General features: G+C 62.3%; 96 protein-coding genes and 1 pseudogene (1 of these 97 running past the window's edge). 45 read left to right on the top strand and 52 right to left on the bottom strand.

Annotated features, from left to right (window positions below):
- Positions 1-401, bottom strand: partial view of a dihydroxy-acid dehydratase gene (gene ilvD, locus DJFAAGMI_RS19655; RefSeq protein ID WP_211458559.1) — the start only. Its footprint begins 1,414 nt before the window's first position; 401 of the gene's 1,815 nt are visible here — the first part of the coding sequence; it begins with the start codon at positions 399-401; its stop codon lies off the left edge, out of view.
- Positions 402-938: 537 nt separating this feature from the next.
- On the opposite strand from ilvD, the gene DJFAAGMI_RS19650 reads away from it, so the two are divergent.
- The 3 genes from DJFAAGMI_RS19650 (at position 939) to DJFAAGMI_RS19640 (ending at position 4,838) form a co-directional block, all read left to right on the top strand.
- Positions 939-3,155 (top strand): TonB-dependent receptor family protein, encoded by a 2,217-nt coding sequence (locus DJFAAGMI_RS19650; protein ID WP_211458558.1) that lies wholly within the window; start codon positions 939-941, stop codon positions 3,153-3,155.
- A gap of 62 nt (positions 3,156-3,217) precedes the next feature.
- Complete coding sequence (locus DJFAAGMI_RS19645) at positions 3,218-4,342, top strand: PepSY-associated TM helix domain-containing protein (RefSeq protein WP_211458557.1); 1,125 nt, start codon at positions 3,218-3,220, stop codon at positions 4,340-4,342.
- Positions 4,343-4,448: 106 nt separating this feature from the next.
- A complete protein-coding gene (locus DJFAAGMI_RS19640) occupies positions 4,449-4,838 on the top strand; it encodes a VOC family protein (protein ID WP_012839226.1) in 390 nt (129 codons plus the stop codon).
- 72 nt (positions 4,839-4,910) lie between these two features.
- Here the strand turns inward: DJFAAGMI_RS19640 and DJFAAGMI_RS19635 are convergent, their stop codons facing one another.
- From DJFAAGMI_RS19635 to DJFAAGMI_RS19610, 6 genes are all read right to left on the bottom strand, one after another.
- Positions 4,911-7,832, bottom strand: coding sequence for an aconitate hydratase (locus DJFAAGMI_RS19635; RefSeq protein ID WP_211458556.1), 2,922 nt, complete (start codon positions 7,830-7,832; stop codon positions 4,911-4,913).
- Positions 7,833-8,001: 169 nt separating this feature from the next.
- Complete coding sequence (locus DJFAAGMI_RS19630) at positions 8,002-9,141, bottom strand: CaiB/BaiF CoA transferase family protein (protein ID WP_211458555.1); 1,140 nt, start codon at positions 9,139-9,141, stop codon at positions 8,002-8,004.
- Positions 9,142-9,224: 83 nt separating this feature from the next.
- Positions 9,225-10,232 carry a Bug family tripartite tricarboxylate transporter substrate binding protein gene (locus DJFAAGMI_RS19625; protein WP_211458554.1) on the bottom strand — a complete coding sequence of 336 codons (1,008 nt, stop codon included), beginning with the start codon at positions 10,230-10,232 and terminating at the stop codon, positions 9,225-9,227.
- 30 nt (positions 10,233-10,262) lie between these two features.
- Complete coding sequence (locus DJFAAGMI_RS19620) at positions 10,263-11,444, bottom strand: M20 aminoacylase family protein (RefSeq protein WP_211458553.1); 1,182 nt, start codon at positions 11,442-11,444, stop codon at positions 10,263-10,265.
- Positions 11,445-11,612: 168 nt separating this feature from the next.
- Positions 11,613-12,608, bottom strand: a complete 996-nt coding sequence (locus DJFAAGMI_RS19615) for a Bug family tripartite tricarboxylate transporter substrate binding protein (protein WP_211458551.1) — start codon at positions 12,606-12,608, stop codon at positions 11,613-11,615.
- A gap of 100 nt (positions 12,609-12,708) precedes the next feature.
- Positions 12,709-14,415, bottom strand: coding sequence for an acyl-CoA dehydrogenase family protein (locus DJFAAGMI_RS19610; RefSeq protein WP_211458549.1), 1,707 nt, complete (start codon positions 14,413-14,415; stop codon positions 12,709-12,711).
- A gap of 252 nt (positions 14,416-14,667) precedes the next feature.
- Here DJFAAGMI_RS19610 and DJFAAGMI_RS19605 point away from each other — a divergent pair, with 252 nt between their 5' ends.
- Complete coding sequence (locus tag DJFAAGMI_RS19605; RefSeq protein WP_211458547.1) at positions 14,668-15,576, top strand: LysR family transcriptional regulator; 909 nt, start codon at positions 14,668-14,670, stop codon at positions 15,574-15,576.
- A 5-nt stretch (positions 15,577-15,581) separates the two neighbouring features.
- Here the strand turns inward: DJFAAGMI_RS19605 and DJFAAGMI_RS19600 are convergent, their stop codons facing one another.
- A complete protein-coding gene (locus tag DJFAAGMI_RS19600) occupies positions 15,582-16,232 on the bottom strand; it encodes an MSMEG_1061 family FMN-dependent PPOX-type flavoprotein (RefSeq protein ID WP_211458545.1) in 651 nt (216 codons plus the stop codon).
- 123 nt (positions 16,233-16,355) lie between these two features.
- On the opposite strand from DJFAAGMI_RS19600, the gene DJFAAGMI_RS19595 reads away from it, so the two are divergent.
- The gene (locus tag DJFAAGMI_RS19595; RefSeq protein ID WP_211458543.1) at positions 16,356-17,153 is read left to right on the top strand and encodes an AraC family transcriptional regulator; all 798 of its coding nucleotides are present in this window, start codon (positions 16,356-16,358) and stop codon (positions 17,151-17,153) included.
- A 221-nt stretch (positions 17,154-17,374) separates the two neighbouring features.
- Complete coding sequence (locus tag DJFAAGMI_RS19590) at positions 17,375-18,322, top strand: bifunctional helix-turn-helix transcriptional regulator/GNAT family N-acetyltransferase (RefSeq protein WP_211458541.1); 948 nt, start codon at positions 17,375-17,377, stop codon at positions 18,320-18,322.
- Positions 18,323-18,468: 146 nt separating this feature from the next.
- Here DJFAAGMI_RS19590 and DJFAAGMI_RS19585 read toward each other — a convergent pair whose 3' ends face one another.
- The 4 genes from DJFAAGMI_RS19585 to DJFAAGMI_RS19570 all read right to left on the bottom strand — a co-directional run bounded on the left by DJFAAGMI_RS19585 (position 18,469) and on the right by DJFAAGMI_RS19570 (position 21,991).
- Positions 18,469-19,797 (bottom strand): GGDEF domain-containing protein, encoded by a 1,329-nt coding sequence (locus DJFAAGMI_RS19585; RefSeq protein WP_211458539.1) that lies wholly within the window; start codon positions 19,795-19,797, stop codon positions 18,469-18,471.
- 211 nt (positions 19,798-20,008) lie between these two features.
- Complete coding sequence (locus DJFAAGMI_RS19580) at positions 20,009-20,407, bottom strand: YkvA family protein (RefSeq protein WP_211458537.1); 399 nt, start codon at positions 20,405-20,407, stop codon at positions 20,009-20,011.
- A gap of 119 nt (positions 20,408-20,526) precedes the next feature.
- On the bottom strand, positions 20,527-21,147 hold the full coding sequence (locus DJFAAGMI_RS19575) for a sugar O-acetyltransferase (RefSeq protein WP_211458534.1): 621 nt from the start codon (positions 21,145-21,147) through the stop codon (positions 20,527-20,529).
- 136 nt (positions 21,148-21,283) lie between these two features.
- On the bottom strand, positions 21,284-21,991 hold the full coding sequence (locus tag DJFAAGMI_RS19570; protein ID WP_211458795.1) for a class I SAM-dependent methyltransferase: 708 nt from the start codon (positions 21,989-21,991) through the stop codon (positions 21,284-21,286).
- Between the two features lie 321 nt (positions 21,992-22,312).
- On the opposite strand from DJFAAGMI_RS19570, the gene bfr reads away from it, so the two are divergent.
- Entirely contained in the window at positions 22,313-22,777 is a 465-nt protein-coding gene (gene bfr / locus DJFAAGMI_RS19565; protein WP_003053228.1) for a bacterioferritin, read from the top strand.
- A 130-nt stretch (positions 22,778-22,907) separates the two neighbouring features.
- On the opposite strand, the gene DJFAAGMI_RS19560 is transcribed toward bfr, so the two are convergent.
- The 3 genes from DJFAAGMI_RS19560 to DJFAAGMI_RS19550 all read right to left on the bottom strand — a co-directional run bounded on the left by DJFAAGMI_RS19560 (position 22,908) and on the right by DJFAAGMI_RS19550 (position 25,562).
- Entirely contained in the window at positions 22,908-23,927 is a 1,020-nt protein-coding gene (locus tag DJFAAGMI_RS19560; RefSeq protein WP_211458532.1) for a cytochrome-c peroxidase, read from the bottom strand.
- Between the two features lie 283 nt (positions 23,928-24,210).
- Positions 24,211-24,891 carry a 7-cyano-7-deazaguanine/7-aminomethyl-7-deazaguanine transporter gene (locus DJFAAGMI_RS19555; protein WP_003053226.1) on the bottom strand — a complete coding sequence of 227 codons (681 nt, stop codon included), beginning with the start codon at positions 24,889-24,891 and terminating at the stop codon, positions 24,211-24,213.
- A gap of 248 nt (positions 24,892-25,139) precedes the next feature.
- A complete protein-coding gene (locus tag DJFAAGMI_RS19550) occupies positions 25,140-25,562 on the bottom strand; it encodes a hypothetical protein (RefSeq protein WP_211458530.1) in 423 nt (140 codons plus the stop codon).
- Between the two features lie 140 nt (positions 25,563-25,702).
- Between DJFAAGMI_RS19550 and DJFAAGMI_RS19545 the strand changes: the two genes are divergently transcribed.
- Positions 25,703-26,548: a helix-turn-helix domain-containing protein gene (locus tag DJFAAGMI_RS19545; protein ID WP_211458528.1), complete on the top strand. Its 846-nt coding sequence runs from the start codon at positions 25,703-25,705 to the stop codon at positions 26,546-26,548.
- An 82-nt stretch (positions 26,549-26,630) separates the two neighbouring features.
- Here DJFAAGMI_RS19545 and acnB read toward each other — a convergent pair whose 3' ends face one another.
- The 5 genes from acnB to DJFAAGMI_RS19520 all read right to left on the bottom strand — a co-directional run bounded on the left by acnB (position 26,631) and on the right by DJFAAGMI_RS19520 (position 32,732).
- Positions 26,631-29,216, bottom strand: a complete 2,586-nt coding sequence (gene acnB, locus DJFAAGMI_RS19540; RefSeq protein WP_211458526.1) for a bifunctional aconitate hydratase 2/2-methylisocitrate dehydratase — start codon at positions 29,214-29,216, stop codon at positions 26,631-26,633.
- Between the two features lie 97 nt (positions 29,217-29,313).
- Positions 29,314-29,871 (bottom strand): hypothetical protein, encoded by a 558-nt coding sequence (locus DJFAAGMI_RS19535; protein ID WP_211458524.1) that lies wholly within the window; start codon positions 29,869-29,871, stop codon positions 29,314-29,316.
- A gap of 31 nt (positions 29,872-29,902) precedes the next feature.
- Positions 29,903-30,907: an HpcH/HpaI aldolase/citrate lyase family protein gene (locus DJFAAGMI_RS19530; RefSeq protein ID WP_211458522.1), complete on the bottom strand. Its 1,005-nt coding sequence runs from the start codon at positions 30,905-30,907 to the stop codon at positions 29,903-29,905.
- Positions 30,904-31,728 carry a trans-aconitate 2-methyltransferase gene (gene tam / locus DJFAAGMI_RS19525; RefSeq protein ID WP_211458520.1) on the bottom strand — a complete coding sequence of 275 codons (825 nt, stop codon included), beginning with the start codon at positions 31,726-31,728 and terminating at the stop codon, positions 30,904-30,906. Before tam ends, DJFAAGMI_RS19530 begins: the two co-directional genes overlap by 4 nt.
- Before the next feature lie 14 nt (positions 31,729-31,742).
- Positions 31,743-32,732 (bottom strand): malate dehydrogenase, encoded by a 990-nt coding sequence (locus DJFAAGMI_RS19520; RefSeq protein WP_003053219.1) that lies wholly within the window; start codon positions 32,730-32,732, stop codon positions 31,743-31,745.
- 229 nt (positions 32,733-32,961) lie between these two features.
- Here DJFAAGMI_RS19520 and DJFAAGMI_RS19515 point away from each other — a divergent pair, with 229 nt between their 5' ends.
- The 8 genes from DJFAAGMI_RS19515 to DJFAAGMI_RS19480 all read left to right on the top strand — a co-directional run bounded on the left by DJFAAGMI_RS19515 (position 32,962) and on the right by DJFAAGMI_RS19480 (position 39,607).
- The gene (locus DJFAAGMI_RS19515; protein WP_211458518.1) at positions 32,962-33,753 is read left to right on the top strand and encodes a GntR family transcriptional regulator; all 792 of its coding nucleotides are present in this window, start codon (positions 32,962-32,964) and stop codon (positions 33,751-33,753) included.
- 146 nt (positions 33,754-33,899) lie between these two features.
- A complete protein-coding gene (gene sdhC, locus DJFAAGMI_RS19510) occupies positions 33,900-34,325 on the top strand; it encodes a succinate dehydrogenase, cytochrome b556 subunit (protein ID WP_003053216.1) in 426 nt (141 codons plus the stop codon).
- Between the two features lie 41 nt (positions 34,326-34,366).
- A complete protein-coding gene (gene sdhD, locus DJFAAGMI_RS19505) occupies positions 34,367-34,732 on the top strand; it encodes a succinate dehydrogenase, hydrophobic membrane anchor protein (RefSeq protein ID WP_003053214.1) in 366 nt (121 codons plus the stop codon).
- Positions 34,733-34,765: 33 nt separating this feature from the next.
- On the top strand, positions 34,766-36,571 hold the full coding sequence (sdhA, locus tag DJFAAGMI_RS19500; protein WP_211458516.1) for a succinate dehydrogenase flavoprotein subunit: 1,806 nt from the start codon (positions 34,766-34,768) through the stop codon (positions 36,569-36,571).
- A gap of 27 nt (positions 36,572-36,598) precedes the next feature.
- Positions 36,599-37,303, top strand: coding sequence for a succinate dehydrogenase iron-sulfur subunit (locus DJFAAGMI_RS19495; RefSeq protein ID WP_003053210.1), 705 nt, complete (start codon positions 36,599-36,601; stop codon positions 37,301-37,303).
- Positions 37,303-37,596: an FAD assembly factor SdhE gene (locus DJFAAGMI_RS19490; protein ID WP_003053208.1), complete on the top strand. Its 294-nt coding sequence runs from the start codon at positions 37,303-37,305 to the stop codon at positions 37,594-37,596. The genes DJFAAGMI_RS19495 and DJFAAGMI_RS19490 overlap by 1 nt, the downstream gene beginning before the upstream one ends.
- A gap of 30 nt (positions 37,597-37,626) precedes the next feature.
- Positions 37,627-38,937 carry a citrate synthase gene (locus tag DJFAAGMI_RS19485; RefSeq protein WP_003053203.1) on the top strand — a complete coding sequence of 437 codons (1,311 nt, stop codon included), beginning with the start codon at positions 37,627-37,629 and terminating at the stop codon, positions 38,935-38,937.
- A 265-nt stretch (positions 38,938-39,202) separates the two neighbouring features.
- A complete protein-coding gene (locus DJFAAGMI_RS19480; protein ID WP_211458515.1) occupies positions 39,203-39,607 on the top strand; it encodes a nuclear transport factor 2 family protein in 405 nt (134 codons plus the stop codon).
- Between the two features lie 30 nt (positions 39,608-39,637).
- Here DJFAAGMI_RS19480 and DJFAAGMI_RS19475 read toward each other — a convergent pair whose 3' ends face one another.
- Positions 39,638-40,633 carry a quinone oxidoreductase family protein gene (locus DJFAAGMI_RS19475; protein WP_211458513.1) on the bottom strand — a complete coding sequence of 332 codons (996 nt, stop codon included), beginning with the start codon at positions 40,631-40,633 and terminating at the stop codon, positions 39,638-39,640.
- A gap of 125 nt (positions 40,634-40,758) precedes the next feature.
- Between DJFAAGMI_RS19475 and DJFAAGMI_RS19470 the strand changes: the two genes are divergently transcribed.
- The 5 genes from DJFAAGMI_RS19470 (at position 40,759) to DJFAAGMI_RS19450 (ending at position 50,490) form a co-directional block, all read left to right on the top strand.
- Entirely contained in the window at positions 40,759-42,066 is a 1,308-nt protein-coding gene (locus DJFAAGMI_RS19470) for a DEAD/DEAH box helicase (RefSeq protein ID WP_211458511.1), read from the top strand.
- A gap of 361 nt (positions 42,067-42,427) precedes the next feature.
- Positions 42,428-42,967, top strand: coding sequence for a hypothetical protein (locus DJFAAGMI_RS19465; RefSeq protein WP_211458509.1), 540 nt, complete (start codon positions 42,428-42,430; stop codon positions 42,965-42,967).
- 344 nt (positions 42,968-43,311) lie between these two features.
- On the top strand, positions 43,312-44,634 hold the full coding sequence (locus DJFAAGMI_RS19460; RefSeq protein ID WP_211458507.1) for a glycosyltransferase family 2 protein: 1,323 nt from the start codon (positions 43,312-43,314) through the stop codon (positions 44,632-44,634).
- Positions 44,631-45,560: a hypothetical protein gene (locus tag DJFAAGMI_RS19455; RefSeq protein ID WP_211458505.1), complete on the top strand. Its 930-nt coding sequence runs from the start codon at positions 44,631-44,633 to the stop codon at positions 45,558-45,560. The genes DJFAAGMI_RS19460 and DJFAAGMI_RS19455 overlap by 4 nt, the downstream gene beginning before the upstream one ends.
- Before the next feature lie 88 nt (positions 45,561-45,648).
- Positions 45,649-50,490, top strand: coding sequence for a DUF3320 domain-containing protein (locus DJFAAGMI_RS19450; protein WP_249334564.1), 4,842 nt, complete (start codon positions 45,649-45,651; stop codon positions 50,488-50,490).
- A gap of 88 nt (positions 50,491-50,578) precedes the next feature.
- Here DJFAAGMI_RS19450 and DJFAAGMI_RS19445 read toward each other — a convergent pair whose 3' ends face one another.
- Positions 50,579-51,088: a hypothetical protein gene (locus DJFAAGMI_RS19445; protein ID WP_043005525.1), complete on the bottom strand. Its 510-nt coding sequence runs from the start codon at positions 51,086-51,088 to the stop codon at positions 50,579-50,581.
- Between the two features lie 188 nt (positions 51,089-51,276).
- Here DJFAAGMI_RS19445 and DJFAAGMI_RS19440 point away from each other — a divergent pair, with 188 nt between their 5' ends.
- Positions 51,277-51,747, top strand: a complete 471-nt coding sequence (locus tag DJFAAGMI_RS19440) for a helix-turn-helix domain-containing protein (protein WP_211458503.1) — start codon at positions 51,277-51,279, stop codon at positions 51,745-51,747.
- Positions 51,748-51,795: 48 nt separating this feature from the next.
- Here the strand turns inward: DJFAAGMI_RS19440 and DJFAAGMI_RS19435 are convergent, their stop codons facing one another.
- A complete protein-coding gene (locus DJFAAGMI_RS19435; protein ID WP_211458501.1) occupies positions 51,796-52,818 on the bottom strand; it encodes a GlxA family transcriptional regulator in 1,023 nt (340 codons plus the stop codon).
- Positions 52,819-52,997: 179 nt separating this feature from the next.
- On the opposite strand from DJFAAGMI_RS19435, the gene DJFAAGMI_RS19430 reads away from it, so the two are divergent.
- Complete coding sequence (locus DJFAAGMI_RS19430; RefSeq protein WP_211458499.1) at positions 52,998-53,786, top strand: hypothetical protein; 789 nt, start codon at positions 52,998-53,000, stop codon at positions 53,784-53,786.
- A gap of 139 nt (positions 53,787-53,925) precedes the next feature.
- Positions 53,926-54,858, top strand: a pseudogene (locus DJFAAGMI_RS19425) (IS5 family transposase).
- Between the two features lie 144 nt (positions 54,859-55,002).
- Here the strand turns inward: DJFAAGMI_RS19425 and DJFAAGMI_RS19420 are convergent.
- Positions 55,003-55,923 (bottom strand): LysR family transcriptional regulator, encoded by a 921-nt coding sequence (locus tag DJFAAGMI_RS19420; RefSeq protein WP_211458497.1) that lies wholly within the window; start codon positions 55,921-55,923, stop codon positions 55,003-55,005.
- Between the two features lie 97 nt (positions 55,924-56,020).
- Between DJFAAGMI_RS19420 and leuC the strand changes: the two genes are divergently transcribed.
- From leuC to fghA, 5 genes are all read left to right on the top strand, one after another.
- A complete protein-coding gene (gene leuC / locus DJFAAGMI_RS19415; RefSeq protein ID WP_211458495.1) occupies positions 56,021-57,436 on the top strand; it encodes a 3-isopropylmalate dehydratase large subunit in 1,416 nt (471 codons plus the stop codon).
- A complete protein-coding gene (gene leuD, locus DJFAAGMI_RS19410) occupies positions 57,429-58,112 on the top strand; it encodes a 3-isopropylmalate dehydratase small subunit (RefSeq protein ID WP_211458493.1) in 684 nt (227 codons plus the stop codon). Before leuC ends, leuD begins: the two co-directional genes overlap by 8 nt.
- Positions 58,112-58,993 (top strand): alpha/beta fold hydrolase, encoded by an 882-nt coding sequence (locus tag DJFAAGMI_RS19405; RefSeq protein ID WP_211458793.1) that lies wholly within the window; start codon positions 58,112-58,114, stop codon positions 58,991-58,993. Before leuD ends, DJFAAGMI_RS19405 begins: the two co-directional genes overlap by 1 nt.
- 411 nt (positions 58,994-59,404) lie before the next feature.
- Entirely contained in the window at positions 59,405-60,526 is a 1,122-nt protein-coding gene (locus tag DJFAAGMI_RS19400; protein ID WP_211458488.1) for an S-(hydroxymethyl)glutathione dehydrogenase/class III alcohol dehydrogenase, read from the top strand.
- A 261-nt stretch (positions 60,527-60,787) separates the two neighbouring features.
- Positions 60,788-61,639, top strand: a complete 852-nt coding sequence (fghA, locus tag DJFAAGMI_RS19395; RefSeq protein WP_211458486.1) for an S-formylglutathione hydrolase — start codon at positions 60,788-60,790, stop codon at positions 61,637-61,639.
- A 48-nt stretch (positions 61,640-61,687) separates the two neighbouring features.
- Here fghA and DJFAAGMI_RS19390 read toward each other — a convergent pair whose 3' ends face one another.
- Positions 61,688-62,635 (bottom strand): GGDEF domain-containing protein, encoded by a 948-nt coding sequence (locus tag DJFAAGMI_RS19390; protein ID WP_249334560.1) that lies wholly within the window; start codon positions 62,633-62,635, stop codon positions 61,688-61,690.
- 150 nt (positions 62,636-62,785) lie between these two features.
- A complete protein-coding gene (locus DJFAAGMI_RS19385; protein ID WP_211458484.1) occupies positions 62,786-63,061 on the bottom strand; it encodes a VF530 family protein in 276 nt (91 codons plus the stop codon).
- 229 nt (positions 63,062-63,290) lie between these two features.
- Between DJFAAGMI_RS19385 and DJFAAGMI_RS19380 the strand changes: the two genes are divergently transcribed.
- Positions 63,291-63,647, top strand: coding sequence for a cupin domain-containing protein (locus DJFAAGMI_RS19380; RefSeq protein ID WP_211458482.1), 357 nt, complete (start codon positions 63,291-63,293; stop codon positions 63,645-63,647).
- Between the two features lie 54 nt (positions 63,648-63,701).
- On the opposite strand, the gene DJFAAGMI_RS19375 is transcribed toward DJFAAGMI_RS19380, so the two are convergent.
- Both DJFAAGMI_RS19375 and DJFAAGMI_RS19370 read right to left on the bottom strand, forming a co-directional pair.
- Complete coding sequence (locus DJFAAGMI_RS19375; protein ID WP_211458480.1) at positions 63,702-64,001, bottom strand: putative quinol monooxygenase; 300 nt, start codon at positions 63,999-64,001, stop codon at positions 63,702-63,704.
- 143 nt (positions 64,002-64,144) lie between these two features.
- A complete protein-coding gene (locus DJFAAGMI_RS19370; protein WP_211458478.1) occupies positions 64,145-66,064 on the bottom strand; it encodes an FAD-binding monooxygenase in 1,920 nt (639 codons plus the stop codon).
- Between the two features lie 136 nt (positions 66,065-66,200).
- Between DJFAAGMI_RS19370 and DJFAAGMI_RS19365 the strand changes: the two genes are divergently transcribed.
- Positions 66,201-66,719, top strand: coding sequence for a MarR family winged helix-turn-helix transcriptional regulator (locus DJFAAGMI_RS19365; protein ID WP_211458476.1), 519 nt, complete (start codon positions 66,201-66,203; stop codon positions 66,717-66,719).
- Between the two features lie 97 nt (positions 66,720-66,816).
- Here DJFAAGMI_RS19365 and phnX read toward each other — a convergent pair whose 3' ends face one another.
- From phnX to phnD, 5 genes are all read right to left on the bottom strand, one after another.
- Positions 66,817-67,680, bottom strand: a complete 864-nt coding sequence (gene phnX / locus DJFAAGMI_RS19360) for a phosphonoacetaldehyde hydrolase (RefSeq protein WP_211458474.1) — start codon at positions 67,678-67,680, stop codon at positions 66,817-66,819.
- Positions 67,681-67,738: 58 nt separating this feature from the next.
- Positions 67,739-68,827, bottom strand: coding sequence for an iron-containing alcohol dehydrogenase PsrA (gene psrA / locus DJFAAGMI_RS19355; RefSeq protein WP_211458472.1), 1,089 nt, complete (start codon positions 68,825-68,827; stop codon positions 67,739-67,741).
- 120 nt (positions 68,828-68,947) lie between these two features.
- Positions 68,948-69,784, bottom strand: coding sequence for a phosphonate ABC transporter, permease protein PhnE (gene phnE / locus DJFAAGMI_RS19350; RefSeq protein WP_211458470.1), 837 nt, complete (start codon positions 69,782-69,784; stop codon positions 68,948-68,950).
- The gene (gene phnC / locus DJFAAGMI_RS19345; protein ID WP_211458468.1) at positions 69,781-70,626 is read right to left on the bottom strand and encodes a phosphonate ABC transporter ATP-binding protein; all 846 of its coding nucleotides are present in this window, start codon (positions 70,624-70,626) and stop codon (positions 69,781-69,783) included. The genes phnE and phnC overlap by 4 nt, the downstream gene beginning before the upstream one ends.
- Complete coding sequence (phnD, locus tag DJFAAGMI_RS19340; RefSeq protein ID WP_087081655.1) at positions 70,623-71,498, bottom strand: phosphonate ABC transporter substrate-binding protein; 876 nt, start codon at positions 71,496-71,498, stop codon at positions 70,623-70,625. Before phnD ends, phnC begins: the two co-directional genes overlap by 4 nt.
- A gap of 169 nt (positions 71,499-71,667) precedes the next feature.
- Here phnD and DJFAAGMI_RS19335 point away from each other — a divergent pair, with 169 nt between their 5' ends.
- Both DJFAAGMI_RS19335 and DJFAAGMI_RS19330 read left to right on the top strand, forming a co-directional pair.
- Entirely contained in the window at positions 71,668-72,600 is a 933-nt protein-coding gene (locus tag DJFAAGMI_RS19335; protein ID WP_211458466.1) for a LysR substrate-binding domain-containing protein, read from the top strand.
- Between the two features lie 107 nt (positions 72,601-72,707).
- A complete protein-coding gene (locus tag DJFAAGMI_RS19330) occupies positions 72,708-73,688 on the top strand; it encodes a Bug family tripartite tricarboxylate transporter substrate binding protein (RefSeq protein ID WP_211458464.1) in 981 nt (326 codons plus the stop codon).
- Between the two features lie 284 nt (positions 73,689-73,972).
- Here the strand turns inward: DJFAAGMI_RS19330 and DJFAAGMI_RS19325 are convergent, their stop codons facing one another.
- The 9 genes from DJFAAGMI_RS19325 to DJFAAGMI_RS19285 form a co-directional block, all read right to left on the bottom strand.
- Positions 73,973-75,169 carry a fimbrial protein gene (locus DJFAAGMI_RS19325; protein WP_211458462.1) on the bottom strand — a complete coding sequence of 399 codons (1,197 nt, stop codon included), beginning with the start codon at positions 75,167-75,169 and terminating at the stop codon, positions 73,973-73,975.
- Positions 75,170-76,454: 1,285 nt separating this feature from the next.
- On the bottom strand, positions 76,455-77,666 hold the full coding sequence (locus DJFAAGMI_RS19320) for a fimbrial protein (RefSeq protein ID WP_211458460.1): 1,212 nt from the start codon (positions 77,664-77,666) through the stop codon (positions 76,455-76,457).
- Between the two features lie 580 nt (positions 77,667-78,246).
- Complete coding sequence (locus tag DJFAAGMI_RS19315; protein WP_211458458.1) at positions 78,247-78,459, bottom strand: hypothetical protein; 213 nt, start codon at positions 78,457-78,459, stop codon at positions 78,247-78,249.
- A 402-nt stretch (positions 78,460-78,861) separates the two neighbouring features.
- On the bottom strand, positions 78,862-79,128 hold the full coding sequence (locus DJFAAGMI_RS19310) for a hypothetical protein (RefSeq protein ID WP_211458456.1): 267 nt from the start codon (positions 79,126-79,128) through the stop codon (positions 78,862-78,864).
- 191 nt (positions 79,129-79,319) lie between these two features.
- On the bottom strand, positions 79,320-80,528 hold the full coding sequence (locus tag DJFAAGMI_RS19305; protein ID WP_211458454.1) for a hypothetical protein: 1,209 nt from the start codon (positions 80,526-80,528) through the stop codon (positions 79,320-79,322).
- A 49-nt stretch (positions 80,529-80,577) separates the two neighbouring features.
- The gene (locus DJFAAGMI_RS19300; protein ID WP_249334557.1) at positions 80,578-83,391 is read right to left on the bottom strand and encodes a fimbria/pilus outer membrane usher protein; all 2,814 of its coding nucleotides are present in this window, start codon (positions 83,389-83,391) and stop codon (positions 80,578-80,580) included.
- A gap of 146 nt (positions 83,392-83,537) precedes the next feature.
- Positions 83,538-84,290: a fimbrial biogenesis chaperone gene (locus DJFAAGMI_RS19295; protein WP_211458452.1), complete on the bottom strand. Its 753-nt coding sequence runs from the start codon at positions 84,288-84,290 to the stop codon at positions 83,538-83,540.
- Positions 84,291-84,356: 66 nt separating this feature from the next.
- Positions 84,357-84,932 (bottom strand): fimbrial protein, encoded by a 576-nt coding sequence (locus tag DJFAAGMI_RS19290; RefSeq protein ID WP_211458450.1) that lies wholly within the window; start codon positions 84,930-84,932, stop codon positions 84,357-84,359.
- A gap of 383 nt (positions 84,933-85,315) precedes the next feature.
- Positions 85,316-85,891, bottom strand: a complete 576-nt coding sequence (locus tag DJFAAGMI_RS19285; RefSeq protein WP_211458448.1) for a fimbrial protein — start codon at positions 85,889-85,891, stop codon at positions 85,316-85,318.
- 908 nt (positions 85,892-86,799) lie between these two features.
- On the opposite strand from DJFAAGMI_RS19285, the gene DJFAAGMI_RS19280 reads away from it, so the two are divergent.
- From DJFAAGMI_RS19280 to rnk, 5 genes are all read left to right on the top strand, one after another.
- Positions 86,800-89,622 (top strand): ATP-binding protein, encoded by a 2,823-nt coding sequence (locus DJFAAGMI_RS19280; RefSeq protein WP_211458446.1) that lies wholly within the window; start codon positions 86,800-86,802, stop codon positions 89,620-89,622.
- Between the two features lie 5 nt (positions 89,623-89,627).
- A complete protein-coding gene (locus DJFAAGMI_RS19275; protein ID WP_211458444.1) occupies positions 89,628-90,851 on the top strand; it encodes an EAL domain-containing response regulator in 1,224 nt (407 codons plus the stop codon).
- Positions 90,852-90,862: 11 nt separating this feature from the next.
- Positions 90,863-94,114: a hybrid sensor histidine kinase/response regulator gene (locus DJFAAGMI_RS19270; RefSeq protein ID WP_211458442.1), complete on the top strand. Its 3,252-nt coding sequence runs from the start codon at positions 90,863-90,865 to the stop codon at positions 94,112-94,114.
- A gap of 43 nt (positions 94,115-94,157) precedes the next feature.
- A complete protein-coding gene (locus tag DJFAAGMI_RS19265) occupies positions 94,158-94,808 on the top strand; it encodes a response regulator (protein WP_211458440.1) in 651 nt (216 codons plus the stop codon).
- Positions 94,809-95,224: 416 nt separating this feature from the next.
- A complete protein-coding gene (gene rnk, locus DJFAAGMI_RS19260) occupies positions 95,225-95,632 on the top strand; it encodes a nucleoside diphosphate kinase regulator (RefSeq protein ID WP_211458438.1) in 408 nt (135 codons plus the stop codon).
- A gap of 63 nt (positions 95,633-95,695) precedes the next feature.
- Here rnk and DJFAAGMI_RS19255 read toward each other — a convergent pair whose 3' ends face one another.
- Complete coding sequence (locus tag DJFAAGMI_RS19255) at positions 95,696-96,868, bottom strand: acyltransferase family protein (RefSeq protein ID WP_211458436.1); 1,173 nt, start codon at positions 96,866-96,868, stop codon at positions 95,696-95,698.
- Positions 96,869-97,118: 250 nt separating this feature from the next.
- Here DJFAAGMI_RS19255 and DJFAAGMI_RS19250 point away from each other — a divergent pair, with 250 nt between their 5' ends.
- The gene (locus tag DJFAAGMI_RS19250; protein WP_003053080.1) at positions 97,119-97,703 is read left to right on the top strand and encodes a GbsR/MarR family transcriptional regulator; all 585 of its coding nucleotides are present in this window, start codon (positions 97,119-97,121) and stop codon (positions 97,701-97,703) included.
- A 10-nt stretch (positions 97,704-97,713) separates the two neighbouring features.
- Here DJFAAGMI_RS19250 and gntR read toward each other — a convergent pair whose 3' ends face one another.
- Positions 97,714-98,787 carry an HTH-type transcriptional regulator GntR gene (gntR, locus tag DJFAAGMI_RS19245; RefSeq protein WP_211458435.1) on the bottom strand — a complete coding sequence of 358 codons (1,074 nt, stop codon included), beginning with the start codon at positions 98,785-98,787 and terminating at the stop codon, positions 97,714-97,716.
- Positions 98,788-98,969: 182 nt separating this feature from the next.
- On the opposite strand from gntR, the gene DJFAAGMI_RS19240 reads away from it, so the two are divergent.
- From DJFAAGMI_RS19240 to eda, 6 genes are all read left to right on the top strand, one after another.
- Positions 98,970-99,506 carry a gluconokinase gene (locus DJFAAGMI_RS19240; RefSeq protein WP_211458434.1) on the top strand — a complete coding sequence of 179 codons (537 nt, stop codon included), beginning with the start codon at positions 98,970-98,972 and terminating at the stop codon, positions 99,504-99,506.
- Between the two features lie 19 nt (positions 99,507-99,525).
- Positions 99,526-100,032: a TRAP transporter small permease gene (locus DJFAAGMI_RS19235; RefSeq protein ID WP_003074778.1), complete on the top strand. Its 507-nt coding sequence runs from the start codon at positions 99,526-99,528 to the stop codon at positions 100,030-100,032.
- Between the two features lie 6 nt (positions 100,033-100,038).
- Positions 100,039-101,319, top strand: coding sequence for a TRAP transporter large permease (locus tag DJFAAGMI_RS19230; RefSeq protein ID WP_211458433.1), 1,281 nt, complete (start codon positions 100,039-100,041; stop codon positions 101,317-101,319).
- 124 nt (positions 101,320-101,443) lie between these two features.
- Complete coding sequence (locus DJFAAGMI_RS19225) at positions 101,444-102,451, top strand: TRAP transporter substrate-binding protein (protein WP_019043869.1); 1,008 nt, start codon at positions 101,444-101,446, stop codon at positions 102,449-102,451.
- A gap of 101 nt (positions 102,452-102,552) precedes the next feature.
- Complete coding sequence (edd, locus tag DJFAAGMI_RS19220; RefSeq protein ID WP_211458432.1) at positions 102,553-104,400, top strand: phosphogluconate dehydratase; 1,848 nt, start codon at positions 102,553-102,555, stop codon at positions 104,398-104,400.
- Positions 104,385-105,032, top strand: coding sequence for a bifunctional 4-hydroxy-2-oxoglutarate aldolase/2-dehydro-3-deoxy-phosphogluconate aldolase (gene eda, locus DJFAAGMI_RS19215; protein ID WP_211458431.1), 648 nt, complete (start codon positions 104,385-104,387; stop codon positions 105,030-105,032). The genes edd and eda overlap by 16 nt, the downstream gene beginning before the upstream one ends.
- 72 nt (positions 105,033-105,104) lie before the next feature.
- Here the strand turns inward: eda and cydX are convergent, their stop codons facing one another.
- From cydX to DJFAAGMI_RS19175, 8 genes are all read right to left on the bottom strand, one after another.
- On the bottom strand, positions 105,105-105,245 hold the full coding sequence (cydX, locus tag DJFAAGMI_RS19210; RefSeq protein WP_211458430.1) for a cytochrome bd-I oxidase subunit CydX: 141 nt from the start codon (positions 105,243-105,245) through the stop codon (positions 105,105-105,107).
- 94 nt (positions 105,246-105,339) lie between these two features.
- Positions 105,340-106,494 carry a cytochrome d ubiquinol oxidase subunit II gene (gene cydB / locus DJFAAGMI_RS19205; RefSeq protein WP_211458428.1) on the bottom strand — a complete coding sequence of 385 codons (1,155 nt, stop codon included), beginning with the start codon at positions 106,492-106,494 and terminating at the stop codon, positions 105,340-105,342.
- 13 nt (positions 106,495-106,507) lie between these two features.
- Complete coding sequence (locus tag DJFAAGMI_RS19200) at positions 106,508-108,097, bottom strand: cytochrome ubiquinol oxidase subunit I (RefSeq protein ID WP_211458426.1); 1,590 nt, start codon at positions 108,095-108,097, stop codon at positions 106,508-106,510.
- A 31-nt stretch (positions 108,098-108,128) separates the two neighbouring features.
- On the bottom strand, positions 108,129-109,853 hold the full coding sequence (locus DJFAAGMI_RS19195) for an amino acid ABC transporter ATP-binding/permease protein (protein ID WP_211458424.1): 1,725 nt from the start codon (positions 109,851-109,853) through the stop codon (positions 108,129-108,131).
- Positions 109,850-111,580, bottom strand: a complete 1,731-nt coding sequence (cydD, locus tag DJFAAGMI_RS19190; protein ID WP_211458422.1) for a thiol reductant ABC exporter subunit CydD — start codon at positions 111,578-111,580, stop codon at positions 109,850-109,852. The genes DJFAAGMI_RS19195 and cydD overlap by 4 nt, the downstream gene beginning before the upstream one ends.
- 242 nt (positions 111,581-111,822) lie before the next feature.
- Positions 111,823-112,779, bottom strand: coding sequence for an NAD(P)H-dependent flavin oxidoreductase (locus DJFAAGMI_RS19185; RefSeq protein ID WP_019043877.1), 957 nt, complete (start codon positions 112,777-112,779; stop codon positions 111,823-111,825).
- Between the two features lie 280 nt (positions 112,780-113,059).
- Positions 113,060-114,190: an ABC transporter substrate-binding protein gene (locus DJFAAGMI_RS19180; protein ID WP_211458420.1), complete on the bottom strand. Its 1,131-nt coding sequence runs from the start codon at positions 114,188-114,190 to the stop codon at positions 113,060-113,062.
- Positions 114,191-114,329: 139 nt separating this feature from the next.
- A partial coding sequence (locus DJFAAGMI_RS19175; RefSeq protein WP_211458418.1) for an electron transfer flavoprotein subunit alpha/FixB family protein occupies positions 114,330-114,671 on the bottom strand: 342 nt, incomplete at its 5' end.

Here is a 114,671-nt window from a genome sequence, read left to right as displayed (position 1 = left end):
GAAGCCTCCACGCTGTCGGCGATCAGCTCGCGCGAGATCAGCGAAAAGCGCATGCCCGAATGCGCCATGGTCAGGCCGTCGCTGACCGAGACCACGGGGCACTCGTGCGGCATGCCGCCGCCCGCGTAGATGCCGGTCTTGGCATGCTGAGCCTGGTCGCGGAGATTCATATTGCAGGGACTCATCTCCCCGCCCGTATGGAACACGCCCACATGCGGGCGTGCAATCTCCTCATCGTCCTGGCCCAGCGCATGCAGAAAGCTGCGCGCGCTGGCGCGCAAGGTGCCGCGGTGCACGATGGCCGAGCGCAGGCCCGGGGCGGAGGATGGCACGGAGGAGTCGGAGGGTTCAGCGGGGCCGCTGGCAGCGGCCTGGGGATCGGTGGAGCGGGAATCGTTCATGGGGCGCGAAGCGGAAGCGGGATGAAGTCCAGCGGCTGCAGGAATGTGCCGGAACTTCGCCGCATGTTTATGAACGATAACGGTCAGCCCCGGTCCTGAACATTGGCGTTTCACCTTGCCGCCGCCCGCCTTGCCACAGGAAAAAGCCCGCTGGCGCAGCATTGCGCGGAGACATCTGCCGAACGCCCGCGACCGCAGACTCCACTGCGGCCAGGCATGTCAGGCCGGCATTTGCGCGCCCCAACTGCCCAGTCTGCAGGAGCTGCTGCCCGAACAGGGCCAAGCCCCTCGCCTGCCAGCGCCCACACGCAGCGGCCCCGGCCGGCCAGACTGCCGAACGGGGAGACTGCTATTTGTGTATCAACATAACCACAAACAGCCAAATGACAGGCATTCTCATTAATATCTGCGCCTGCCAATAAACGCCACATAGCCCCCTCCGGCCCCGACTGAAGACAAGAGATGCCGCCAGCGCAAGGCTGGCGCAGCGCGCTGTTCATGCCAGCCTGGTGCTGTGTGCCCTCCCCTACAACACCTATGGCTAACCTCCATCTTTCCGACTCCCCCGCTTTTCGCCTGAGCAGCGCCGCCGCTGCCGTTGCCACAGCCCTTGGCGTGCTCGCCAGCCCCGTTCATGCACAGACGGCCAACGCCGCCGCTCCCGAAGCCGCCCTCGACTCGGTCACCGTCACCGGCAACTGGCTGGACGGCGACATGTCCAGCGCCGAGAAGGTGCTGGAGCATCCTGGCGCCCGCACCATCGTCGAGCGCGAGCGCATCCAGGAAAGCGGCGCAGCCACCTTGCGCGAAGCGCTGCGTCTGGTGCCCGGTGTGCAGGTTCAGGACAGCAACGGCACGGGCGGCAGCGATATCTCTCTGAACCTGAGCGTGCGCGGCCTGACCGCGCGCCTGTCGCCACGCTCCTATGTGCTGCAGGACGGCGTGCCCGTTTCCTACGCTCCCTACGGTCAGCCCCAGCTGTCGCTGGCGCCCGTGGCACTGGGCAATCTGGACTCCATCGACGTGGTGCGCGGTGCAGGTTCGGTGCGCTACGGCCCGCAGAACGTGGGCGGCATCATCAACTTCACGACGCGCGCCATTCCCAAGACCTTTGCGGCCGAAGCCTCCATCGGCACCGAGATCTACAGCCACGGCGGCAATGTGAAGACCACGCCCAGCTTCTTTGTGGGCGGCACCAACGAGTCGGGCCTAGGTCTGGCGGTGCTGTACTCGGGCACGCACGGCAAGGGCTGGCGCAGCAGCAACGACAAGACTGACATCGACGACCTGCTGGTCAAGGGCAGCTACAAGCTCAGCAACAACAGCAGCATTTCCGCTTCGCTGCACCACTTCGAGGGCAAGGGCCAGATGCCCGGCGGCCTGACCACGGCGCAGTACGCCGCCGACCCGTTCCAGAGCACGCGCAACTACGACCAGTTCACGGGCCGCCGCACCGACGGCTCGCTCAAGTACAGCTACAAGGACGGGCGCAACAACTTCGAAGTGCTCAGCTACTACGTGGACTCCTTCCGCGGCAGCTATATCGAACGCGACGCCACTGGCGCCAATGCCGGCAAGCGCAGCCTCACGGCCGCACCGCGCGACTACAGCTACTACGGCGTGGAGCCGCGCTACTCGCGCATTTTCGAGACCGGCTCCGTGGTGCAGGAAGTCAGCGTGGGCTATCGCTACCTGAAGGAAAAGAGCTCCGAAACGGCGCTGGCCACTTCGGGCTTCTATGTACCCGGCCAGGTTGATGCCATGGCTCTGCCGCTGAACACCACCCAGACAAGCCAGGGCGGCACCACGGCCAACGCCTTCTATATCGACAACCGCATCGATGTGGGCAACTGGACCATCACGCCCGGCGTGCGCTACGAGCGCATCCGCTCCTTCAACAACGTGGTGGACTACAAGGGCGCGACCGCAGCGGCCATCTACCCGACGGCGGCCGCCAACGAACTGCTGCCCACGCTGTCGGTGCTCTACCGCGTTGACAGCCACTGGTCGGTGTTCGCCAATGCCGGCAAGTCCTTCGGGCCCCAGCAGTACGCACAGCTGGCCCAGTCGTCCAACAACCAGCTCTATCCCGAATCGGCCAAGACCTACGAGCTGGGCACGCACTACAAGAGCGACACCTGGAACGGCGAGCTGACGCTGTTCAACATCGACTTCAACAAGGAGCTGTTCCTGGACCGCCCGGGTGACGGCACCGGCAACGGCATCTGGACCGATCTGGGCGCCACGCGCCACCGTGGTCTGGAATCGGCGCTGCGCTATGACTTCGGCAAGAACTACCCGGCACTCAAGGGCCTGTCCCTGGGCATGAGCTATACCTTCACCCAGGCCACCAGCCAGGCCGGCCCCTTCGCAGGCCGCGACCTGCCGCTTTACTCGCGCCACACGGCCGGCCTGTCGGCACGTTATGCAATGGAGCGCTGGACCTTCAATGCCGACCTGAACGCCCAGTCCAAGCAGCGCTCGCCCGGCACGCCCGGCACCAGCGCCAAGCCCAACTCCTACATCACGCAGGAAGATGCCAACGGCAATCTGGGCGATATCCCGGGCTTTGCCATCCTGGGCCTGCGCACCAGCTACCAGGCAGGCAAGGAGCTGAACAATCTGCGCCTGACCGTGGGCATGAAGAACGTGTTTGACCGCCGCTACTTCACCCGCTCCACCGACAACAACGGCGGCGGCAAATACGTGGGCATGCCACGCACCCTGTACGTTCAGGCCACCCTGCCGTTCTAAGCGGCGCCCCCGCGAGTCCACCCTCAGGGCCGGCCTCGCGGGACATCACACCATCACGCGCAATGACTTCGCTCCGTTCTCTGTGGCTGCGCTTGCATCGCTGGTTCGCCCTGGGCCTGGGCTGGATTCTGATTCTGGCCGGGCTCACCGGCACCCTGCTCATCATCGGCCAGCCGCTGGACCGCATGGCGCACCCCGAACTGTTCCAGGCCCGCACTACGAATGCGCAGCAGGCCCAGCAGGCCGCCGCGCTGACGCCGATACTGGCAAGAGCCCATGAGGAATTCGGCAGCAAGGCCACTTTGCGCTTCCGGCTGCCGCAGCAGGCACAGGACAGCCTGTGGCTGCGTGTCCAGGCGGCAGACTGGCGCGGCACCATTTACCTGGACCCCGTGACCGGCCAGGAGCAGGGCCGGCGCGGCGAGACCGAGGGCTTTGTCAACACACTGTTCAAGCTGCACAGCACCTTGCTGCTCGACGCCAATGGCAAGGCCATACTGGCCTGGACCACGCTGGCCTACGTGCTGCTGCTGCTGACGGGCGTCATTCTCTGGTGGCCCAAGCGCTGGCCGGGCAACTGGCGCATAGAACTCAACAAGAGTCTGGTGCGCGCCCTGTTCGACATGCACCGCATCGGCGGCGTGATCATGGGCCTGCTGATCGCGATCTCGGTCGTCACCGGTGCCTATATGGCATGGCGGCCGCTGGGCGACTGGCTCAATGTGCTCTCCAGCAGCACGGCAGTCAAGCCGCCCAAGCTGCCCACACTGGCTGCGCAAGGCTCCGCCCAACCGCTGCCCGCCGATGTCGACGCCATGCTGGCCTCGGCCCGTGCGGCCATGCCCGATGCCCAGGCCAGCTTCGTGCAGCTGCCGCCCAATGCCAAACAGCCCGTACGCATCCGCTTTCGCGCCCCCGGCGAACCGCACCCCAACGGTATCAGCTCGGTATGGCTGGACCCGCGCAACGGGGCGGTGCTGGACGTAAGGCGCTGGAATGAACTCGACCCCGGCGCTGCGGCGGTGGCCGTGGCCTATCCACTGCACACGGGCGAGCTGGGTGGCGTGCCGATGGAAGTCCTGGCCGGTCTCAACGGCCTGGTGCTGGGCGGCCTGGGCATCAGCGGAATCTGGCTCTGGTGGCACCGCCGCAAGGCCAGAAAGCTGGCTGCCCGGAGAAAGTCCTGAGGGAACCGGACTCGGATATCCCCGTTCAGGGCCGGGTCTGCTTGCATCACAGCCTCTACGGCCTCAGCATCTGGACTTCCACCGATGAGCAGACAAGGAGCTGAAGATGGCTATGAATCCCGTTGGCTGGTTCGAGATCTACGTGCAGGACATGTCGCGCGCCAGGAGCTTCTACGAAGCCGTGCTGGGCTGCCAGCTGCAAGCGCTGGCCATGCCGGAAGGCGGCGAGCACCCCGATATGGAAATGTGGGCCTTTCCCGGGCAGCCGGATAACGCTGGCGCCACCGGGGCGCTGGTCCGCATGCCGGAATGCCCCTCTGGCGGCGGCGGCACGCTGGTCTATTTCGTCTGTGAAGACTGCGCCGAGCAGGCCGCACGCGTCGCACGCAACGGCGGCAGCCTGCACCGCGACAAGGTCTCCATAGGCCCTTATGGCTTTATTGCACTGGCCATCGACACCGAAGGCAATATGTTTGGCCTGCACTCGATGAAATAGGGCTCGCGCCGGTCCACGAAAAAGGCCTGCCTCCGAGGAGAGCAGGCCTTTTGACTAGGCAAGCGGGCGCAATCAGGCCAGCAGCTGCCTCAGCACATAGGGCAGGATGCCGCCATGGCGGTAGTAGTCCACCTCGATGGGGGTGTCGATGCGCAGCTTCACGGTCACGGTTTTCTTGCTGCCGTCGGGCCTGGTGATCACCAGCTGGGCATCGCTTTGCGGCGCCAGGTCGGCGGCCGGGATCACATCGATGAACTCCTCGCCCGTCAGGCCCAGGCTTTGCCAGCTGTCATTGCCCTTGAACTGCAGCGGCAACACGCCCATGCCCACCAGATTGGAGCGGTGAATGCGCTCGAAGCTGCGCGCCACCACGGCCTTGATGCCCAGCAGCTGCGTGCCCTTGGCCGCCCAGTCGCGGCTGGAGCCCGTGCCGTATTCCTCGCCGGCCAGCACCACCGTGGCGCGGCCCGCGGCCTGGTACTTCATGGCCGCGTCGTAAATGGCCATCTTCTCGATCTTGCCATGGTCGTCGCGGAACAAGGTGACGCCGCCCTCCTCGCGCGAGCCGTCGGCTGCGGCAGGAATCATCAGGTTCTTGATACGCACGTTGGCAAAAGTGCCGCGCATCATCACCTCGTGGTTGCCCCGGCGCGAGCCATAGCTGTTGAAGTCGGCCTTTTGCACGCCATGCTCGAGCAACCACTTGCCTGCCGGCGAAGACTCCTTGATGGAGCCTGCAGGCGAGATATGGTCGGTGGTGATGGAGTCACCGAACAAGGCCATGATGCGGGCACCGTGCACCGCGCTGGAGTTTGAGCCTTTTTGACCTGCAGCGCTTTCTCCGTCTGCGGATGGCGCTTTCAAATCCAGAGCAAAGTCGGCAAAGAACGGCGGCTCGGCGATATAGGTGCTCTCGGGCCAGGTGTAGGTGGAGCCCGTCACCCCCCGAATCTTTTCCCAGAGCTTGCCCGGCTCGCTGGCCACCTGCTCGTAATTGCTGCGGAAGGCCTTGCCGTTCATGGCGAACTTGAGCAGCTCCTGAATCTCCTCGCTGCTGGGCCAGATGTCGCCCAGATACACGTCCTTGCCGCCCTTGCCCTTGCCCACGGGCTCGGTCATCAGGTCCTTGCGCACCGTACCGGCAATCGCGTAAGCCACCACCAGCGGAGGACTGGCCAGGAAGTTGGCCTTGATATTGGGGTGAATGCGGGCCTCGAAATTGCGGTTGCCCGAGAGCACGGCCGCGCAGACCAGATTGTTCTGCGTGATGACGGCATTGATCTCGGGGGTGAGATCACCGGCATTGCCGATGCAGGTGGTGCAGCCGTAGCCGGCCAGCGCAAAGCCCAGCTTTTCCAGATAGGGCAGCAAGCCCGCCTCGGTCAGATAACGGGTCACGAGGCGGGAGCCCGGCGCCAGCGAGGTCTTGATATGCGGCTTGACCTTCAGGCCGGCCTGCACTGCCTTCTTGGCCAGCAGGCCCGCCGCCAGCATGACGCTGGGGTTGGAGGTATTGGTGCAGCTGGTGATGGCGGCAATCAGCACATCGCCGCTGCCAATATCGAAGCTTCTGTCCGGCGCGGCCAGGGCTTGGCTGGCTTCGACCGCAATCGCGCTGGCCTCGACCTTGCCGGTCTCGGGCGTGTTGCTCACCATCTCGACCTTGTTGCGCTCCGCATCGGCGGGCAGGGGCTTGCTCTCGGGCTTCAAGGCCTCGGGGCCGTCGGGACTCACCAGATGACGGCGCACCAGCTGATCGGCGGGAAGATTGAAACCATTCTGGGCCACGGGAGCGCTGAACAGCTCGTCGAACTGCCCGGCCACATGGCCGATCTCGATGCGGTCCTGCGGGCGCTTGGGTCCAGCCAGACTCGGCGCCACCTTGCCCAGATCCAGCTTGACCACATGCGAGTAGTCGATCTCGCCGGCCTGGGGCACGCCAAACAGCTGCTGCGCCTTGAAATAGGCTTCGAAGGCCTGGATCTCGCTCTTGGTGCGCCCGGTTCCCTTGAAGTACTCGATGGTCTTTTCGTCGACCGGGAAGAAACCCATGGTCGCCCCATATTCAGGAGCCATGTTGCCGATGGTGGCGCGGTCAGGCAGCGACAAGCTGCGCGTGCCCTCGCCAAAGAACTCGACGAATTTGCCGACCACTTTTTCCTTGCGCAGCAGCTCCGTGACCGTGAGCACCAGATCGGTGGCCGTCACGCCCTCGCGCAGCTGGCCGGTCAGCTCGAACCCCACCACATCGGGCGTCAGGAAGTACACGGGCTGGCCCAGCATGGCCGCCTCGGCCTCGATGCCGCCCACACCCCAGGCCACCACGCCGATGCCGTTGATCATGGTGGTATGGCTGTCGGTGCCGACCAGGGTGTCAGGGTAATACACCGCCTCGCCCTTGCCACTCCTGGCCTTGTGCACGCCACGCGCCAGGTATTCCAGATTGACCTGGTGCACGATGCCGAAGCCCGGCGGCACGACGCCGAAGGTGTCGAAGGCCTGCATGCCCCATTTCATGAACTGGTAGCGCTCCTGGTTGCGCTGGAACTCCAGCTTCATGTTCAGGTCCAGCGCCTTCTTGGTGCCGAAGTAGTCCACCATGATGGAGTGGTCCACCACCAGGTCCACGGGCACCAGCGGCTCGATGGACTTGGGCTTCTTGCCCAGCTTGGCAGCCGTGCTGCGCATGGCGGCCAGGTCGGCCAGCAAGGGCACGCCGGTGAAATCCTGCAGCACCACGCGTGCGACGACAAACGGAATCTCGTCGACACGCTCGGCCCTGGGCTGCCAGCGCGCCAGCTGCGCCACATGCTCCTCGGTGATCTTGTTGCCATCGCAGTTGCGCAGCACCGACTCCAGCACGATGCGGATCGAGACCGGCAGTCGCTTGATTTCGGGAAACTGCTTGGCAAGTGCAGGCAGCGAATAGAACTTGGCTTTCTTGCCTTCAGCCAGCTCAAAGGACTTCAGGGTTTTGGCAAAAGCATGCGACATCGTGAGACTCTCCATGGACAGAACACAGGGGTAACGCTTTTACATTCCATTGTGCACACAATGCCCGTGAAAAGGGTGGGACAGGGCGCCGGCCATGCGAACCTGGCTCACATGGGCGCCAAAAAAGGAAAGCCCGCGCAGGGCGGGCTGGTGTCGCTGTGAAACAAGCTCAGGCGCCGGCGTCCGGCAGAAAATCCTGCCCCTCGCTCAAAGGGGCGAAGCGGTAGCTGGCCGGCGTGCGGCCAAGCTTGACCGGAGCGCCCAGCCCCTGGTACTGGTCCATGGTCACCACCATCTCGCGGTGCGCCGTATGTGGATGTTCAAGCGCCTGGGCGACGTCCAGCACCGGCGCAGCGGGCACGCCTATGGCCATCAGCTCGTCGGCCAGCTTCAGGCCGTCAAGCGCCGCAAATGCCTGCAGCAGCAAAGGCTTGAGCTCGGCGCGATGGACGGAGCGCTGGCCTGCGGTGGCAAAGCGCTCGTCCTGCGCCAGCTCGGGCCGGCCGACATGGCTGCACAGCAGCCGGAACTGCCGGTCATTGCCCACGGCCAGAAAGATGGGAGCCCCGCCGGTGCTGAGCACGTCATAGGGATAGATATTGGGATGGGCATTGCCCGAGCGCTGCGGCACCTTGCGCCCCATGAACCAGTTGGCGGCATGGGGATGGAGCAGCGACAGGCCGGAGTCGTAAAGCGAGGCATCCACCAGCTGGCCCTGCCCGCTGCGCCCCCGCTCGTGCAGGGCCAGCAGAACGCCTATGGTGGCGTTCAGCCCGGTCACCATGTCCACCACCGGCAGGCCCACGCGCAGCGGGTCTCCGTCGGCCTCGCCATTGATGCTCATGATACCGGCCATGGCCTGGATGGCGGCGTCATAGCCGGGCAGGCTGCCCAGCGGGCCGTCGGCACCGAAGCCCGTGACGCGGCACCAGATCAGATGCGGCAGCTGCTCGCGCATCTGCTCAAAGCCTATGCCCCATTTCTCCATGGTGCCGACCTTGAAGTTCTCCACCACCACATCGGCCTGGGCCATCAGCTCGCGCACGCGCTGCTGGCCTTCGGGCGAGGACAGATCGAGAAACTGGATGCGCTTGTTGCGGTTCAGGCCGAAGTAGTAGGAGGCCACGCCGTCGCGAAACGGAGGCCCCCAGGTGCGTGTGTCGTCTCCCTGCGGCGGCTCCACCTTGAGCACATCGGCGCCATGGTCACCCAGGATCTGCCCGCAGAGCGGCCCGCCGAGGATGCGTGACAGATCGAGCACCTTGATGCCCTGCAAGGCTCCGGCGCCGATCGTGGCTGGATTGTGCATGTTTCAATTCCCTACAGAATACGGGCCCTGGGCCCGCGTATAGCTCAAAATGTGGCTCAGAAATTCTTTGCGGCTGACCACAATCAGGCCAGGGGCGTGCGGCCTACGCTGCGCACCAGCGCACTCAGGCGCTGATGGATGGCAGCAAAGCTCTGGTCTGCCTCGGCCTGCGAGGTCACAGGCTGCCGGATATGCTTGCCCTCCAGCTCCAGTCGGCTGCGGATGTCCTGATGCACCAGTGCCTGCCCTATGGCGCCACGCAGCGCGGCCACGCGATCGGCGGGCGTGCCCTTCTTCACGAAGTAGCCTGCGCTGACCGTGTATTCGAAGTCCGGGCTGAGGCGGCTTTGCGATATCAGCGGCACATGGGCCAGGTCCTTGGGCAGGGTCTTGGAGAAACTGGTCAGAATCTTCAGCCGCCCCTGCCTGGCCATGGCTTCGAAGCTGGCCTGATAAGGCAGTATGGCGAAGTCCACCTGTCCTCCTGCCAGGTCCTGCAGGGCCGGCGCGGCGCCCTTGTAAGGCACGTGCAGAAACGGCAGCTTCAGTCTGGCGGCCAGCGCATCGCCCATCAGGTTGTACATGGAATCCACGCCCACCGTGCCATAGGTCAGCGGGCCGTTCTTGCCGGCGCGCGCATATTCGATGAAGGCGTCATAGCTGTCGACAGGCAAGCCGCTCTTGACCATGAGCACGATGGGCGACTCCGTCGTGGGAGCCGCCAGCATGAAGTCGCCCGGCTTGTAGCGCGCTGCCGTATTGAGCATGGGCGCCAGGAAGATCTCGTTGGCCGAGCCATGGAAGAACATATAGCCGTCGGCCGGTGTGTTGAGCACCTTGGCTGCGGCAATCAGGCCCGTTCCGCCGCCCAGGTTCTCCACCACCACCTGCTGCCTGATGCTGCGACCTATGGATTCGGCAAAGATGCGTGCCGCCACATCGCTGGCTCCGCCGGCGGGAAAAGGCACCATGAGAATCAGAGGCTTGGCCGGAAAGCTTTCTGCAGCCCGGACCCCTGTCGAAGCTGCCGCCAAGGCAGCCGTCTGCCACAGTGTGTGCCGCATAAAGCCGCGGCGGTTCCATGTACCCATCTCCTGCCTCCCTCTTCGATATACGGCCGCTCAGGCCAGATAGCTTTGCACCAGTTGCGTCCAGAAGGCCGCACCGATGTGCAGGGCCTTGTCATTGAAGTCATACAGCGGGTTGTGCACCATGCAACCGCCATCCTCGCCCACGCCGTTGCCCAGCCGGATATAGGCGCCGGGACGCTTTTGCAGCATGTAGGCAAAGTCCTCGCTGCCCATGGTGGGCGTGCGCTCGCCCACCTTGTCCTCGCCCAGCAGGCTGATTGCCACCTGGCGCGCGTACTCGGTCTGGGCTGCGCAGTTCACGAGCACCGGGTATTTGTGCACATAGTCGATCTCGCAACCGAGCTGGTAACTCTCGGCCTGGGCCTGCACAAAGGCCTTGAGGCGCTTCTCCACCCAGCTGCGCACATCCGGATGCAGGGCACGCACGCCGATCTTGAGCACTGCGCTTTCGGGCACGATGTTGAAGACCTCACCAGCCTGGATGGAGCCCACCGTGATCACAGCTGCCTGCTGGGCATCGAGCTCGCGCGTGATGATGGACTGCAGGCCCAGCACGATGCTGGCTGCACACTGCATGCTGTCTATGCCATGGTGCGGCATGGCGCCATGGGCGCTGCGCCCGCGCAGCGTGACGGTCACGCGATCGAACGAGGCCATGGCCGGCCCCGGGCTGATCGCCATCCGGCCCACGGGCAGGCCCGGCGCGTTGTGTAGCGCATAGATCTCGTCGCAGGGAAACAGCTCGAACAGGCCCTCATCCACCATGCGCATGGCTCCTCCCTCGTTTTCCTCGGCCGGCTGGAAGATCAGGTTCAGCGTGCCGTCGAAATCGAGCTTCTCGGCGATGTACTTTGCAGCGCACAGCAGAATGGCGGTATGTCCGTCATGGCCGCAAGCATGCATTTTCCCGGGCAGGCGGCTAGCGTAGTCCAGACCTGTTCTTTCGAGAATGGGCAAGGCGTCCATGTCGGCGCGTATGCCCAGCGACTTGCTGCCCGAGCCTTTCTTGAGCACGCCGACGACGCCGGTCACGCCCAGGCCGCGATGCACCGCATAACCCCAGCGGGCCAGGGACTCGGCCACCATGTCGCTGGTGCGCGTCTCTTCGAAAGCAAGCTCGGGATGGGCATGGATGCTGCGGCGGACCTCGACGAACTCGGCAGCGACCGCCTGCAGTTGTGCAAGCAGAGGAGATGGGCTTGAAAATGTCATGGCGATGGATAGTTGAAGAGCCCGGGCCCCTGTCTTGCAAGGGCCCGCAGGCAGTGGCTGGTGGTGCTAAACAGTGTCCCCTCGCAACCCTTGCAAGAGGTTTCGAAAAGTTCTAACACGACCAGCCTTCAAAGGCACGCGTTTGCTTACATCCAAACAACTGCACCGTCAGTCCAGCGTGACGCCGGCCTTTTGCACCACCTCGCTCCATTTGCCGAGTTCGCTCTTCACAAAGCCGGCCAGATAGGCAGGTTTGGTATCCGCACCACGCTCCAGGCCCTGGGCCGCAAAGGCCTTTTTCACATTGTCGGAATCCAGCGCCTTGGCATAGGCCTGGTTGAGCTGCGCGACCCGATCCGCGGCCATGCCCTTGGGGCCGACCACACCGAAGAACACGCTCACGTCATAGTCGGGCAGCCCCTGCTCGGCAATGGTGGGAATCAGGGGCATGGCGCTGGAGCGCTTGGCCGTGGCCACGCCCAGGGCCTTGACCTTGCCGGCCTTGATATAGGGCATGGCTGTGAGGATGTCGGTGAAGGTCATCTCCACCTGACCCGCCAGCAGGTCGTTGAGTGCCGGCCCCGTACCCTTGTAGGGCACATGTTGCAGCTCTGTACCGGCCATGCCGTTGAACAGCACGCCCGCCAGATGGGACGAGGCGCCGTTGCCGGAGGAGGCGAAATTGAGGCGGCCAGGCTTGCTCTTGTCCAGCTCGATCAGTTCCTTGACGTTGTTCACCCCCAGGTTGGGCCGCACCACCAGCACATTGGGCAGATAGCCCACATAGATGATGGGAGAAAAGCTGGTGCGAGGGTCGTAGTTGATGGACTTGTACAGCGGCTTGTTGATGGCCAGCGGGCCCGATGTGCCGAACATCAGCGTATAGCCATCGGGCTTGGCGCGGGCCACGAAGTCGGCACCGATATTGCCTCCGGCTCCTGCCTTGTTCTCCACGATCACGCTCTGACCCAGTTCCTTGGTCAGCTCGGTGGCCAGAATGCGCGCCATGGCATCGGTGGGCCCGCCAGGCGGAAACGGCACGATGAACGTGATGGGTCGCTCGGGAAATTTCTCGGCGGCCTGGACATTCAAGGAGAGGCCCAGGCACATAGCGGCGCTGGCGAGCGCGGCCGATCCGGCCAGCAAACGGCGATTGATATTCATGACTTGTCTCCTTGGGTAGTTCGCCAATCGGTGTTGGCTTTCAAAATGCATAGCTGCCGGCGCTTGTCTGTATTGCGCCGGCGCTGCTTTATGTGTCAATTCACTTTTGCCATTCCGACGGCACTTCGGCCGCCGCCAGCGGATCGCGCGGCAGCACGCGGTGCAGCAACACCAGCTGCGACAGGCGCAGGCGCTCGGCGGAGCCCGTCTGCCTGGCTTCCCAGGCCATGGCGATGGCCGTGGTGCAGTTGTAGAGCGCGGTGGCAGCCTGGCGGGCCAGCACATCGCCTCCGTCCTGGGCCGCTCTCTCGGCCAGGGCGCTGGCGCGCTCCAATGCCTGCTCCAGGGCCTGGCGGTAGCCGGGCACCAGCAGGGCCTGATCCAGCAATGCGTGCAGATACTGCTGCAGCACCGGCAGCGAGCCTTCGCGCTTGATGGCGCGGATCACGTCCAGCGCCACGATATTGCTCGTGCCTTCCCAGATCGAGCCCAGATGCGCGTCGCGCACCAGCCGTGGGTCGCTCCACTCCTCGATATAGCCGCAGCCGCCACGCACCTCCATCGCGTCGCCGGTAACCTTGCGCGCATCGCGGCAGGCACGAAACTTGATCAGCGGCGTGAGAATGCGCAGCAGCGGGTAGGCCCCCTCTTCGCCCGCGTCCGAACGCATCAGCGTCTGTGCGGTCTGGAACACCATGGTGCGCGCCTGCTCGGCAGGCACGCGCAGCTTGTCGAGCTGGCGCTGCATCAGCGGCATGTCTTCGAGGCGCTTGCCGAAGGCGATGCGCTCGTGGGCAATGAACTCGGCTTCGGCCACGGCGCGGCGCATCATGCCGGCCGAGCGCACGCCATTGGAAAGGCGCGAGTTGTTCACCATGTCGGCGATCTGCACAAAGCCCCGGCCCTGCTCACCCACCAGATAGGCCGTGGCGCCTTCCATGCGGATCTCCCCGCTGGCCATGGACTTGGTGCCCATCTTGTCCTTGAGACGGATGATGCGGTAGTGGTTGTCGCTGCCATCGTCCAGCGTGCGCGGCAGCAGGAACAGCGAGATGCCCTTCATACCCGCCGGAGCCCCGTCAACACGCGCCAGCGCCATGGCGAACTCGGCATCGGGGTTGGAGCAGAACCACTTGTCGCCGGTCAGACGCCAGGAACCGTCGATCTGCGGGTAGGCCATGGTCTGCGTGTTGGCGATGTCGGAGCCAGCAGCCTGTTCGGTCATGAACATGGCGCCCTGGGCCTGGTTGTCCCAGTCCAGCGACAGCAGCTGCGGCAGGTATTTGTCCACCAACTCGGACGTGCCGAACTTCTTGAGCGTACGTGTCAGCGAATCGGTCATGGACAACGGACAGCACAGACCAAACTCGGACTGTACGAACAGATAGGTCAGCGCGTACTTGACGGCCGGCGGCATCTTGCCCTGCCAGCCCAGCATGTCGTCGCGGTGCGAGATGGCCTGCAGGCCGAACTCGCCGTAGGCGATGCGCTCGAGCTCTTCATAGGCGGGGTGCTTGATGATGCGTTGGCTGTCCTCGCCGGAGCGGCTGCGATGCTCGAGCGTGGGTGGGTTCCTGTCGGCAATGCCGGCCAGTTCGTCGATGCGCCCGCCGGCGAGCTCGCCCATGCGCTGCAGATGGGGCTGCAGGTGGGACAGCAGATCTTCCGGCAAATAGAGTCTGAGCAGCGACTGCAGCTCGGAGTCGGTGCTGTAGAAATTGGCACCGTGGCGGTCAGGAACGGGATGGGCTGCAGCGCTGGCAGCCTGGGCCACCGCATGCATCTGGCTCTTGTCGTTGGCGGACATGAAGGTCTCCTGCTGAATTCGAATACACCCTTGGGCCACGGCGCGCCCGCCTCCTGGATGGGATGACAACCGCGCTGCGGGACGGCCCGGCCGTCTGGACCCTTGCTCTCGGCCTCCGGGAAGGCGGCGATGGATTCATGCGCTGTGCGTCACACAAAGAGCCAAGGACTGCTGCGAATTTCAGCACCCTGATATATTCGCGTCAAATATTATTAAAATCTTTTCCAATACTTTTTATATATAGATAACAGCATGGAACTGCGGCTGCTGCATTACTTCGTCACCCTGGCCGAAGAACTTCACTTCAGCCGTGCAGCTCAGCGGCTGTCCATCTCCCAGCCCCCTCTGTCGGTGGCCATCAAGCAGCTGGAGCAGGAGCTGCAGGCCCAGCTTTTCGAGCGCAGCAGCAAGGGCGTACGGCTCACGGCTGCCGGCGAACATCTGCTGGGCAAGGCGCGCCAGCTGCTGGCTCTGAGTCAGCAGGCCGCACAGGAAACGCGCGACGTGGCCCAGGGCACGCGCGGCCATCTGCGCCTGGGCTTCGTGGGGTCCAGCCTTTACCGGGGCCTGCCGCAGGCGCTGGAACAGTTCCAGCACAGCCACCCCCAGGTGCGCGTGGACATGCTGGAAGCCAATAGTGCGGAACAGATCCTCGGTCTGCAGCAGATGCGGCTGGACATGGCCCTGGTCCACTCCATGCAGCCCCCGGAAGGCATTGACAGCCAGTTGCTGGTGGAAGAGCCTTTCGTGGTCTGCCTGCCCGAACAGCACCCGCTTCACGCCAGTGCCGCCATCGATCTGGCCGAGCTCAGGAACGACCGCCTGATCCTGTTCTCCAGCCTGGTTTCGCCGACTTATCACCAGCGCATCTACGAGATGTGCCTGACCCATGGCTTTGCCCCCGAGGTGCGCCACGAGGTAAGACACTGGCTGTCGGTGATCTCTCTGGTTTCGCTGGGCCAGGGCGTGGCACTGGTGCCCGAGGCGCTGGCTCGCGTGGGCATGCCGCGCCTGGTATTCCGGGCGCTCAAGGGCACCCATCCATCATCGGAGATGCTGGCCATGTGGCGTCGCGCACCCGCCAATCCGCTGGTGGCCCGCCTGCTTGCCTGCCTGCGCGCGGCCGCCGAGTCGCTGAACACCCCTGCCGACTCCACCTGACTGTTTCAACCATACAGATCACTGCGCACCGCCTGCTGGTAATGCGCATCGAGTTTCTCAATGCTGGAATGCTCGCCGTCCGTGGCGCCAGGGCCCGCCTGAAGTGCGGCGAAGCCGACCAGCATCTGGCCGATGCTGGGCAGCTCACTGCGCTGCGGCCGGGCCGCCGGCTCCCACAACCGCGCCCGATTGATGGCCTTGCCGCAGTGAAACAGCACTTCATCAACGCGCACCACCGTGGCGGTTTTCGGCGTTTTCTCGCCTTCACGCAGCTCCTGCAGCAACTCGGCGGCCGCACTGACGCGAGCGCGGCCGTTGATGCGCAGAAATACCTCCAGGCCGGGGAACAAAAACAGCATGGCGACCCGCTCATCGTGCTGGATATTTCGCAGCGATTCGATGCGGTTGTTGCCCGGCCAGTCGGCGAAGGCGAGGGTTTTGTCGTCGAGCACATGGACAAAGCCGGGCGGCCCGCCGCGTGGCGAAGCATCCATGCCGGCCGGACCGGCTGTGGCCAGACAGAAAAAACTCGCCTGCTGCAAATACTGCCGATGAAAATCGACCAAATGGTCGAACACCGCTTTCTGTATGCGCTCGCTCGGCGGCGCATACAGGGCGTCGAGTTCCACCTGCTTCGGTGTCCGGGTCTCTGACATCTGGACTACTCCTTCTAAAGAGCAGCGAGCCTAAGGCAGAGCCCTCTGGCGGCTATAGAATTGTTCAGCCATTGAATAGCGGAAATCCGCCAAACTGATTGGCTGCGTGCCATCCATCTCGCAATGTCCGACCTGCTGGAATTACTGCAACCTCATCTGGATGACGACGCCGGCCCGGTCATCATCGCGGCCACTCGCTGGCAGGAGCAGGAGCTGTCCTCCGAAGCGCATCAGCATGCGCGCGGACAGCTGTTTGGCTCGCTGCGCGGCCTGATCTCGGTGACCGTGGAAGACGGCGTCTGGATCGTTCCCGCCATCCACGCCGTCTGGCTTCCGCCCCACCACAGGCATTCAGGCCGATCGTTCGGGCCCTACCACGGCTGGAGCGCCTATATAGCCCAGCATGCCTGCGCCGATCTGCCCTCCAGGCCTTGCACCTTGCGTGTCTCCGGCCTGCTGCGCGAAGCAGTGTTGCGCCTGGCGGCCAGCTGGACCCACCCTGCACAGCCGTTGCGCTCGCCCGAGCTCGACAATGTGTCTAGTGTGGTGCTCGACGAAATCCGCCACCTGCCCAGGCAAGCCCTGGGGCTGCCCCTGCCCAGCGATTGGCGCGTGCAGCGCATTGCCCAGGCAATGATCCAGAACCCGGCCGATACCCGGGATCTGACGGCCTGGGCCGACTGGGGAGCGCTGAGCACCCGCACGCTGAGCCGCCGCTTTGTGGCGGAAACCGGCTACAGCTTCAGCGCCTGGCGCCAGCGCCTGCGCCTGCTGCGCTCCCTGGAGCTGCTGGCCGAAGGCGTGCCGGTCAGCCATATCGCACTCGATCTGGGCTGGGCCAGCCCCAGTGCCTTTATCCAGTTGTTCAAGCGCGAGTTCGGAGAAACACCCGGCATTTACCGCGCACGGCTGGGATCCTGAACCCCGGAAAGCGGCGCGTGCGTCACGGCTGCGCCATGGGCAGCGCAGCCACCAGGGCTTCAGACACTTCAGACGAAAGAGCTTCGCGAAACCGGGCTCATGCCATGGGCGTCCCAACCATCCGCCTTGCAGGATTCAGCGCCCTGCGTATTGCCTGCGCGACTTCGACAAAACTGCCTGCCGATCAAATGGTTGTATCATACAACCATTTGGAGATATCTATGGAAAACGAACCGTCTCTAGTCGAGCAGATACGCGCTTACTCACGCTCCATGGCACGTGATTGGGGCTTCATGGGTGAAAGCATTGCAGGCGCAGACCTCTCCCCGTCCGCCGTGCATGCGCTTCTTGAAATCGAAGAAGGCAATGTCAACGCCAAGGATCTTGGGGCAATGCTTCGACTGGAAAAATCCAGCGTCAGCCGGATGCTGCGCAAACTGGTGGAAGCCGGCGATATCAGCGAGTCACCGGACCTCCACGACAGCCGGCTCAAGCAGCTGTCGCTGACCCCTGCGGGCAGGTTGCGCGTCGAATCCATTCATGCACATGCACGCGCACAGGTCACGCATGCCCTGGAACGATTGAACCCGGGACAGAAGCACACCGTCTCGAAGGGTTTGCAGCTTTACAGCGCTGCACTGTCGTCCCGGATTCAAGGCGACAAGGAAAAGCCGGTCGTGGAGCTCGTAAGCGGCTATCAGCCGGGAATCATTGCTCGCATCACCCAGATGCATGCGCAGTACTACTCTCGTGAAGCCGGGTTGGGCCAGCGTTTTGAATCCGTTGTTGCCGCGGGCCTCGCCGAGTTCTCAAATCGCTTGAACCACTCGCGGAACCGAATCTGGACTGCCATGCATGAAGGAGAAATCATTGGCTCGGTCGCCATTGACGGCGAAGACCTCGAACCCGGCATTGCACACCTGAGGTGGTTTATCGTCGATGACAGCGTTAGGGGAAGCGGTGCGGGGAGACGACTGCTGAATGCTGCGCTCGAATTTGTCGACCAGCAGAAGTTTCGCGAAACCCAGCTTTGGACGTTCAGCGGGCTCTCTGCGGCTCGCCATCTGTATGAGTCATATGGCTTTAAGTGTGTTGAAGAGTGGGTTGGCGATCAGTGGGGGAAACAGATGCTGGAGCAGCGATTCTCCAGAGTCGGCTCCGGCAGCTAGGACTGTTTTCCTGATCCGCGCATGCTTTGGTCAGCCGCTTTGGCACCTGAACTGCAGCCGCGATCATGCCGATGGCTGAAATGGACTGCTGTGAACCCACTGGGGCTATCCAGTGCGCTCCGCCTGCGCAGGGCGCCGATTGGAGATTAAACACCGGCCAAGCAGACGCTGTTGCGGCCCTTTCGCTTGGCTTCATACAAGGCCCTGTCCGCCATGTCGATGAGGCTGGAGCAGGAGGAATCCAGCGCAGCACCGCTTGCGCATGCGACTCCCACGCTGATGGTGATCTGCACCAATCCGGTTTGCTCATTGCCTAGCGACAGGGCCTCGACCTGTTGCCGAATGAATTCGGCGAGCCTGGCCGCGCCGGACAGACCGGTGCCAGGCAACAGAATGGCGAACTCCTCGCCCCCATAACGGGAAACCAGGCTACCTGCGCGCTGGACGCAGTGCGCCAGCAGGCCGGCGAAACACTTGAGCACCTCATCGCCGAACGGGTGCCCAAAGCCGTCGTTGAGCTGCTTGAAATGGTCGACATCCAACAGAAGCAGCGAAAGTGCAGTCTCCGACCGATGTGCTCTGCGCCACTCCGACTCCAGCACCTCATCGAACCGTCTGCGGTTCACCAAGCCTGTCAAAGCATCCTTCACGGCCAGGGACTCCAGGTGCAAGGTCAGCTGCCTCAGCTCTTCCTGCTGCCGCCGTGACGCGGTGACGTCGACATGCGAAAAAAAGCTGCAGCCATTGGCCTGGGTCCCGCGCAGCTCCACCACGCGCACCCAGCGATCCTGAGGCAGGGCCAGCACATAAGGAGCCCCTGAAAACCGCTGCCGCTCCGTGAGAACCGAAAGTCCTGTTGCATAGTCCGTGGTCGGCTGCTCGTGCGCCCACGACTGTGCATAGATATCTTCAAACATGCGCGCGCCAAGACACTCGATGTCCGTCAAGCCATAGAGCACCAGAAAGGAGTGATTGGCCCAGACCGCCCTGTCCTGCTCATCGACCATCAGGATGCCGTCCGCCAGACTTTCCAGGGCCAGTGCCGTATCCTCCGAAATCTGCCGAGGCCGTCGTACCTGCTTGGGATTGATCCGGTCCTGCATCCCCGTGAGCAAGGGAGCGGTCTTGCGCCACAGTCTGATCCGGCCCAGAGGCCCCAGGGCAAGAGAGGCGGCCCGGACGCGATAGTCATGGTGGTCGAACTCGAACGCACGCTGCTGGTTGTGATGTCGCTGGATGCCCTCTTCGATGTAGCGCTCCATGCATGGCAGCTCCTGCGCCGAAAGCCTTTGCAGATAGAAACGCCGCAGATTCTCGCTGTAGGCTTCACCGGCATAGACATGCCCGGCATGCTCGGGGAAGAACTGCAGAAAGGTATCGTTCCACAGCTGGGTTCTGTCGTTCGCATCAAAGACGCAAACCGCCACTTCCAGCTGGTCCAGGGCCAGCGCTACGACGCGGAGAATCGAGATCAAGATTCGCTACACAGACAGGGTTGACCGAGAAGGTTTGTCGTTTCGGGCCCGCAACAGCCCCCTGCAAACCCAGGTAAGAATGAGATCTGCACGCAGCGAGGCACCTACCGGTCTCTCGATGCAAGCTTTGGCAAGGCAGCCATACTGGAGCAGCCGCTGCGCCCGCCAGCGGTGACCAGAGCCATGAGCGCGGACGCCGCAGGGCAGTCCTTCATGGGCGAACCTCGGGAGTCAAGCAATACCAGGCCGCGATTCCTATGCTCATCCAAAGCACGATGATCATGATGGCTCCCGAGCGGCTCCTGGGCCTGGCCCCCTTTTCAGCCATCCAAGCGTCGGCTTGAACACGGCATTCGGTGAGCACCGATGCCGGCAACAGCTTGACCGTGAGCCAGATCAGCCCCGGGAGCAGCAGAGCATCGTCCATGAATCCGAGAACGGGGATGAAGTCCGGTATCAGATCAATCGGACTGAGCGCATAGGCAACCACAAACAGGCCCAAGACCTTTGCGAACCAAGGCGTCGCGGGGTGTTTTCCTGCGAACCAGAGGGTCACCCCGTCGCGCTTGATTCGCTTTGCCCAAGCCTTCAGGCTGTCTCTGATATTCATTGGAAATCCTGGCCAAGAGCCCGAATTTTCTCATTATTTGAAATAACGACCGCCAGCCGCGAGTACCGGGCCGACTCGACCATCTCCCGCCAGTGCCAGCGATCGCAGGCACGCATTACCTAGAAGGCCTGGCCGGGATGCGGGGCCTCGTTGACAAAGCCCGTCTTGTCCTTTGGGGAAATGGCCCGAAGAACCTTGCAGGGAATGCCTGCGGCAACAACCCCTGCAGGAATATCGGAGGTCAGCACACTGCCCGAGCCGATGATGGAATCGTCGCCGATCGTCACGCCGGGATTGATATGCACGCCAGCGCCTATCCACACGCGGTTGCCGATCGTCACGGGTTTTGCAAAACAGCCGCCCGCCGCACGCTCGGCCGGATCGATGGCATGGTTGGAGGTATAGATGCCAACACGTGGTGCCAGCAGAACATCGTTGCCGATGAAGATTCCTCCGCCATCCAGCATGATGCAATCGAAGTTGGCATAGAAGTTATTGCCAATGTGGATGTTCCGGCCAAACTCGCAACGAAAGCGCGGCTCGAAATGCACGTTCCGGCCTGCCGAACCCAGGAGGCGGCGAAGTATCGCCTCACGCACAGGCGCAGGTTCCGAGAAGGAGTCGTTGTACTCGTTGCTCAGCAGCACCGCATGCTGCCGTGCGCCCACCAGCTCCGGCGTCAGATCGTTGTACATCTTTCCGGTGCGAATGTGATCAAGCTGTGTTTCAAGACTGGACATGGGGGCAGGCTTTGCAAAGTCGACAACCTTACCCCATTGCTGATGCCGTGGATGGTTTGGGTCGGCTCGCTTTGCCAGGAGCCTGGCAATTGGCAGACGACCTCGGGCCAAAGCTGCCGGCTTTCCAGGCAGGTTCCTATTGCGCCTTGAAGGTGATCCATGCACTCCAGAACAGGCTTGAGAAAAAGCGCAGCGGATTGACGAAGCCCGCGTTGGCCAGCATCGTTTCCACCGCGGCCTCAGAAAGCGGCGGCACGGCTCCCTGGCGGATTTTGCCCAGCTTCGCGACGACCTCCGCCTCATCGGCTCCGGCCATGCGCCAGCGTGCAGCCCAGGCTTCAAGGAACAGCGGCTGGGATTCGTAGGGGCACCGGTTGCAGGCCAGGATCAGCGGCCCGCCCGGTTTCAAGCGGCGACCGAGCTCTCGCAAGAGCGCGTCCTTGCGATCCTGCTCGGGAATGTGATGCAGGACTCCGACCAGGGTTGCGGCATCGAAGCCATCGCCATCGGGAAGCTCCTCGACCGTACCGTGGAAGACTGTGGTGCGTCCGGACAGGCCTGCCGCCTCGATGCCTGTCATCGCCTGATCGAGCATTGCGACCGCCGGATCGGCGGCCACAAAGGTCCAGGCCGGCTCCAGTTTTGCGGCGCACAGGATTTCCTGACCTGTTCCACCGGCTCCCGCGACAAGAACCGACTTTGCATCATGGCCCAGGTGGGCCGAAAGCAGGCAGGCGGCAAGCTCGTGGCAGGCGTCGTAGCCGGCAAGGGCAATACGACTTTGCGTTGCATATTCAATGGATCTGGAGAGATCGAACTTGGCGCTGGAGCTTGTGGAAGTCATGCCGGCCATTGTGGGGAGTGTGCACTGGCGCCAGAAGCATTCCTTTGTGCAGGCCATCGTCTGCTTTGGCGGCATATTGAAAATGCAGGTCTGGCCTTCTCGCCGGTGACCCGGGGCGGAGATCACGCACAAGGGCTTACTGGCAAATGGGGCCTGCAGCCGCGCAGCGATCTGCATGCCTGCACGGTGTCTGCAATGCGAATGCATCTGCTTACAGCCCGCATCCAGAGCGCTTGCGCTCGGGAATTGATAGCTGACTTTGATTCCCGAAGCCGGTCGCGGGATACTCCAGGCTTCGCAAATTCACCGAGAACAACAAATATGCAAGGCCATCCCGACGTCGTCGACTACCTCAAGGACCTGCTGCGCGGCGAGCTCGCAGCGCGCGACCAGTACTTCGCACACTCGCGCATCTATGAAGACCAGGGCTTTGCCAAGCTGTTCACGCGTCTGGACCATGAGATGCAGGAGGAAACACAGCACGCCGACGCGCTGCTGCGCCGCATTCTGATGCTGGGTGGCCGCCCCGACATGCGCCCCAAGGAATTCACGCCTGGCGAAACCGTGCCCGAGATGCTGCGCAAGGATCTGGACACCGAATACGAGGTGCGCGCCGGCCTGCAGCAAGGCGTGGCGCTGTGCGAGCAGCACCGCGACTATGTGAGCCGCGACATCCTGCTGACCCAGTTGCACGATACCGAGGAAGACCACGCCTACTGGCTGGAAAAGCAGCTGGGTCTGATCGACAAGATCGGACTGCAGAACTATCTGCAGAGCCAGACCTGAGCCTCTGCGGCGCTGCGCGCAGAAAGACAAAGGCCGTCCTTGAAGACGGCCTTTTTCATGGGCAGGAGACGAGCTCGGCGACGATCACCACCGCCCAGGGCGGGCGGCAACCGAAGCCGGCAAGCCGGGCTCACTCGAAGGGCTGGGGCCGCCTGGTGGCATCGCTGGAAGGCGGCAGTATGGGCAGCACCAGCTTGGGCTGCTCGCCGGTCAGCGTCTTCAGGAACGCGACGATGTCGGCGTTCTCGCTCTTGCTGAACTTCTTGCCCAGCTGGATGCGGCCCATGGTGTCCACTGCCTGTGCCAGGGTGTCAGCCGCACCGTCGTGGAAGTAGGGATAGGTCAGCTCCACATTGCGCAGCGTCGGAACCTTGAAGCTGAAGCGCTCCGCATCGTTGCCCGTGACGGCAGCGCGCCCCTCTGCCGGATTGTCGGTCTTGTAGGGTTCGACCAGACCCATCTTCTGAAACGAGGCCCCCCCAAAGTTCACGCCGTTGTGGCAGGCCACGCAACCCGAGTTCTTGAACAGCTGATAGCCGCGCAGCTCCTGGGCGCTGATGGCTTTCGTATCGCCCTCAAGCCATCGGTCGAAGCGCGCATGGGGCGTGACCAGCGTTTCCTCGAAGGCCGCAATCGCCGCCGTCACTTCCTCTATGGTCAGCTTGTTGCTGCCGAACACGCTCTTGAATTCGGCCACATATTGCGGAATGGAGCGCAGCATGTCCACGGCCAGATCATGCGTGAAGGCCATTTCGCCGGGGTTGGCGATAGGGCCGCCCGCCTGCTCGCGCAGGTTCTTGGCACGCCCGTCCCAGAACTGGGCAAGGTTCAGGCTGGAGTTGAGCACCGTCGGCGAATTGATGGGGCCTTTTTGCCATTTGTCGCCGATCGAGGTCCTGATATTGTCCGAACCGCCCATGCTCAGGTTATGGCATGAGTTGCAGGAGATGAAGCCGGAGCGCGACAGCCGTGGATCGAAGAAGAGCTTCTTGCCGAGTTCGACCTTGGCGGGCTCCGTGACCCTGTGCGCCTTGATGGGCTGCACGGGTTCCTGAGCCGATGCGAGAGTGCCGGCCATCATGGCGGCAGCGGATACGGCACCCAGCACGAATCTCCTGAAGTGCTGGCTGGAGGTGGGCTTGTTTTTCATCGGGAACTCCTTTTCTTGCGCAGCCTGCTGAGGGACGCGATACCGCTGAGCCCTCAGCACCGGCACATCACAGACATGCACCAATGCCGGCTGCATGGTTATTCTTAAGGAGTACCCCTATTGACTCGTTGACCAAACACAAGATCCGAGTGCAAGCCGCATCGGATAGGTCAACCCCAGGCGGGACAACCCGGGTGGTTCGAGACTCTCATGGGCGCAAGATGCGGCCCCGTGTCAAACAGGGCGATGGACAGTCGACCAAGGCCGACTGCCCGCAGCCCGCTCAGCGCATCGCCGCTGCGGGCGCGACCTGCACCTTCATGCTGCGCACGATGGCCGCCAGCACCACGCCATAGGCGGGAACAAACAGCAGCAGGCTCACGCCCAGCTTGATGACATAGTCGACCATGGCGATTTCCACCCAGTTGGCCGCCATGAAGGCATCGGAGCTATTCCAGAAAGCGATGGAGAAAAAGGCCGCAGTGTCCAGCACCTGGCCGAACACCGACGCGGCCGCCGGAGCCAGCCACCAGGAATGGCTTTTCTGGCGGATGCGGTCAAAGACCTGAATATCCAGCAACTGACCCAGCACATAGGCGGCAAAGCTGGCCAGTGCGATGCGGAACACAAAGCCGTTGAAGCTTTGCAGCGCCTCCCAGCCATTGAAGCGGCCTTCGTGGAACAGCACGCCCACCACATAGGACACCACCAGCGCGGGCAGCATGGCACGCATGATGACGCGCCGCGCCGCGGTCTTGCCGATCAGGCGCACCGTCAGGTCGGTGGCCAGAAAGATGAAGGGGAAGCTGAAAGCGCCCCAGGTGCTGTGAAAGCCCAGCAGCGTGATGGGCAGTTGCACCAGGTAGTTGCTGGCGATGACCAGCGCGATATGGAACGCGACGAGAACGGAGAGGTAAAACGGCACGCGCGACGCTTGCGTCTGCACGGCATGAGCGGATGTCATGACAGTCCTTTTTGGTCGATGGGGGCGAGGGAACCCATGGTTGCGAAGAGTACGCCAGCGCGGCGCAACCGTGAATTTTACGCGGTACGGAATTATCTCTGCCTCCCTCGGCCCGCTTATCCGCCCGGACACATGGCGGATATAACGAAAAGCATAGCTTGTAGCGCCTGCCAATCCATGTTTTCAGCAACGAATCAACCTACATTCAATAGATGACAGGCGCTAGGCGCTATCTTTTTCTGCACCACTCAAAGCACAAGCTGCGCCTCCTGCCGGGCCTCATGGCGCGTGGCACGCAGCCCTGCCCACTGCAGATCGGCCAGGACCAGCACCACGACCGCCTGCGCCGCCACCCAGGCCAGCCCCCAGGCACTGAGCACCAGGCCGGAGCCAAACACCAGGACCGCGCAGCCCAGTGCCCAGCCCAGATTGCCGAGAGCCACCAGACCGATCAGCGTGCGCGGCAGGGGCTGGCGCCGCGCCATCCAGGCAGCGGCCGATGCATAGGCCAGCAAGAAAAGGCCTGTTGCCGTCAGCAGCAAAGGCGGCAGCCCCGTCAGATCGGCCAGCGGCCGTTGCAGGGCCAGTTGCAGTGCGCCCGTGGCGGCACAGGAGGCCGTATCGGCCCACATCACAAGACGCAGAAAACGGGGAGAAGCAAAGAGGGACATGGAGGACTCCTGTTCTGAAAGCACGTTCTTGCGGCCGGCCCTGTGCCGGCTGCTGGGGTCCATGATTGCCAGCCGCGCGCACAGCGTCGATAACCTCGCAGGTCATGGCCGCATGTGCGGCCTGCCACTACGATGCGACCATGACTTCCAGCACCGCCCCCTCTTCCTTTCATGCCGCTCACCTGCCGCCCGGCGCACGCGCGCCGTTCGGCGAACACCTGCGCCACTGGCGCCAGCACCGCCGGCTGAGCCAGCAAGGGCTGGCGCTGGAGGCAGAGATCTCGACACGCCACCTGAGCTATGTGGAAACAGGGCGCGCCCAGCCCAGCCGCGAGATGGTGCTGCGCCTGGCCGAGCGCCTGTCGGTGCCGCTGCGCGAGCGCAATGCATTGCTGGTGGCGGCGGGCTTTGCGCCCATGTACCAGGCCCGCCCGCTGGACCATCCCGATCTGGCCGCCGCGCGCCAGGCCGTGGAGCTGGTGCTCAAGGGCCACGAGCCCAGCCCGGCGCTGGCCGTGGACAGACACTGGAACCTGGTGACCGCCAATGCCGTCGTGCCGCTGCTGCTGGACGGCGTGGCGCCCTGGCTGCTGGAGCCTCCCGTGAATGTGCTGCGCCTGAGCCTGCACCCCGAGGGACTGGGCCCGCGTCTGGCCAATGCCGGTCAATGGCGTGCCCATCTGCTGCATCGCCTGCAGCAGCAGATATCGGCCTCTGCGGACGGCGAGCTGCAGGCGCTTCATGACGAGATTGCGGACTACCCGTTCGCGGCCCATGGCGCGGCAGCCAGCCCGGTCGCCAGCCATATCGCCGTGCCTTTCGAGCTGCACACCGATCTGGGCACTCTGAGCTTCATCAGCACCATCACCATCTTCGGCACGCCCGTGGACGTGACACTGCAGGAGCTGGCCGTCGAATCCTTCTTTCCCGCAAATGCCGAGACACAGCAGGCGCTGCAGCGGCTGCAGGCCCGGCACACGGCCTGAAAAGCAAAAAGCCCGCAGGACTTGCATCCTGCGGGCTTTGGGGCTGGGCCACTGAAGGCCCTGTCATCTGGCGCCTGAGCGCTTAGATCTTGGCCGCCACTTCAGCGTACTCGGCGATTTCGTTGAAGTTCATGTAGCGGTAGACGGAGGCCTTGTCGGCATCGATCACGCCCATTTCCTTCAGGTACTCTTCCTTGGAAGGCAGGTAGCCCAGACGCGAAGCGATGGCTGCCAGCTCGGCCGAGCCCAGATACACGTTGGTGTTCTTGCCCAGACGGTTGGGGAAGTTACGAGTGGAAGTCGAGATGACAGTCGCACCTTCACGCACTTGAGCCTGGTTACCCATGCACAGCGAGCAGCCGGGCATTTCGGTACGTGCACCAGCAGTACCGAAGGCAGAGTAGTGACCTTCCTTGATCAGCTCGTCCTGATCCATCTTGGTGGGAGGAGCCACCCACAGCTTGACGGGGATGTCGCGCTGGCCGCCCAGCAGCTTGGCTGCAGCGCGGAAGTGACCGATGTTGGTCATGCAGGAACCGATGAAGGCTTCGTCGATCTTGGCGCCGGCCACGTCAGACAGGGTCTTGGCATCATCAGGATCGTTCGGGCAGCAAACGATGGGTTCCTTGATGTCGGACATGTCGATTTCGATGACGTGAGCGTACTCAGCGTTCTTGTCGGCTTCCAGCAGATCGGGCTTGGCCAGCCAGGCTTCGACCTTTTCGATACGGCGCTGCAGAGTCTTGGCATCGGCGTAACCGTCAGCGATCATGTTCTTCATCAGAACGATGTTCGATGTCAGGTATTCCTTGATGGGCTCTGGGTTCAGCTTGATCGTGCAACCGGCGGCAGAGCGCTCGGCAGAAGCGTCAGACAGCTCGAACGCTTGTTCAACCTTCAGATCTGGCAGACCTTCGATTTCCAGGATACGACCCGAGAATTCGTTGATCTTGCCGGCCTTGGCCACGGTCAGCAGACCTTGCTTGATACCGTACAGAGGAATTGCGTGCACCAGATCGCGCAGGGTCACGCCAGGCTGCATCTCGCCCTTGAAGCGCACCAGCACGGATTCGGGCATGTCCAGAGGCATCACGCCGGTAGCGGCGCCGAAGGCCACCAGACCGGAGCCTGCGGGGAAGGAGATGCCGATGGGGAAACGGGTGTGCGAGTCGCCACCGGTACCCACGGTGTCGGGCAGCAGCAGGCGGTTGAGCCAGCTGTGGATCACGCCGTCACCAGGACGCAGGGCCACGCCGCCGCGGTTGCTGATGAAGTTGGGCAGTTCGCGGTGGGTCTTCACGTCCACAGGCTTGGGATAAGCCGCTGTGTGGCAGAAGGACTGCATCACCATATCGGCGGAGAAGCCCAGGCAGGCCAGATCCTTGAGCTCGTCGCGAGTCATGGGGCCGGTGGTGTCCTGCGAACCGACGGTGGTCATGCGAGGCTCGCAGTAAGTACCGGGGCGCACGCCCTGGCCTTCGGGCAGACCGCAGGCGCGGCCGACCATCTTCTGGGCCAGCGTGAAGCCAGCGTTAGAAGCAGCAGGAGCCTGGGGCAGGCGGAACTCGGTGGATGCGGGCAGGCCCAGGGCTTCGCGAGCCTTGGCGGTCAGCGAACGGCCGATGATCAGGTTGATACGGCCGCCGGCTTGCACTTCGTCCAGCAGCACGTCGGACTTGAGCTGGAAGTCAGCCACGGTTTCGCCGTTCTTGACGATCTTGCCGGCGTAGGGCAGCACGTCGATCACGTCGCCCATTTCCAGCTTGGAAACATCGACTTCGATGGGCAGAGCGCCGGAGTCTTCTTGCGTGTTGAAGAAGATAGGAGCGATCTTGCCGCCCAGCGTCACGCCGCCAAAGCGCTTGTTGGGAACAAAGGGAATGTCCACGCCCGTGCCCCAGATGATGGAGTTGGTGGCGGACTTGCGCGAAGAGCCGGTACCGACCACGTCACCCACGTAGGCAACCAGGTGGCCCTTCTTCTTCAGGTCTTCGATGAACTGCATGGGGCCACGCTTGCCGTCTTCTTCGGGCTTGAACGCCGCGTCGGGACGCGTGTTCTTGAGCATGGCCAGGTAGTGCAGAGGAATGTCGGGACGGCTCCAGGCATCGGGAGCGGGCGACAGGTCGTCGGTGTTGGTCTCGCCAGGCACCTTGAAGACGGTGACGGTGATCTTTTCCTCGACCTTGGGACGCGAAGTGAACCACTCGGCATCGGCCCAGCTTTGCATCACTTCCTTGGCCTTGGCATTGCCGGCCTTGGCCTTGTCGGCCACGTCGTTGAAGAAGTCGAACATCAGCAGTGTCTTCTTCAGCGCATCGGCAGCCACACCAGCCACTTCGGCATCGTCCAGCAGCTCGATCAGGGGGTGCACGTTGTAGCCACCCACCATGGTGCCCAGCAGCTCGGTGGCCTTGGCCTTGGAGATGAGACCCACCTCCAGGTCGCCGTGAGCTACGGCAGCCAGGAAGGAAGCCTTGACCTTGGCTGCATCATCCACACCGGGCGGCACGCGATGGGTCAGCAGATCCATCAGGAACGCGTCTTCACCAGCGGGTGGGTTCTTGATCAGCTCGATCAGCTCGGCGACCTGCTTGGCATCCAGGGGCAACGGGGGGATGCCCAGTGCGGCGCGTTCTGCCACATGGTCACGGTAGGCTTTCAACATGGGTTCTCTCCAATGGTTTTTTAAAAAAGGCTGCGCGTGGAGCGCGAATTACAGGGCTGGCGCATGTGCGATACGCCAGCCCTCAGCCTCGCCAGACTTATTTGCTGTCCAGCAGGCTGGGAGGTGGGTTCTTGCGGATGGCTTCGGCCACTTGCTGCTGCTCGGGACTCATGCATTCATCCGCAAGACGCTGACCGGCCTTCTGGTTCATCAGCATGGACTTGTTGGCGATCTGCAGCCACACGGCACCGGCCGCCTTGTCTTCCAGGCGCACCGTGCCCGTGGAAGTCTTGACGGGAGCCATGTGGTACTTGAAGCCGCGGCCGTCCACGATGAAGTAACCGGGGTTGGCGGTGTCGGCGTTCACATTCACATAGGCACCGAGCTCGCAGGCAATGCGGCCCTTGTGCACGCGCTCGGCCACGGCCAGCTCTTCCGTGCCCAGGGCTGCGGAAGCCGGGCCGGCGGCCACGGCAGCAGCGCCCGCGCCAGCGGCAGCCGCAGCGGCGGCCTTGCCCTTGGCGGGTGCCTTCTTGGCAGCGGGAGCCTTCTTGGCAGCGGCGGCCTTGGCCTTGGGAGCGGTTTGTGCCACGGCGGAGTGGCTGATTGCGACCAGGGGAGCGGCAATCATCAAAGTGGCGATCAGGGTCTTCATAGGATTTAGCTCCTGCAGACTTGTTATGAGTTCAATGGGTTGGAGCCAGGGCAAACCAGGGTTGAACCTCAACCGGCAAGACCTGCCCCGTCTGGTGAGCGCGCTCCAGCAACTGCCAGAAATAGCGGTAGCTCGCGCGGTCGTGTAGTACACCACCAAAACTGATGGGCGCCCAATTCTGCACCGCTGCAGAGGTAAGTATTTGTGCCGCCTGCCTGACTTCATCCTCAGCAGGAGAAAAAGCACGCAGGATCGGCCGAATCTGGTCGGGATGGATGCTCCACATGCGTGTGTAGCCAAGCTCCCGCGAGGCTTTTTGCGCGCAAGCCTGCAAAGCTTCAGGATTCTTGAATTCGGTGACCACGCAGTGCGACGGCACCTTGCCGTGGGCGTGGCAGGCCGCTGCGATCTCGAGCTTGGCGCGCACTACCAGCGGATGCTCGAACTGGCCCTGGGCCGTCATGGCGGAGGCAGGGATGGCGCCGCCATGGGCCGAGACAAAGTCCATCAGACCGAAGGAGATGCTCTGCACGGCCGGATGTGCGGCGATGTCGAAGGCCTGCTGCACGGCAGCGGGCGACTCTATCAGGACATGCAGCGGCACAGGCTTGTCTGTTGCGCGCTGCAGCGCTGCTTCAGCCTTGATGACGTCATCCACCGACTCCACCTTGGGAATCATGATGTGGCAGAGCCGGCCTGCGGCTCCACCGGCGATGATGTCCATGTCGGCCTGGAAATGTGCATGGTCCACCGCATGCACCCGGGCTGCCACGCGCGCGCCTGCAGCGGCGCCGTTCGCCAGCTCGACGACCAGGGCGGCATGCGCGGCCTCCTGGCCGACGGGAGCACCGTCCTCGCAGTCCAGCGTCACGTCGAACACGCAGGTGCCGAACTCCTGCATCATCTCGGCCTGCAGCTGCAGGCTTTTGCGCATGCGTGCTTCCACGCCGCTGTAGTGGTCGCAGATCGGCAGACGCTGAGCGCCACCCTGAGCATCGAGCAGCACGGTGGCGGGATGAACCAGTTCTTTCGTCATGACTTGCGCTGAGCCACCATGAAAAGTCGGGGGAAAGCCAGCAGACGCTTGCCGTCGGCTCGCTCCGGATAAGCCGCATCGATGCGGTTTTGATACTCAGTCAGATACTCGGCCTGCAGCTCCTGGGGCAAGCCTTCCACAAAAGGCTTGAGGCCCGTGCTGCTGAGCCACTGCACAATCGCTGCTGCCGAGTCCATGGGATGCTGGTAGATGGTGTGCCACACATCGACGCTCGCAGCCTCATTGGCGGGAGCTGCCGGCTGGGGCGCTGCCAGCAGGTCGTAATAGACCCCTATGGGCAAAATCTCGGTACGCACCTTGCTCGCATTCCCGATATGCGCCGCAAACGGGGGCAGCTGCGCGACTTCGCGCATGTTTCGGTGCGAGGGTTCCTGACGGTTGTCAGGCATCTGCACTGCCAGCACACCACCGGGCGCCAGCAGCGAAAACAGACGGGGAATCAGGCTCTCATGCTCGCCCACCCACTGGATGGAGGCATTGGCATAGATCAGATCAGGCGCTGGCTCACCTTCAGCAGGTGCCCAGGAGGCAATGTCACCGGCCTCGAACCTGGCCTGCGGCAACTGCTTTCGCGCAGTCTCCAGCATGGCTTCGGAATTGTCGACACCGAGCACATCGGCGCCGGGAAAACGCTCCACCAGAAGTTCGGTGGAGTTGCCCGGCCCGCAGCCCAGATCCACGATGTGGAGGCTGCGAGCGGGTGAATGCAAGCTGGAAGGTACTCTTGCCAGCAGTTCTGCCGCAGGGCGGGTGCGCTCATTGGCAAAGCGCAGATACAGCGCAGGGTTCCAGTCTTGCATAGGTTTTGCGCTGATTACAGCAGGTGCTTGACGCCGTCTTGCTCGCCTTGCAGCTCAGCCAGAGTCTTGTTGATGCACTCTTGCGAGAAGGCATCGATTTCCAGACCTTCGACGATCTTGTATTCGCCGTCAGCCGTGGTGGTCACGGGGAAACCGAACACGATACCGGCAGGGATGCCGTACTCGCCGTTGGAAGGCACGCCCATGGTGACCCATTCGCCGTTGGAGCCCAGGGCCCAGTCACGCATGTGGTCGATGGCAGCGTTGGCAGCCGAAGCAGCCGACGACAGACCGCGAGCAGCGATGATGGCAGCGCCACGCTTGCCCACGGTGGGCAGGAACACGTTGGCATTCCATTCCTGGTCGTTGATGGCTTCCTTCACGGACTTGCCGTCCACGGTGGCGAAGCGGTAGTCGGCGTACATGGTGGGCGAGTGGTTGCCCCACACAGTCAGCTTCCTGATGTCGCCAACCTTGAAGCCGCCCTTGGCAGCCAGCTGGGAAGCAGCGCGGTTGTGGTCCAGGCGCAGCATGGCGGTGAAGTTCTTGGCGGGCAGATCGGGAGCCGACTTCATGGCGATGTAGGCATTGGTGTTGGCGGGGTTGCCCACCACCAGAACCTTGACATTGCGCGAAGCCACGGCGTTCAGAGCCTTGCCCTGAGCGGTGAAGATCTGGGCGTTGGCAGCCAGCAGGTCAGCACGTTCCATGCCGGGGCCACGAGGACGGGCGCCCACCAGCAGAGCGTAGTCGGTGTCCTTGAAGGCGGTCATGGGGTCGGCGTGGGCTTCGATGCCGGCCAGCAGGGGGAAGGCGCAGTCTTCCAGCTCCATGATCACGCCCTTCAGAGCGTTTTGAGCCTTTTCGTCGGGGATTTCCAGCAGTTGCAGAATAACGGGCTGATCTTTACCCAGCATTTCGCCGGAGGCGATGCGGAACAACAGGGCGTAACCGATTTGGCCAGCTGCGCCGGTAACGGCGACACGGACGGGCTTCTTGCTCATGGTGAAACTCCAAGATTGGAAAAAAGTGAGATGTTATGGGCGCCAGGTTGCACCAGCGTAACCACCAGTAGCGCAAGCTCCGCAAACATGCGGCAAGTGTACTGCTGAAATCAAAGCCCGGTCAATTTGTCTTATGTCTTATATAAGATATGATCTTCACTTAGCGACCAGAGTCAAATCGACTGTTTTTGTGCATCGCATCGCGGAGGCGATACCTTCAAAACCAACTATGCCGACCCCTCACAACACAGCCCCGGACAACAACGCCAGCCATAGCGGTGGCGCCGGCGTCTCCACCCCAGCCTTCAGCCCTCTGTACCAGCAGATCAAGGGCCTGATCCTGCAAAGCCTGGAAGCTGGCGAATGGCGCCCCGGAGAACTGATTCCCAGTGAAATGGAGCTGGCAGCCCGCTTCAAGGTCAGCCAGGGCACGGTGCGCAAGGCAATCGATGAACTGGCCGCCGAAAATCTGGTCATGCGCCGCCAGGGCAAGGGCACGTTTGTGGCCACTCACGCCGCCCAGCAGGTGCAGTACCGCTTTCTGAATCTGCGCCCCGATGCCGGCGACCTGCAGGGCGAAGGCCGCGCAGAGCGCCATATCCTGGAGTGCCGCCGCCTGCGCGCGCCCGCCGAAGTGGCCCGCGCCCTGGCCCTGCGCACCGGCGACGCCGTGATGCATGTGCGCCGCACCCTGTCCTTTGCCGCAATCCCGACTATTTTGGAGGACATCTGGCTGCCTGGCAACGCCTTCAAGGGGCTGACGGCCGAGCAGATGTCCGGCTACCAGGGCCCCACCTACGCCATGTTCGAGCTGGTCTATGGCGTTCGCATGGTGCGGGCCGACGAGAAAATTCGCGCCGTTCTGCCGGATGCCGAGCAAGCCCAGTTGCTGAACATTCCCAGCACCACGCCGCTGCTCAGCGTGGAGCGAACTGCTTACACATACAACGATGTTCCCATGGAGTTACGGCGCGGCCTGTACCGCACCGACACCCATCATTACCGCAATGCATTGAACTGAATCCCCCCGTAAAAGCGTTGATTGCAACAGAGCCCAATCCTCTGCTATGCAAATTCGGCTAACGGATTCTGCTGCATTGCAATAGAATTTTGTGTCGCTTCGCACTAGCGATTACAACGCAGTTACATCCACGAAAGTACCCTGCCATGACAGAGCAAAAAGCAAAACAGCGGCCAGAGTTCCGCAATATCAACTTCTTCTCGGACCTACCGACCTATCGCCTGCCCCTGGCAGGCATCGTGTCCATCCTGCACCGCGTCAGCGGCCTGCTGATGGCGATCCTGCTGCCGTTCATCATCTGGATGTTCGACCACTCGATCTCGTCGGAAATTTCGTTTGATTCCTTCACGTCGGTATTCGCAGGTCCCTTTGGCTGGTTTGCCAAGCTCGTCTGCCTGGCACTGATCTGGGCCTATCTGCACCACTTCTGCGCAGGTGTCCGCCATCTGGTGATGGACGTGAACCACCATGCCGTGAACAAGCAGACCGGCAAGTCCACCGCCGCAGTCGTGCTGTGCATCAGCGTTGCCCTGACCGTGGTGCTTGGCGCCAAGCTGTTTGGTCTGTACTGATCAGCGCCCAGTCAATAACACCTCACGATAAGGAAACAACCATGTCCGTGAATTACGGCTCCAAGCGCACCGTTGTCGGCGCGCACTATGGCACCCGCGACTTTCTCGCTCAACGCTCCACCGCCGTCCTGATGGCGCTGTACACCGTTGTGCTGCTGGTGCGCTTTCTGACGGTCAGCGGCCCTGTGGGCTACGAGCAGTGGGCCGGCATTTTTTCGCCCCAGTGGATGAAGTTCCTGACCCTGGCCCTCTTCGTGGCTCTGGGCTGGCATGCCTGGATCGGCGTGCGTGACATCTGGATGGACTACGTCAAGCCCGTGGGCCTGCGCCTTGCACTGCAAGTGGTCACCATTGTCTGGCTGGTCGGCTGCATCGGCTGGGGGATCCAGGTTCTGTGGCGTCTCTGATTGAGACACAGTCTCCACGATTGAAGGTTAAGAATGAGCTACTCCAAAGCAAATATCACCAAGCGCAAGTTTGACGTCGTGATCGTCGGTGCCGGCGGCTCCGGCCTGCGCGCTGCGCTGGAACTGTCGCGCGCCGGTCTGTCCGTCGCCTCGCTGTCCAAGGTTTTCCCCACTCGCTCGCACACTGTGGCTGCCCAGGGCGGCGTGTCCGCTTCGCTGGGCAACATGAGCGAAGACAACTGGCACTATCACTTCTACGACACCATCAAGGGCTCCGACTGGCTGGGCGACCAGGACGCCATCGAGTTCATGTGCCGTGAAGCACCGAACGTCGTGATCGAGCTCGAGCACTTCGGCATGCCTTTCGACCGCAATGCCGACGGCACCATCTACCAGCGCCCCTTCGGCGGCCACACCGCCAACTACGGCGAAAAGCCCGTGCAGCGCGCCTGCGCTGCCGCTGACCGTACCGGTCACGCCATGCTGCACACGCTGTACCAGCAGAACGTCAAGTCCAAGACCAACTTCTTCGTGGAGTGGATGGCGCTGGACCTGATCCGCAACACCCAGGGCGATGTGGTCGGCGTGACCGCACTGGAACTGGAAACCGGCGATCTGTACGAACTGCACGCCAAGGCCGTGCTGCTGGCCACCGGTGGCGCCGGCCGTATCTTCCAGGCTTCGACCAACGCCTTCATCAACACCGGTGACGGCCTGGGCATGGCTGCTCGCGCAGGCATTCCTCTGCAGGACATGGAGTTCTGGCAGTTCCACCCCACCGGCGTGGCCGGTGCCGGCGTGCTGCTGACCGAAGGCTGCCGCGGCGAAGGCGCTATTCTCTTGAACAGCGAAGGCGAGCGCTTCATGGAGCGTTACGCTCCCACGCTGAAGGATCTGGCTCCCCGTGACTTCGTGTCGCGTTCGATGGACCAGGAAATCAAGGAAGGTCGCGGCTGCGGTCCCAACAAGGACTACATCCTGATGAAGCTGGACCACCTGGGTGCCGAAACCATCCGCAAGCGTCTGCCTTCCGTGGAAGAAATCGGCCACAACTTCGCCAACGTGGACATCACCAAGGAACCCATCCCCGTGGTTCCCACCATCCACTACCAGATGGGCGGCATCCCGACCAACATCAACGGTCAGGTCGTGGTCTGGGACGGTCAGCAGAACAATGTGGTCAACGGTCTCTACGCCGTGGGCGAATGCTCGTGCGTGTCCGTGCACGGCGCCAACCGCCTGGGCACCAACTCGCTACTGGACCTGCTGGTCTTCGGCAAGTCTGCCGGCAAGCACATCGTGGAATTCGTCAACGGCTTTGGCGCGCACCATGAAGTGCCCGCCGACGGCGCTGACCGCACCCTGGCCCGCCTCAACCAGCTGCAGGACTCCAAGGACGGCACTTACGCCCAGGACGTCGCCGGCGACATCCGTCAGTCCATGCAGACGCATGCTGGCGTGTTCCGTACGCAAAAGAGCATGGACGAAGGCGTCGCCAAGATCAACGCGATCCGCGACAAGGTCAGCTCCGTGACCCTGAAGGACAAGTCCATGGTGTGGAACACCGCTCGCATGGAAGCCCTGGAAGTGGACAACCTGATCGAAGTGGCGCAAGCCACCATGACCTCGGCCGCAGCCCGCAAGGAATGCCGTGGCGCACACACCGTGTACGACTACGAGCACCCTGCCGACCACGCCGAATTCCCGCTGGGCCGCAACGACAAGGAATGGCTCAAGCACACCCTGTGGGACAGCGCCACCAACAGCCTGTCCTACAAGCCTGTGAACCTCAAGCCCCTGACCGTTGCCAGCGTTCCTCCCAAGGTCCGCACGTTCTAATTCAGCAGCCCACGAGAGAAGATCAAAATGAAGCGCACATTCAAAATCTACCGCTACGATCCGGATAAAGACGCCAAGCCCTACATGCAAACCGTGCAAGTGGAGCTGGACGGTCACGAGCGCATGCTGCTGGACGCTCTGGTCAAGCTCAAGGCCATGGACCCCTCCATTGCCTTCCGTCGCTCCTGCCGCGAAGGTGTTTGCGGCTCCGACGCCATGAACATCAACGGCAAGAACGGTCTGGCCTGCCTGACGAACATGAACACCCTCAAGGGCGACATCGTTCTCAAGCCCCTGCCCGGCCTGCCCGTGATCCGCGACCTGATCGTGGACATGACCCAGTTCTTCAAGCAGTACCACTCGATCAAGCCCTACCTGCAAAGCGATGTCTACGCCTCGCCCAGCAAGGAGCGCCTGCAGTCGCCCGAAGAGCGCGAAGAGCTCAACGGCCTGTACGAGTGCATTCTGTGCGCCAGCTGCTCCACCAGCTGCCCCTCGTTCTGGTGGAACCCCGACAAGTTCGTGGGCCCGGCCGGTCTGCTGCAGGCTTACCGCTTCATCGCGGACAGCCGCGACACAGCCACGGGCGAGCGCCTTGACAATCTGGAAGATCCTTACCGCCTCTTCCGCTGCCATACCATCATGAACTGCGTGGACGTGTGCCCCAAGCACCTGAACCCCACTGCAGCCATTGGCAAGATCAAGGAGCTGATGGTTCGTCGAACCGTCTGATGCTGATGACGAATACTCTGCTCGACGAACGTGAGCGCGACCTGCTGAGGTGGCGCAGCCGCCGTGGTCTGGTTGAGAACGATCTGTTCATCGAGCAGTTCTTCGCCACCTACGGAAGCCAGCTCACGCGGAGACACGCGACTGGCCTGTCTGCCTTGATGGATCTGGCAGACAACGACCTGATGGATCTTTTCTTGCGTCGCAAGGAACCTGAAGGACAACTCGATACCCAAGAAGTCAGGGAAGTGCTGGAGATGGTGCGCAAGCGCCAGCCCGGTAACTGTCCCCAGTAGGCTAGGCAAACTAGAGAAGGAAGTTTGGAAATGAAACTCGCTGACAACAAAGCAACGCTGTCTTTCAGCAATGGCGCTCCCAGTGTGGAAATGCCGGTGTACCAGGGCAATATCGGCCCGGATGTGATCGACATCCGCAAGCTCTACGCCCAGACTGGCATGTTCACGTATGACCCGGGCTTCCTCTCTACCGCTGCCTGCCAATCCGCCATCACCTACATCGATGGCGACAAGGGCGAGCTGCTGTACCGCGGCTACCCCATCGAACAACTGGCCAAGAACTGCAACTTCCTGGAAACCTGCTACCTGCTGCTGTACGGGGAGCTGCCCAACGAAAAGGAAAAGGCCGACTTCGAAGAGCTGGTGACCAAGCACACCATGGTCAACGAGCAGATGCAGTTCTTCCTGCGCGGCTTCCGTCGTGATGCTCACCCCATGGCCGTGCTGACCGGTCTGGTGGGCGGCATGTCGGCCTTTTACCACGACAGCACCGACATCACCAACCCAGAGCACCGCAACATCGCCGCGATCCGTCTGATCGCCAAGATGCCTACTCTGGTTGCCATGGCATACAAGTACGGTATGGGCCAGCCCTACATGTACCCCAAGAACGACCTGTCGTATGCCGGCAACTTCATGCGCATGATGTTCGGCAACCCTTGCGAAGAGTACAAGGTCAACCCCGTGGTTGAGCGCGCTCTGGACCGCATCTTCATCCTGCACGCAGACCACGAGCAGAACGCTTCGACCTCCACCGTGCGTCTGTGCGGTTCGTCCGGCACCAACCCCTTCGCCGCCATCTCCGCTGGCGTGGCCTGTCTGTGGGGCCCTGCCCACGGCGGCGCCAACGAAGCCTGCCTGAACATGCTGGAAGGCATCCAGGCCAACGGCGGCATCGAAAAGGTCGGCGAGTTCATGGAACAGGTCAAGGACAAGACCAGCGGCGTGAAGCTGATGGGTTTTGGCCACCGCGTCTACAAGAACTACGACCCCCGCGCCAAGCTGATGCAGGAAACCTGCAACGAAATCCTGGCCGAACTGGGTCTGGAAAACGATCCCCTGTTCGCTCTGGCCAAGAAGCTGGAAAAGATTGCCCTGGAAGACGACTACTTCGTCCAGCGCAAGCTCTACCCCAACGTGGACTTCTACTCCGGCATCGTGCAGCGCGCCATCGGCATCCCCGTCAACCTGTTCACCGGCATCTTCGCTCTGGCCCGCACCGTGGGCTGGATCGCTCAGCTCAATGAACAGATGGCCGACCCCGAGTACAAGATCGGCCGTCCCCGCCAGCTGTTCACCGGCTCCGTGTCGCGCGACGTCAAGCCTATCGCTCAGCGTTGATCGGCACATTCAGGCCCGGCTTGCCGGGTCTGACGCTGACCCAAAGCCCGCAGACTGCAAAGCCTGCGGGCTTTTTTACGTGAGCTTGCAATCTCGACATTTAAAAATAAAAGCATAGCTGCTTGCGCATTCTCCATATAAATTTCAGATTGAAATCACCATGAAATCCTTTAATAGAATGCGCTATCTGCTATAAAAATTCATGAATCGATCCGAGCCAGAGGTACCGAGCAGACCCCGAGTCGGCTCTTCTATACTGCTCTTCATGCATGCAAAACGACAACGCAATCTGGAGCTGGCCCACGCCGTGCTGGACTGGAACCAGCGCCACCTGAACCACCACACGACACTGAGCCGCGAGCAGGTCGCCGAGTGCTTTGCCGAGCAATTCGTGGTCGAGCCCAATGGCCGCCACTATGCGGCCGACCTCGAGAGCTATCGCGAGTTTCTCGAAGGCATGAAGCAGGACATGCAAGGCATTCGCTACGACATCCGGCACGCCACGGCCGATGAGGACTCGGTGGTCTTTTCCATGGATGTCTGCATCACCAAGGCCGATGACAGCACCCAGCACTTTGTCGCCATGCTGCTCATGCGCTTTGACGAGCACGAAAAAGTCAGCCTGTGGCGCGAGGTCTATCTGCCACGCCCGCAAGCCGGCGCGCAATAAGACCTCTACCTCTGGCGCGGGCAGCTCCCGTCAGGGCACGAGCAAGATGGGCTGCTGGGCGCCATGCGCCTCCAGCTGCCGGTGGGCCTGCGCGGCATCGGCCAGCGCAAACTCCTGCGGCTCGCCCATGCGGAAATGTTTTTTGCGCAGCGCCTCGAACAGGCGCGCGGCCATGGCATCGCGCTCTTTGGGCTTTTTGACGAAGTGAAACACCATGGGCCGGCACACGCTGTTCGACTTGGCGGCCAGACGCGCAATCTCCAGCGGCGGCACCGGGCCGGAAGACTGTCCGTACATCACCAGCTGGCCGCCGATGCCCAGACTGGCCAGCGAACCATCAAAGCTGTCCTTGCCCACGCCGTCATAGGCCACATCCACGCCTTCGCCGCCGGTCAGCTGCTGTACACGCGCGGCCACATCCTGGGCACCCGCGCCGCGATAGCGGATCACCTCCACACAACCTGCCTGATCGGCTTTCCTGGCCGTGGCATCGCTGCCTGCCGTGCCGATCACCATGGCCCCCAGCTGCGTGGCCCACTGGCTCAGGATCTGCCCCATGCCGCCACCGGCGGCCTGGACCAGAATTCGCGATCCCTGGCTTACCCGAGCCACCCGGTGCAGCAGCACATCGGCCGTCAGCCCGCGCAGCAGGCTGGATGCGACCAGCGCGTCGCTGAGGTCATCGGGCACGGCAATCAGCTCGTCGCCCGCAATCACGCGCTCGGCGGCGTAGATGGAATAGGCGCCCGAGACATAGCAGACCCGGTCGCCGGGCCTGAAGCGAGTCATGCCCTCCCCCACTTCGGCGACCACTCCCACGGCTTCGATGCCGGGCGTGCCCGGCAGCGCCAGCGTCTTGTACAGCCCGGAGCGCACATAGATATCGTGGAAGTTCACGCCAATGCGCGTGTGCCGCACGCGCACCTGTCCAGCCGTCAGCGGCGGCGAAGCGACCGAGGCGATCTGCAGGACCTCGGGGCCTCCGTATTCCGTCATGACAATGGCTTGATGCGTGATCTGACTCATGGCTGGTGCTCCTTGCGGGTTGTAATCCTCCGAATGTAGCCTGCCGCCGCGCTTGTCCCTGCGCCTCGCTGCGACGCGGCAATTCCCGCACAATGCGCCTCCTGCACACCGCTATTGATTCTTCTATGTCTTTTGCCCCCCTAGGCCTGCGCGCCGAGCTTCTGGATGCCACACTCGATCTGGGTCTGCGCGACGCGACGGCGATTCAGACCGAGGCCATCCCCGCCGTGCTGGCCGGGCGCGATCTCTGGGCCTGCGCGCCCACAGGCTCGGGCAAGACCATGGCCTATCTGCTGCCTCTGCTGCAGGCCTGGCTGGCGCAAAAGCGCGGCCAGACCGGCTTTGTGCGACCGTTGGCCACCCTGATTCTGGTGCCCACGCGCGAGCTGGCCCTGCAGGTTCATGAAAGCCTGAGCGACATCACGCGCCAGTTGCGTGAGCAACCACGCAGCCGCGTGGTCTATGGCGGTGTCTCCATCAACCCGCAGATGATGCAGTTGCGCGGCAGCGCCGACTTTCTGGTCGCCACGCCGGGCCGCCTGCTGGATCTGGTGGAGAACAACGCCGTGCGCCTGAATACCGTGCAGCATCTGGTGCTGGACGAAGCCGACCGCCTGCTGGACCAGGGCTTTGCCGAAGAACTCAACCGCGTACTGGCCCTGCTGCCCGCGAAGCGCCAGACCCTGCTGTTCTCGGCCACCTTCCCGCAGAACGTGGAAGCGCTGGCGGCCCGTCTGCTGCACGACCCCGTTCGTGTGCAGGTCGATGCCGACCAGGCCGCCGAGCATTCGGCCAGCCCAGAGAACATCAGCCAGCGCGCCATTGCCGTGGACAGCACCCGTCGCACCCAGCTGCTGCGCCAGCTCGTCAAGCAAGGCGAGAACCAACCCGAATGGGAGCGAGCCCTGGTATTTGTCGCCAAGCGCCACACCGCCGAAATGCTGGCCGACAAGCTCTACAAGGCGGGCATCTACGCCACCACCTTCCACGGCGATATGAGCCAGGGTGCGCGCAAGGATGTGCTCGATCAGTTCAAGGCCAAGCGCTGGCAGCTGCTCATCACCACCGATCTGGCCGCGCGCGGCATCGACATCGCACAGCTGCCCACGGTCATCAACTACGACCTGCCTCGCTCGCCCGCCGACTATATTCATAGAATTGGCCGCACGGGTCGCGCAGGACATGCGGGTTGCGCCATCACCTTTGTAAGTCCCGCCGACACTGCTCACTGGCAACTGATCTGCAAGCGCAATCAGCTGGAGATCGATCCGGAGCAAATCCAGGGCTTTGAGCCCACCGAGGCCCTGCCACCGCCGCCAGTCGCGCAGGACGGCAATGGCGGCATCAAGGGCCGCAGGCCCAGCAAGAAGGACAAGCTGCGCGCCGCAGCCGCAGCCGCAGCTGCAGCCGCAAAGCAGCAGCCAGGCGATTAAGCTCCGCCAACGAGGCCAGGATTGCCTCGCCTCAGCTCATCAAAAGGCCGCCCATGCGGCCTTTTTAGCGTCTGACAGAGAGCGCCTTCAACCAGGCCGGACGCAGCCGCGCCCCTCCTTCCGTTTTTTCGACAAAGAAAAATCCAATTTTTTATAAACTAAATTGGAATTTGGTCACCAATAGATAAGAGCTATTCCTACACCAACCAAATTGATAGTCAAAGACATTAAGAAACATGGCTTACATGAATTTTTTAAATAGAAATCGGTAAGCTAGGTCCCTTGGCAACACGGTGAACGCCAGCCAAGGATGTCAATGACCTGTCTGCATGCGCCTGAGAAGCGACGCGGGGGAACGGCAATGAAATCGTTAAAAGCACTGGCAGGACTGACCATCGTCATTACCTGTTCCGCAGCCCTGGCCGACGAATCCAACCCGACTGTCGAGGCCAATGTGCCTGCCGAAGCCACTCATCCCGCCGAGGTCAATCAACCTGCCCCGGCCAGCCAGCCAACGGGCGCCTGGCATATCAATCTGCACACCGTCAGCCACCACTTCAGCGAACGGAAGCATGGCAAGACATGGAACGAGGAAAACCTGGGCCTCGGTATCAGACGCGAGTTCTCCAGCGATTTTTCCGTGCAGGCGGGCTTCTATCGCAACAGCATCAACCGCTGGAGCACCTACGCCATAGGCGAATACACGCCACTGGCCTTTGGAAATTTCCACTCCGGTGTGTATGCCGGCTTGCGCACCAACTACTCTCGCCCCGTCATGGCGGCCGCAGGGGCCCTGGTGCGCTGGCAGGGGGAGCGCTATAGCGTCACCGTGCGCGCTGCCCCCAAGATCTGCGGCCAGTGCTCGGCATTCATTGCGCTGGAGTTTGGCTGGAAACTGTGATCTCCGCGCAAAACAAGTCATGCGTCAGCATCCCCGGCCTGCCTGCCGCGACCTGTCGAAACACCAGCACGGCAATGTCCTGGAAGCCACAGCAAGTGTGAAGTTTTATCAAAACCAGGACAATCGGCGCTAGATAGAAGAAATTAAATGAAAAATAAGGAGGAATAGAGAAGTTTGAAAGTCGGATGCTAGAGAAAGTGAACAGGACAGATGTCGATCTGGTTGCCCCGCAACTTGCACCAGCCAGGATCGCAACCCCTTCAAGCGCAGACAGGCGCACCCCACCCCAGCTTGAGCAACATGCAGCGGAGATATCGTGTGAAGCGGCTGCCGAGGCCGCATCCATGCGAGCCCGCAGGCGCCTGTACCTGCCCCTTCAGGCAAAGTTCGCGATAGCCCTGGCAGCCAGCGTCCTGTGGGCGCTGATGGCGGCCACCGTGGCACAACGCTGGATTCAGGACCTGTCGCTGATCGTCGGCCCGGTGCTTTCCCATCTCATCGTCTGGGGCATCGCTGTCATTCCCGGATTCATGAATGCCTTTCTGGTCGTCAGCCTGCTGATGGACCGGCGTCCTGCATTCACCTTGCAGTCCTACGAAAAGCGCCTTCCAGCCATCACCATCCTGGTGGCCGCCTATAACGAGGAAGCCAGTATTTTGTCGACGCTGGCCAGCATCGACGGGCAGAACTACCCGGGCGAGCTCTCCGTCATCGTTGTCGATGACGGCTCCACCGACGGCACGTTGAGGAAGCTGGAAACCGTTGCCTATCCATGGCTGCAGGTTCTTCGCATGCCGCAGAACGTGGGCAAGGCACGCGCCCTGAGCAAGGCACTCGGGCTGGTCAGAACAGATATCACGCTGACGGTGGATGGCGACTCCTATCTCTACAAGAACGCGCTGGCCAACCTGATCCGCCGCTATATCAGCGACCCGCCGAACACCCGTGCCGTGGCCGGAGCCGTGCTGACACGCAACTCCCGCAGCAATTTTGTGACCAAGATCCAGGAGTGGGACTACTTCCACGGCATTGCCGCCATCAAACGGCTGCAGAGCATGTACCACGGAACACTGGTCGCCCAGGGCGCGTTTTCCGCCTATGACACCCGGCTGCTCAGGGAACTGGGGGGCTGGCCGCATACGGTGGGCGAGGACATCGTGCTGACCTGGGGCATTCTGGAAGCAGGCTACCGCGTCGGGTTTGCCGAGAACGCCTGCCTGTTCACCAATGTCCCCGAAACCTGGACCCAATTCATCCGCCAGCGCCAGCGCTGGTCGCGCGGCCTGATCGAGGCCTTCAAAAGTCACTGGCGGCTGCTGTTCAAGCCGAGGATGACGACCCTCTTCATATGGTGGAACCTTCTGTTCCCCTATATGGATCTGGTTTTCACCTTCGCATTCCTGCCGGGCCTGATCCTGGCCTGCTTCGGCATTTACTGGATTGCGGGCCCCATGACGCTGCTGGTGCTGCCGCTGGCCATGCTGGTGAACTATCTGATGTTTCACATTCAGTCCCATATGTTTCGCAGCCAGCACCTGCGCGTGCGGCGCAACATCGTCGGCTTTGTGGCCTATGCGCTGTTCTACAGCGTGGTTCTGCAGCCCGCGTGCGTCTGGGGCTACCTCAAAGAATTAGTCAGTCGAACCAAGAACTGGGGAACCAAATGAACAAGCACGCTCGCACCTGCGGACTGCTGACGGGCATGCTGCTGCTTGCCTGCAATATCCAGGCCCAGCCTTCCGATACCGCGTCAGGCTATGTACTAGGCGGCCTGGACGCCAGCAATGACTCGGACGGATTCAACGAATTCAAGCCCTGGGCGCAGTACGAAGCAGCCAATGGCTGGGGACTGCGAGCCGGCTGGCAGCGCTATCGGATGGACAGCTGGTCTGCCACGGGCCAAAGCCTCTTTGCCACCCACAGCCAGAAGAACAAAAGCTGGTCTTCTCAGGCCCGCCTGGGCGTGAACAGCAGCGCCGGGCACGACAATCTGGTCGGAGCATGGGATGCCAACTACCAGCTGGTGCCGTCCACAGCCGTGGGCCTGAGCGCGGAGCGCGACATCGTCAATTCACGCCGCGGCATACAGCAAGGCCTGACTTCGACCAGTCTGCTCGGCGTGCTGGATCACCAGTTCCTGCCGAGCCTGTCCGTGGGCGCAGCATTCGGCAGTACCTGGTTTTCCGACAACAACCGCAGAGACATCCTCAGAACCCGCTGGACCCTCACGCTCAGCGAGGACCAAGGCTGGTATCTGTACGCACTCACCCGCCACTATCGCAACAGCCAGCCTTATGGCGGCAACTACTTCGCACCCGAGCGCTTTCGCGAGGCTGCCCTGGGCGTGATGTGGAAGAAGGCGATCACCGATGGCCTGGTGCTCAGCGTCAATGCAGATGCCGGACGCCAGTACATTGATGGCGAAGGCCAGCAGCTCTGGCATGCCGGCATGTTCCTGTCTTCTCCGCATCGGGCAGCGGTTCAGTGGAAAGTGGGCCTGACCAGCAGCCAGGACCATGCATCGGCGCTTTCCAGCGGCGGCAGCGGCTATCGCTACACCAGTCTGGTTGCCTTCATGCGCCTTCCGTTCTAGAGAGCGCAGGATGGCGGGCCTGCGCGCACCTGCTTCGCAGGCTGTTTTCCCAGTACAGTGAGCGGCTACTGATTGATCTGGGAAATCCATGTCCGCCAATGTGAATCACGGCGCAGTCGCAGACGCTACCGAATCCATGCCTGACGAGGCCGCAGCGCCCATCGCCCGCCAACTCGAAAAAAGCCGCCAGGCACTGCTGGACCTGTCCACGCGCAACCGTCTGCTGAGCCTGCCTCAGGCCGCCACGGCACGCGTGCTGCATTTCGCGGATGAGCGCACGGACGAGGTCTATCGCCTGCTGGCGGGCGAAAGCAAGTCCATGAGCTTTGCGCCGGCCAAGGCCGAGGAGGAGCAAGTAGCCGCCGACCCGATCGAGGAGCAAGAGACACCGGCCCCCCCCGCCCTGCCCCAGCCCGAGGAAGGCGTCGACGAGCAGCTCGATGCGCGCGGTGTGGCCCAGCGCCATCGTGACCTGAAGCTGCAGACGCGCCTGTCCAGCGAGAAGCTGCAGCGCCGCCTGCTGGACATGTACTCCGACGCCCGCACCTTCATCGAGGAACAGGGCGTCAACATCCTGTTTCTGGCCCTGGGTCAGCTGCAATGGTTTGACCGCAATGCGCCCGAAAAGCCGCGATTTGCGCCGCTGATTCTGCTGCCCGTGGCACTGGAGCGCAAAAGCGCAGCCGAGCGCTTCACCCTGTCCTGGTTGCAGGAGGATGCGGCAGAGAACCTGTCGCTGGCGGCCAAGCTCAAGGCCGACTTTAGCCTGGAGCTGCCCGAATTCAATGCCGGCGACGACTTCGATCCCTCCGCCTATCTGGCCTCGGTCGCCACCATGGCTGCCGCCCAGCCCGGCTGGCAGGTGCTGCCCGATGCCATGACGCTGGGCTTCTTCAGCTTTGCCAAATTCCTGATGTACCGCGATCTGGATGCTGCGACCTGGCCGCCGGAAAAGCGACTCGACCGGCAGGCACTGATTGCCGCCACGCTGCAGCAGGGCTTCGAGGCTCGCGAACATCTGTTCCCCGAAGACGCCGATGTCGACCAGTTGATCCCCGTGGACAGCCAGCGCCATGTGGTCGATGCGGACAGCTCGCAGTCACTGGCCATAGAAGCCGTGCGCCGAGGCGAGAATCTCGTCATCCAGGGCCCGCCGGGCACGGGCAAGTCCCAGACCATCACAAACGTGATTGCGGCGGCGATTGCCGATGGCAAGAAAGTGCTGTTCATCTCCGAGAAGATGGCCGCGCTGGAGGTGGTGAACCGGCGCCTGAAATCCGTGGGCCTGGGGCCCGCCTGCCTGGAACTGCACAGCCACCACACTCACAAGCGCAAGGTGCTGGAAGAGCTCAAGGCAACGCGCGATCTGGGCAAGCCGCGTGTGGAGCACCGCGAGCAAATCATCCACGAGCTGAGCAGCGTGCAGCAGCAGCTCAACGCGCACAGCCGGACCATGCATCAGGCGCTGGCGCCCTGCGCACTCACGCCCTACCAGATCCTGGGCCAGCTGGCGCGGCTGGATGCGGTGCAGATCGCGCATCTGCCCGATCTGCTGCAAGACGCACAGGACTGGTCGCCCGAGGACTTTCGTTCACGCCAGCAGATTGCCGAAGCGCTGCGCCAGGCCGCGTCCAAAGTGAGCCCGGTGACCGGGCACCCATGGCGCGGCGTATGCCACCCGGCGCTGCTCAAGCTCGATGCGCAACGTTTCGCCCAGCAACTGCCGACGCTGCAGGCAATGCTGGCCCGGTTGCAGCACGATAGTGCGCTGCTGGCGCAATCCCTGAGCACGCCGGCCGCACAGACCCTGCAGACTCTGCATGAGCAGATCGCGCTGGCGCAGCAGCTCGCCAGTGCCCCGTCCCTAGACCGGCAGGCCGTCGCCGGCAGCATCTGGGATCAGGGCCTGGGCCAGCTGCACAAGCTGGTCGAATGCGGCACCCTGTTCTGCCGGCAGGCGCAGAGCCTGCGCGGCAGCTTCGCAGAATCCGCCTGGACGGCGGACTGGAACGCCCCGCGCCAAAGCATCGCCGCACATGGCGACTCGCTGTTTCGCATTTTCAACAGCGGCTACCGCGCAGCGATAGCCAGCCTCAAGGGCCAGCTGAGAACGACATTGCCGAGCTCACGGGCAGAGCGTCTGAACCTGCTCGACAGCCTGATCGAAGCCCAGCAACTGCGCCAGAGCCTGGGCCAGCAGCAGACCCTGGGGGCAGATGCCTTTGGCAGCCTGTGGCTGGGCGAGCAAAGCGACTGGGCGCAACTGCAGGCCGTGCTGGGCTGGATGGCCGGCCCAGACGGACAGGGCCGCAGTGCTGCCTTTCGCCAGCTCTATGCCCAGCTGCCATCACCCGCACATTGCGCGGAGCTGGCCGCCAAGGCCGATGCATCGCGGCAGGCATTCGAGGATGCTGCGCATGGCGTGCTGAGCGGCTACCAGCTCGATACGCAGGAAGCTTTTGACGCCGCCGACCTGGCCCGCATCCCGCTGACGGATTTCGGCGAGCGACTCGGGCAATGGCTCGCCGAGCCGGACGCCTTGCTGGACTGGACCTCATACCACGCCACCCGGGAGCAGGCGCGCACAACCGGCATGGCCGCCCTGGTGCAGCAGCTCGAGAATGCATCCATTGCACTAGATTCCCTGCCCGCCAGCCTGGAGCGAGCCTATTACGAGTCTCTGCTGCGTCAGGCCACCCAGACTCACCCCGAGCTGGTCGCCTTCAACGGCGATCAGCACAGCCAGAAGGTGCGACAGTTCCGGGCGCTGGACCTGGAGCGCATAGAGCTCGCGCGCGCCCAGTCGGCACTCTCTCATTACGAGCAGGTGCCGCGCAGCGCATCCGGCATGGGCCCGCTTGGCGTGCTCAATGGCGAGATTGCGCGCAAGCGCGGCCATATGCCGCTGCGCAAGCTGTTCAAGCTCGCGGGTGAGGCCGTCCAGGCCATCAAGCCCGTGTTCATGATGAGCCCGCTTTCCGTGGCCCAGTTTCTGGAGCCAGGCGCGGTCGAGTTCGACCTGCTGGTGATTGACGAGGCCAGCCAGATAGAGCCCGTGGATGCGCTGGGCGCCATCGCCCGCTGCAGGCAGCTGGTGGTGGTGGGCGATGACCGGCAGTTGCCGCCCACGCGATTTTTCTCGCGCATGACCAGCGAGCAGGAGGACTTCGACGACGAGGACGAGAACGGGGACGTCAGCCAGCTCATCGCCGGAGCAGCCGATGTGGAGAGCATTCTGAGCCTGTGCCTGGCCAAGGGCATGCCCCAGCTCATGCTGCGCTGGCACTACCGCAGCCGCCACCAGTCGCTGATTGCGGTGTCCAACCAGCAGTTCTACAACAGCGGCCTATACGTCGTGCCCAGCCCCTATACCACCCGCTCGGGCATGGGGCTGCGCTTTCACCATCTGCCCGAAGGCCGCTTTGACAGCGGCGCCAGCCGCATCAACCGTGTCGAGGCACAGACCATTGCGCGCGCCATCATGCAGCACGCACTGCAGTCGCCACAGCTCAGCCTGGGCGTGGCCGCTTTCTCGCTGCAGCAGAAAATCGCCATCCAGGACGAGCTGGAACTGCTGCGTCGCCAGCAACCCGAGGCCGAGTCCTTTTTTGTTGCCCATCCCAACGAACCCTTCTTCATCAAGAACCTGGAAAACGTGCAGGGCGACGAGCGCGATGTAATCTTCATTTCTGTGGCCTATGCGCGCAACGCCCAAGGCTATCTGCCAATGCGCTTCGGCCCGGTGAGTGCCGATGGAGGCGAGCGCCGGCTGAACGTGCTGATCTCGCGCGCCAAGCAGCGCTGTGAGGTGTTTTCATCCATCACCGCCGACGACATCGATCTGGAACGCGGAAAAGGCAAGGGCGTGGCTGCGCTCAAGGTATTCCTGCAATACGCGGCCACCGGCCAGCTGGCCCTGGCCAGTGTCAGCGGACGCGATCTGGAGTCGCCGCTTGAAGAAGATGTGTACGAGGCGCTGACGGCCCAGGGTCTGCAGCTGCAGACGCAGATCGGCATTGCGGGCTTTTTCATCGACCTGGCCGTGGTCGACCCCGAGCAGCCGGGCCGCTATCTGCTCGGCATCGAGTGCGACGGCATGAGCTATCACCACAGCCGCAGCGCGCGCGACCGTGACCGCTTGCGCCAGTCGGTGCTGGAGAGCCAGGGCTGGACACTACTGCGCATCTGGGGCTGCGACTGGTTCCGTCAGCCGCGCGCCCAGACCGAGCGCGTGCTGGCTGCCGTCGAAGCTGCCAGACAATCCAGGGATTTGGCAGAGAATCAGCCTCCAGCCCTTATGTACCAAGCGCAGGCCGCTACAGAAGTCATAGAGCGCGCAGCACTGTCCGATGCCGGCAGCTCCGACACCGAGCTGGCCGCCGCCCATGACGGCAGCCTTTATCAGGAAGCCCGCTTTGCCGTTCCGACCGGAGAGCTGCATCAGCAATCCACCACGCAGCTGGCCCAGCTGATGCGCCGCGCGGTGGAGCTGGAAGGACCGATTCATTTTGACGAGCTGGTCACCCGCATGCGTACGCTCTGGGGTCTGCAACGCGCGGGCAGCCGCGTGCGCGATGCGCTGGAGCAGGCGCGGCAATCGCTGCTGGCCGATGAGGCGCTGGCCGTCGACGGGGAGTTTCTCGATCTGCCGGGACGGGCGGTGCGGGTGCGCAATCGCGCCGAGGTCGGCTCGGCCAATCTGCGCCGCATCGACTGCCTGCCGCCAGCCGAGATCCGTGCAGCGATTGCCCAGGCCCTCAGATCCAGCCTGGGTGGTCAGCGCGACGAGTTGCCCGCCGCCGTCGCTCGGCTGCTGGGCCTGAGCGCCGTCACCGCGCCCGTGCGCGAACTCGTGCTGACGCAGCTCGATGCACTGCATGGCAGCGGCGCCGTGGCATTCAACGGAACGCTGTACCGGCTGCCGGCCTGAGGCATGGGCCGACCTCGAAAACGCCCTGAAGCAGTTCAGGGCGTTTTTCGTTTCGCAGCGCTGCCTCTGGCCGCCGGGCACATTCCTGTCAGTGCTCGTCGCTGACCTTGTGGTCTTCGCTCTTGGCCTGCTGCATCGCCTCAGGCTCCAGCTCTTCCGCCGAGCGGTTCAGGTGCACGAACACGCCCCATCCCGCGAGCAGGACGCCCACGGAAACCAGCAAGGCTGCGGGATACAGCATCTGCTCGGGGGTCTCCTGTGCCTTGAAGGTCGCCACCAGGCCCTCGATCGCCAGGGCCACCACCAGCACCACCATGAAACGTGACAGAAAGCGGCGCACCCGCGTCGGCCCGCTGATATGGGCCTCGCGCACCACTTCCTCCTCCACCATGGTCTGCGAGATCTGCAATGCCACCACGCCCGAGGCCAGAATTCCCAGCGCCTCCACCGCATGCAGCGTGGACTCCGGCTGCAAGCCTCCCACGATGACGCCCCAGGCCTTGGTCACGGCAATCCACACCAGGCTCAGCGCGGCAAAACCGAACAGCAGGGCAATCAGGGAATGGGTGACGGCGTAAATCAGGTGAACAAGCTTCATGGCGCAACCTCCGGATATGCCGCCAATGCTCGCAGACCTCGGGTGGGCGCCCCGTAGGACAGACATGGAACTGGTCCGCGCTACGTACCCGGCGCGCCCGTCCCGAACACCCTTGCCGCTGTTCATCGGTTACAGGCCAGCACCCGGTTTTGCTCATTTCGACCGCCAAATCGAAATACCATTGCGCAATGCCCCGCCAGAACACCAGCCCCGCAGACTTTCCGCCAGCCATCCTGGTACAGATCGAAGAACTTGCCCAAGGCATCGTGGCGCAGCGCAAGCAACGGGGCGAAACACAGGCGCAGTGGGCGGCCAGGCTCGGCATCTCCCAACCGACCATGGCGCGCATCGAGCGCGGCGATCCCTCCGTGGCCATGGCAACCTATGTATCCTGCCTGTGGCAGCTCAACCCTGCGCTGGATCTGACCCGGCTGCTCGCCCCGGCAGCAACGCAGGCCAGGACGCCAGCGCTGGCATCGGCATGCCGTGCGGAGGCGCCCAGCCTCGACAGGAAAAGAAATGCCTTGCCAAAGAAGGCGAAACCCGCCGCCGAGCCTGTCATCAAGATCGTGAACCACGATGAGCAGCAGGCGCAGATCGAGCGCAATTTTGCGGCCGCCAAGGCTGCTCTGGATTTCTTCAAGAGCCCTCTGTTCTGATCGGCTGGCCGAAAAAACGGCTGCTTCCGACAGAATGCCGCAAGCCCATCAGTCTCCGAACCGCTCCCGATAGACCACGGGTGTGATGCCCAGCTTGCGCACGAACAGATGCCGCAGCGCCTGCTCGGAGCCGAGGCCGACCTTGGCGGCCACGGTCTTGAGCGGCAGGGAGCCCAGATTCTCCAGCAATTGCTTGGCGCGCTCCAGGCGGGCGTTTTCCACAAAGCTGCTGGGGCTGCAGCCGGTCTCCTGCTGAAAGACGCGGCGAAAGTTGCGTTCGCTCATCGCGGCCTTGTCCGCCAGCAGCGCCAGCGGCATGGGCTGGTCCAGATGCTCCAGCACCCACTGCTGAGCGGCCTGCACGGCGCTGTGCTGCGTGGCCTGTGCGGCCAGGGATACGCTGAACTGCGACTGACCGCCGGGGCGCTTGAGATACATGACCAGATCGCGTGCCACCTGCAGCGCCAGCGCATGGCCGAAGTCATGCTCCACCACCGCCAGCGCCAGATCGATACCGGCAGTGACGCCGGCCGAAGTCCAGAGCTGACGCATGCCGTCGCTGTCCTTGATTTCGTCGCACACATAGATCGCATCGGCATCCACCTGCACCCGCGGATAACGCTGGGCAAGCGCCCCGGCCACACTCCAGTGCGTGGCGGCGCGGCGCTCATCGAGCAGACCAGCAGCTGCCAGGAAAAAGCTGCCGCTGCACAGCGCAATCATGCGCCCGACCTCTGGCGCCACTCGCGCCACCCAGTCCACCAGCTCGGGCGAGGCCGCCAGCACCTGCTCGATATGGCGCGCCCCCACCAGCAGCACCGTGCACCCCGTGCCCTCGGCCTCGACCTGCGCCAGGGTATGGCTGGCCTGCAAGCCCATCAAGGTGTCCGAGGGCACCAGACCGGCCTGCGACGCCACCACCCGCACCATATATCCGTCAGGCAGGCCCTTCTGCCGCAGATGCACATTGGCATAGTCAAACACGGACATGGGACCAATGGCTTCCAGCGCCTTGAAGCCGGGGTAGACAACCAGATCGACGCGGTGGGCGCCAGCGTGATGGTGTTCCATACAAAAATCAGAGCAGTTCAAGCATATAAAACCAGCGCTGCAGGCACTTGCAGCGCACAAGCCTCGACTATACGCAAGCCCTCTTGGCACCTCGGACCGGCCGACTCATCCACTGCTAAAGTCCGGGGCTTCTACCCCTTTGCCTGCCCATGATTCCCGGACCTCTTTTCACACTGCCCATGCTGTTGCTGCTGCTCGCTCCCCTGGTGGCAGCCGGCCTGAGCCTGTGGCTGCTGCTGCGCGGGCTGTTCTGGTGGCGGCGCCATAGGCACGCCCCCACCTCCGAGCGCCCGCCGTTCTGGCACTGGCCCGTCGTGGTGGTGGCGATATTGGCCCTGGCCGGCGATCTCTGGGGCCTGGTGCTGGCGCGCAAGCTGGTGCAGATTGAAGAGGCCGTGACGCTGCGGGCCCACTATCGAGAAAGCCGACAGCGCTTTGTACTGCCCGAGGACTTCCGCTATGGCGAGCAGCTATTCCCCAAGGGCACCTTGATCAATCGCTACGACGCCTTTGACAACGGCGAGCGCCAGCGACCGCTAGGTCTGCGAGGACTGAGCGCGGCACGCTTCGCGCAGCCGGTGCAGATCGCGGGCGCCTGGGTCAACGCCATCGGCAACCACACGGTGGAGCTGGCCCGGGACCAGCGCCTCGGTCCAGTGTTCCACTTCGATCCCGACGTCGACCCGGGTTATGGCGCCTGGGTGGTCGACCCGAAGCGCTCCTATCTGGAATGCCGCAAGGGCGATATCGCCAGCCTGCATGTGCCCTTGATCGGCTATGACATCCAGGCCGAGTTTCTGGTCGGAGCCCCCGACGGCCCCGAGGCGCGCTACCGTCCCAGCCAATGGGGCTTCATCGATTGCCAGGAGGGCAAGCCCGCCATTGAGGTGCAGCCGGCCTATGACGGCCCGGCACAACCAGACGCACACCTGCGGGTATGGGGGACGCTGATACCGAATGAGGATTGATCGGGCGAAGCTGCACACGCCGGGGTTCTCTGTGCTGCCGGGATGCTGCGGCCCCGCCTCGCCATTTGCCTGTAACGAGGCCAGCCATAGGCCGGCGTTGTTGCACAAATCGCCGACCAGGGTCCGGTAGCCTCGGATGATGAGTCAGTCCCCGCAGTCCAAATCCCGTTACCGCATCACCAATTGGAAGCAATGCAACACAGCGCTCAAAGCGCGGGGCTCATTGACCATCTGGCTGGATAAAAGTATGTCCTGGTTTGCCGCTGCCAGCGGCAAACGCGGGCGCAGCCCGCAGTTCCCGGATGCAGCGATTCAGTTCTGCCTGACCATCAAAAAACTCTTTGGGTTGGCCTTGCGGCAGACCACAGGCTTTGTTCAGTCACTACTGGCGTTGTCTGGACTGATGTGGCCGGTCCCCGACTTCAGCACGTTGTGTCGCCGCCAGCGCAGTCTGGATTTGTAGGTGGCGTACCGCTCTAGCGCAGCCGGCCTGCACCTGCTGATTGACTCCACGGGCATTAAATTCTTGGGAGAAGGCGAGTGGAAATGCAAAAAGCATGGGCCGGAGCGTCGGCGCCAATGGCGCAAGCTGCACATCGGCATTGATGCGCAAACGCTGCAGGTACGGGCTATCTGCGTCACCTTTAACAATGTCACTGACGCTGCGGTGATGCCGCAGCTATTGACGCAAGTCCCGGGTGATGAGCCGCTGCTGACCGTAACAGGCGACGGGGCCTATGACACTCAGCCCGTGCATGAGGCGGTCATGCAGCGCAAAGCCACTACCATCATTCCCCCGAGAAAGAATGCAAGGATGCGCAAAGGCGATGTCTTTGTGCACCGCAATGCGGCTATCGCCGCATGCAGGCGCTTCGGTCGCAAGCTATGGAAAAGCTGGAGTGGTTACCACCGGCGCAGCTTGGTCGAGACCAAGATGAGCTGTATCAAGCGGCTGGGTAAACGAGTGATGTCACGCACGTTCGAGCGGCAGGTCAACGAACTGCACATTCGGGTCGCTATCCTCAATCGGTTTACTAAGCTGGGTTGCCCGCAGACGGTAGCTGTGGCATAGCCACGTCTGGGGTTGGGGAAATCTGGCCTGAGGCTGATTCATGCAACAACGCCATGCTCTCAACTACACGAATTCTGTCTGCTATGGGTACATGAACTACCTCCTGGTAGTCCAAGTTTTTGTCCGCCCCCCCCGGCACGGGCATCACCAAGTTGCATCCGCTCTTCCTGGCGGGCGTTGGGGCGCAAACACGTCAACCAGATGATCAACCAGCGCCTTTGTTTTGGCGGGCAGATGGGCTCCGCCATGGAACTGAACATACACATCAGCCGGAGGCAGTCGCCATTCAGGCAAGACCACCTTGAGGAGCCCTTCCCTAATGAGGGCCCCTACCTCCCACTCCGATCGCATCAGAATGCCGTGCCCGGCCATGGCCCATGCGGATGCCGACTCCCCGTCGTTCGCACTCAGAGGGCCTCGGACCTTGACAGTCTCTGCCTGTGAACCGTTGCGCAAATGCCAGGTGCCAAATGCCTCATCGCCCTCACGGATGAAAAGGCAGGCGTGCCGGGCCAATTCCTGCGGAGTGGACGGCTCCCCGGCCTCTTTCAAATACAGCGCAGAGGCGCAGAGCACCCGCCTGTTGCGTGCCAACACCCTGGCCGTCCAGCGTGAGTCCGGCATATCACCCAGCCGGATGACCACGTCGAAGTTGTCTTCGATGAGGTTGGCAGGACGGTCGCTCAAGTGGAGCTGCACTTCAACCTCCGGGAAACGGCGTGCAAACACTCCCAGGGCAGGTGCGATGTGCTTGCGACCGAAGCCGAAGCTGGCGTTTACGCGTATCAGTCCTTGCGGAACGGCTGCCACACCGCCGATGGCTCGTTCAAGGGCGCCCAGCTCGGTCAGAAGACGCCCCCCTTCCACCAGGTATCGCTCCCCCTCGGGCGTGAGGCTCATGCGGCGAGTAGTCCGTTGCATGAGGCGTGCGCCCAGCCTGGCTTCAAGTCCCGCAAGCCGTTTGCTGACCGCGGGGCCTGTGACACCCAGTTGCTGAGCGGCGCCTCGCATGCTGCCTTCCTTGCTGAGCATGGCAAAAAAGGCAAGGTCTGAAAATCCATCCATTGATAACTCCAGCGACCGAAAGCGATTACCTATCAGATATTGTATGTTTCTGACTCACCTGTGAAACTGGTAGCACTCCACGACATAGAGCGCTCACATGAATCGCACCCTTTATCGCAAGCTGGTCGACGCACATACCGTCGCCCAGCTCGACGAGCAGAACGTCTTGCTGTTCTGCGACCTGCATCTGATGAATGAGTACACCAGCCCTCAAGCCTTCGCAGGCCTGGATGAGCACGGGCGCCGGGTGCTCATGCCCGGCCAGAACGTGGCCGTTGTAAGCCATGTCATTCCGACGGAGCCGGGCACGATCCGGGTTATCCGGGAGGCTGCGCCAGCGCTTCAGGCCAGCAACCTGCGCAAGAATTGCGAGCAGCATGACATCCCGCTCTTCGACCCCCAGGATGCCCTGCAGGGAATCGAGCATGTTGTGGCGCCTGAGCACGGCATGATCCGCCCGGGCATGGTCGTGATTTGCGGAGACTCTCACACAACCACCTATGGCGCGCTGGGCGCCTTGGGCTTCGGCATCGGTACCTCGGAAGTCGAGCATGTGCTGGCGACACAGACGCTTGTCTACCGGCTGGCCAAGGACATGCGCATCCGAGTCGACGGCGTGCTGCCAGTGGGCACGACCGCCAAAGACCTTATCCTCATGCTCATTGGACATATAGGAGCCCAAGGGGCCAGAGGCCACGTCATCGAGTTCTGCGGCACGGCGTTCGAAGCGATGTCCATCGAGTCGCGCTTCACCGTCTGCAACATGGCGGTCGAAGCCGGAGCTCGCGGCGCTCTGATTGCGCCAGACCGGAAGGCAGCCAGGTATGTGCTTGAGCGTGCGACGGACTTGCACGGTGTTGCGCGCGACGCCGCGCTTCAGCATTGGGAAACCCTGCACAGCGATGAAGCTGCGGTGTTCCATGTCGAACATCGCTTCGATGCAAGCGATGCAGCACCCCACGTAACCTGGGGCACCAGCCCTGACCAGGTGATACCGATTGGCGGCGCGACTCCCGACCCGGCTACACAGACCTCGGCGCCGATGCGCCGCAGTACGGAGCAGGCGCTGCGCTATACCGGCCTGGCAGCAGGCGTCCCCCTTGAAGGCACAGCCATCCAGCATGTCTTCATCGGTTCATGCACCAATGCTCGCATCGAAGACCTGCGTGCCGTCGCGGAAGTAGTTCGCGGCCGCCACGTTGCCAAGGGAGTGCGTGCCATGGTGGTACCAGGCTCCGGCGCGGTCAAGCGGCAGGCCGAAGCCGAAGGCATCGCAAGCCTGCTTATGGATGCAGGCTTTGAATGGCGGGAGCCAGGTTGCTCGATGTGCCTGGCCATGAACGGAGACATCCTGGCGGACGGCGTCCGCTGTGCGTCAACGACCAATCGCAACTTCGAGGGAAGACAGGGGCGCGGCGCCATCACCCACCTCATGAGCCCTGCCATGGCGGCAGCCGCAGCCATCACTGGCACGATTACCGACGTTCGCCGTCTGGAGACCCATCATGCGTGAGCAACACATTCTGTCCGGAAAGATGGCGCCCTTGGCCATCGAGAATCTGGACACCGACCAGATCATGCCCAAACAGTTTCTGCACGGCATCGACAAGGCCGGGCTCGACAAAGGCCTGCTGTACGACCTGCGGTTTGATGCCGAAGGCCGCAAGCGCTCAGACTTTGTGCTCAACAGGCCTGAACGCGCAGACGTCGAAGTATTGGTGGCGGGAGCGAACTTTGGCTGCGGCTCCAGCCGCGAGCACGCAGTCTGGGGATTGCAGCAATACGGCATACAAGCAGTCGTCGCCCCCAGCTTCGGGGAAATCTTCTACTCCAACGCGATGAACAACCAGCTGCTGCTGGTGATGCTCCCGGAAGAGGAAATCACCAGGCTCATGGCCGATGCCGCCAGCCCGGAGACCTCGCACATCCATATTGACCTTGAAAATCTTCGAGTCAGAAGCTGCAACGTGGATGCATTCTTTACGCTCTCGGAGCGGCACCACCGCATGCAACTGGAACGCAGGGACCTCATCGGCATGTCTCTGACCTACCAGGCCCAGATCGAGCAATTTGCGCGCCTTCACTGGGAATCCCACCCCTGGATGAAAAACGTGGCCTCGCGCACTCGCCAGCAACTGGGCCATACTCCGCGAGCGCAGGGCATTGCCCACCTTGGGGAGATCGCATGATGTTTGAAGGCTTCACTGCTCAAGATGTACCGGTCAACGGCACGGTACTTCGTTGCCGCATAGGAGGCTCGGGGCCTGCTTTGCTGCTGCTGCATGGACATCCGCAGACCCACGTCATGTGGCACCGGGTGGCCCCTGCTCTTGCCGAAAGATTCACTGTGGTTTGCGCAGACTTGCGGGGCTATGGCGATTCTGCAAGACCCGATGCCGGCCCCGAAAGCCACGCCTACAGCAAGCGCACAATGGCGGCGGATATGGCGGAGCTGATGTCCACACTGGGCTTTGCACAGTTTCGCATCGCTGCGCATGACCGGGGCGCCCGCGTGGCCCACCGGCTGCTGCTTGACCATCCGGGCCGGGTCCTGCGTGCGATGCTGCTGGACATTGCGCCAACGCTCGACATGTATGAACAGACAGGCGAAGCGTTCGCCAGGGCTTACTGGCACTGGTTCTTTCTTATCCAGGCTGCACCACTGCCAGAGAGGCTTATCGAAGCGGACCCTTGCGCCTACATCCGGGATGTAATGGGCCGACGCCACGCCGGGCTCGGCGCCTTTGCGCCTGAAGCACTGCAGGAGTACCTGCGCTGCATTGCCATCCCGGGTACCGCTGCATCCATCTGTGCGGACTACAGAGCCTCAGCGGGCATCGACCTGGAGCACGACCGCGCAGATCGAGCCAAGGGGCAAAAGGTGACGGTGCCACTGAGAGTGCTGTGGGGCGCGGAAGGCGCGGTTGGCCGCTGCTTTCCAGTGCTTGACCTGTGGCGCAAGGCTGCAGCCGAAGTCACGGGAAAAGCGCTCGACTGCGGACACTACATCGCCGAAGAACAGCCTGCCGATCTATTGGAAGAGATGCTGGATTTCTTCGCCACCAGATGACCCAACGCTGAAGAGAGGCTCGCAACTGACCAGGCAATACCGCCGCTGCGGCATTCCAGGTCTGCCATAGGCCTCACTGTCCTCTCAGTCCTCTAACTTGCGGGTCACATGCGATCAGCACACCCAAGCTGACTAGCGGCTCTTCCTGGACAGGAACTCTCTCATCAATCTCGCAGGACCAGCCGAGTCGTAGGCTGTGCCGAGAACTCCAATGCCATGGAATCGTCAACCAGCTGAAAGCGATGTAGCGAACCGTGTGACATTCGGCCAAAGAGCCGCCATCTGCGGCCACGAACTTCCACAGGGCGGCGGGATCGCCTACATTCACACTTCACACCCGGTGCGCCCGGCCAGACCCAGAGCCTGGCTCAGGCTGCCACCGCATCCTCAGCCTTCCAAGAAAGACCAGCCATGAAATCCCGCGCCGCCGTAGCCTTCAAAGCCGGAGAACCCCTGCAAATCGTCGAAATCGACGTCGCGCCACCCAAGGCTGGCGAGGTGCTGGTCAAGATCACCCACACCGGCGTCTGTCACACCGACGCCTTCACCCTGAGCGGTGATGACCCCGAAGGCATCTTCCCCGCAGTGCTGGGCCATGAAGGCGCGGGCATCGTGGTGGAAGTGGGCGAAGGCGTGACCAGCGTCCAGCCCGGCGATCATGTGATTCCGCTGTACACCGCCGAATGCGGCGAATGCTTGTTCTGCAAGAGCGGCAAGACCAATCTGTGCGTGGCCGTGCGCGCCACCCAGGGCAAGGGCGTGATGCCTGACGGCACGACACGCTTCAGCTACAACGGCGAGCCCATTTATCACTACATGGGCTGCTCGACCTTCAGCGAATACACCGTGGTTGCCGCCGTCTCGCTGGCCAAGGTCAACCCCGATGCCAACCCCGAGCAGGTCTGCCTGCTGGGCTGCGGCGTGACCACCGGTCTGGGCGCGGTCAAGAACACCGCCAAGGTGCAGGAAGGCGACACCGTGGCCGTGTTCGGCCTGGGCGGCATCGGCCTGGCCGTGATCCAGGGTGCCAAGCTGGCCAAGGCCGGCCGCATCATCGCCGTCGACACCAACCCCGGCAAGTTCGAGTTGGCCAAGACCTTCGGCGCCACCGACTGCGTGAATCCCAAGGACTTCGACAAGCCCATCCAGCAAGTGATCGTCGAGATGACCGGCTGGGGCGTGGATCACACCTTCGAATGCATCGGCAATGTGGACGTGATGCGCGCGGCGCTGGAATGCGCCCACCGCGGCTGGGGCCAGTCGGTCATCATCGGCGTGGCCGGTGCCGGTCAAGAGATCAAGACCCGCCCCTTCCAGCTGGTGACGGGCCGCAAGTGGCTGGGTACGGCCTTTGGCGGCGTCAAGGGCCGCAGCGAGCTGCCCGGCATGGTGGAAGACGCCATGGCCGGCAAGATTCAGCTCGAACCCTTCGTCACCCACACCATGGGCCTGAAGCACATCAACGAAGCCTTCGAGCTGATGCACGAGGGCAAATCGATTCGCTCGGTCGTCAACTACGCCGACGCTTCGTAACCCCCTGAGGCGCTGCGCCTGGGCGGCCCCGCGCCTTCCCCTCTCTCTTCGGGAGGGGGACGACAGCATCGCTGCGGGGTGGCTGGGCCGCCTAGGCCCTTGCTTGCTGTCCTCTACTCAGGAGGTGCAAGTTTTAGTGCCATTCCCCGTACTTTCGATTTCATAGCTGCTTGCGTATGCAATGACTGGCTTTCAGATACAAAACTGCTGCAATCGCTTTATAAATAAGCGCTAGCAGCTTTTCTTTTAGGAGTAAGCGCCATGGAACTCAAGAACGCCCACGCCTGCTTTGGTGGCGCCCAGCGCTATTACGAACACCATAGTTCCGAGATCGGCCTGGCCATGAAGTTCTCGGTCTATCTGCCGCCCAAGGCCGTGATGGGCGAGAAGGTGCCGGCCCTGCTCTATCTGGCCGGCCTGACCTGTACCGAAGAAACCTTCATGATCAAGGCCGGCGCCCAGCGCCTGGCCTCCGCACTCAATATCGCCCTGATCTGCCCCGATACCAGCCCGCGCGGCGCGGGTCTGGCGGGCGAAGCCGACAGCTGGGACTTCGGCGTGGGCGCCGGCTTCTACCTGGATGCGACCACCCGGCCCTGGGCGCTGCACTGGCGCATGGAGAGCTACATCCTCAATGACCTGCTGCCCCTGGTCGGCAGCAAGCTGCCCGTGGACCTGCAGCGTCTGGGCATCTTCGGCCACAGCATGGGTGGCCACGGCGCGCTGACCCTGGCATTGCGCCACCCCGGCCGCTTCAAGTCGGTCTCGGCCTTTGCACCGATTGCCAACCCGCTCAACTGTCCCTGGGGCCACAAGGCTTTCAGCGGCTATCTGGGCGAAGACAAGGCCGAATGGGCCAGGCATGACGCCAGCGAGCTGATGAGCGCGCAGACCGCTGCACCCTACCCCGCAGGCATCCTCGTCGACCAGGGCCTGGCCGACAAGTTCCTGATCGAAAAGCAACTGCTGCCCGAGGCCTTCGAAGCCGCCTGCGCCAAGGCTGGCCAACCGCTCACGCTGCGCCGGCATGCGGGCTATGACCATGGCTACTATTTCATCCAGAGCTTTGTCGACGACCATCTGCGCCACCATGCGCAGCAGTTGGGCGCCTGATTCTGCGGGCGTGGCCCGGCCAATGGCGCCGGGCCCTTCTGCCAGGCCTCAGGCCAGGCCGTAGTTCGATTGGTTTCCATCCGCTACGACCGCCCGGTGTCCGGCCTGCCGCTTGGCGGCGTACAAGGCCTGATCCGCGCGGCGCATGATGTCCTCCAGGCTGCTGTCGGTCGGCAGGAAATGCGCAATCCCGACGCTGAGCGTGGGCACGGGATCGGTCGTGGCATACAGTTGCAGCGCCTGTCGCCCCACATCCAGCAGCCCTCGCGCCAGGGTGGTGATCTCGGCGATGCTGCGGCCGCCGCACAGCACGGCGAATTCATTGGCACCCAGGCGACCGAACACATGCTCTGGAGCCAGCAGAGGACTCACGGCGGCGGCCAGATCGCGCAGCGCCTGATCCCCTGCGGTATGGCCCAACGCCTCATTGATGGCTCTGAAGTAATCCACATCAAAGCTCAGGAGACAGGCCGGCAAGCCTTGCTGCCTGTGGACCGTATAGGCCTGAGCCAGCTCGCGCATAAAGCCCCGGCGATTGCGCAGCCCCGTCAACTCATCGGTCAGGCTCTGCTCCTGCAGCTGTTGCTGCAGGCGCTTGTTGGCCGTGATGTTGCCAGCCACCCAGACCACGGCCTGTTCACCCCAGAACAGCTCCTCCAGGGCACTGATGCGACCTTCAAACCAGGTCGCCTCGGCAGGCCCGCCCTGGGGAAGCCCCAACAGATCGGCTGCGCCCAGCTCGTACTCCACCACCAGCACCCGCTGACTGCTCAGCGCCTCCCGGATCTGCTGCAGAAACCAGAGCGCCTTGGCCGGAGCCAGCACATCGGCAATGAACCGGCCTACCAGCACCGTGGCGTCAGGGCGGAAGCGCTGGTGCTTGCCACCGAGGACTGCGGCATAACGTCCCGACTCCGTGAAGACGAAGGTGGGGTCCGGCAGGCCGTTGCAGAGGCTTTTGTACTGGCGGGCAGTGAAAAATGGGGTGTCGGGCATGAGCGCAAGCAGAGCAGGATCGGGAAATTCGCGAAGAATCGTTTTTTCGACCGCCGGCAGTGACACGGGCGTACCTCATGCAAAGATAACCGCCTGATGGCGGCTGTTCTTTCATCTAGATCAAACTATGAGTGGTGTGCTCACTCTCGCTTAATCCTCGGAGCGCTCCGCTCTTTTCGCGCGCCGCTGCTGCTCGCGCTCATCGGCACGCTGGGTCTGCACATACAGCTGCTCTACCTGTTCGCGCGCCCAGGGCGTCTTGCGCAGAAACTTAAGGCTCGAGGAGATGCTGGGGTCCAGATTGAAGCAGCGCACGGGCACGCGGCGCCCTAGCTCGCGCCAGCCGTAATAATCCACCAAATCGGTAACGATGCGCTCAAGCGTCAGCCCATGCAGGGGGTTGCGCGGTTGTTCTTGGGAAGTCATGGGCGCATTGTCGGGGAATCACCCTCCAGGCGTCTGCTCCGGGGACAAGCGTCAGGCCGTGCGGGCCGCAGCGCCTCTCCCCGCCCAGCAATAGACATGGAAAATGCGCCACGCCAATGACATGGGTTTGGCTTTGCTGTGCGCCAGCAAGAGATCACACTTTTGGCAACCGGCCTGAGCGAAGACAGGTTCGCTTCAACGGCCGTGGAGAGGCGCGAAGGAGCATCGAATGTCCAACCAACAGCAAGTCCCCGAAACCCGGGGGGTGGCAGTGCAAATGCTGGCCACGCTCGACCTGGGCCCCGAGATTAAAGGCATGGCGGGTCGCCAGCTTCGCATGCGCCTGGTGACCATGGCGCCAGGCGGCGTCTTCGGCCCGGTTCACGACCACAAAGACAGACCCGGCATGGTCTACATCCTCGAAGGATGCATCACCGACCATAGAAACGGCGTGGCCACCGACTATGGCCCGGGCGTGGGCTGGCCCGAAGACAGGAACACCACGCACTGGCTGGAAAACCGCTGCGCCGTGACGGCGGTGGAAATTTCGGTCGACATCATCAAGCTGCAGCAGGCTCCAGGCTAGGTGCCGTCAATCCAGGTGCCTTCAAGCGGCGGCCGCAGCCGGGCGGCATACAGCTCAGGTGATGCGTGGTGCCTGCACCTCGTACAGGCGCAGATCCCGCTGCCCGATCCCCAGCTCCGGCCAGGCGGCACGCCAGGCCTGGATATGCGCGGAGGCGAAATGTGCATCCAGCGCCGCCTGATCGGCCCACAGCTCCTTCACATGGATCAGCCCCGGCACCAGCACATCCTCGGCATAGCCGTACTCGAGACAGCCCGACTCGGCACGCGAGGCTTCCACCATGGCACGCATGGCAGGTCGGGCAAGCGCCAGGTTTTCGGATGGCAAACGCACGGTACCGACGATCAACAGCATGTCTTCTCCTCTTGAGCACAAGCAAACATCGTAGCAAGCAGCGCGCACTCGCTCTGCTCCGTGCGCAAAAAAGGGAGGGCAATGCCCTCCCTGAAACACCTTCCAGGCGTTGATGCTGATCAGCAATCCTTGCTCAAGGACTCTCAGGCCCGCATGAAGGACTCGAAATAGGCGCTCAGTGCAGCGTGGTCGCCCAGGGGCAGAACCTGGGCCACATACTGGTCGGGACGCACCACCACCAGAGCGCCCTGCTGGCGGTCGATGCCGCGCAGCTCGAAGATGTCCTGACCGGCATTCTTCAGATCGGGGCTGAACACCTTTTCATAGTCGATCATTCCCAGCTGGCCCTTGGGGGGCAGAAGCAAGGCAGGCAGCGTCTCCAGTGCCACCTCGGTATAAGCCTGCGGGAAGACGGCACGCAGATCAAAGATGCTGTCGATATCCTGGCCGGCCGGCGTGAAGCGGCGCAGCGGCGATGCGGCATCGCTCTCCAGGAAGCGACATAGCGCCAGCAGGCCGGACTCGGGCTGCGCCAGGTCGTTCTGACCTGCAAACGCATACAGGCGCCAGCGGCCATCGGCCTTGCCGCAGTGGCCCAGCTGCAAGGGCTTGGCATCGGAGACGCGCACCACCGGTGCGGAATGGAAACGCATGCCCACCGTGAAGCCGCTGGCCAGTGCCTGATGCGTGGCCTGTCCCGTCAGCACGGAGGGCGCATAGTGCGTGCCCACGCCAGCCGTGAAGCGGCCATGCTGCTCGAAGTACTTCTGGAACTCCTTGGGGTCCACACCGCCCTGGCCACCTTCCTTGGCCGGGTCGCTGAACATCTTGGCCCATTCGCGGTCAAAGTCGATCAGTTGCTGGGCCACGACCTGACGCTCGGACGAATAGGTGTGCAGCAGCTCGGGCGCACATTGCTTGCGCAGCACGGCGGCCAGCTTCCAGCCCAGGTTGAAGCTGTCCTGCATGGAGAAATTCATGCCCTGGCCAGCCTTGGGGCTGTGGGTGTGGCAGGCATCGCCGGCAATGAAGACGCGCGGCAGGGGCGAGTCCGGCGTGGCCACGGCATCGGCCACATCGTCATATTTGGCGCAGATGCGCTGGCCAATCTCGTACACCGACCACCAGGGCACATTCTTGACGTCAAGCTTGTAGGGATGGAGCACACGCTGGGCAGTTGCTATCAGTTGCTCCACCGTGATGTTGCGGCTGGCCACACGCTCGTCGGCATCGAGCTTGTCCATCTCCACATAAAAGCGCACCAGGTGGCCGCCTTCGCGCGGAATGATGAGCACATTGCCCTGCTCGGACTGAATGGCCACCTTGTAGCGCACATCGGGGAAGTCCGTCACGGCCAGCACATCCATCACGCCCCAGGCCTGATTGGCCGAATCGCCGACCAGCTGGCGGCCGATGGCCCGGCGCACATTGCTGCGCGCGCCGTCGCAGCCCACGACATAGCGGGCCTGCACGGTTTCGATCTGACCGGCATGGGCGGCGTCGCAGCGCTCCAGCGTCACGGTGACCGGATAGTCCGCTGCACCATGGTCGATCTTCACATCCAGCACGCGGCGGGCGTAGTGCGGCTCCAGGCGGCTGGGCGAATTGCGCATGCGCTCCAGATAGTGGTCGTGCACACGCGCCTGGTTCAGGATGACGTGAGGAAACTCGGACAGGCCGTCTTCCGTATCCTGCACGCGGCCATGGCGGGCGATCCGGCCGGGCTGGGCGGGATCAGGCTTCCAGAAGGTGACGTCGTTGATCCAGCAGGCCTCCTTAAGGATGGAATCAGCGAACTCGAAGGCCTCGAACATTTCCATGGTGCGGCAGGCAATGCCGTCGGCCTGGCCCAGCTCCATGGGCCCCTCCTTTTGCTCCACGATGCAGGTACGGATATCCGGGAAGGCCGCCAGCTGCGCGGCCAGCGTCAGGCCGGCGGGGCCGCAGCCCACGATCAGCACATCGACCTGCGAGGGCGCGGCCTCGGCATGGGCAAGGGCCAGCGGCGAAGCCGGAGCGATCAAGGGGTTGCCGGGACGAAAACCGTTCAAATGAAATTGCATGGAGGCCTCAAGTTCTTCAGGTGCGCAGACGCCAGTGTCTGCCCAATCAGTCCGCACACAAATAGTATGCATGCATACCAAACGCATGCATCGTATTATTCGAACCTTGAAATGCCAACCCCACCTAGGGAAAACCATGACTAACTCTGCACTGCCGAACGCTGCCTCAGACAGCGCCAGCAGCCACCCCTTCTTTCCACGCCTGGAGGTGGAAACCTTTCCCGGTCACGGCATACGCCGCCTGCAACAGGTGGCCGTAGCCGTGTTCAGCCAGGCCACGGAAGCCTGGGGCGTGACGCCGCTGCAATTTGCCGTGCTGCAGAAACTGGTGCATCTGCCGGGCATCGACCAGCGCACGCTGAGCATGGAAGTGGGCTTTGACAAATCCACCATCGGCGGCGTGATCGACCGCCTGGAAGCACGCGGTCTGCTGCTGCGCCAGCACACGGCCAAGGATCGCCGCGTGCGACTGCTGTCCCTGACGGTCGAGGGCGAAGCCCTGCTGGCCGACGCCGGCCCGTCCGTGCTGCAAGCCCAGCAGCAGATGCTGGACCCGCTGAGCGAGACCGAACGCGAGCTCTTCACACAGCTGATGCGCAAGGTCATCGAGCATCACGAGCAGCTCGACCCCGAGGCGCAGACGCCCGCAGGCTGAGCCCCAACCGCAGAAAAAAAGCCCCGGGCCGTCAGGCCTGGGGCTTGGCTGTTCAGGGCCGGCTCGCAGCCGGGTCTGCGAGCTCCCGAATCGCGTCCTAGAACGGCATTTTTCCGGCACGCATCTCGGCCGCGATCTGCACCAGCACGGCCGGCAGATCGGCCACGCTGCGCACCACGTAATGGGCTCCGGCCTTTTTGAGCTTGGCTTCGGCCACGGCGACACGGGCCTCGACCTCTTGCTCGGGCGCCCTGGCAAACTCCTCCACGCTATAACCGACCTCGTTGCCCGACAGGCTCAGGCCCACGGTCCACATGCCTGCGCGCAGACCTTCCTCGATGCCGGGCACGGTGTCGTCCACCTTCACGCAGGCACGCACATCGCCAATGCCCAGCGCCAGCACATTGGCCAGTGCCATGAAGGGGCCGGGGCGGCCGCCGGCCTCCAGCTCGTCGCCCGCCACCACATAGTCGGGCTTGAGGCCTGCGCCCTCGGCCTGCGGCAGCAGCTGGTTGAGCACCTCGCGCGGATAGCCCGAGCAGGAGCCGACCTTCAGGCCCTGGGCGCGCAGCCATTGCAGCGTCTGCACGGCGCCTGCGATGGGGGCCGAGAACTCGCCCACCTTGGCAATCTGCAAAGGCATGAAGCGCGCGTAGATGGCATCCACATCCTCATCGGTCGGCCTCCGGCCGAAAGCGGTCTGCCACTGCGCAGCAATGCTGTCATCCTGCAGCAGCTGGTGAATATGGTCCCATTTGGACAGGCCCATGGGGCCGCGCGCCTGAACCAGCGTGATGTTGATGCCGAAGCTGGCAAAGGCTTCGACAAAAATCTGCGTGGGCGCGAGCGAGCCAAAGTCCACCAGCGTGCCGGCCCAGTCAAAGATGACGGCTTGCAGCGGTGACAGGTCGGCGCTGGGCTGGGACAGCACCAGAGTTTCAGCTTGAGCGATGGAGTTCATGGTTTTCAGTGGTGGCTTCAACAGTATGGAAAGGCGGAACCTGTTCGGGCTCCGGGACTCAGCTCAGAGAGCGAATGAAGTTGCGGCCGCGCGGGCCGCTGGCGGCTTTTTGCACCATGGCGCTCCAGGCCTCGGGCGGCACGCCATAGTGGGCCGGATCGGTGGCAACGCCCAGCCCTTGCAGAACGCCGTGCAGACGCTCAATGGCTGCGGCAGGCGTGCTGGCATCGAAGATGGAGAGCAAGGCAGCATCGGCCGCCGCGTCTGCACCCAGCGCCATCTCCAGCACCAGGGGCAGGCTGAACGAGCAGGCCAGACCGTGCGGCACGCCATGCTGCAGCGTGATGTCGTAGGACAGCGAATGCGCCAGTGCGGTTTTGGTGTTGGAGAAAGCCAGGCCGGCCATCAGCGCTGCCTCGGCCATCTCGCTGCGCAGCTGCGCGCTGCCCAGATCCTGCATCAGCGCGGGCAACGTGGCCAGGGTGCGGCGGGCCGACTGCACGGCCAGAGCCATGGAAACCGGGTTGCGGTTCACGTTCCAGATGGATTCCAGCGCATGCGACAGCGCATCCAGCCCCGAGGCCAGCGTGGCACCGGCCGGCAGGCTGGTCATCAGCTCGGCATCGATCACCGCGGCCTCGGGCCAGGTGCAGGGCTGGTGCAGCGAATACTTCTGGCCGGCAGCCTGATCCCAGATCGTGGCCCAGGGGGTGACTTCGCTGCCTGTTCCAGCCGTGGTGGGGATGGCGATCAAGGCCTTGTGCCCTCCCTGCCCCAACTGGCCGCCCTGCTTGAGCAGCGCCAGCAGGTCGGCAAACCGGCCACCGGGCGTATGGCAGATCAAGGCCTTGGCCGAGTCGATGGCGCTGCCGCCGCCCAGGGCCACAATCACGGGCACCTCGGCATGGTCATGCTGCACCTGCTCGTACAGCGGTGCCAGCCACTGCACATCGGGATTGGGAGCAATGCTGTCAATCACGCCGCGCAGCTGCGCTCCCAGCAGCTGGCGCATGCGCTGCACCAGGCCCAGGCTTTCGGCCTCGGGAAAAGTGACCAGCAGGCAGCTGCGCCCGGCCAGCAAGGCCGGCAGCTGATCGAGACTGTGGCGACCCACGCTGATGTGCACGGGGTTGTGATAGGTCCACACGAGAAAGCCTTTTGACGTTTTTTGAGCGAAATCAGCCCTTAGCGCTTATGTACCAAGCGCTGATAGCTCATATTTTTGATTTATACAAGGACTGCGGCGCACACCGGCACCGCAGCGGGATCAGTGGCGAGCGCCCTGCTGTATGCGGCTGCGCAGCCAGTTCGATGCCATGTCGGCGGCAATCACCATCACCGTGATGACGATGATGCAGGTCGCGGTCTCCTGGTAGCGGAACAGCTTGAGGCTGCTGACCAGCTCGAAGCCCAGACCGCCCGCACCCACCATGCCCAGCACGGTGGCCGAACGCAGATTGACCTCGAAGCGGTAGAGCACCACGGCAATCCAGGCGGTGATGACCTGGGGCACCACGCCGAAGGCGATGATCTGCAGCTGGCTGGCACCGGCGCTGCGCAAGGCCTGCAGCGGGCCGTCGTCGATCTCCTCGATCGCCTCGGCAAAGAACTTGGCCAGCATGCCCATGCCGTGCAGGGCCAGGGCCAGCACGCCGGGGAAGGGACCCAGGCCCACGGCCGAGACAAACACCAGCGCCAGAATCAGCTCGTTGATGCTGCGGATCACATTGAGAAACTGGCGCGTGATGCGGCGCAGCCAATGCCAGCCGTGCAGATTGCCGGCCGCCACAAAGGACAGCGGCAGCGCCAGGATCACGCTGAGCAAAGTGCCCCAGATGGCGATCTGAATCGTCTCCAGCGCCGGTGCCCACAGGCGCGGCAGCATGCTCCAGTCCGGCGGCACCGAGCGCGAGAGAAAGTCCCCAATCTGCGGCATGCCGCCTGCCAGCTCGCTCCAGCTCATCTGCGCGCCCGCAGCGCTCCAGTGCAGCACCCAGCCGATGACCAGGGCCAGCGCGGCATAACCGAGCCAACCGCCCCGGCCTTGCGGGCGTGCGGCCGTCCATTGCCAGCGGTCTGGCTGCTTCAGGCTTTCGCTACTCATTGCAGACCTCCTGCGGCTACGGCTGGCGACATCGCCCCGGGCAGCCAGTTGCCGGCTGCGGTGCTGCTGACATGCAGCGCACCGCCCTGCCCTGCGGCATGTCCGGCGGGCTGCGGCTCGCCGCTGTAGATGGCGTTGAGCGCGGCCTCGTCCAGCATCGCCGGCACGCCGTCAAACACCATGCGCCCCTGCGACAGGCCGACGATGCGATCGCCAAACTCCCGGGCGTAATCGACCTGGTGCAGATTGCAGACCACGGCAATGCCCAGCTCGCGCGTGGCATCGCGCAGATACTGCAGCACGCTGCGCGCGGTCTTGGGGTCCAGGCTGGCCACGGGCTCGTCGGCCAGAATCACCTGCGGCTGCTGCGCCAGCGCACGGGCAATGCCCACGCGCTGCATCTGCCCGCCCGAGAGTGCCTCGGTGCGCTCGTCGGCCTTGTGGGCCAGGCCCACGCGTTGCAGGCAGGCATCGGCCAGTGCGATATCGCTTTGCCTGAACAGCTGCAGCACCGAGGCCAGCGTGCCGACCTGGCCCAGCCGCCCCGTGAGCACGTTCTTGCGCACCGACAGGCGCTGTACCAGGTTGTGGTGCTGGAAGACCATGGCCACATGGCGGGCCAGCTCACGGCGCGAGTGCCTGCGCATCAGGTCGATGCCGCCCACCTGCAGCTGGCCGCTGTCGGGCTGGTTCAGCCCGTTCATGCAGCGCAGCAAGGTGGACTTGCCCGCACCCGACAGGCCCAGCATGACCACGAACTCGCCGGCCTTCACATCCATGTCGATGCCGTGCAGCACATGGTTGCTGCCATAGCTTTTGCGCAGATTGCGGATGCTGATCATTTCATCTTCCCGAGGTCCAGATTCAGCGCCTTGGCGGTCTGGCGCACCACGTCATAGGCCTGATCGTTGGTGGGCGCAAAACCGTTGAGCTCGCCACGGTCGCCCCAGGGCAGGCCCTTGATCTCGGCCAGTGCCGCAGCCACCTTCTTCTTGGTGGCTTCGTCCAGATTCTTGCGCCAGGCCATGGGCGACTCGGGGATGTCCTTGGAACGCCAGATGACCTGGAAGTCCTCGGCCTTCACATGGCCCTTGGCGACAGCCGTCTGGAAGATGGGATCGGCCACGGCCGCCGCATCCACCTTGCCGTTGGCCACGGCCATGATGCTGGCGTCATGCGAGCCCGAGAAGATCACGCGGGAGAAATACTTGTCGGTATCGATGCCCTCGCCCTTGAGGCCGGCCTTGGGAAACAGATGGCCCGATGCCGAGCTGGGATCGACAAACGCAAAGGTCTTGCCCTGCAGCTGGGGCACGGTGCTCAGGCCCTTGTCCTTCTTGCTGATGATGATGCTGTTGTACGAGCTCTTGCCGGACTTCTTGGCCACGGGAATGGCGAAGGCCTCGGCATTCGCCAGCTGGCTGGCCAGCACATAGGAGAAGGGGCCGAAATAGGCCACGTCGATCTTGCCCGAGCGCATGGCCTCGATCACGCCGTTGTAGTCATTGGCCACAAAGGGCTTGATCTTCAGGCCGGTCTTGGCGGCCAACTGGTCCATCACCTGCTGGCTGGCGCGCATCATGGCCTGGGCGTCCTCGGAAGGGATCAGGCCCACGCGCAGCTCGGTGGGCTGCTGCGCCATGACGCCGGTGGTGGCGGCAAGCGTCAGACTGGCGGCTGCGGCTTTCAGCCAGGTTTTGCGGGTCATCGTCATGGATTTCATCCTTTGCAAGTGCGTCTGTAGGGTGCGGCTGGGCTTCCGCCATCGCACCGTCACTGCAGTGCGTTGATGCAAATATTAGGGACGACATATGACTGTCATGTGAAGGTTTCAGAATCAGTTTTGACAGCTTCCATAGATCAAACCTTGAGATGAAATTTGCATGAGCACCGCCCGCTACCGAGCTTTTATCGCCGTGGCCCAGCAAGGCAGCCTGAGCGCAGCCGCCCGCTCCCTGGGCGTGAGCCAGCCCACGATCTCCAGCCAGATCGCCACGCTGGAGCGGCAAAGCCAGATCGAACTCTTCCATCGCCAGGGCTATCGCATGACGCTCACCGGCGCCGGCCACAAGCTCATGACGCTGGCGCAGAAGCTGCTCGCGCTGGAGTCAGAAACCGAGTTCTTTTTGCGTGACTCGGGCCAGCTCAACCAGGGCGAACTCAAGATCGGCGCCGTGGGGCCCTTCCATGTGATCGAGATGGTGGCGGCCTACAGCGCCCGCCATCCCGGCATGAAGCTGTCGATACGCATGGGCAACTCGCAGCAGGTGCTGCACGATCTGGAGAACTACACCACCGACGTGGCGGTGCTGGCCGGTCTGTATGACAGGCCCGAGCTGCTGGCGCGCGAATATGCGCGCCACGCCATCATCCTGTTTGCCCATGTCGACCATCCGCTGGCAAGGCGCGAGCAGGTCGAGCTGGGCGAGCTGCACGGCCTGCCGCTCTTGCTGCGCGAGCAAGGCTCCACCACGCGCACCGCCATCGAAAAAGCGCTGCAGGCCGCCGGCGTGAAGCCCCGCACCCAGCTGGAGATCGGCAGCCGCGAAGCCATACGCGAGGCTGTGGCGCGCGGCCTGGGCATCGGTGCCGTGTCCGAGGCCGAATTCATTGCCGACCCGCGCTTTCGGCCCGTGCGCATTGCCGGCGACCCGGCCAGCACCACCACCTACGTCTATTGCATGAAGGAACGCAGCGAAAGCCTGCTGGTGCGCTCCTTCCTCAAGGCCATTGAAGGCAGCGCGGCGCCCGATCTGCCCGTACTGCTGACCGCTCCAAAACCCTTGATCGCTCCAACGGCCAAGAAGCTGGCGTAATTCGTCAAACCCTCTGCCCCCCTCGCGCCGAGAATTTTTTGACAGTGCGGCCCGGTGCACTGGCAAAGCGGTGGCTGCCGGGCAGTCAAGAAACAGAGGAGACGATGATGAAACAAACCAAGCTCTGGAGGGCCGTGGCCCTGACAACCGGCCTGAGCCTCAGTGCAGCGGCCATGGCGCAGCAGGCCCCCTGGCCCGTCAAGCCCATACGCCTGGTGGTCGGCGGCCCGGCCGGCGGCAATGCCGATTCGCTGGCACGCCTGCTCGCCGATGGCATGCAAAAACAGCTGGGCAAGCCGGTGATTGTCGAATCCAAGCCCGGCGCGGCCGGCGTACTGGCCGTCAACGACCTGCTTGCCAACGGCAAGGACGCCCACACGTTCTTGCTGATCCAGGGCGGCATCGTCAGCGAAACGCCACTGGCCTACAAGGTCAGCTATCAGCCGTTCAAGGACCTGAAGCCGCTGGCCCAGCTCAGCCGCAACGGCCTGGTACTGATTGCCAACAAGGACTTCCCGGCCAGCAATCTGCAACAGCTGGCCGACTACGGCAAAAAGCAGCCTGACGGGCTGGACTTCGCCTCCTATGCCACGGGCATGCGCGGCCATACCTCGGGCATGCTGCTCGGGCAGTTGCTCAATATCAAGATGAAGCACCTGGGCTACAAGGGCTCTCCCCCGGCGCTCAGCGATCTCATGGGCGGCCATGTGCCGCTGATGATGGACGGTCTCACCACCTCCCTGCCGCTGATCAAGGCCGGCAAGGTCAAGGCACTGGCCGTGAACTACCCCACGCGCATGGTGCAACTGCCCGATGTGCCCACCTTCAAGGAGCTGGGCTATCCGCAGCTGGCCGAGGTGAGCTGGTTCGGCGTCTGGTCGCGCCCCGATATTCCGGCCGATGTGCAGGCCAGGGTCCGAGAGATTGCGCTGCAGTATTTCAAGCAGCCCCAGGTCGAGGCCAGGCTCAGGGACATGGGCATGGAATCAGGCACCGACGCCAGCTCGCAGGCGCTGATGAGCGAGCTGCAAAAGGCCTACCAGCACCAGCAGGCCCTGCTCAAGTCCATCGATTACCAGCCCCAGTAGGCAGCCGCAAAAGCAAGGCCGGGGTCAAGCCCGACTCCGGCTTTTGTTGCCACCGGGCAACCGCCGCAAACGGCCTTGCGCCATGCATTGTCAATGGACTAGGGCGCGCGAGACCGGGCATTGGTTGGGCATCAGGCAAGTAATGGCGCAACGAACGACAGGACCGCTGCACAGGCTTGCACTTTGGCCTCGCAGCCTGCTTCAACGTGCCAGCAAGCTTGTGGCGGGTGAGTGCGCCTTGTCTGGTGGCTTGCCTTGGCGTCGGCTTCCCTGGCTCGAAAGGTTCAGGGATAGACCACAGTGACGGTGGTCTGTGCCGACAGAGAGCCTGCTGCCATCGAACCGGCATAGCTGGGCGCACGGACGTATTGCACGGTAAAGCCGTGATTGAACGACGAGCCCTCCGGCGTATTGTGGATCGTAACGCCGGGAGCATAAGACGGCATGCTGCCACCCACGGGCGGAGGGCCAAACTCTACGGGCGTGCTACTGTCCGCCGCATACATTCTGAGGCTGACCTTGTTCGCAAGCTCTCCCGAGCTATTGAGGTAATTTTTGGTCGACGCCGTCGCGCTGACATCGGTAAAGTAGAAAACGTAGTTGGAATTGAGACCGCAGTTGACCGCGCTGATAAAGAACTGCGTCTCGCCCAAGGCACCCTCTGCGCGGCCGGTGCCTACAGCGGGGACCGATCCCGCTGACCCCCGGTTGAGTACCACGGTTTGATTCATGGCCCCCACCGGAAACTGGCAGCTCGGTGTTGGCGGCTTGGGCAATTCAGGCAGCGCAATGGCCCCGCCCTGACCCAGCGCCTGCGAAAAGCCCGAGAGAACGGGCCAACATGACCGGTTCACGATCGGCGCGACATTGTCGCGAATGCTGGGCATGACCTGCATGCCGCTCAGGCCCACTTCGCGCGTAAAGTCGCCCCAGCCACCGGCATACACTCTGGCGTCAATCACCACAAGTTCAAACTTCCATTTGTGCTTGAATTCCTTCGAAGCTTCATTCGTGGTGAATAGCGTATTGAGAAAATTGCTCTGATTGCCAGTGACGACCGTACCAATCGGGGGAAGTGTGCTGAGGTCAACCGCGGCATTGGAAATGCTTTCGTAACCCGCCCAGCGCCACCTCAGCCCCAGGCCCGGCAATGTGGCCAACGGAATGGTCTGGTAGGGGCCTGTGGCGCCAAGAGACCTGACCGTGGCCAGCATGGCGTAATTTTGCAGGGTTTTGGTAGCCGTCACCGTCTGGCTGAAGGTGATATCGGCAATCGAAACGCCGTTCGCAATACCGGTTAAATTGGCCAAGACGTTCCAGGGGGTTTCGGCTTCGATGGAGGAGGTGGTGCATGCCTGCCCCCCCTCAGCAGCGGCATGGGGCACATGCAAGCCACAGACGGCTGCAGCGCAGGCCAACAAAGCCTTGGCAAACCAGGCCCAGCGCGAGCAAGCGCAGGAAGTACGGAAAAGTGTTTTCATCGGTCGATTTCTTTTTCGAGTATGCGAACCTGGCCTTGGGCAGCGAGACAAGCAGCCTTGATCGGGCGCAGGAGCACGACCGGCAGCTGGGCTAGGCCAGATCCGTTTTTGAACGAGAACTGCAGAGATTGGCGTCGGTGCAAGCCAGTGCAATGCGCTGACGGCTCACACCATCGGCATTGGTGGACTGCTCGCAGCAGATGCGGCACGCCTGGTCTTCCCAGGTATTGGCCTGATCTGAGCGAGGTGTTGATCGCGGGTCTTAAGACGTCTCCAGCGGCTGCATCAGCTTGGCCATCTGCTCGGTCATCTGCACACTGTCAGCTCACCATCCGCACGCCATCGGCTGCGGTCGGTGATGCTGTCAAAGCCATTTGGCATGGCGGAGCTCACCTTCGCGGGGGCGGCCACCAGGTCGAAAATGTCTTTTTCCATATCAGGACCCTGGCTCGGGCGTGATGTATCGTTCCCTGTCGCTGTTCCCGACCGTTTGAGATACAGGCATGCAGAACTGTTGTGGTGAGCGAGTGTCTATCATCAGATTGCGAGACTGGGTGCCGACTTCCCGGGTTCGAGAAGTTCTGGGATACACCACCGCGGCGGAGGTCTGCGCCGACAAAACGCTTGCTGCCAGCGAACCGGTAGTGCCAGACGCACGGATGCACTGCGCCACAAAAAGCTATTGAAACGTCGAGCGCGCCGGGGTATGGCCGCTCAAGCGCAACGGTCTGGTTCTGGCTGCCTGGCGAGCGCATATGCGTCAATCAGCGCAAGCCGAAGATCGATGGAAACCGGTTTTCATGGATCGTTTCCTGATGGGTGACGACAAACTTCAGAGCACCCTGTCTGGGTGCCGGACCAAGATCTGCAGCAGAACCCGGAGCCGCTCTTCTTCTTGTTGAGCAAGGGCTGCACAGGTTTGACCTGGGCGTGGGCCAGCACCACATGCTGATGGTGCTGGCCTTCCACCTGGTCAGAAAAAAATTGTAGGCAGTAAGGCGGTTGTCGTGTAGGCCATCAGGCACCACCGTTGTAGGAAATCAATTACATCCAGTTTCTTGGTTGACGTTTAATCGATTTTCGTTACAAGTTTATGAAATGCTAATGCGCAGGACTGCTGCACCGTCGAAGCGGCTCCTCAGAGGCCGGAGCATCGACTCTGCCTGCTTACCCGCCACGCGCCAGGAGAGGCAACCCTTAATGCAACCAAAGCCACACGGCATGGCAGCTGCAAGGCGGACAGATGGCAGAGATATGGCGAGGCATAGCGCAACTCACATGCACCTCAGGGATACACCACCGTCACCGTGGTCTTCGCGGCCAGCGAGTCTGCTGACAATGCGCCGGCATAGCCAGGTGCCCTGACATATTGCACCGTAAAGTCGTGGTTGAACGTCGAGCCCGCCGCAGTACCGCTGTTGGTCAGGCCGGCGGCATAGGACGGCATGCTGCCGCCCAGAGGGGGCGGGCCAAACTGTATGGGGGTGGTGCTGCTGCCGGAATACATTCTGAGGTTGACCTTGCCCGCCAATGCCCCCGTGCTGATCAGGTACGGCTTGTTCCCCCCGGTCTGGTTGGCATCGGTGAAATACAGCGCGTAATCGGTGTTGGCACCGCAGTTGACCGCGTTGATAAAGAACTGCGTCTCGCCCACAGCTCCCTCTGCTCGGCTCGCTCCATTCGCAGGAACCGATCCGGTGGTGCCCCGGTTCAGCGTCACCGTCTGGTTCAGACTGCCAACCGGGAACTGGCAGGTAGGCGTCGGCGGCTTGGGCAGTTCGGGCAGCTGGATCACGCCACTGACCAGCGCGTCCCCGATGCTTGAGGTGATGCTGGAGCATGCCTGGTTCGTAGGCGACGAAGTGTTGTCCGTGATAGTGGGAAGCACCGCAAAGCCCATGCCGGCCAAACCCGGCTCCTTGGCGAAGTTGCCAGTGCCGCCTGCATACACCCTGACGTCGGTGACAACCAACTCCAACTTCCACAGCAGCTTGAATGTCTTTGGATTGCTGCCGTTCTGGAAAGGCGACCTGCCCCAGTAAAGCATATTGGTGGTGACCGTCGTCCCGACAGCAGGAACATTGCTGGGGTTGAGCTGGGCATTTCCACCGTCGACATAACCGGCAAAGCGCAATCTCAGCCCCAGACCCGGAAATGTGGTGAGAGGAATCGTCTGGTAGGCACCTGAGGCGGCAGGCATGAGGACCGTGAACGACATGAAGTAGCCGGCCTGCGTACCTGTCGCCGTGGTGGTATTACTGAAGGTGATATCGGCAATCGCAACACCATCGCCAATGCCTGCAAGGTTGTTGGTGATATTCCATCCGTTTTCCTTGACCATTGCGGCAACACTGCATGCCTGCCCACCAGCCGCGAAGGCAGCGGGCGCATGCAGGGCCGCAACAGTCACGGCGCAGACTGCCGCAGCCTTGGCCAACCAAGCCTGTGCCATGGGGCGAGCAGCCCAAGCCAAAAACCGATAGAAGCGGGTTTTCATGGATCGAACTCCTTCACGACTTACGCAAAGCGGGTTCAGGCAAGACGGCTACCTCAAGAGACAGGCCGTTGTGGCATTCCTGTTTGCGTAAGCCCATCCTTGCTGGATTCGAGAACCTGGCACTTGGTAACTGAATCAGCAGCCTGACGTAAGACTGCTATCGGCGCTCCGGGCCATCGCCGATCCGCTGTGCGGCAAGGCCGATGGCACCTTATGCGGGAGGCGGCCACCATGTTGCAAATGTCTGATTTCGTCCCGGAACGCCAGCTCGGGCGGGATGTACCCTCCCATGGAGCTGCTGACAAGTCCCCTGCCCCAGCGGGCGCTCTAGCAATTGCAGCCAGGAGCTGCTCCCAGTGATGTGAGAAGCAAACATGCTGAAGGCCTGTGATGGGTGAATACGCATCCCTGGTGCATGGGTCTCGGCCTGGTCTTCCCTGACGCGTGAAGCTCAAGAATACAGCACAGCAGCGATGGGTTTGCACCGCCCGCGCCGTTTGCGAGCGCAGTATCGATGAACCGACATTGCCTGCTGCCCTGCGCATTGCAATGCATCCATGCCGTCTCCGGCAGAGTCAAACTATTTCGACGGCCCTTCGGTCATTGATTCGATCATTTGCGCCAACGCCACAGCCGCAAACCCGCGGCCGCTGCCGGTGATGACATCAAAGCCCCCCTCCTCCGGCATGCTCGATGCATGGCGACTCAGGTCTCGACCGATCAGCGTTGCTACAGCGACAAGGGCCACAAGGCTGGCAACCCGGGCCGGCGGCATCTGCGCAGAGGCAGCCATACCCTCTGCTGTGGCGGCCTTGTCTGTGACCATCATCATGCCGAGAATGTGTTTTCACGCTGCCCTGGGCACGATATGCCGGCGCATGGAGCCCCCGCTTTTTCAGGTGACGCTGCAATCGCTCCAGCCAGGAGTGGCTACCAATGACCTCTGGAGCTGGCTTGTGAGATTTCTGACCAGGGCGGCAACGCAGCATGCCTGGCCAGCGCCCGCGAAGGCAGCGGGCACTGAAGACGAATAAAAAGCGGCGTCTCATGGATCGAGGACCGTATGTCGGTACATGCTGGCGCAATGCGCTGATCGTTCTTGCCCTCGGCCTTGGCAGGCAGCCCGCGAGCGGTGCTGCGCTCCTGGTCTTGCCAGGAGATAGGCTGATCGGACCGTCCGTTGGCCAAGGGTCTCTTATGCTGTCGCCAGTTGCCGCATCAGATGCTGGCGCATCAGCCTGGCCATCTGCACCGCCAGCTCGCCATCCACGCGCCAGCGTCCATGGCTGGTGATGATGTCAAAGCCCTCCTGCATGGCGGGCACATGGTGGCTCAGGCCATAGCCGATCAGCTGTGCGGCCAGGCTGGCAACCTGGGCCGGCGGCACCTGCGCAGGGGCCGGAACGCTCTGCGCTGCATCGGCCTTGCCTGCCGCCATCATGTCAAAGACGTCATTTTTCATGGCAGAACTCCAAGCGCCCGAACCACCGGCCCGCTGCAAGGTGTTGAAGCGCTGGCTATTCCAGCTGACGCTTCAACAAGCGCTGCAGCAAGCAGCTACCCCCAGCGGCCCGAGGGGCCGGCATAGGGAAGGCATATGAGCCATCAATGTGCATCGCGGGTCCGAGTGCTTGTTTCCTGGGCTGACAAGACTCAGGGATACAGCACCGTCACCGTGGCCTGCGCTGTCAACTGATCCGCTGTCAGCGCACCGGCGGCATAGCCAGGAGCCCGGACATATTGCACGGTAAGAGGATGGGTGACCGTCTGGCCCGCAAAAGTACCGCTCTGTGTCACGCCTGCGGCAAAGCTCGGCTGGGAACCACCCGCGGGCGGCGCGCCAAACTGTATGGGGTTGGTATTGCTGCCGGAATACATTCTGAGATTGACCTTGCCCGCCAGCGGCCCCGTGGTAGTCAGGTACGTGTTGCCCCCCCCACCCCCAGCGTTGGCATCGCTGAAGTACATCTCGTAATTGGAGTTGGCACCGCAGTTGACCGCTTGGATAAAGAACTGCCTCTCTCCCGAAGAACCCTCCGCACGGCTCGCGCCATTGGTGGGAACCGATCCGGTTGTACCTTTCGGTATAGTCACCGACTGGGTCAGGTTGTTAGCAATCGGAAACTGGCAAGTGGGTGTCGGTGGCTTGGGTAGCTCGGGCAAGGCGATAACGCCGCCGATCAGCGCATTTGCAATGTCATTGATCACCGGAGCGCATGACTGATTGACGATGGTCGGATAAATGTCCGAGACAGTCACGAACATCTGCATGCTGCCCAGAGCGGTTTCACGCGAGAAGTCCCCTACGCCGCCGGCATATGCCCTGACATCGGTCACGACAAGCTCGAACTTCCACTTAAACCGGTACTGCTTCGTTTGGGCTCCGAGAGAGCTGGTAGCGAATCTTGCCGGGTTCCAGTAGGCGACGGGGCCTGCGATGACTGTGCCGATCGGAGGAAGCGCGTTGCTGAGCGAGGCATTGAGAACGTCCTCGTAACCCGCCCATTTCAGTCTCAGCCCCAGGCCCGGAAATGTTTGCAGCGGCAGGGTCTGGTAGGGGCCAGTGGCAAACGGCATGATGATCGAGGGCGACGTGGTGAAGTTGGCCTGCACCTGATGGGCCGTTATGAGCTGGCTGAAGGTGACATCGGCAATCGGCACACCGTTCTGAATGCCGGTGAAATCTTGCAAGATGTTCCAGGCGCCATGGGCCTGCATTGTAGATGCCTCGCATGACTGGCCGCCTGCGGCCAAGGCTGCGGGCGCATGCAGGGCACCGGCGGTCACGGCACAGGCTGCCATGGCCTTGGCAACCCAGGCCCAGCGCGAAGAGGGTGAAGAGGGGCGAAAAAGGGTTTTCATGGGTCGAATTCCTTATGGGGTACGTTGAACCAGAGCGTGGGCAGCGGGATCAGGACCCCTGCTTGGGCACCAGATCGGGATCGGTGGCCTGGGCCACGCCGGATCCCTTTTTGTGGGACGCTGGCGGCACGGGCTTGGCGTCGGTACAGCTCAGCGCCAGGCGCTGGTAGTTCTCGCCCTCGGCCTTGGCGGGCAACTCGTAGGGAATGCGGCATTCCTGCTCATCCCAGATAACGCGCAACTGGCCTTCGGCCTGCTCGGGCTGCAGCATGGTCAGCACGCGACCACGAGGATCGGTGATGCCAAGCCGCGTGCCGTCTGCGCCTTCCACCACGGCACCGAAAGGCATGGGCGAGCCGTCGGGCTGGGTCAGCTCGAACTGCACGCGACGGCCTTCCTCGCTCTTGAAGGTGGCCAGCACGGCCGCGCCACGGCGCGGGATGACCTGCTCCATACCGCCTTCGATCTCGACGTCGGCGCTCATGCCCTTGCCGTCGATCGCAATCCAGTTGGCACGATACGGAACCGCGTTGGGCACGACGGCATAGCCGTTGAGGCCGGTTTTCACGCCGCGATAGCTGGACACGCGAATATCGGGCACTGGCGGTTCGACCTGGGCCAGCGCAAAGGTTTCGCCCAAAGGCTGGGCGAGGTTGACGCCGCCCTGGTGCGCAACGATGGAACCGTTGGCCTGCAGCGTCGCGGTGTTGGAGCGGTTGCCCACGGAGTAGCCGGCATTGAGCTGCGCCACCGAGGTGGTGGCACCCAGATAGCCCGATGCCGAGCTATTGCCATTAGTTTCGCGCTGGGCCATCACCGAGTAGCTGATATCGCTGTCATTCGGCAGCCTGCCGCTGATACCCGTCTGCACACTGGTGCCGGCCTTCTGGTGGCCCACGTTGGTGTACATATTGGGAGCACTGCCGCCCTTGCCCAGCGGGAAGGTGACGGACAGAAAGACCGCGTTATCGCTGTAGCGGCCGCCCGCATATTGCGAGCTGGCCACATTGCGCGAATGCGTCAGGCTCAGATTGAAAGAGGCAGGACCCCAGGTGTTGCTATAGCCGGCAGACACACTGCTGGTCTTGGAGCCGTCCCAGTTGCGACCGCCGGTGGCGCTTGCGTAAAGACTGCCGTAGCGCGTGCCGACACCCAGGTTCTGGCTAAGGTACAGGTTCAAAAGCGTGCGGGGCGTGCGAGGGCTGAAGCTCAGGCCGCTCGCAAGATTCCTCGCCTGAACATGATCGTTCAGGGTGCGAAAGCCTTCGTTCAGGCTTTCCTGCGCCGTGAAGGACACATTGGTGGCCGTTTGCTCGAAGAACTGGCGGTAGATAAAGCGCATGCGGGTACCGGTCTCGCTGCTGCCGCTAACGCTGCTGCGCGAATGCGCGGCGTCCAGCGAGAAGGCACCGGCCGTGGTGTTCAGGCCTGCGCCCCCCGAGAAGATCTGGTAGCCGGGCGCCATCTGCGCACCGCCAGCCAAGGTGGTGTTGCTGCTCAGACCATAGAGGACCGAGGTACTGCCAAACGCAGGCGTGCTGCCGCCGTTGTAGTTGTTGCGATACTGGCCGACAGCGGCGTCGTACTTCAGACGGCCTTCACGCACCATCAGAGGCGGGCTGGAGAACGCCTGGAAGGAGACGCGGCGCCTGCCGTCGGCCTCGATGATGGTGATTTCCAGATTGCCGTTGGAGCCCGAGGGTGCCAGATCGGTGATCTCGAACGGACCCGGAGCCACATTGGTGGTGTAGATCAGGAATCCGTTCTGGCGCACTTCGATGGTGGCGTTCGATTCGGCATTGCCGCGAATGACGGGAGCATAGCCTTGCTGGCTGTCGGGCAGCATGGCGTCGTCGGAGGCCATCTGCACGCCGCGAAAGCGCACGCTGTCGAACAGCTGCGAGGTGGTGTAGGTATCGCCCATCCAGAGCTGGCTGCGCAGCTCGGTCAGATCGCGCTGCACATAGGTGTTCTGGCTGCGGAACTGGGTCGGTTGCCGCGAACCGCTGCTGAGGTAGGAGTTGTTGCGGAAACGCCAGGCGCCGATATTGACGCCCATATTCAGACCCAGATTGGTGCTGCGATCGTCGGCCAGCCCCCCCGAATTATTGGTGAAGCGCGAGCTGAAGTTGTAGTTGGCAAAAGCCACGGGCACACCTTCGCTCCACAGCGCCGGCTCCACATAGCCGCGACGTGCCTGGCTCATATAGACCTGGGGAACGTTCACGTTCAGACGCAGACGGGCGGCGTCGAACTGCGCGCTGGCCTGGGGGATCAGTTCGGGCAGGCGCAGGCAAGAGGGGTCCTGGCTCGCGGCCTGCTCCCAGTCGATCTTGGCCATATCCAGGCCGGCCTGGATGAGCATTTCCTTGGTAAAGCAGGGCTCGACCTCGCCGGTCTTGGCGTTCAGCGAGAACAGCATGTCGATGCGGGCGGACTGCAGCGTGTTGACAAACAGGTCGACGCGGTAGTTGCCGGCAATGACTTCGCTGCTGGACAGCAGGGTTTTCACGTCGACGCTGGAGCCCAGGCCTTGCAGAAAGGCGGTACTGAAGCCCTTCATCACGCCCTGGCTCAGAGCGGCATGATCGAGCGCGGCAACCTGCACAGGCTGCTTCGTAGAAGCGGCTGCCGCTGCAGACGAGGCGATGCTTTCTCCATCTCCAGGCAATGTCAGCTGCGCCACGACTGCGGCCTGCTGGGCAGGGGCCTTGGCGGGCTCCTCCAGGGCTTGCGCAAATGCCCAGTAGGGCAGGAATACGCCCAGCGAACCAAACAAAACCTGGCACAGCGGGTTCAGGCGGAACGACATAGGGCTGCCGTGGGACGGCTTAAAAGGGACCTTGGACTTCAGCTTGCTCATGATCGAACGCTCGGGGATAGAAAAATTTGGACAAAAGTCCCCACCGCCCGGGATCGCCTCAGGCGATCCAGACTCATAAGTCCTTCGGTTGTAGGGTCTGGCGAAAGTGAGGCGCGAAAAGCCTAGTTCTGGCTACGCTCGGTGACCTAGTCGGTCTGCGCCGGCACTAGCACTGATGAGCCGCCGACTTGCGCCTGGTACGACTCCGAACCGCCGTAATCATTGATGGCCGTGAAGCTCACCGCCGAAGCGGAAGCGGCACTCTTGAGGGCAAAGCTCTTGCTCTCACCGGGCGCAATCATCACGGCCTCGCTCACGCGCTGCTTGTCGGCGCCCGAGCCCAGGTCGATACCTGTGGTGGAGACATGGAACGCTGTTGGGTTCTGCACCTTCAGCATCGGCTTGCCGTCGGCGGTGTCAGCGCTCCAGCGCAGGGCTGCGGGCGCTTCTGCGGCCGTGCCCGGCAGGCCGGTGGGGCGATAAAACATCTTGATGCGCTGGCGAATCGCGATCTGCAGGGAGTTTTCCGCTTCTGCCTGTTGCGGGATTTCCTGCACATTCACCCACAGCACCGATTCGCGGTCCGAAGGCATGGCATTGGCACCGCCGGCATAGAGCACGCGCAGCAGCTGTTGGCCGTTGACCTGCATTCTGGCCAATGTGGGGGTCATGGCAAAAGGCAGCTCGCCCTTGTCGTCAGGAGCATTGCTCTCAAGCCAGGATTGGATCAGAACCGGATTGGCGCCATTACGCACAATCAGGCTGGCTTCCTTGTTCTTGCCGTCGAAGATGACGCGCGTGGTGTTGAGAGAAATATCGGCATGCGCACCGACAGCGCCCGTGAGCATCAGGGCCAGCAGCACGCGCCGGGCGAAGGTGTGAATACGAGATACGGACACTGTGTAGGGCCTTCCATGAAGTCCTTTCGCAGGACTGAAAATGCAGCCCGCGAAAGGGAAACCGATTTAGTTGTAAGAGAGTACGTAGGTAGCAGAGCCGTTGGCAGCGCCACTTGTTACATCGCTGGTGGTCTTGCCCGCTTGCAGCGTGTAGTAAGCCTTCAGGGGTTCCATGACAAAACCGCCACTCAGCGTGCGGGGTGCCAAAGTCACGGATCCGCCGCTGAAGTCCAGCGCCGTCGTCCCTTGCACCAGCATGATCTGCACATTCGCGGCTCCGCCAGTCACGGCAATGCCTCTGCCGCTGCGCGTTGTGGGAGTCAGTGTGAGCTGAACTGAAGTGGAGTTAGTGCATGCCAGGAGAAGATTCATGGCTGTAAAAGCCGAGGCGGCACCGCCGCCCGAAGCCACTGTCGTGGGAGCCGCTTCGGTGCCTATGTCGTTCGTCGACACCGTCCCCATGTTGTAAGTCAAATTATTGCCAGAGACGGTGGCACCGGCGTCTGTCACGGAGCAGGTGACCGCATTGAGCCCGCCGTTGAAGGTGATCGTACCGCTGGGGCCCAAACTGTAGGCAGCCTCAGAAACGGTCGAAAAACCCAGAGCGGACAGGACGGCGATGCTGAGGATTGCTTTTTTCATTTCCGTAAATCTATAAAGTGAGGGAGAGACGATCACTGAAGCCTGTTGCGCGCCTATCCCGGTCAATAGCTTCATCACAACAAAGCACGGCCAGAGACAGCGCAGAGATAAAGCTCAAAATCACACAAGCTCCGCACAAGTCCTATTCGTCCCCACCCAGCATTGGACGATGCCAACAAGGCCATCCGGGGTAGCAGAAAACCTGTACAAGATCTGATTTAAACCAGCCCTCCCGAGCAAGAAACTTCTGAATCTGACTGCAAGGAGAACCGAAGCCAGGCATCCCGATTGGCGCAAGTCACTAACAAGGACCGCCAAAGCCTCGGTCGCATCTTTGATGCAAGCTCTTCGCAGGCCTTGCAGCCTGCGAAAGAGAAGCCGATTTAGTTGTAAGACAGCAGGTAAGCAGCAGTAGCGTTGGCGGTACCGGCGTCCACGTCGGCAATAGCCTTACCAGCCTGGAGCGTGTAGTAAGCGGTCAGGGGAATGCTGGCCGTGCCGTTGACCAGAGGAGCATTCAGAGTCACGGAGCCAGTAGTGAAGTCCAGAGGCGCGCCAGCTTGCATCAGCATGATCTGCACGTTGGTGGCTGCACCAGCCACGGGCGCCAAGCCAATGCCCTTGCCCGAGGCCACGGTGGGGGTCAGCTTCAGGTCAACCGAAGCACCGCTGGAGCACTCCAGTGTCAGGTCCATGGCAACGGGCAAAGTGCTGCTGGTACCTGTGGAGGCAGCGGGCGTGAGTTCGGAGCCCAAAGCTGTCTTGGAAACCACACCCATGTCATAGGTCAGAGTGGAACCACCAGCGCTGCCAGCACCGCTGGAGTGAGCAACGCAGGAGTCAGCGTTGATCGATCCGTTGAAGTTGATCATGCCGCGCGCGCCTTCAGCGGCATGAGAGGCGACAGAGGCGAAGCCCAGAGCGGACAGAACGGCGATGCTGAGAATAGCTTTTTTCATTTCAAGAACTCTAAAGTGAAGGTTAGTGATGGATGGAGCCAGTTACGCATGGATCGCGGTTGGTAGCTCTATCGCAGCCATGTGCCAACGGGTCAGCACATAGGAACGAAGTTTAGGAAGAGCCCCCCCTCGCGGGTCTCGGACGATTCCTAATCTCCAGCCAAAAAAGCCGCGCAATGTCAAGCAATGTCAACTAGGGAAAGCGCGAAATTCTTTAACTTAAACCAACCCACTCAAGAGAGCTTCGTATCCGCCTGAAGGAGGATCCCGAGCCTCCAACGTCTATAGGATGAGAGAGATCAATGGCCAGATATATGCGCCTAACGAAGACTCAGCGCGTTACCTGACGTGCAATCCAGGCGTGGCGATGTGTCAGTTCCTTGCGGTGGCCAACGGCAGGTCGACCGCCCCTGAAGGATGGCTCGGAAGATGGTGTGCGGTGCGGTGCATGCACCTGCTGCCGTGTCGGTGCAGGTCATGGGCGCATATATAGGGCATGTTCTGGCCCTGCACTCAGCACCGAAAGACTCGGCTGCAGGGTTTGATGCTGCTTTGACAAGCGCAGAGCCTGCAGCGGTGGAAGCACTGTGCTTTCGCCGAAAAATGGGAAGCGGGGAAACGGAGAAACGACACATACGTGCGCTGAGTTGCAGTGCGCTCCAATGCTGCGACCCGGCTTTGTGCCCAGCCGGAAACGCATACAGCTCATCGGCATGCCAAGCCCGAAGCTGATCACGCACAAAACACTATCGACAGGGAGCCGCAATCGCTGGACGCTTGCGCACCCCTGGCTAGCGCGATAACTATTGAAGCCAGCCGATCTGGTCAACAAGTTCAAACATTTTGGTACTCATTAGATTCAGATTCATCTGAACCGCAAGAGGGCACTCGCTTCATAGCATTTGCCTATGCATCGACTGCCCCTCAAGCCCATCACAAAAAATGCCGCGACGGCCACGCGCCTGCCCACGGTATTGCTGTATGCGCTTGCGGCTTCCTCGCTGCTTTGTATCGTCACCATGGCATTGCTCTACAGCTTCTGGTCGATCAACGAAAGTGTTTCGGGCTACCGGCGCCAGATGAATGCTGCCGCCTACAACGCGCAGCTTTTCTTTGATCAGCGCGAACAGTTGCTACGCGCCACGGCCGCCTCCGCTGTCCGCAGTCTCAAACCATTTCCGGCGACCGAAACACTGGGCTTGTCCGGCCTCGCCAGGCAACTCGAGATCTATCCGTTGCCAGAGGGCGAGAGTCGCCACGAGTGGGCCTTGGCTCTGACTCCACGGGATGTTCATGACAACAGCCGTATCAAGACGACGCTTGTCTACACGTCCAAGAGCAGTGGCGCCACCCTGCCGGTATTAGGCGACAAGGCCTCGGCAACGCCTGATATTTCGCCGCAAACCCAGAAGTGGATTGCCAGCGCGCTGCTGCGCGAGAACCCCAAGGTCGGAATCTCGGGCAGCTCGCCGCTGGTATGGCTGAATCCCCCCACCGACGATGGTGAAAGACTGTTCCTCTATACCCCCATCGACGGAACCGACACCGCCAGCGGGTGGCTGGGCATCACCTTCGACGATATCGGCTCGGCCCTGGACCTGACCAGCATGGCAGGGGGCAGCTATGTCCTCTACGACCCCAATGGTCACGCAACACTGCGGGGTGCCAACGCACCAGACATGGACAAGGACTCGCTGCACATCACGCGCACCGACAACTTCGGCATCGTCTGGGAGGGCAGCATTCCCAGATACCTGGCACTGACCAAGTCCGTAGGCCACGCAGGCTGGCGCCTGAAGTACTACATGCCCGTCAGGCAATTGCTCAAGGACAACGCGGCCAAGCTCTACGGTGCACTGACTCTTTGCGCAGCGCTCGCGGTCGTTCTGCTGCTGGCCTCTTTCTATATCCACCGCAAGCAGCTGACTCCCGCGAGATCCAACTTTCTGGCGCTGATGGACAGCGTGACCCTGAACAGAAAGCTGTTGAAGACCGCCCCCGTCGGTCTGGCCCTGCTGCGGCAGGGCGACCGCGACCCCCTGCTCTCCAACGAGTTGGCGCAGGCCTGGCTGAAAGCCGAGCACCAATGGAAGCACATCGTCGAGTCCCCCGACCTGAGCGGCGTTGACGAAGACCTGGAACTTGAAGACGGCCGCGTGGTCCAGCGCACCTTCACGCCAATGACCTATTGCGGTGGTCCAGCCATGCTGTGCACCATCAACGATGTCACCCAACTCAAGCAGACGGAGTTGTCGCTGGTCAATGCCATGCAGGCGGCCGAAGCGGCAAACCAGGCCAAGACGCTGTTCCTGACGACCATGAGCCACGAGATCCGCACGCCGCTCTACGGCATTCTCGGCACGCTGGAGTTGCTGTCGCTCACCGGGGCCACCGAGCAGCAACAGCAGTACCTGGACACGCTGCGCCACTCGTCCACCGTCCTGCTGTCGACCTTGAACGACACTCTGGACCTGTCGCGCATCGAGGCAGGCTATATGACACTCGAGCGTAGGCCACTGGCTCTGCTGGAGGTGCTGGACAATGTGGTTTCCACCTTCTGTGTGCGCGCAGAACGCAAGAATCTGAGGCTCTACTCCACGGCTTCCGTCAATACGCCATTGCAGGTGCTCGGAGACGTCACGCGGCTGCGTCAGATTCTGGACAACCTGGTCAGCAACGCCATCAAGTTCACGGTGAGCGGACATATCGTGCTGCGCCTTCGCTCGACACCGGTCGACGATTTCCATGTGCAGCTGGAGTTCGAGGTTGCCGATACCGGCATCGGCATCGCTGCCGAGCATCTGCCGCAACTTTTCCAGCCCTACTTCCGCACCGACTCCGATATCGACCAGCTCATCCAGGGCACGGGCCTGGGACTGTCCATCTGCTCGCGCCTGTCGCAGATGATGGGCGGTGAACTTGCCGCGACCAGCGAACTGGGTATCGGCACACGCATCTCGTTCAAGGTGACGCTGCCGATCGCCGTAGAGTCCGGACCGGACAATCTGCCCAGGCTGTCGCCCCAGAAGATCTACGTGCGCAGTGCAATCCCGGAAGTCGTGAGAAACCTGTGCGGCTGGCTGCGCCTCTGGGGCGCAATGGCGATGCCCTACCGCGAGCATCACTCCTCCATGGATACACAGTCACTGCTGATCGAGGCCTGGCCCTGGGCAATGCCTCTTGCGCAATGGCAGCACCGGCGCATCGTCATGCACCCGCCGGGCGCCCGGCATGGAATCACCGCAGACCGCCACACCTTGCTGATCAGTGCCCACGGCATCCTGGGCCTGGGCCGCGCAATAAATGGAATGCAGCAAGGGCACGGCCTGGTCACTCCCACCGGCCAGGTCGACCTCGACCTGATCAATATGAACCTGCTGGTTGTCGAGGACAACCCGATCAGCCAGCTGATATTGCGCGAACAGCTGCAGCACCTGGGCTGCACCGTGGCGGTTGCAACGAATGGGCAGATGGCCCTGAACCGACCCGACATCCAGGACTTCGACGCCATCCTGACCGATCTGCACATGCCGATGCTGAACGGGTACGAGCTGGCCTTTGCGCTGCGGGAACGTGGCTACACGCGCCCGATCCTCGGTCTGACCGCCAATGCGTTTCCCGAGGAGCAACGGCGTGGCCTTACCTCCGGCATCAACGTTTTGCTGATCAAGCCGCTTGCGATAGACCAACTGCGAAAAATCCTGAACTCGATCAAAGCCGAGGGGAGTTAACCATCATGCTTTCCAAATACAGAATCCTTGTCCTGGACGACCACGAGTTTTCCTGCGCGCGCATCTGCTCCATACTCGCGGATGCCGGATTCGTTCACGTCAAGGCCGCGCAAACCGGCGAACAGGCCTTGAAGATGATGCACGCGGAACACTTTGAAATCGTCATCATGGACATCAGAATGCCGGACATGGACGGCCTGCAGTTCATCAGCCGGCTCGCAAGCGAAAACCTGACGCCGATGCTCGCGATCTCCAGTTCCTGCTCGCGCCGCATCATGAACAGCGTCAGCCTGATGGCCAAGGAGGTCGGGCTGTTCGTGCTGGACGCCTTCTCCAAGCCGTTCGACCCCTGCTATGCCCACAAGATCATCGGCAAGCTGCGTCACCGCGTGGCGACGCAGACCTCCAGCCCGGATCTACGCTTTGGCCAGCCCCTGGTGTTCGACAAATCGGCCATAGAGACCGCACTGAGCACCCGCAAGATACAGGCGTGGTTTCAGCCCAAGATGGCACTGCGCACCGGTGAGATCGTCGGCGCTGAGGCGCTTGCCCGCTGGGATCATCCCGAGCACGGCTTCATGCTGCCGGGCTCGTTTCTGGCCGCCATCCACCATTGCAAACTCGAGCGGCAGCTGCTCCAGCGCATGCTCGAGGATGCACTGACCGCGCATCGACAGTGGCGCGACATCGGCTATACGATCCCCGTTTCCGTCAATCTCCCAGTCCCCCTTCTGGAGAACCCGGATCTGCCGGACGAACTGGAGCAGACCGCTCGCAAATGGGAAGTTCCCCCAGGCAACATCAATTTTGAGTTGCTTGAAGACGAGACAACCGCTGCGCCAGCGCACTACTATATGGGTGCAAGTCGGTTGAGGCTGAAGGGCTTTGGCCTTTCCCAGGATGATTTCGGTAAAGGATACAGTTCCATGTACAACCTGATCTCGATGCCGTTCACGGAACTCAAGATCGATCGCGCATTCGTGACCGGCGCCACCGATGATGCGACCCGCGGGACGGCGCTGACGTCCGCAGTACAACTGGGCAAGCAGCTGGGCCTGACCGTCACCGCCGAAGGCGTCGAAAGCGTCACGGACCTTGAATTTCTGCGCCGCATCGGCTGCGACTGCGTACAAGGTTTTCTGATTTCTTCCGCGCTGAAATCCAGCGACTTCGCCATGCTGCTGAACAACGATCAACGCAGACAGTTTTTCCCTCCGGAGGCTGCGTAGTCATCGCTGATATGCAGAACACGCCAATCCATCGAATCACGCGCACGTCGCGCCGGCAAAACTGGCTGCTGTTCGGCATACTTCCCATAGTCGTCGCTCTGGTGAGCGCACTGCTCTGGGGAGGACAGCGCATCATTGATCGGGAGCGCGACCGACTGCTGGTCGACTTCAGCACCTTGGTCGGCTATATCAAGGAACAAGAGATCTTCCTGAGCCAGCTTCGTGCCCAGAGCCAGGACCTGGAAGCCATCCCTTACTCCAGGGTCACCAGCTTCCATGAAGTGGATGCACCTGCGGACTGGAGGGCTCGCCTGTTCCTGGGCCAGGAATCGGTGGTGGACATGCCGTTTTCGCTGGCCTGCGCGCTGCCCGCCAAGTGCTCTGCCGCTCCTGGAACACTATTCCAGCTGGGCAGCTATCTGTCCGATTTCTATTCGACGTTCTGGGCGTCCTCCTATTTCCCGGCTGCTGCCGTCTTTTTCGTGAATCCGGCAGACAGCACCAGCATCAGCGTGCCGGCGATCAATACCTATGCCGGCTATGAAGCCATCAGCATGGACATGTTCCGAACCGCGGTTTCTGCGATTCAGGAAAACCTGGCGGCACGGCCGGGTCCCGCCACGCAGGCACCAGGCAAGCGGCTGCCGTCGTTCAATCCCAACGAAGTGCACTGGTTCAAGGCTGCGGCCTTGCCCAACAAGATGATAGGCTGGGTCCCGGCGGGATTCCCGTCCGGCCTGTGGGGCCCGTCCGGCCCCTCCCAGAACATCTATGCAGCCACGCTGCTCAGCCGCGAGCGCATCAACGTGCTCGAGAGAAGCACTGCCAGCGGACTGCCCTTTCAATTCTGGCTGAAGCATCAAGATGTCACTCTGATGGGAGGCGGCTCCGAGCCAGTGCTCACCAAGCTTGGTCTGTCCTTTACAAGCGCCGGGCTGGTGTGGAAGGCGTTGGATGCAAGCGGCAACTGGAGCGGCACCTATCTGATCAGCTACGCCAGCTTTTTCAGAGGCCATATGGGGCTGCTTGTCGGTGCGGCCATCTTTGTGGTTCTGAGCATGCTGGCCGGCCTGAGCTACACGTATTGGTACAAGCGCCGGGTCATGGAGCCAGCCGTGGACGCCCAGCGCAAGATTGACGAACGCGATGCGTTCAATCGCACCTTGATCCAGACCGCCCCCGTCGCGCTATGCGTGATCAGCAAGGCAAGTGGTGAGCTGGTTTTCAGCAACTCCATTGCCTTGGACTGGCTGGGCGGCGAGTCTGGCCATGCGCAGCCGCTGCAGGCCAACGCCGTCCAGCTCCTGCGCTCCCTGCGCGCTGTCGACCAGTCCGGCAGCATGGACAACCTGTACATAGACAACGAGCGCACGCTGTCGGTTTCCTACACCCCGGCGCGCTATATGGATGAGGACGCCGTCCTGTGCGCGTTTACCGACATCAGCACGCGCGTCGAGATCGAGCGCGCGCTGGAGCGTGCACGCCGCGCGGCAGACGAGGCCAGCGAAGCGAAATCCACCTTTCTGTCCACGATGAGCCACGAGATCCGTACGCCGCTATATGGCGTGCTGGGCACGCTGGAGCTTTTGACGGCCACGCGACTGGATGGGCAACAACGTCAATATGTCAACCGCATTGAAGGCTCTTCGCAAATCCTGCTTCAGCTGATCAGCGACATCCTGGACGTCAGCAAGATAGAAGCCGGACAGCTCAAACTGGAGCGCCTGGCCTTCAACCCACGCGAACTCGTGCAGGATTGCACCGGCTCCTATGCAGCCATGGCGCAACAGAAAGGACTGCTGCTTTTCTCTGCCGTTGACACCAGGATTCCCGATTCCGTGCTCGGCGACCCCGTGCGCGTGCGCCAGATTCTCAACAACCTGATCAGCAACGCGATCAAGTTCACCAATGTCGGCAGCATCATCGTCCGATGCCTGGTCCTGGATCACACTCCTGGCCACGTGACGCTACAGATCGAAGTCGCCGACAGCGGCGTAGGTATTGACCGTGAAGACCAGAATCGCCTTTTCACGCCGTTCTACGTCGTCGATGGCAGCCGGCATGTCGTGCGTGGTGCCGGTCTGGGTCTGTCGATCTGTGCACGACTGGCCGAACTCATGGGCAGTTCCATGCAAGTCAAGAGTGAAAAACAGGTGGGCAGCGTCTTTTCCATTGCGTTGACACTGGATGTGGACAATCAGACCATCACCGACTTCCCCGACCTTTCCGACACCCAAATTGCCGTGCGTACACCGCACCCGGAGCTGACGGAGAACATCTGCGCCTGGCTGAGCCGCTGGCACGCGCAGGCCGAGCCGCTTGCCCAACCCACCTCTGCCCACACCTCGCGTGCCCTGCTGCTGGATGTGCTGTCGGGCAGCACCACTGCGCCTCCCGACTGGAAGGGGCACTACGTCAGCATCTCTCCCCAGCTGCAGGAGTCGACCCATCCTGAAATCGATGCTCAAGATGTGCTCAGCATCGGCCGGGGCATCCAGCGCATACTGCACAACCAGCAACTGATAGTCCCGCCGGAACCCGTCATGCCACGGTTCTCGATACGCATCCTGGTTGCCGAGGACAACCCCATCAACCAGACCACCATACTGGATCAGCTCGAACGACTGGGATGTCAGGTCACCTTGGCCGAGGACGGCGAGGATGCGCTGGCGCTATGGGACGTGCAGCCGCATGACTTCGTGCTGACCGACGTGAACATGCCGCTCATGAACGGCTATGAACTGGCCCGCACGCTCCGCTCTGAAGGTGTGATGTGCCCCATCATCGGAATTACCGCCAATGCCATGCTGGACGAACAGCGGCGCTGCGTCAGCGCTGGCATGAATACCTGGATGGTCAAGCCGATCGGCCTCAATACGCTGATACAGATGCTGCGTGAGTACGCGCCTCACTCCGAAATCGGAGCCCATGACACGGCTGCACCCAGGCGACCCGATATCGCACCAGTGCACATACCCGAAGGGCCTGCCCAAGTGCCCGCAAAGTACCGTGATCTGTTTCTACGGACCATGCACGAGGACGTCCTCAAGCTGGAGCGGTCCAAGCAGAACAGGCGCGTGGACGACATCATCCTCACCTTGCACCGCATCAGCGGTGCTCTGGTCGACGTCAATCATTTCTCCCTGGCGCAACGAATGCAAAAGCTCGAAAAGCACTTGCACTTCGACAGCTTGAACGACGACACTGAGGCCGAACTGAGCTTCATGATTGAAGACCTGAAGAATTTCCTGGCGGAGGTGTAGTTCCCGGAGCCGTTGTCAGATTCGACACTTAAAGAGCAATAACATGGAAAAAATCCGCATAGTGCTGGCCGACGATCATCCTTTGACGCTTGTCGGCATTCAGGATCTGCTGGAACGCGATATGAACATCGCCGTGACAGCGTCCGTCTCAACGTCTACCGCACTGGTGGAGCAACTGAATTCGTCGTTGCCGGACATCATCATCACGGACTACACCATGCCTGGCGACAGTGTGTATGGCGATGGCATCCGATTCGTGGACTACCTGATCCGCACCTACCCAGGCCCCAAACTGCTGGTGCTGACAATGATCTCGAACCCGATGATCATCTCCTCGCTTTACGACGCTGGTGTATGGGGTGTGGTGCTGAAGCACGACAAGCTGACGGAGATTCTTTCAGCCATCAACAGCCTGAGGCTGGGGAACAAGTATTTCCCCACGAACTATCAGCAGAACGTCACCCGTGAACAGAGAAACACCTCTGTCGCCGATCGCATCAAGCTGCTGTCTCCACGCGAGTTCGAGGTGCTTCGCCACTTCGTACGTGGCGACAGCGTCGTACAGATCGCCGCCAATCTCAAACGCAGCGTCAAGACGGTCAGCACGCAAAAGACATCTGCCATGGAAAAGCTGAACGTTCAATCCAACCAGGAGCTCATCACTTTCTGCGTCGAGAATGGTCTGTTTGAATAGCCTCAGCGTGATGCCCACGGGATGCCGAAGCCTTGTCTCAGGGGCTGATCAGACAGCGGGTTTCCATCCCACGCGCAACAAGCTGTCGTCGCTGACCGATGAGCTCTGACGCATGAGGGGCGTCGGACTCATATTCCGAGAACCTGTAGCGTCGGATTCAGATCAACAGCGGCTTCTACGGTTGCCCATCGCCCGTATCACGCCCTCTTGACCAGGGCAAGTGCGAAGTCAATCCGCACTGACGGAGTGCGAGATGACTTGGCAGTTTGCGGCACAGCATTGACAATACCCGCAACGCACCAAATTGGTGCCTTCTTCTCGAATGCCTTGGCCCGGACAACACCGTTGCCCGGGCTTTTGTCCGTTTGCGCTACGCAAAAAGCGCCAACCACACCATCTTTCAAGGGAGTTACTACATGGAGCGCAAGCCCAATATCACTCTGTCCTCCTTGGACCTGGATCGCATTGAATCGCTGCTGGAAAAGAACAATAGCCAGTTTCCCGGCCGCGATGCGCTGGAGGCGGAGCTGGACCGAGCAGATGTGCTCGATCCCGCCGAAATGCCCGCCAACGTGGTGACGATGAACTCCACCGTGCGCTTCACCATGCTCGAGAGTGGCAAGAGCAGCACGCTGACACTGGTCTACCCCAAGGATATGGATGGCAGCGCCGACAGAGTCTCCATCTTTGCACCAGTGGGCATCGCCCTGCTGGGCCTGTCCGTAGGTGACGAATTCAAGATGCCCAGCCCTACCGGCCAGGTGACCGTGCGCGTGGATGACATCGAGTTCCAGCCCGAACGTGCAGGCGAGCTCCATCGCTGAACCTGCTCGCTCCATAAAAAAAGCAGCTCACCCAAGCTGCTTTTTTTGTTGCTAGGCTCCGGCTCAGCGCAAGCCCGCCACCATGGTGGTCAGCAGTCCGGCCCCGATCAGGCCAGCCTGCCAGCGCAAAGCCTGACTCCAGGAGGAGACATGGCGCTCCACCAACTGATACAGGGCATAGCCAGCGGTCAATGAAAGCACAAAGGCAAACGGAATGCCCACCACAGCGGCAGTGACCGAGCCGTGCCAGAAATGGTTGACCACCGCATTGACCAGCAGGCAGATCGAAAAGTGAATCAGGAATACCGAGTAGGAGATCTCTCCCAGGCGACGCAGCGGAGCAAGACCCTGCCAGCGGGCAATGGCCTCGGTACGCATGCAGACGATCAGCAGCATCGCGGTCACGCCGGCGAGAAAAATGCGGTCGCGCCACTCATAGACCAGCGCACCGATGATCAGTGCAGCAATCAGCATGCCCCAGCTCCAGGCCGTCAGACGCTTGTCTGCCGCCACGGCCCAGAAAGCCATCATGCCGACGCCGTAGGCGCCCATGAAGTAAATCGCCCAGACATCAAGCTCTGCATCAAGGTTGAAGCTCAGCAGCGAAGCCGCTGTCCCCAGAACCACCAGTGCCTGCATGCCGCTCACGGCCCAGGGCCACCAGCGCTTCATGGCCGCGTCGCCCCAGCGCGCTACCGCCCATTGCTGCAGCCAGCGCACACCGGCCAGCAGCAGCACGGTGCCCGCAAACAGCTGAAAGTCTATGGACACATACCAGACGCCAGCCGATAGCGACTCTTCACCCACGATGCCTTGCAACAGCAAGGCATGGGCCATGAGCTGCCATAGATCGGGGTCGGCGGACACGGACTCGTGATCGAACCACGGACGAATCGCGGCAGACACCACAATCGTCACCACCAGCGCCACGGCATAAGGCACGACCAGGCGTACAAAGCGCTTGCCGATCTTGGACCAGGGCGAATCAAAGCGCGCCAGACCTTGAGGGGCCAGACTGGCAGCAGCCAGAAAACCACCGATCACCAGGAAGATCTGCACGGCCATGCGAGCGTACTCATAGAGCCAGTCCAGGAGATTAGGCATGACGGGATGAGCCACATCGGACATGGGGCCGTAAAAAGCCAGGTGATGCCAGACGATGGCTGCGCAAGCCAGCCCTTTGGTGCAGTCGATCAGCGCGCTGCGGGAATGAGAGGAAATAGAACTTTGAGCCATCTGATCACGGCCGCTCGCAGCCCATAGGCTGCCCGGCGGCAGGGTGAGTTTGCCCGGCAACAGGCAACGTAAAAAAACCGACTTAAAACAGGAAGGCGATTTTGCGCTCATTCCCAACAATTTGCTGACAGCATTGCAAGTTTTACGAAACATATCTGCGCAGACCTCTGGCAGCTATGCATGAAAAACCAAGGCTATTGCAGTCCGGCTTGATCCCCCAGCCCCACTGAGAGCCCCGGGCAAAGGCACAATGGAGGCCATGACGCAAGCCAAACCACTGTCGGAGCTGAGCCGACAATTTGTTTCGCATTTCGGCGAGATGGGCAGCCGCTGGGGCATCAATCGCACCGTGGGGCAGATCTATGCCCTGCTGTTCATTTCGCCCGAGCCGCTGAACGCAGACCAGATTGCCGACACGCTGGAGTTCTCACGCTCCAATGTGAGCATGGGACTCAAGGAGCTTCAGGCCTGGCGTCTGGTTCAGCTGCGTCACCAGCCCGGCGACCGGCGCGAATACTTCCAGGCACCCGAGGATGTCTGGGAAATCTTCAAGCGACTGGCCGAAGAGCGGCGCCGCCGCGAGATCGAACCCACGCAATCCATGCTGCGCGCTGCCATGATGGAAGAAGCCAGCACCGACGAAGAACGCTACGCCCAGCAGCGCATGCGCGATATGCACGAACTCATCGACAAGCTGATGAGCTGGTTTGACGATGTGCAGCGTCTGTCGCCAGAGACCGCCATGCAGCTCATGGGCATGGGCTCGGCCGTGACGCGACTGCTGGACCTGAAGGACAAGATTACCGGACGAGGCAAGTCAGGCTCGGAAGCCTGACGCCGACCACTCAGGTGCTGGCCCTGGGCACCAGCCTGAAGCCCAGATCCACGCTGGCCTCTCTGACGGTGTCCCCTGCCAGCAATTGCAGCAGCATGCTGGCAGCTTTTCTTCCCACTTCATCTCTGGGTGTGTGGATGGTTGTAAGAGGCGGCACCATCTGGTCACTGCCAGGCAGGTCGTTGAACCCGGCGATCGCCACCTGTTGTGGCACTCTGACTCCCATGCGGTTGGCCTCCAGCAACGCGCCTTGTGCAATGTCGTCGTTGCAGAAAAAGATGGCATCAACTGTGGTGCTGGCCTTGAGAAGCGTCTCGAACTGCCTTGCACCCAGCGCCAGCGATGAGCGCTCAGGGTTGAGAATCTCCAGACTCTGGTCATACAGGCCGGCCTGTTTGAGCACCTGCCGATAGCCCTCAAGGCGCTGCATGACACGCGCATCGAGCTGGGCACCGCAAAAAGCGATGCGCCTATATCCCTTGTCCAGCAGATGACGGGTCATTTCAGCGCCAGCTGCAATCTGAGAAAAACCCACGCTGTAGCAGTCGGGACCAGTGCCGGGATCGCGCAACTCCATGAGATGCACGCGCGGCACGGGATTTGCAGCCAATAATTTCCGCGACTCTTCGCTGTGGTCAAAGCCGGTCAGCAACAGGCCGGCAGGCCGCATGGGTAGGTAGGCCCGCAGCAACTGCTCTTCTTCCGCCGGGTCATAGTGAGTCACGCCGATCAGCATGTGATAGCCCTGGGCAAACAGCACCTTGTGCACGGCCTCCAGGACCTCCACAAACAAGGTGTTGGAGAGCATGGGCACGAGCACCAGCACCTGGGTGCTTTTTTGCGAGGCCAGTGCGCGGGCCGCCAGATCGGGCACATAGCCCAGAGAAGCCGCAACCTCGCGCACTTTGTCGACCAGGGTCGGAGCTACTCTGCGCTCTCCGCGCAAGGCTCTGGAGACCGTCATCGGGCTCACGCCCGCAGCCTGTGCCACATCGCTGAGGGTGACACGCCCGCTGGCGCGAGATCGCCTTGAAGAAGCACTGTCTGCCGGGGTTTCACTCTTGGTACGGGTCTCGGGAGGCAAGGGAATCTCCTAATCAGATGCCTGAGGTTTTTTGATTATGATAGCGCTATCCAGACTTGAAATGAAGTCTGTGGAAGCAGCTTGATGAAAGCACTGACTTGCCTTCGACCAAGGTCTGAAGCCCATCTCAGAAAGCAGCAGGCTGCTCATTTTTTAACCAAATCGGATAGCGCTATCCAAACATGATTCAAAGCAAGATCCAGCCTCCTGGCACCATGTCGGCACTCGTCGTCATGGGTGTTTCCGGCTGCGGCAAATCGAGCGCAGGAGAAGCCATCGCGCAGCAGCTGGGGTGGACACTGGTGGAAGGAGACAGCTACCACTCCCCACAGAGCGTGGCCAAGATGCAGGCCGGCATTGCCCTGACGGATGCCGACCGCGAAGGCTGGCTCGAACGCCTGGCGCGGCGACTGGCTCAGGCAGATGCCGAACACGGCCTGGTGCTGACCTGCTCGGCGCTCAAGCGCAAGTACCGCGACCAGTTGCGCAGCGCCCAGCAACTGGGCTTTGTGTTTCTCGACCTCGACTACGCCACGGCCCTGGAACGCGTCCAGACCCGACCCGGGCATTTCTTCTCGCCCGACCTGGTCGCCAATCAGTTCACGACGCTGGAAGACCCGCGTCAGGAGCCTGATGTGCTGACCGTCAGCGCCACCATGAACCTCAACGATATCGCGCTCGCGGCCCGGCAATGGGCAAGGCGCGAATCCCAAGCATAAAAACAGCAGGAGACAGCCAATGTCTGAAGATCGCAAAGAGGCACAAGGCCGCAAGCCATGGCTCAAGCGCCTGGCCGAAGGCCTGATGGTGCTGGCTCTGGCCGGCATGGTGATTGCCGTTTTCGTCAACGTGGTGCTGCGCTACGTTTTCCACACCAGCATCGTCTCCTATGAGGAGATCTCGCGCCTGCTGTTTGTGTGGCTGGTGGCCATCGGCGCCATCGTGGCGGCTTTTGAAGGCGCCCACCTGGGCTTCGACATGGTGACATCACGGGTCGGCCCAGCCACACGCAAAGTCCTGTTCTGGGTCTCGCAGCTGCTGATCGGTGCCTGCATGGCCTTGCTGCTGTGGGGCTCCTGGGAGCAGGTCGTTGCCGGCTGGAGCAGCTACAGCACCGTGCTGGGCTATCCCCTGGCCCTGGGCGCAGCGGCGACGCTGGTGCTGGCCATAGGCATGTTGCTGGTTGTGGTGCGCGACATGTTGCGCGGCACCCCGACCGAGTCTTCTGAAACCAGCGTGGAGTAAGGCGCCATGATCGTCACCCTGATTTTTCTCGCCGTGCTGATCGGCGGCATGGTGATCGGCATGCCGATTGCCCATGCACTGATACTCACCGGCGTCGCCCTGATGTGGCACCTGGACTTTTTCGACACCCAGCTGCTTGCACAGAATCTGCAGGCCGGGTTTGACAACTTCCCGCTGCTGGCCGTGCCCTTCTTCATCCTCGCGGGCGAGCTGATGAATGCCGGCGGCCTGTCGCGCCGCATCATCGATCTGGCCCGCGCCTTTGTCGGTCATATTCCGGGCGGCCTGGGCTATGTGGCCATCGGTGCGGCCGTGCTGCTGGCCTCGATGAGCGGCTCGGCCATTGCCGACACCGCCGCGCTGGCCACCATCCTGCTGCCGATGATGCGCGACCAGAAGTATCCCGACAGCTACAGCGCCGGCCTGCTGGCTTCGGGCGGCATTATCGCCCCCATCATTCCGCCCTCGATGCCGTTCGTGATCTACGGTGTCACCACCAACACATCCATCAGCAAGCTGTTTCTCTCGGGCGTCGTACCCGGCCTGTTCATGGGCGGCTTTCTGATTGCCGCCTGGTGGTTCATCGCTCGCAAATACCAGCTGACCTCGGGTGAGCGCGTGAGCTGGGGCCTGCGCCTCAAGGCACTGGCCAAGAGCTTCTGGGCCATGATGATGCCGGTCATCATCCTGGGCGGCCTCAAGGGCGGCGTGTTCACGCCGACCGAAGCCGCCGTGGTGGCCGTGGTCTATGCGCTGTTTGTCTCCATGGTGGTCTACAGGGAGATGAGCTGGGCCCGGCTCTACGAAGTTTTCCTGGGTGCCTCCAAGACTACCGCCGTGGTGATGTTCCTCTGCGGCGCGGCCACTGTGACCGCCTACATGATCACGCTCGCCGACCTGCCCAATATGCTGGCCGACAGCTTCTCGGGCCTGCTGGATCAGCCCCTGCTCTTCATGGCCGTGATGATGCTCTTCCTGCTCGTGGTCGGTACCGCCATGGATCTGACCCCCACCATTCTGATCTTCGGTCCGGTCTGCGCACCGCTGGCCGTCAAGGCCGGCATCGATCCGGTGTACTTCGGCTTCATGTTCATCTATGTGGGCTGTATCGGTCTGATCACCCCTCCGGTGGGAACGGTACAGAACGTGGTGGCCGGCGTGGGCAGACTGCGCATGGAGACCGTGATCAAGGGCACCAATCCCTTCCTGATGGTCTATGTGCTGCTGGCCGCCCTGTTCGTGCTCTTCCCGCAGCTGGTGACCGCGCCACTCAAGTGGATGCATTGAAAGCCAGGCCATGACGATCTCAAAAACTCTCAAATCAATAGCTATCAACGCTTACCACATAAGCGCTAAAGGCCAATTTCACTTCAACCAAAGGGCCCAGGCCCAAACAAGCAAGGAGACGGGTATGCGTATCAAATTTGCAGTCGCAGGACTCACGGCAATGCTGCTGGCCGCCGGCGCCGTTCAGGCGCAGGACTTCAAACCCCGCCTGGTGCGGTTCGGCTACGGCCTGGTGGAAGACTCCAACCAGGGTCGAGCGGTGCGCATGTTCGCCAAGGAAGTGGAAAAGGCCAGCGGCGGCAAGATGAAGGTCCGCGCCATCGGCAACGCTTCCCTGGGCTCGGACACCCAGATGCAGCAGGCCCTGATCGGCGGCGCCCAGGAAATGATGGTCGGCTCCACCGCCACGCTGGTGGGCCTGTCGCCCGAGATGGCGATCTGGGACACCCCTTTCCTGTTTGCCAACACCAAGGAGGCCGATGCCGTGCTGGACGGCCCCGTGGGAGAGAAGGTCAAGGCGACTCTGGAGCCCAAGGGCATGGTGGGTCTGGTCTATTGGGAGAACGGCTTTCGCAATCTGACCAACAACAAGCGCCCCATCACCAAGCTGGAAGATCTGCAGGATGTGAAGCTGCGCGTGATGCAGAACAACGTCTTCCTGGACAGCTTCAAGACACTGGGCGCCAATGCCGTTCCCCTGCCCTTCTCCGAGCTGTTCACGGCGCTGGAAACCAAGGCCGTGGACGGTCAGGAAAATCCCTTCAACACGGTGCTGTCGAGCAAGTTCTATGAAGTGCAGAAGTACCTGACCGTCTCCAACCATGTCTACAGCCCCTGGATCGTGACGGTCAGTAAGAAATGGTGGGACACACTGAGCCCTGCCGAGAAGAAGGTGCTGCAGGACGCGGCGATCAAGAGCCGTGAATTCGAGCGCAAGGACACGCGCGAAGAAGCCGCCAAGGCTTTGGCCGAGATCAAGACCAAGGGCATGCAGGTCAACGAACTGCCGGCCGCCGAAGCAAGCCGCATGCGCGACAAGCTCGGTGCCGTCAATGCCGGCATTGCCAAATCCGTGGGTCAAGGCACCTGGGATTCCGTGCAGACCGCCGTCAAGCAAGCTCGCGCCAAATAAGCGCGCAACCATGAAGCCATGCCCCGGGGGCATGGCTCTCACTCATTCCAAGACAATGCCTGCGCCCGAAGCACAGGCATTGCTGCCCAAGGACTTTCATCATGGCACTTCACTCCGTTCTGGACCAGGTGACGCGGCGCATCCAGGAGCGCAGCCGCGCCAGCCGCTCCGACTATCTGGCACAGGTCGATGCCATGGCCGCGCGCCCTCCACAAGTACGCACCATGGGCTGCGCCAATGTGGCCCATGCCTTTGCGGCTCTGCCCGGCTCGGACAAGATTCGCATCGTTGAGGAAAAAGGCCCCAATGTCGGCATTGTCACGGCCTATAACGATGTGCTCTCCGCCCATGCGCCGTTTGCGCACTACCCCGATATTCTGAAAGACGAGGCCAGACGCAACGGGGCCACGGCCCAGGTCGCCGGCGGTGTGCCCGCCATGTGCGACGGCGTGACCCAGGGCATGCCGGGCATGGAGCTGAGCCTGTTCAGCCGCGACACGATTGCCATGTCCACCGCCGTGGCTCTCACGCATGACACTTTCGATGCGGCCCTGATGCTGGGCGTCTGCGACAAGATCGTTCCCGGCCTGCTCATCGGTGCCCTGCATTTCGGCCACCTGCCCATGGTGTTCGTGCCTGCCGGCCCCATGACTTCGGGCCTGTCCAACAGCGACAAGGCCAAGGTACGCGAGCAGGCGGCGCAGGGTCTGGTCGGCCGGCAGGAGCTGCTGGCGGCAGAAAACGCGGCCTACCATGACCAGGGCACCTGCACCTTCTACGGCACGGCCAACAGCAATCAGATGCTGCTCGAAGCCATGGGCCTGCATGTTCCCGGCACAGCCTTCATCAACCCCGCCGACGCGGAGCGTGAACTGCTCACCCGCGAAGCGATGCAAACCGTGCTGTCCATCACCCGGGGCCGGCGCTTTGCCCCCATCGGGCATGTCGTGGACGAGCGCTGCATCGTCAACGCCATGGTGGCCCTGCTGGCCACAGGCGGCTCCACCAATCACCTGATCCACTGGGTCGCCGTGGCCCGTGCCGCCGGCATCGTCATCGACTGGGATGATTTCGAGCAGCTGTCCGCGGTGGTTCCCCTGCTGGCCCGCGTCTACCCCAATGGCAGCGCCGATGTGAATCAGTTCCAGGCCGCAGGCGGCCCCGGCTACGTGATCGCCCAGCTGCTGCAGGCCGGACTCATGCATGGCGATGTGCTTACGGTTAGGCCCGAAGGGCTGGCTGCCTTCGGGCGCATCCCCCGTGTCGAAAACCATCAGCTGCAATGGCGGGATGCTGGCATCTCCGGCGATGACACTGTTCTGCGCCCTGCCAGCCACCCCTTCAGCCCTACGGGCGGCCTGAAGCTGCTCAAAGGCAATCTGGGCCGCAGTGTCATCAAGATCAGTGCCGTACCCGAAGATCGCCACGCACTGCGGGCACCGGCATGGGTCTTTGATTCGCAGGATGAGCTGCAGGCGGCCTTCAAATCCGGTGCGCTGGAGCAGGCCTGCCAGACCAATGGCTTCAATGGCGTCGTCTGCGTAGTGCGCTGGCAGGGTCCGCAGGCCAATGGCATGCCCGAGCTGCACAAGCTCACCCCTCCGCTGGCCGTTCTGCAAGGCAAGGGCTATGTCGTGGCCCTGGTCACCGACGGCCGCATGAGCGGTGCATCGGGCAAGGTGCCGGCCGCCATCCATGTCAGTCCCGAAGCACTGGCAGGTGGCCCGCTGGCCAAGGTGCAAAGCGGCGACATCATCGTGCTCGATGCCCCCGCAGGTCTGCTGCAGGCCGAACTGACAGAGGCCGAATGGCAGGCCAGACCGCTGGCCACCATGCCCATCGAGCTGGAGCACTCCAACCACCGCGGCATGGGCCGTGAACTGTTTGCCGGTTTCCGGCGCAATGCGCTGAGCGCAGAAGAAGGAGCTTGCACATGGCTGCTCAAATGACCGCCTTGTCCATCATGCAGGATGCACCGGTGATTCCGGTCATCGTGCTGCACAGCACGGAACATGCAGTCCCCATGGCCGAAGCATTGCTGGCCGGTGGCATCAGGGTTCTGGAGGTCACGCTGCGCACGCCTCAGGGCCTGGCCTGCATAGAGGCCATCGCCAAACAGCTTCCCGAGGCCATCGTCGGTGCGGGCACCGTGCGCAATGCGACCGATGCCGCGGCGGCAGCTCGGGCCGGCGCAAGGTTTGCTGTCAGCCCCGGCTACACCAGCAAGCTGGGCCAGGCCTGCCGCGATCTGGACCTGCCGCTGCTGCCCGGCGTCGCAACCAGCAGCGAAATCATGATGGCTCAGGAAGACGGCTTTACGGAGCTCAAGTTTTTCCCCGCCGTGCAGTCGGGCGGCATCCAGATGCTGAAGGCCTGGCAAGGTCCGTTCGGGGAACTGCGTTTCTGCCCCACGGGCGGCATCTCGCCTGGCAACGCGGCGGAGTTTCTCGCGCTGTCCAATGTGGTCTGCGTCGGCGGTTCCTGGCTGGTCCCCACCAGTGCCGTGGAGAGTGGCAACTGGTCGCTCATCACCGAACTGGCTCAGGCCACGCAAGCGTTGAGAAGCTCCCGCACAGCCTGACCAGAGCAAGGCCTGATCCATGAAAAAACCCGGTCAGCGCAAGCCGACCGGGCTTTTTCACGTCTTGGCGACTCAGGCGTCCGACAGCGAATTGGTTCGCTCCAGAAGCTTGCGACGCGTTGCCTCGTCATCCATCAACTCGAACCAGATCGCATTAAGCACGGCAAAGGCTGCGGCAAGCGGCAGACCCAGCAACCAGGAGAAATACCACATAAGTTTCCTTTCATTCGGCCCATCCATGGGATGAGCCCACCAGTTTTAGACTGCCCCCGAAGATCGCAGCACGGCGTCCCGGGGGCATCCCGTCTCAATACGAATGGCCCTGGCCGGTCACGATGGCCTTCACGTCCACCTTGCCACGCAGCACCGAGTACACCCAGCTGGTATAGGCCAGGATCAAAGGCAGGAAGATCAGCACGCAGACCAGCATGATGAACAGCACGACATGGCTGGAGGAGGAGTCCCAGACCGTCAGGCTGAAGCGCGGATCGATGCTGGAGGGCAGGATCATGGGGAACATGGCTGCACCCACGGTCAGGATGATTCCGGCAATCGCCAGGCCGCTGGCCAGCAGCGCCAGCCATTCACGACGGCTGCGCAGGCCGATAGCCACGATCAGCGGCATGAGCAGGCCAATGCCGGGCACCAGCCAGAGCCAGGGATAGGACTTGAAGTTGGCCATCCATGCACCGGCAGCCACGGCTGCGGTCTTGTTCAAGGGATTGGAGGGACCGACGGGGTTGATCTCGCTGGTAATCACATAGCCGTTGATGCCCGTAGCCAACCACAGGCCGGCGGCCGCAAACAGCAAGGTGGTCAGCACGGCAAACAGGCTGCCATAGCGGGCCGCGCGGCTCGCGACTTCGCCATCGGTCTTGAACATCAGCCAGGCCGCACCATGCATGAGCAGCATGAACAGCGAGACCAGACCGCAGAGCAGCGCAAAAGGCGTCAGCAGGCCGAAGAAGCTGCCGTCGTAGTAAATGCGCATATCGTCGCCCAGACGAAACGGTACGCCGAGAATCACATTGCCCACGGCCACGCCGAACAGCAGTGCAGGCACCAGACCCGTGATGCACAGTACCCAGTCCCAGCGGTTGCGCCAGGCTGCATCTTCATGTTTGCTGCGGAACTTGAACGCCACGGGACGCAGGATCAGCGGCACCAGCACGGCAAACATGGCCAGGTAAAAGCCCGAGAAGGACACGGCGTAAAGCTGGGGCCAGGCCGCAAAGATGGCGCCACCGCCCAGAATCAGCCACACCTGATTGCCTTCCCACACGGGGCCGACGGAGTTGATGGCCGTGCGGCGCTCGACATCGGTCTTGGCCGTGGCCCGCAACAGGCCCATGGCGCCGAGGTCAAAGCCGTCGGTGACGGCAAAGCCCACCAGCAGCACGCCGAGCAGCAGCCACCAGATGAGGCGCAGCACGTCATATGAAATCAGTTCATGCAAGATCATTTGGTTGCTCCTCTCAGCTTTGGCCGCGTGCCAGCTTCTTGATCATGGGTTCGTAGAGGCTGAGGTGGGGTTCGCTCTCATGCTCGGGGCCCTTCTTGATGGCCTTGACCATCAGCTTGAGCTCGATCACCAGCAGTACGGTATAGATCAGCACGAAGCCGGCAATGGTCAGCAACAGCGTCTTCGCGCCCAGATTGGAAACCGCCATGGCCGTGGGCAGCACACCTTCGATGATCCAGGGCTGACGACCCAGCTCGGCCACCACCCAGCCGCATTCAGCGGCAATCCAGGGCAGCGGAATCGAGAACACGGCGACCTTGAGCAGCCAGGGGTAAGCATCAAGCCTGTGGCGGGCGGCCAGCCAGAAGAAGGTGCCGGTCAGCACGATGAAGAACATGCCCAGGGCCACCATGATGCGGAAGGTCCAGAACAGCGGCCCCACCGGCGGCACGGTATCCATTGCCGCCTGATGGATCTGCGCCTCGGTCGCCTTGCGGGGATCATCCACGTAGCGCATCAACAGCAGGGCGTAGCCCAGATTGGCGCCATTGTTCTCAAAGCGCAGGCGTGCCTCGGCAGGAATCTCGGCATCGGTCTTGGCCTTGCGAATGGTCTGCAACGCATCGTAGGCGTCGATACCGTTGCGGATATTGCCCTCGGCACTCTTGACCAGTTCGTTGATGCCGGGAATCGGGGTGTCCAGAGAACGCGTGCCGATCAGGCCCATGACCCATGGGATGTGCACGGCAAAATGGGTCTCGCGCGCCTCGCGGTCAGGAAAGCCAAAGGCTGTGAAGGAAGCCGGTGCGGGCTCGGTCTCCCACATGGCCTCGATAGACGCCAGCTTCATCTTCTGGTGTTCCGAGGACAGGTAGCCGGACTCGTCGCCCAGCACCACCACCGACAGCGAAGCGGCCAGACCAAAGGATGCGGCCACCGTCATCGAGCGCTTGGCCAGATGGATGTGACGGCCCTTGAGCAAATACCAGGCCGAAATGCCCAACACGAACAGCGAGGCCATGACATAGCCGGCCGACACCGTGTGCACGAACTTGGCCTGCGCCACGGGATTGGTGAGCACGGCAAAGAAGTCATTCACTTCCATGCGCATGGTCTGAGGGTTGAAGCTCGCCCCCACGGGGTTCTGCATCCAGCCATTGGCCACCAGAATCCATAGGGCCGAGAAGTTGGTGCCTATCGCCATCAGACAGGTGACGATCAGGTGCTTGACCTTGGAGAGTCGGTCCCAGCCAAAGAAGAACAGGCCGACAAAGGTCGCTTCAAGGAAGAAGGCCATCAAACCCTCGATCGCCAGCGGCGCACCAAAGATGTCGCCCACATAGTGGCTGTAGTAGCTCCAGTTCATGCCGAACTGAAACTCCATCACCACGCCGGTGGCCACACCCATGGCAAAGTTGATGCCGAACAGGACGCCCCAGAACTTGGTCATGTCGCGCCAGATGGCACGGCCGGTCATCACATACACCGTCTCCATGATGGCGATGAGTATGGAAAGGCCCAGTGTCAGCGGCACAAACAGAAAGTGGTAGAGCGCCGTTATCGCAAACTGCAGTCGCGATAAATCGACGATATCGAGGTCCATGGTCAGGTCCTTTCTCTCGGTACTTCAAAAATCAATCGGAAAAACATATGTCCTGCGGTGCAACGGCCCCCAGGGCATCGGGTCTCAGTCTCGCCATCAGCTGTTCGAACTCAGGTGTGCCGCGCAGGGCCTGCGCTCTCACCTGTCCGGCCTGCAGATACACGATGCGATCGGCAAGGCGCGCCTCGCGCTGCCAATGCGTAGCAAAAATCAGCGTTCGCGCGCCGCACTCGGCAGCCTGCGCCAGACGCTGCAAAACGTCGGCAGCGGTGACGGCATCCAGTCCCTCGCTCACCTCATCGAGCAGCCAGCAACGGTCGGGGCTCAGCAGCAGCCTGGCCAGTGCCAGCCGGCGCGACTGGCCTCCGGACAGGCCCAGGCCGCCCTCACCCAGCATGGTGTCCAGCCCCTGTGGCAAGGCCATGACGTCGCTTCTGAGGCCTGCAGCCTGCAGGACGGCCCACAATTGCTCATCGCCGGCCTTGGCATCGGCAAGCCTCAGGTTGTTGCGCAGACTGTCCTGGAAAAGCTCGGTTCTCTGTGTCATCCAGCTGCAACTGCAGGCCTGAACCACGCCCTCGTCCGGCTGCTGCTCACCCGCCATCAAATGCAGCAAACTCGTCTTGCCTGCACCACTGCTGCCAATCAGTGCCACACGCTCGCCCTGCCGTACGTTCAGGTCTACGGGGCCCAGTTGACGAAGCCGGACAGACTGCAGGCTGACGGCCATCGTCTGCACTGGCTGCGGCAGGCTCTCTGCCGCGTCGGCCTCGGCCATCAGCGCGGGAGCCAGCCTGCGCAGCGCCAGCCAGGTACGCCCCGCCTGCTCAGCTCCTCTGCGCAGGGGGGCAAACGGCTCCAGTGCGGATAGTGCCAGCAAAATACCTAGCGCAGCAACCGCAGCGCTGATACGGCCCTGCTCCATCAGCCAGGCCATCAGCAGCACGGATGCGCTCAAGGTCATGGCAGACACCGCACCATAAGCCTTCGCTGCAGCCGCCTCGAATTGATAAAGCCTCTCATCGGCCCCCGCACAGCGCGCATCGCTGTGCAGCACCAGTTGCAGCTGGGCAGGCAACTGGCCAGCCATAAGCAGCTCGGTCTGGCCCGCAACCAGATCCACGGTCTGGGCACGCATGGCCTCCAGTGCCATGGCACGGCGCACGGCGGCCTTGCGGCTGCGCAAACCATGCCACAGGGCAATGCCCCAGCCAGTCAGCAGCAGCCACGCCAGGGTCAACAGACCCAGCCACCAGCTCATGAATCCGTAGGCCAGAGCTGCCAGCAAGGCCGCGCCCAGTGCCGCGACGGCAGGCACCAGCAGGCGCAGATAAAGATTGTCCAGCGCGTCCACATCAGAGGTCAGGCGCTGCAACAGCCTGGCCGGACGCTGCAGCAGCAGACGGGCAGCCTGAGGGCGAGCCCAGCTCAGAAACAGTCTCTGGCGCAGAGCGGCCAGCACGGCCAGCGTAGCGTCGTGGGTCACCAGGCGCTCGGCGTAGCGGGCGCCGGTGCGGCCCACGGCCAGCAGCCGAATGCCGGCCGACGGCATGAACACATCGAACACCAAAGCGGTAGCAGGCACCAGACCGGCCAGCGCCGTGGCCGTAATGAACCAGCCGGACAAGCCCAGCAAGGCCATACCCATCAGCACCGTGAGTGCAGCCAGCGCAGCGCCGCCCAGCCAGAGCTTGCGCGGCGCCATCCTGCCCAGCAGTTTCAGCATTTCGCGCATTGGAATGGCTCGCATCTTCATGACTGCGACTCCTGCGCCCGCCGCAGCAGCGGCAGTTCGATCACGCGATCCATGGCAGCGGCCAGTTGCGCGTCGTGGGTGGCGACCAACATGGTCCGCCCCTTGGCCAGATGGCGCAGAGACTGCGTGATCTGGGCTGCTGTCTCGGGGTCCAGATGAGCAGTGGGTTCATCGACCAGCAGCAGACCGGCTTCCGTCTGCGCGGCCATGCGTGCCAGGGCCAGTCTCACCACTTCTCCTCCAGAAAGTCCTGCACCGCCCTCGCCCAGGCTCGCGCCGGGGCGATGCGCCAGGGTCTCCTCGAGTGCCGCCTGCTGCGTGGCCTGGGCAATCTGCTCGGGCTCTACCGAGCTGCGCCCCAGTGCGATATTGCGCGCAACCGAACCCGCAAAGACATGCGGTAGCTGACCCAGCCAGGCCATGCGCCGACGCAGCTGCGTTGCGCTGCGGGCATCGAGCGCTTGCCGGTCGACTTCGATGCGGCCTTGCTGTACCGGCAAAAGGCCGGCAATCTGCGCCAGCAGCACGGACTTGCCACTGCCGCTGGGACTCCACAGCGCCACATGTTCGCCGGCCTGTATGTGCAAAGTCAGCGGTGCGAGGCTGGAGTCGCTGCCTGGTGCCTGAACCTTGAGCCCGCAGACGCTTACGGACACAGGATTTCCAGGCGATAGCCGCTCATTGACCGAGGATGCTTCGGCGGCATGCTGCGCGCCCACAATCTGCACGGACTGGGTCTGCATGCTCTGCAAGGTCTGCAGCGCTGCCTCGCCTGCGGCTCTGTCATGCCAGACGGCCGAGAGATCGCGCAAAGGCTCGAAAAACGCCGGCGCCAACAACAGCACGAACATGGCCTGACCCAAACCGAGTTTGTCGCCCCAGGCGCCGAAGTTCAGCGTGCCCAGCAGGTGAAAGCCTATATAGACGGCCACCATGGCCACACCCAGCGCCGAGAAAAGCTCCAGCACCGCAGAAGACAGAAAGGCAATGCGCAGCACGCGCATGGTGCGGGCGCGCAGATCTTCCGCATGGTCGCGCAGCCGCTGGCCTGTCAGATCGACGGCATGCAGAGCGCGCAGCGTGCTCAGACCGCGCAGACGGTCCAGCAAGAAAGCGTTCATATGGCCCAGTTGCAGCATCTGCTCTTCGCTGGCCGCCTTGGCACGCCAGCCCACTATCGCCATGAAGAGCGGAATCAGCGGCGCGGCCACTATCAGAATCAGGGCCACCACCCAAGACTGCCAGGCCACGGTTGCCAGAATCACCAAAGGCAGCAGGCGCACACGCCACATCGCACTCTGATAACGCGCCAGCCAGGGAACGATTGCCTCGGCCTGCTCGACCATGGCACTGGCCGCCTGACCCGAAGCGGGGCGGCTCTTGTCCAGCGGCGATGCCTGGGCCAGCGACTGCAGCACCAGAGCGCGCAAGCTGCTCAGCTGTATACGCGCGGCACGGTTGGCCAGCAGGCCGCCATGGCCTTCTGCCCAGGCGCGCAACAGACCCAGCATGAGCACGCCCGTCGCCATGGGCCAGACGGTCGCCACGCCCTGCCCGTCGGCCATGAGCTGTACAGCCCAGGCAAGCAAGGCTGCCTGCGGCAGCCAGATCAGTCCGGCAAACACCTGCCATACCGCGCCCGCACTGGGGCGGCGGATGACGCTCGCCAGTGCGGCATGCGTCGCATCGGTCTGATTGTCTGTTGAGGAAGAAGGTGTTTGCTGCATTTCTTAATTTTCAGTAATTACTGAAATTAACGGAATACTACTCTTCTTTTGACAATCATCATGACTTGATATGCAAAAGCCAATTGCAGGACCAGGCCTACATTGATGTTCATCAACTCCACATTGATTTATCAAGGGTTAACCCTTGCTTTAGTCGCGCTTGAGCAACATCAAACGAGCAGGTCGCCCATGAAAAACGGCGTCCGAAGACGCCGTTGGCACAGGAGAGTTGCAAACCTGTTTCAGGCTGCCAGCAAGCTGGCCTTGGCTTCGGCATATTCATGCTTGAGGCGGGCCACCAGCTCGGCCGTGGGCTGCACCTTGTCGACGGCGCCGATGCCCTGGCCGCAACCCCAGATGTCTTTCCAGGCTTTTTGCGCACCGCCGCCAAAATTCATCTTGCTGGGGTCGGACTCGGGCAGGTTCTCCGGATCCAGACCTGCCGCACGAATCGAGGGTGCCAGATAGTTTCCATGCACGCCGGTAAACAGATTGCTGTAGACCACATCGTCGGAGTTGCCCTCGACAATCGCCTGCTTGTAGGCTTCCACAGCACGAGCCTCGTCGGTGGCGATGAAGGCCGAGCCGATATAGGCAAAGTCCGCCCCCATCGCCTGGGCCGCGAGAACCGCCCCCCCCGTGGCAATCGAGCCGGACAGCGCCAGCGGGCCGTCAAACCATTGGCGAATTTCCTGCACCAGTGCAAACGGGCTCTTCACACCCGCATGGCCGCCTGCGCCGGCCGCCACGGCGATCAGGCCGTCGGCACCTTTTTCAATGGCCTTGCGCGCAAACTTGTTGTTGATGATGTCGTGCAGCACCACTCCACCCCAGCTATGCACGGCCTGGTTCACATCCTCACGCGCTCCCAGGCTGGTGATGATGATGGGCACTTTGTACTTGGCGCATACCTGCATGTCGTGCTCGAGGCGGTCATTGCTCTTGTGCACGATCTGGTTGATGGCGAATGGAGCCGAAGGGCGATCGGGATGGGCCTTGTCCCAGGCTGCCAAAGTCTCGGTGATCTCGGCCAGCCAGTCTTCCAGCTGCTCGGCTGGACGGGCATTGAGCGAAGGCATGGAGCCGACGATGCCGGCCTTGCACTGCTCGATGACAAGCTTGGGATTGCTGATGATGAAAAGCGGTGAGCCGATGACAGGCAAAGCCAGCTTTTTAAGAACGGGTGGCAGCTTGGACATAGTTGTCTCCTTCTTCGTTTTGTATGTAAAAGGGCTGTAGCGCTTACTCTATATACGTTGACAGCTCTTATTTCAGAAGCAGTTCGTTGAACGATCCACTATTTGCACTCCTGTGCCGACAGCGGCCTCGTCCGACTGGCCGATGGCCAGTTTCGCCTGCCATTGCGCCGCCTCCTGTCCCCTGGGCAACAGTTTGTGCATCTGTTTTGCACGGCGGATCATCGTGATGGAGGTGGCTGCAAAAAAGGCCTGAACGCGATGCGTGTCAGGCCTTGGTTTCTTACTGCGTCACACGTCCTGCGGCGTTGACGATGGACAGGTCCACATATTTGGAACCCACTTGCCCAGGCTTGAAGTTCACCCAGTAGCCGCCCAGGTCAAAAGACTCCAGTCCGCGCAGGGCGGCGCTCATCTTTTCAGGCGTTACCGGCTGGCTGCGACGCATGGCCTCCACGATGACCTTGGCATTCACATAGCCTTCCATCATGGCAAAGCTCACGGGCACATCCAGCGACTTGCCGGCTGCAATCGTCGCATCGCGGAACTCCTTGTTGAGCTTGCCCGAGACCTTGTAAGGACTGGGCACCACCTGGGCGATCGACAGACCGCTCATGTACTCCACAGGCAGGCGCTTGGCCAGTTGCTCGATATCCGCCTCGGCCGTGGCATAGATCTGGGCAGTGCCGCCCTCCATGCGATAAGCCTCGACAAAGGCCGCCGTGGCGGGGCTGGATGCCACCAGCAAAATGGCCTGGGGCGAAGCCCTGGAAGCCTGCAGTTCCTGCACGGCCTTGTCCGAGCCGCTTCGGCTCTTGAGCATGGCCGAGGTCACCAGCTTGGCTCCACTGGGATTCACGGCCTTGGTGACCAGGGCCGTCAGTTCCTGGGCATCGGGACGCTCCTCAAACACCAGGGCCAGGCGCGTGATGCCGACAGTGGCCAGATGGGTGGAAATCTTTGCAACCTGCTCTACCAATCCTGCGCGCGTGGAGAACATATGTGACGACGCCAGCACACGGGTGTCCGTGCTCTGATAACCCACCAGCGGGATCTGCGAGCCATCCAGCGACTTGCTCTCCAGCAAGGCCGAAAGATTGCGATTGCCGAAATAGCCGGCCAGCACCACGGGCCTGGACTCGCTCAGCAGCTTGCGGGTCTTTGCCACGGTCTCTTCTGGATGACCCAGATCATCAAGCGAAGCCAGCTCCACAGGTTGGCCCTGCACACCACCAGCCTTGTTGACCTGGTCAAAGTACAGACGCATGCCCTGCGCATAGGCGCGCCCCTGACTGGCTTCAGCCCCCGACATCGGGGCCACCTGCCCCACCGTCCAGGCCTGTGCCGCCAAAGCGGCACCCGCACACAGCGCGACCAAACCGGCTCGCGCCAACACCCAATGCTTGCGATTCATCAGAGTCTCCCTCTCCATCAATGCAGTGGGTCTGAAACGCCCATGCAGCTGCCGAATTATTGTTGATGTCCTGATCTGTGCGAGCCAGACTCTCATGGAAAAAGAGGGGCTTGAAGCCCCTCTTTTGATGTGCGCCAAATTACAGCGCCTTGACCAATTCAGGCACGGCGGTGAACAGATCTGCTTCCAGACCGTAATCAGCCACCGAGAAGATCGGTGCCTCGGGGTCCTTGTTGATCGCCACGATCACCTTGGAGTCCTTCATGCCCGCCAGATGCTGGATCGCTCCCGAGATGCCGCAGGCAATGTACAGCTGCGGCGCCACGATCTTGCCGGTCTGGCCCACTTGCAGGTCGTTGGGGGNGTAGCCCGCGTCGACAGCAGCGCGGCTGGCACCGATGGCGGCACCCAGCTTGTCGGCCAGCGGCGACATGACTTCCTGGAACTTCTCGGCCGAGCCCAGCGCGCGACCGCCGGAGAC

It is taken from the genome of Comamonas brasiliensis, assembly GCF_018292285.1.
In the GTDB taxonomy this organism is placed as follows: domain Bacteria; phylum Pseudomonadota; class Gammaproteobacteria; order Burkholderiales; family Burkholderiaceae_C; genus Comamonas; species Comamonas brasiliensis.
Note: the sequence above shows the minus strand (reverse complement) of the source record. Positions and strands in the feature narration are given on the sequence as shown.

Excerpts from the sequence above, each read along its gene's own strand:
- DJFAAGMI_RS19650 (WP_211458558.1), top strand. The coding sequence starts at position 939 with ATGGCTAACCTCCATCTTTCCGACTCCCCCGCTTTTCGCCTGAGCAGC.
- DJFAAGMI_RS19645 (WP_211458557.1), top strand. The coding sequence starts at position 3,218 with ATGACTTCGCTCCGTTCTCTGTGGCTGCGCTTGCATCGCTGGTTCGCC.
- DJFAAGMI_RS19640 (WP_012839226.1), top strand. The coding sequence starts at position 4,449 with ATGGCTATGAATCCCGTTGGCTGGTTCGAGATCTACGTGCAGGACATG.
- DJFAAGMI_RS19635 (WP_211458556.1), bottom strand. The coding sequence starts at position 7,832 with ATGTCGCATGCTTTTGCCAAAACCCTGAAGTCCTTTGAGCTGGCTGAA.
- DJFAAGMI_RS19630 (WP_211458555.1), bottom strand. The coding sequence starts at position 9,141 with ATGCACAATCCAGCCACGATCGGCGCCGGAGCCTTGCAGGGCATCAAG.
- DJFAAGMI_RS19625 (WP_211458554.1), bottom strand. The coding sequence starts at position 10,232 with ATGGGTACATGGAACCGCCGCGGCTTTATGCGGCACACACTGTGGCAG.
- DJFAAGMI_RS19620 (WP_211458553.1), bottom strand. The coding sequence starts at position 11,444 with ATGACATTTTCAAGCCCATCTCCTCTGCTTGCACAACTGCAGGCGGTC.
- DJFAAGMI_RS19615 (WP_211458551.1), bottom strand. The coding sequence starts at position 12,608 with ATGAATATCAATCGCCGTTTGCTGGCCGGATCGGCCGCGCTCGCCAGC.
- DJFAAGMI_RS19610 (WP_211458549.1), bottom strand. The coding sequence starts at position 14,415 with ATGTCCGCCAACGACAAGAGCCAGATGCATGCGGTGGCCCAGGCTGCC.
- DJFAAGMI_RS19605 (WP_211458547.1), top strand. The coding sequence starts at position 14,668 with ATGGAACTGCGGCTGCTGCATTACTTCGTCACCCTGGCCGAAGAACTT.
- DJFAAGMI_RS19600 (WP_211458545.1), bottom strand. The coding sequence starts at position 16,232 with ATGTCAGAGACCCGGACACCGAAGCAGGTGGAACTCGACGCCCTGTAT.
- DJFAAGMI_RS19595 (WP_211458543.1), top strand. The coding sequence starts at position 16,356 with ATGTCCGACCTGCTGGAATTACTGCAACCTCATCTGGATGACGACGCC.
- DJFAAGMI_RS19590 (WP_211458541.1), top strand. The coding sequence starts at position 17,375 with ATGGAAAACGAACCGTCTCTAGTCGAGCAGATACGCGCTTACTCACGC.
- DJFAAGMI_RS19580 (WP_211458537.1), bottom strand. The coding sequence starts at position 20,407 with ATGAATATCAGAGACAGCCTGAAGGCTTGGGCAAAGCGAATCAAGCGC.
- DJFAAGMI_RS19575 (WP_211458534.1), bottom strand. The coding sequence starts at position 21,147 with ATGTCCAGTCTTGAAACACAGCTTGATCACATTCGCACCGGAAAGATG.
- DJFAAGMI_RS19570 (WP_211458795.1), bottom strand. The coding sequence starts at position 21,991 with ATGACTTCCACAAGCTCCAGCGCCAAGTTCGATCTCTCCAGATCCATT.
- bfr (WP_003053228.1), top strand. The coding sequence starts at position 22,313 with ATGCAAGGCCATCCCGACGTCGTCGACTACCTCAAGGACCTGCTGCGC.
- DJFAAGMI_RS19560 (WP_211458532.1), bottom strand. The coding sequence starts at position 23,927 with ATGAAAAACAAGCCCACCTCCAGCCAGCACTTCAGGAGATTCGTGCTG.
- DJFAAGMI_RS19555 (WP_003053226.1), bottom strand. The coding sequence starts at position 24,891 with ATGACATCCGCTCATGCCGTGCAGACGCAAGCGTCGCGCGTGCCGTTT.
- DJFAAGMI_RS19550 (WP_211458530.1), bottom strand. The coding sequence starts at position 25,562 with ATGTCCCTCTTTGCTTCTCCCCGTTTTCTGCGTCTTGTGATGTGGGCC.
- DJFAAGMI_RS19545 (WP_211458528.1), top strand. The coding sequence starts at position 25,703 with ATGACTTCCAGCACCGCCCCCTCTTCCTTTCATGCCGCTCACCTGCCG.
- acnB (WP_211458526.1), bottom strand. The coding sequence starts at position 29,216 with ATGTTGAAAGCCTACCGTGACCATGTGGCAGAACGCGCCGCACTGGGC.
- DJFAAGMI_RS19535 (WP_211458524.1), bottom strand. The coding sequence starts at position 29,871 with ATGAAGACCCTGATCGCCACTTTGATGATTGCCGCTCCCCTGGTCGCA.
- DJFAAGMI_RS19530 (WP_211458522.1), bottom strand. The coding sequence starts at position 30,907 with ATGACGAAAGAACTGGTTCATCCCGCCACCGTGCTGCTCGATGCTCAG.
- tam (WP_211458520.1), bottom strand. The coding sequence starts at position 31,728 with ATGCAAGACTGGAACCCTGCGCTGTATCTGCGCTTTGCCAATGAGCGC.
- DJFAAGMI_RS19520 (WP_003053219.1), bottom strand. The coding sequence starts at position 32,732 with ATGAGCAAGAAGCCCGTCCGTGTCGCCGTTACCGGCGCAGCTGGCCAA.
- DJFAAGMI_RS19515 (WP_211458518.1), top strand. The coding sequence starts at position 32,962 with ATGCCGACCCCTCACAACACAGCCCCGGACAACAACGCCAGCCATAGC.
- sdhC (WP_003053216.1), top strand. The coding sequence starts at position 33,900 with ATGACAGAGCAAAAAGCAAAACAGCGGCCAGAGTTCCGCAATATCAAC.
- sdhD (WP_003053214.1), top strand. The coding sequence starts at position 34,367 with ATGTCCGTGAATTACGGCTCCAAGCGCACCGTTGTCGGCGCGCACTAT.
- sdhA (WP_211458516.1), top strand. The coding sequence starts at position 34,766 with ATGAGCTACTCCAAAGCAAATATCACCAAGCGCAAGTTTGACGTCGTG.
- DJFAAGMI_RS19495 (WP_003053210.1), top strand. The coding sequence starts at position 36,599 with ATGAAGCGCACATTCAAAATCTACCGCTACGATCCGGATAAAGACGCC.
- DJFAAGMI_RS19490 (WP_003053208.1), top strand. The coding sequence starts at position 37,303 with ATGCTGATGACGAATACTCTGCTCGACGAACGTGAGCGCGACCTGCTG.
- DJFAAGMI_RS19485 (WP_003053203.1), top strand. The coding sequence starts at position 37,627 with ATGAAACTCGCTGACAACAAAGCAACGCTGTCTTTCAGCAATGGCGCT.
- DJFAAGMI_RS19480 (WP_211458515.1), top strand. The coding sequence starts at position 39,203 with ATGCATGCAAAACGACAACGCAATCTGGAGCTGGCCCACGCCGTGCTG.
- DJFAAGMI_RS19475 (WP_211458513.1), bottom strand. The coding sequence starts at position 40,633 with ATGAGTCAGATCACGCATCAAGCCATTGTCATGACGGAATACGGAGGC.
- DJFAAGMI_RS19470 (WP_211458511.1), top strand. The coding sequence starts at position 40,759 with ATGTCTTTTGCCCCCCTAGGCCTGCGCGCCGAGCTTCTGGATGCCACA.
- DJFAAGMI_RS19465 (WP_211458509.1), top strand. The coding sequence starts at position 42,428 with ATGAAATCGTTAAAAGCACTGGCAGGACTGACCATCGTCATTACCTGT.
- DJFAAGMI_RS19460 (WP_211458507.1), top strand. The coding sequence starts at position 43,312 with ATGCGAGCCCGCAGGCGCCTGTACCTGCCCCTTCAGGCAAAGTTCGCG.
- DJFAAGMI_RS19455 (WP_211458505.1), top strand. The coding sequence starts at position 44,631 with ATGAACAAGCACGCTCGCACCTGCGGACTGCTGACGGGCATGCTGCTG.
- DJFAAGMI_RS19450 (WP_249334564.1), top strand. The coding sequence starts at position 45,649 with ATGTCCGCCAATGTGAATCACGGCGCAGTCGCAGACGCTACCGAATCC.
- DJFAAGMI_RS19445 (WP_043005525.1), bottom strand. The coding sequence starts at position 51,088 with ATGAAGCTTGTTCACCTGATTTACGCCGTCACCCATTCCCTGATTGCC.
- DJFAAGMI_RS19440 (WP_211458503.1), top strand. The coding sequence starts at position 51,277 with ATGCCCCGCCAGAACACCAGCCCCGCAGACTTTCCGCCAGCCATCCTG.
- DJFAAGMI_RS19435 (WP_211458501.1), bottom strand. The coding sequence starts at position 52,818 with ATGGAACACCATCACGCTGGCGCCCACCGCGTCGATCTGGTTGTCTAC.
- DJFAAGMI_RS19430 (WP_211458499.1), top strand. The coding sequence starts at position 52,998 with ATGCTGTTGCTGCTGCTCGCTCCCCTGGTGGCAGCCGGCCTGAGCCTG.
- DJFAAGMI_RS19420 (WP_211458497.1), bottom strand. The coding sequence starts at position 55,923 with ATGGATGGATTTTCAGACCTTGCCTTTTTTGCCATGCTCAGCAAGGAA.
- leuC (WP_211458495.1), top strand. The coding sequence starts at position 56,021 with ATGAATCGCACCCTTTATCGCAAGCTGGTCGACGCACATACCGTCGCC.
- leuD (WP_211458493.1), top strand. The coding sequence starts at position 57,429 with ATGCGTGAGCAACACATTCTGTCCGGAAAGATGGCGCCCTTGGCCATC.
- DJFAAGMI_RS19405 (WP_211458793.1), top strand. The coding sequence starts at position 58,112 with ATGTTTGAAGGCTTCACTGCTCAAGATGTACCGGTCAACGGCACGGTA.
- DJFAAGMI_RS19400 (WP_211458488.1), top strand. The coding sequence starts at position 59,405 with ATGAAATCCCGCGCCGCCGTAGCCTTCAAAGCCGGAGAACCCCTGCAA.
- fghA (WP_211458486.1), top strand. The coding sequence starts at position 60,788 with ATGGAACTCAAGAACGCCCACGCCTGCTTTGGTGGCGCCCAGCGCTAT.
- DJFAAGMI_RS19390 (WP_249334560.1), bottom strand. The coding sequence starts at position 62,635 with ATGCCCGACACCCCATTTTTCACTGCCCGCCAGTACAAAAGCCTCTGC.
- DJFAAGMI_RS19385 (WP_211458484.1), bottom strand. The coding sequence starts at position 63,061 with ATGACTTCCCAAGAACAACCGCGCAACCCCCTGCATGGGCTGACGCTT.
- DJFAAGMI_RS19380 (WP_211458482.1), top strand. The coding sequence starts at position 63,291 with ATGTCCAACCAACAGCAAGTCCCCGAAACCCGGGGGGTGGCAGTGCAA.
- DJFAAGMI_RS19375 (WP_211458480.1), bottom strand. The coding sequence starts at position 64,001 with ATGCTGTTGATCGTCGGTACCGTGCGTTTGCCATCCGAAAACCTGGCG.
- DJFAAGMI_RS19370 (WP_211458478.1), bottom strand. The coding sequence starts at position 66,064 with ATGCAATTTCATTTGAACGGTTTTCGTCCCGGCAACCCCTTGATCGCT.
- DJFAAGMI_RS19365 (WP_211458476.1), top strand. The coding sequence starts at position 66,201 with ATGACTAACTCTGCACTGCCGAACGCTGCCTCAGACAGCGCCAGCAGC.
- phnX (WP_211458474.1), bottom strand. The coding sequence starts at position 67,680 with ATGAACTCCATCGCTCAAGCTGAAACTCTGGTGCTGTCCCAGCCCAGC.
- phnE (WP_211458470.1), bottom strand. The coding sequence starts at position 69,784 with ATGAGTAGCGAAAGCCTGAAGCAGCCAGACCGCTGGCAATGGACGGCC.
- phnC (WP_211458468.1), bottom strand. The coding sequence starts at position 70,626 with ATGATCAGCATCCGCAATCTGCGCAAAAGCTATGGCAGCAACCATGTG.
- phnD (WP_087081655.1), bottom strand. The coding sequence starts at position 71,498 with ATGACGATGACCCGCAAAACCTGGCTGAAAGCCGCAGCCGCCAGTCTG.
- DJFAAGMI_RS19335 (WP_211458466.1), top strand. The coding sequence starts at position 71,668 with ATGAGCACCGCCCGCTACCGAGCTTTTATCGCCGTGGCCCAGCAAGGC.
- DJFAAGMI_RS19330 (WP_211458464.1), top strand. The coding sequence starts at position 72,708 with ATGAAACAAACCAAGCTCTGGAGGGCCGTGGCCCTGACAACCGGCCTG.
- DJFAAGMI_RS19325 (WP_211458462.1), bottom strand. The coding sequence starts at position 75,169 with ATGAAAACACTTTTCCGTACTTCCTGCGCTTGCTCGCGCTGGGCCTGG.
- DJFAAGMI_RS19320 (WP_211458460.1), bottom strand. The coding sequence starts at position 77,666 with ATGAAAACCCGCTTCTATCGGTTTTTGGCTTGGGCTGCTCGCCCCATG.
- DJFAAGMI_RS19315 (WP_211458458.1), bottom strand. The coding sequence starts at position 78,459 with ATGGCTGCCTCTGCGCAGATGCCGCCGGCCCGGGTTGCCAGCCTTGTG.
- DJFAAGMI_RS19310 (WP_211458456.1), bottom strand. The coding sequence starts at position 79,128 with ATGAAAAATGACGTCTTTGACATGATGGCGGCAGGCAAGGCCGATGCA.
- DJFAAGMI_RS19305 (WP_211458454.1), bottom strand. The coding sequence starts at position 80,528 with ATGAAAACCCTTTTTCGCCCCTCTTCACCCTCTTCGCGCTGGGCCTGG.
- DJFAAGMI_RS19300 (WP_249334557.1), bottom strand. The coding sequence starts at position 83,391 with ATGAGCAAGCTGAAGTCCAAGGTCCCTTTTAAGCCGTCCCACGGCAGC.
- DJFAAGMI_RS19290 (WP_211458450.1), bottom strand. The coding sequence starts at position 84,932 with ATGAAAAAAGCAATCCTCAGCATCGCCGTCCTGTCCGCTCTGGGTTTT.
- DJFAAGMI_RS19285 (WP_211458448.1), bottom strand. The coding sequence starts at position 85,891 with ATGAAAAAAGCTATTCTCAGCATCGCCGTTCTGTCCGCTCTGGGCTTC.
- DJFAAGMI_RS19280 (WP_211458446.1), top strand. The coding sequence starts at position 86,800 with ATGCATCGACTGCCCCTCAAGCCCATCACAAAAAATGCCGCGACGGCC.
- DJFAAGMI_RS19275 (WP_211458444.1), top strand. The coding sequence starts at position 89,628 with ATGCTTTCCAAATACAGAATCCTTGTCCTGGACGACCACGAGTTTTCC.
- DJFAAGMI_RS19270 (WP_211458442.1), top strand. The coding sequence starts at position 90,863 with ATGCAGAACACGCCAATCCATCGAATCACGCGCACGTCGCGCCGGCAA.
- DJFAAGMI_RS19265 (WP_211458440.1), top strand. The coding sequence starts at position 94,158 with ATGGAAAAAATCCGCATAGTGCTGGCCGACGATCATCCTTTGACGCTT.
- rnk (WP_211458438.1), top strand. The coding sequence starts at position 95,225 with ATGGAGCGCAAGCCCAATATCACTCTGTCCTCCTTGGACCTGGATCGC.
- DJFAAGMI_RS19255 (WP_211458436.1), bottom strand. The coding sequence starts at position 96,868 with ATGGCTCAAAGTTCTATTTCCTCTCATTCCCGCAGCGCGCTGATCGAC.
- DJFAAGMI_RS19250 (WP_003053080.1), top strand. The coding sequence starts at position 97,119 with ATGGAGGCCATGACGCAAGCCAAACCACTGTCGGAGCTGAGCCGACAA.
- DJFAAGMI_RS19240 (WP_211458434.1), top strand. The coding sequence starts at position 98,970 with ATGATTCAAAGCAAGATCCAGCCTCCTGGCACCATGTCGGCACTCGTC.
- DJFAAGMI_RS19235 (WP_003074778.1), top strand. The coding sequence starts at position 99,526 with ATGTCTGAAGATCGCAAAGAGGCACAAGGCCGCAAGCCATGGCTCAAG.
- DJFAAGMI_RS19230 (WP_211458433.1), top strand. The coding sequence starts at position 100,039 with ATGATCGTCACCCTGATTTTTCTCGCCGTGCTGATCGGCGGCATGGTG.
- DJFAAGMI_RS19225 (WP_019043869.1), top strand. The coding sequence starts at position 101,444 with ATGCGTATCAAATTTGCAGTCGCAGGACTCACGGCAATGCTGCTGGCC.
- edd (WP_211458432.1), top strand. The coding sequence starts at position 102,553 with ATGGCACTTCACTCCGTTCTGGACCAGGTGACGCGGCGCATCCAGGAG.
- eda (WP_211458431.1), top strand. The coding sequence starts at position 104,385 with ATGGCTGCTCAAATGACCGCCTTGTCCATCATGCAGGATGCACCGGTG.
- cydX (WP_211458430.1), bottom strand. The coding sequence starts at position 105,245 with ATGTGGTATTTCTCCTGGTTGCTGGGTCTGCCGCTTGCCGCAGCCTTT.
- cydB (WP_211458428.1), bottom strand. The coding sequence starts at position 106,494 with ATGATCTTGCATGAACTGATTTCATATGACGTGCTGCGCCTCATCTGG.
- DJFAAGMI_RS19200 (WP_211458426.1), bottom strand. The coding sequence starts at position 108,097 with ATGGACCTCGATATCGTCGATTTATCGCGACTGCAGTTTGCGATAACG.
- DJFAAGMI_RS19195 (WP_211458424.1), bottom strand. The coding sequence starts at position 109,853 with ATGAAGATGCGAGCCATTCCAATGCGCGAAATGCTGAAACTGCTGGGC.
- cydD (WP_211458422.1), bottom strand. The coding sequence starts at position 111,580 with ATGCAGCAAACACCTTCTTCCTCAACAGACAATCAGACCGATGCGACG.
- DJFAAGMI_RS19185 (WP_019043877.1), bottom strand. The coding sequence starts at position 112,779 with ATGTCCAAGCTGCCACCCGTTCTTAAAAAGCTGGCTTTGCCTGTCATC.
- DJFAAGMI_RS19180 (WP_211458420.1), bottom strand. The coding sequence starts at position 114,190 with ATGAATCGCAAGCATTGGGTGTTGGCGCGAGCCGGTTTGGTCGCGCTG.